Source organism: Butyrivibrio hungatei, from assembly GCF_001858005.1.
GTDB classification, from domain to species: domain Bacteria; phylum Bacillota; class Clostridia; order Lachnospirales; family Lachnospiraceae; genus Butyrivibrio; species Butyrivibrio hungatei.
Genome location: NZ_CP017831.1, coordinates 2302470 through 2417812 on the forward strand (window position 1 = coordinate 2302470; position 115343 = coordinate 2417812).

119 protein-coding genes and 1 riboswitch (2 of these 120 cut by a window edge) are annotated in these 115343 nt (G+C 40.5%); of the genes, 10 read left to right on the plus strand and 109 right to left on the minus strand.

What is annotated here, in order from left to right; translation table 11 throughout:
- The 5 genes from bhn_RS10620 to bhn_RS10640 form a co-directional block, all read right to left on the minus strand.
- Positions 1-757 carry the 5' portion of an ABC transporter ATP-binding protein gene (locus tag bhn_RS10620; protein ID WP_071176682.1) on the minus strand. The gene continues 14 nt to the left of window position 1, outside the view, so the window shows 757 of its 771 coding nt (coding positions 1-757); the start codon lies at positions 755-757; its stop codon lies beyond the left edge, outside the window.
- Positions 758-892: 135 nt separating this feature from the next.
- Entirely contained in the window at positions 893-1759 is an 867-nt protein-coding gene (locus tag bhn_RS10625) for a sensor histidine kinase (protein ID WP_083386092.1), read from the minus strand.
- 49 nt (positions 1760-1808) lie between these two features.
- The gene (locus bhn_RS10630) at positions 1809-2483 is read right to left on the minus strand and encodes a response regulator transcription factor (protein WP_071176684.1); all 675 of its coding nucleotides are present in this window, start codon (positions 2481-2483) and stop codon (positions 1809-1811) included.
- 69 nt (positions 2484-2552) lie between these two features.
- The gene (locus tag bhn_RS10635) at positions 2553-3344 is read right to left on the minus strand and encodes a GNAT family N-acetyltransferase (RefSeq protein WP_071176685.1); all 792 of its coding nucleotides are present in this window, start codon (positions 3342-3344) and stop codon (positions 2553-2555) included.
- A gap of 13 nt (positions 3345-3357) precedes the next feature.
- Positions 3358-3852 (minus strand): GNAT family N-acetyltransferase, encoded by a 495-nt coding sequence (locus bhn_RS10640; protein WP_071176686.1) that lies wholly within the window; start codon positions 3850-3852, stop codon positions 3358-3360.
- A gap of 375 nt (positions 3853-4227) precedes the next feature.
- On the opposite strand from bhn_RS10640, the gene bhn_RS10645 reads away from it, so the two are divergent.
- Positions 4228-5166 carry an AEC family transporter gene (locus bhn_RS10645; protein ID WP_071176687.1) on the plus strand — a complete coding sequence of 313 codons (939 nt, stop codon included), beginning with the start codon at positions 4228-4230 and terminating at the stop codon, positions 5164-5166.
- 53 nt (positions 5167-5219) lie between these two features.
- Here bhn_RS10645 and bhn_RS10650 read toward each other — a convergent pair whose 3' ends face one another.
- The 17 genes from bhn_RS10650 to bhn_RS10730 all read right to left on the minus strand — a co-directional run bounded on the left by bhn_RS10650 (position 5220) and on the right by bhn_RS10730 (position 20438).
- Positions 5220-6542: an MATE family efflux transporter gene (locus bhn_RS10650; protein ID WP_071176688.1), complete on the minus strand. Its 1323-nt coding sequence runs from the start codon at positions 6540-6542 to the stop codon at positions 5220-5222.
- Positions 6543-6588: 46 nt separating this feature from the next.
- The gene (locus tag bhn_RS10655) at positions 6589-8583 is read right to left on the minus strand and encodes an FtsX-like permease family protein (RefSeq protein WP_071176689.1); all 1995 of its coding nucleotides are present in this window, start codon (positions 8581-8583) and stop codon (positions 6589-6591) included.
- Between the two features lie 144 nt (positions 8584-8727).
- Positions 8728-10155 carry a Type 1 glutamine amidotransferase-like domain-containing protein gene (locus bhn_RS15725; RefSeq protein WP_161487324.1) on the minus strand — a complete coding sequence of 476 codons (1428 nt, stop codon included), beginning with the start codon at positions 10153-10155 and terminating at the stop codon, positions 8728-8730.
- Between the two features lie 32 nt (positions 10156-10187).
- Complete coding sequence (locus bhn_RS10665; RefSeq protein ID WP_071176690.1) at positions 10188-10808, minus strand: methylated-DNA--[protein]-cysteine S-methyltransferase; 621 nt, start codon at positions 10806-10808, stop codon at positions 10188-10190.
- 295 nt (positions 10809-11103) lie between these two features.
- Complete coding sequence (locus tag bhn_RS10670) at positions 11104-11856, minus strand: N-acetyltransferase (protein ID WP_022778128.1); 753 nt, start codon at positions 11854-11856, stop codon at positions 11104-11106.
- Positions 11857-11920: 64 nt separating this feature from the next.
- Positions 11921-12832 carry a helix-turn-helix transcriptional regulator gene (locus tag bhn_RS10675; protein ID WP_071176691.1) on the minus strand — a complete coding sequence of 304 codons (912 nt, stop codon included), beginning with the start codon at positions 12830-12832 and terminating at the stop codon, positions 11921-11923.
- 205 nt (positions 12833-13037) lie between these two features.
- Positions 13038-13781, minus strand: a complete 744-nt coding sequence (locus bhn_RS10680; protein ID WP_071176692.1) for a DUF4417 domain-containing protein — start codon at positions 13779-13781, stop codon at positions 13038-13040.
- Positions 13762-14115 carry a hypothetical protein gene (locus bhn_RS10685; RefSeq protein ID WP_236845909.1) on the minus strand — a complete coding sequence of 118 codons (354 nt, stop codon included), beginning with the start codon at positions 14113-14115 and terminating at the stop codon, positions 13762-13764. The genes bhn_RS10680 and bhn_RS10685 overlap by 20 nt, the downstream gene beginning before the upstream one ends.
- On the minus strand, positions 14112-14597 hold the full coding sequence (locus tag bhn_RS10690; RefSeq protein WP_071176693.1) for an EndoU domain-containing protein: 486 nt from the start codon (positions 14595-14597) through the stop codon (positions 14112-14114). Before bhn_RS10690 ends, bhn_RS10685 begins: the two co-directional genes overlap by 4 nt.
- Before the next feature lie 315 nt (positions 14598-14912).
- On the minus strand, positions 14913-15461 hold the full coding sequence (locus bhn_RS10695; protein ID WP_026652490.1) for a M78 family metallopeptidase domain-containing protein: 549 nt from the start codon (positions 15459-15461) through the stop codon (positions 14913-14915).
- Entirely contained in the window at positions 15462-15833 is a 372-nt protein-coding gene (locus bhn_RS10700) for a helix-turn-helix domain-containing protein (protein WP_029232844.1), read from the minus strand.
- A 175-nt stretch (positions 15834-16008) separates the two neighbouring features.
- A complete protein-coding gene (gene rpsI, locus bhn_RS10705) occupies positions 16009-16407 on the minus strand; it encodes a 30S ribosomal protein S9 (RefSeq protein WP_071176694.1) in 399 nt (132 codons plus the stop codon).
- A 26-nt stretch (positions 16408-16433) separates the two neighbouring features.
- Positions 16434-16862 (minus strand): 50S ribosomal protein L13, encoded by a 429-nt coding sequence (gene rplM, locus bhn_RS10710; protein WP_022772976.1) that lies wholly within the window; start codon positions 16860-16862, stop codon positions 16434-16436.
- 243 nt (positions 16863-17105) lie between these two features.
- Positions 17106-17861, minus strand: a complete 756-nt coding sequence (gene truA, locus bhn_RS10715; RefSeq protein ID WP_071176695.1) for a tRNA pseudouridine(38-40) synthase TruA — start codon at positions 17859-17861, stop codon at positions 17106-17108.
- A gap of 42 nt (positions 17862-17903) precedes the next feature.
- A complete protein-coding gene (locus bhn_RS10720) occupies positions 17904-18707 on the minus strand; it encodes an energy-coupling factor transporter transmembrane component T family protein (RefSeq protein ID WP_071176696.1) in 804 nt (267 codons plus the stop codon).
- 16 nt (positions 18708-18723) lie between these two features.
- On the minus strand, positions 18724-19572 hold the full coding sequence (locus bhn_RS10725; protein ID WP_071176697.1) for an energy-coupling factor transporter ATPase: 849 nt from the start codon (positions 19570-19572) through the stop codon (positions 18724-18726).
- A gap of 17 nt (positions 19573-19589) precedes the next feature.
- Positions 19590-20438 (minus strand): energy-coupling factor transporter ATPase, encoded by an 849-nt coding sequence (locus tag bhn_RS10730; RefSeq protein ID WP_071176698.1) that lies wholly within the window; start codon positions 20436-20438, stop codon positions 19590-19592.
- 122 nt (positions 20439-20560) lie between these two features.
- On the opposite strand from bhn_RS10730, the gene bhn_RS10735 reads away from it, so the two are divergent.
- Positions 20561-21439: a M15 family metallopeptidase gene (locus bhn_RS10735; protein WP_071176699.1), complete on the plus strand. Its 879-nt coding sequence runs from the start codon at positions 20561-20563 to the stop codon at positions 21437-21439.
- Positions 21440-21512: 73 nt separating this feature from the next.
- Here bhn_RS10735 and bhn_RS10740 read toward each other — a convergent pair whose 3' ends face one another.
- The 8 genes from bhn_RS10740 to bhn_RS10775 form a co-directional block, all read right to left on the minus strand.
- Positions 21513-22049 carry a bL17 family ribosomal protein gene (locus bhn_RS10740; RefSeq protein ID WP_071177509.1) on the minus strand — a complete coding sequence of 179 codons (537 nt, stop codon included), beginning with the start codon at positions 22047-22049 and terminating at the stop codon, positions 21513-21515.
- A gap of 158 nt (positions 22050-22207) precedes the next feature.
- Positions 22208-23164: a DNA-directed RNA polymerase subunit alpha gene (locus tag bhn_RS10745; protein WP_071176700.1), complete on the minus strand. Its 957-nt coding sequence runs from the start codon at positions 23162-23164 to the stop codon at positions 22208-22210.
- A 45-nt stretch (positions 23165-23209) separates the two neighbouring features.
- On the minus strand, positions 23210-23803 hold the full coding sequence (rpsD, locus tag bhn_RS10750) for a 30S ribosomal protein S4 (protein ID WP_071176701.1): 594 nt from the start codon (positions 23801-23803) through the stop codon (positions 23210-23212).
- Positions 23804-23962: 159 nt separating this feature from the next.
- Positions 23963-24373, minus strand: coding sequence for a 30S ribosomal protein S11 (gene rpsK, locus bhn_RS10755; RefSeq protein WP_071176702.1), 411 nt, complete (start codon positions 24371-24373; stop codon positions 23963-23965).
- A 101-nt stretch (positions 24374-24474) separates the two neighbouring features.
- Positions 24475-24843: a 30S ribosomal protein S13 gene (rpsM, locus tag bhn_RS10760; RefSeq protein ID WP_071176703.1), complete on the minus strand. Its 369-nt coding sequence runs from the start codon at positions 24841-24843 to the stop codon at positions 24475-24477.
- A gap of 192 nt (positions 24844-25035) precedes the next feature.
- Positions 25036-25149: a 50S ribosomal protein L36 gene (gene rpmJ / locus bhn_RS10765; RefSeq protein WP_013280022.1), complete on the minus strand. Its 114-nt coding sequence runs from the start codon at positions 25147-25149 to the stop codon at positions 25036-25038.
- Between the two features lie 198 nt (positions 25150-25347).
- Positions 25348-26268 carry a hypothetical protein gene (locus bhn_RS10770; RefSeq protein WP_071176704.1) on the minus strand — a complete coding sequence of 307 codons (921 nt, stop codon included), beginning with the start codon at positions 26266-26268 and terminating at the stop codon, positions 25348-25350.
- A 186-nt stretch (positions 26269-26454) separates the two neighbouring features.
- Entirely contained in the window at positions 26455-27834 is a 1380-nt protein-coding gene (locus tag bhn_RS10775; RefSeq protein ID WP_071176705.1) for a uracil-xanthine permease family protein, read from the minus strand.
- A gap of 196 nt (positions 27835-28030) precedes the next feature.
- Between bhn_RS10775 and bhn_RS10780 the strand changes: the two genes are divergently transcribed.
- A complete protein-coding gene (locus tag bhn_RS10780; RefSeq protein ID WP_071176706.1) occupies positions 28031-29020 on the plus strand; it encodes an aldo/keto reductase in 990 nt (329 codons plus the stop codon).
- 66 nt (positions 29021-29086) lie between these two features.
- Here bhn_RS10780 and bhn_RS10785 read toward each other — a convergent pair whose 3' ends face one another.
- From bhn_RS10785 to rpsJ, 39 genes are all read right to left on the minus strand, one after another.
- Positions 29087-29995 (minus strand): family 43 glycosylhydrolase, encoded by a 909-nt coding sequence (locus tag bhn_RS10785; RefSeq protein WP_071176707.1) that lies wholly within the window; start codon positions 29993-29995, stop codon positions 29087-29089.
- 2 nt (positions 29996-29997) lie between these two features.
- Positions 29998-30747, minus strand: coding sequence for a response regulator transcription factor (locus tag bhn_RS10790; RefSeq protein WP_071176708.1), 750 nt, complete (start codon positions 30745-30747; stop codon positions 29998-30000).
- Positions 30725-32440, minus strand: a complete 1716-nt coding sequence (locus tag bhn_RS10795) for a sensor histidine kinase (protein WP_071176709.1) — start codon at positions 32438-32440, stop codon at positions 30725-30727. Before bhn_RS10795 ends, bhn_RS10790 begins: the two co-directional genes overlap by 23 nt.
- On the minus strand, positions 32419-34068 hold the full coding sequence (locus bhn_RS10800; RefSeq protein WP_071176710.1) for a type 2 periplasmic-binding domain-containing protein: 1650 nt from the start codon (positions 34066-34068) through the stop codon (positions 32419-32421). The genes bhn_RS10795 and bhn_RS10800 overlap by 22 nt, the downstream gene beginning before the upstream one ends.
- A 25-nt stretch (positions 34069-34093) precedes the next feature.
- A complete protein-coding gene (locus bhn_RS10805) occupies positions 34094-34963 on the minus strand; it encodes a carbohydrate ABC transporter permease (protein WP_071176711.1) in 870 nt (289 codons plus the stop codon).
- Between the two features lie 17 nt (positions 34964-34980).
- Positions 34981-35925: an ABC transporter permease gene (locus bhn_RS10810; protein ID WP_083385928.1), complete on the minus strand. Its 945-nt coding sequence runs from the start codon at positions 35923-35925 to the stop codon at positions 34981-34983.
- 188 nt (positions 35926-36113) lie between these two features.
- Positions 36114-37913, minus strand: a complete 1800-nt coding sequence (locus tag bhn_RS10815) for a methyl-accepting chemotaxis protein (RefSeq protein WP_071176712.1) — start codon at positions 37911-37913, stop codon at positions 36114-36116.
- Positions 37914-38057: 144 nt separating this feature from the next.
- Positions 38058-39074, minus strand: coding sequence for a TRAP transporter substrate-binding protein (locus bhn_RS10820; protein ID WP_071176713.1), 1017 nt, complete (start codon positions 39072-39074; stop codon positions 38058-38060).
- Complete coding sequence (locus tag bhn_RS10825; protein WP_071176714.1) at positions 39071-39853, minus strand: response regulator transcription factor; 783 nt, start codon at positions 39851-39853, stop codon at positions 39071-39073. The genes bhn_RS10820 and bhn_RS10825 overlap by 4 nt, the downstream gene beginning before the upstream one ends.
- Before the next feature lie 11 nt (positions 39854-39864).
- Positions 39865-41283 carry a sensor histidine kinase gene (locus bhn_RS10830; RefSeq protein WP_236845911.1) on the minus strand — a complete coding sequence of 473 codons (1419 nt, stop codon included), beginning with the start codon at positions 41281-41283 and terminating at the stop codon, positions 39865-39867.
- 158 nt (positions 41284-41441) lie between these two features.
- Complete coding sequence (locus bhn_RS10835; protein ID WP_071176715.1) at positions 41442-41912, minus strand: YcxB family protein; 471 nt, start codon at positions 41910-41912, stop codon at positions 41442-41444.
- Positions 41913-41933: 21 nt separating this feature from the next.
- Complete coding sequence (locus tag bhn_RS10840; RefSeq protein WP_071176716.1) at positions 41934-43229, minus strand: TRAP transporter large permease; 1296 nt, start codon at positions 43227-43229, stop codon at positions 41934-41936.
- Positions 43229-43753, minus strand: coding sequence for a TRAP transporter small permease (locus bhn_RS10845; RefSeq protein WP_071176717.1), 525 nt, complete (start codon positions 43751-43753; stop codon positions 43229-43231). The genes bhn_RS10840 and bhn_RS10845 overlap by 1 nt, the downstream gene beginning before the upstream one ends.
- A gap of 38 nt (positions 43754-43791) precedes the next feature.
- Positions 43792-44880, minus strand: a complete 1089-nt coding sequence (locus bhn_RS10850) for a TRAP transporter substrate-binding protein (protein ID WP_071176718.1) — start codon at positions 44878-44880, stop codon at positions 43792-43794.
- Between the two features lie 213 nt (positions 44881-45093).
- Positions 45094-45312 carry a translation initiation factor IF-1 gene (infA, locus tag bhn_RS10855; RefSeq protein ID WP_013280019.1) on the minus strand — a complete coding sequence of 73 codons (219 nt, stop codon included), beginning with the start codon at positions 45310-45312 and terminating at the stop codon, positions 45094-45096.
- Between the two features lie 21 nt (positions 45313-45333).
- The gene (gene map, locus bhn_RS10860) at positions 45334-46092 is read right to left on the minus strand and encodes a type I methionyl aminopeptidase (protein ID WP_071176719.1); all 759 of its coding nucleotides are present in this window, start codon (positions 46090-46092) and stop codon (positions 45334-45336) included.
- Positions 46085-46729 (minus strand): adenylate kinase, encoded by a 645-nt coding sequence (locus bhn_RS10865; protein ID WP_071176720.1) that lies wholly within the window; start codon positions 46727-46729, stop codon positions 46085-46087. The genes map and bhn_RS10865 overlap by 8 nt, the downstream gene beginning before the upstream one ends.
- A gap of 89 nt (positions 46730-46818) precedes the next feature.
- Positions 46819-48138: a preprotein translocase subunit SecY gene (gene secY / locus bhn_RS10870; RefSeq protein WP_071176721.1), complete on the minus strand. Its 1320-nt coding sequence runs from the start codon at positions 48136-48138 to the stop codon at positions 46819-46821.
- Positions 48138-48578 carry a 50S ribosomal protein L15 gene (rplO, locus tag bhn_RS10875; protein WP_071176722.1) on the minus strand — a complete coding sequence of 147 codons (441 nt, stop codon included), beginning with the start codon at positions 48576-48578 and terminating at the stop codon, positions 48138-48140. The genes secY and rplO overlap by 1 nt, the downstream gene beginning before the upstream one ends.
- A 123-nt stretch (positions 48579-48701) precedes the next feature.
- Positions 48702-48890, minus strand: a complete 189-nt coding sequence (gene rpmD / locus bhn_RS10880) for a 50S ribosomal protein L30 (RefSeq protein ID WP_022764368.1) — start codon at positions 48888-48890, stop codon at positions 48702-48704.
- Positions 48891-48906: 16 nt separating this feature from the next.
- Positions 48907-49416, minus strand: a complete 510-nt coding sequence (rpsE, locus tag bhn_RS10885; RefSeq protein ID WP_026515602.1) for a 30S ribosomal protein S5 — start codon at positions 49414-49416, stop codon at positions 48907-48909.
- Positions 49417-49434: 18 nt separating this feature from the next.
- Complete coding sequence (gene rplR, locus bhn_RS10890) at positions 49435-49803, minus strand: 50S ribosomal protein L18 (RefSeq protein ID WP_071176723.1); 369 nt, start codon at positions 49801-49803, stop codon at positions 49435-49437.
- 19 nt (positions 49804-49822) lie between these two features.
- A complete protein-coding gene (rplF, locus tag bhn_RS10895) occupies positions 49823-50362 on the minus strand; it encodes a 50S ribosomal protein L6 (RefSeq protein ID WP_071176724.1) in 540 nt (179 codons plus the stop codon).
- A 15-nt stretch (positions 50363-50377) separates the two neighbouring features.
- Positions 50378-50779, minus strand: coding sequence for a 30S ribosomal protein S8 (gene rpsH / locus bhn_RS10900; protein WP_013280010.1), 402 nt, complete (start codon positions 50777-50779; stop codon positions 50378-50380).
- 140 nt (positions 50780-50919) lie between these two features.
- Positions 50920-51105: a type Z 30S ribosomal protein S14 gene (locus bhn_RS10905; RefSeq protein WP_071176725.1), complete on the minus strand. Its 186-nt coding sequence runs from the start codon at positions 51103-51105 to the stop codon at positions 50920-50922.
- Positions 51106-51123: 18 nt separating this feature from the next.
- Complete coding sequence (gene rplE, locus bhn_RS10910; RefSeq protein ID WP_022772938.1) at positions 51124-51663, minus strand: 50S ribosomal protein L5; 540 nt, start codon at positions 51661-51663, stop codon at positions 51124-51126.
- Positions 51664-51685: 22 nt separating this feature from the next.
- Positions 51686-52015 carry a 50S ribosomal protein L24 gene (rplX, locus tag bhn_RS10915; protein ID WP_071176726.1) on the minus strand — a complete coding sequence of 110 codons (330 nt, stop codon included), beginning with the start codon at positions 52013-52015 and terminating at the stop codon, positions 51686-51688.
- Positions 52016-52027: 12 nt separating this feature from the next.
- Complete coding sequence (gene rplN, locus bhn_RS10920) at positions 52028-52396, minus strand: 50S ribosomal protein L14 (RefSeq protein ID WP_022764361.1); 369 nt, start codon at positions 52394-52396, stop codon at positions 52028-52030.
- A gap of 21 nt (positions 52397-52417) precedes the next feature.
- The gene (gene rpsQ, locus bhn_RS10925; RefSeq protein WP_013280005.1) at positions 52418-52672 is read right to left on the minus strand and encodes a 30S ribosomal protein S17; all 255 of its coding nucleotides are present in this window, start codon (positions 52670-52672) and stop codon (positions 52418-52420) included.
- 32 nt (positions 52673-52704) lie between these two features.
- Positions 52705-52914 carry a 50S ribosomal protein L29 gene (gene rpmC / locus bhn_RS10930; protein WP_024865221.1) on the minus strand — a complete coding sequence of 70 codons (210 nt, stop codon included), beginning with the start codon at positions 52912-52914 and terminating at the stop codon, positions 52705-52707.
- The gene (gene rplP / locus bhn_RS10935) at positions 52904-53341 is read right to left on the minus strand and encodes a 50S ribosomal protein L16 (RefSeq protein WP_071176727.1); all 438 of its coding nucleotides are present in this window, start codon (positions 53339-53341) and stop codon (positions 52904-52906) included. The genes rpmC and rplP overlap by 11 nt, the downstream gene beginning before the upstream one ends.
- Positions 53341-54012 carry a 30S ribosomal protein S3 gene (gene rpsC / locus bhn_RS10940; RefSeq protein WP_022778093.1) on the minus strand — a complete coding sequence of 224 codons (672 nt, stop codon included), beginning with the start codon at positions 54010-54012 and terminating at the stop codon, positions 53341-53343. The genes rplP and rpsC overlap by 1 nt, the downstream gene beginning before the upstream one ends.
- Before the next feature lie 19 nt (positions 54013-54031).
- Positions 54032-54421, minus strand: a complete 390-nt coding sequence (gene rplV, locus bhn_RS10945) for a 50S ribosomal protein L22 (RefSeq protein ID WP_071177512.1) — start codon at positions 54419-54421, stop codon at positions 54032-54034.
- A gap of 36 nt (positions 54422-54457) precedes the next feature.
- Entirely contained in the window at positions 54458-54748 is a 291-nt protein-coding gene (gene rpsS / locus bhn_RS10950; RefSeq protein WP_013280000.1) for a 30S ribosomal protein S19, read from the minus strand.
- A gap of 11 nt (positions 54749-54759) precedes the next feature.
- Complete coding sequence (gene rplB, locus bhn_RS10955) at positions 54760-55602, minus strand: 50S ribosomal protein L2 (protein WP_071176728.1); 843 nt, start codon at positions 55600-55602, stop codon at positions 54760-54762.
- 95 nt (positions 55603-55697) lie between these two features.
- A complete protein-coding gene (rplW, locus tag bhn_RS10960; RefSeq protein ID WP_071176729.1) occupies positions 55698-55997 on the minus strand; it encodes a 50S ribosomal protein L23 in 300 nt (99 codons plus the stop codon).
- Positions 55997-56620: a 50S ribosomal protein L4 gene (gene rplD, locus bhn_RS10965; RefSeq protein ID WP_071176730.1), complete on the minus strand. Its 624-nt coding sequence runs from the start codon at positions 56618-56620 to the stop codon at positions 55997-55999. Before rplD ends, rplW begins: the two co-directional genes overlap by 1 nt.
- Before the next feature lie 27 nt (positions 56621-56647).
- Positions 56648-57331, minus strand: coding sequence for a 50S ribosomal protein L3 (gene rplC / locus bhn_RS10970; RefSeq protein WP_071176731.1), 684 nt, complete (start codon positions 57329-57331; stop codon positions 56648-56650).
- A 141-nt stretch (positions 57332-57472) separates the two neighbouring features.
- Positions 57473-57784 carry a 30S ribosomal protein S10 gene (gene rpsJ, locus bhn_RS10975; RefSeq protein WP_013279995.1) on the minus strand — a complete coding sequence of 104 codons (312 nt, stop codon included), beginning with the start codon at positions 57782-57784 and terminating at the stop codon, positions 57473-57475.
- 535 nt (positions 57785-58319) lie between these two features.
- On the opposite strand from rpsJ, the gene bhn_RS10980 reads away from it, so the two are divergent.
- On the plus strand, positions 58320-59183 hold the full coding sequence (locus bhn_RS10980) for a class I SAM-dependent methyltransferase (protein ID WP_071176732.1): 864 nt from the start codon (positions 58320-58322) through the stop codon (positions 59181-59183).
- A gap of 67 nt (positions 59184-59250) precedes the next feature.
- Here bhn_RS10980 and bhn_RS10985 read toward each other — a convergent pair whose 3' ends face one another.
- The 18 genes from bhn_RS10985 to bhn_RS11070 form a co-directional block, all read right to left on the minus strand.
- Positions 59251-60288, minus strand: a complete 1038-nt coding sequence (locus bhn_RS10985) for a hypothetical protein (RefSeq protein WP_071176733.1) — start codon at positions 60286-60288, stop codon at positions 59251-59253.
- 195 nt (positions 60289-60483) lie between these two features.
- Complete coding sequence (locus tag bhn_RS15730) at positions 60484-61245, minus strand: tetratricopeptide repeat protein (RefSeq protein ID WP_071176734.1); 762 nt, start codon at positions 61243-61245, stop codon at positions 60484-60486.
- Between the two features lie 3 nt (positions 61246-61248).
- Positions 61249-62154 carry a vWA domain-containing protein gene (locus tag bhn_RS10995; RefSeq protein WP_161487325.1) on the minus strand — a complete coding sequence of 302 codons (906 nt, stop codon included), beginning with the start codon at positions 62152-62154 and terminating at the stop codon, positions 61249-61251.
- 53 nt (positions 62155-62207) lie between these two features.
- Positions 62208-63311 carry a VWA domain-containing protein gene (locus bhn_RS11000; protein WP_071176736.1) on the minus strand — a complete coding sequence of 368 codons (1104 nt, stop codon included), beginning with the start codon at positions 63309-63311 and terminating at the stop codon, positions 62208-62210.
- Entirely contained in the window at positions 63302-63799 is a 498-nt protein-coding gene (locus bhn_RS11005; protein WP_071176737.1) for a hypothetical protein, read from the minus strand. The genes bhn_RS11000 and bhn_RS11005 overlap by 10 nt, the downstream gene beginning before the upstream one ends.
- The gene (locus tag bhn_RS11010) at positions 63765-64664 is read right to left on the minus strand and encodes a DUF58 domain-containing protein (RefSeq protein ID WP_071176738.1); all 900 of its coding nucleotides are present in this window, start codon (positions 64662-64664) and stop codon (positions 63765-63767) included. Before bhn_RS11010 ends, bhn_RS11005 begins: the two co-directional genes overlap by 35 nt.
- A gap of 12 nt (positions 64665-64676) precedes the next feature.
- Positions 64677-65672 carry an AAA family ATPase gene (locus tag bhn_RS11015; protein WP_071176739.1) on the minus strand — a complete coding sequence of 332 codons (996 nt, stop codon included), beginning with the start codon at positions 65670-65672 and terminating at the stop codon, positions 64677-64679.
- Positions 65673-65685: 13 nt separating this feature from the next.
- A complete protein-coding gene (gene metF, locus bhn_RS11020; RefSeq protein ID WP_071176740.1) occupies positions 65686-66549 on the minus strand; it encodes a methylenetetrahydrofolate reductase [NAD(P)H] in 864 nt (287 codons plus the stop codon).
- A gap of 110 nt (positions 66550-66659) precedes the next feature.
- Positions 66660-68093 (minus strand): adenylosuccinate lyase, encoded by a 1434-nt coding sequence (gene purB, locus bhn_RS11025; RefSeq protein WP_071176741.1) that lies wholly within the window; start codon positions 68091-68093, stop codon positions 66660-66662.
- Positions 68094-68274: 181 nt separating this feature from the next.
- Positions 68275-69720, minus strand: a complete 1446-nt coding sequence (purF, locus tag bhn_RS11030) for an amidophosphoribosyltransferase (RefSeq protein WP_071176742.1) — start codon at positions 69718-69720, stop codon at positions 68275-68277.
- A gap of 119 nt (positions 69721-69839) precedes the next feature.
- Positions 69840-71033: an AAA family ATPase gene (locus bhn_RS11035; protein ID WP_071176743.1), complete on the minus strand. Its 1194-nt coding sequence runs from the start codon at positions 71031-71033 to the stop codon at positions 69840-69842.
- Positions 71034-71055: 22 nt separating this feature from the next.
- On the minus strand, positions 71056-71895 hold the full coding sequence (locus bhn_RS11040) for a hypothetical protein (RefSeq protein ID WP_071176744.1): 840 nt from the start codon (positions 71893-71895) through the stop codon (positions 71056-71058).
- 17 nt (positions 71896-71912) lie between these two features.
- Positions 71913-73214 (minus strand): DUF5716 family protein, encoded by a 1302-nt coding sequence (locus bhn_RS11045; RefSeq protein WP_071176745.1) that lies wholly within the window; start codon positions 73212-73214, stop codon positions 71913-71915.
- Positions 73214-76807, minus strand: coding sequence for a DUF5717 family protein (locus bhn_RS11050; protein WP_071176746.1), 3594 nt, complete (start codon positions 76805-76807; stop codon positions 73214-73216). Before bhn_RS11050 ends, bhn_RS11045 begins: the two co-directional genes overlap by 1 nt.
- A gap of 114 nt (positions 76808-76921) precedes the next feature.
- Positions 76922-78133: an ABC transporter permease gene (locus bhn_RS11055; protein ID WP_071176747.1), complete on the minus strand. Its 1212-nt coding sequence runs from the start codon at positions 78131-78133 to the stop codon at positions 76922-76924.
- Positions 78134-78147: 14 nt separating this feature from the next.
- Positions 78148-79359, minus strand: coding sequence for an ABC transporter permease (locus tag bhn_RS11060; protein ID WP_071176748.1), 1212 nt, complete (start codon positions 79357-79359; stop codon positions 78148-78150).
- 15 nt (positions 79360-79374) lie between these two features.
- Complete coding sequence (locus bhn_RS11065) at positions 79375-80955, minus strand: efflux RND transporter periplasmic adaptor subunit (protein ID WP_071176749.1); 1581 nt, start codon at positions 80953-80955, stop codon at positions 79375-79377.
- A gap of 40 nt (positions 80956-80995) precedes the next feature.
- Complete coding sequence (locus bhn_RS11070; protein WP_071176750.1) at positions 80996-81694, minus strand: ABC transporter ATP-binding protein; 699 nt, start codon at positions 81692-81694, stop codon at positions 80996-80998.
- A 408-nt stretch (positions 81695-82102) separates the two neighbouring features.
- On the opposite strand from bhn_RS11070, the gene bhn_RS11075 reads away from it, so the two are divergent.
- Positions 82103-82888, plus strand: coding sequence for a formate/nitrite transporter family protein (locus tag bhn_RS11075; RefSeq protein WP_071176751.1), 786 nt, complete (start codon positions 82103-82105; stop codon positions 82886-82888).
- Between the two features lie 104 nt (positions 82889-82992).
- Here bhn_RS11075 and bhn_RS11080 read toward each other — a convergent pair whose 3' ends face one another.
- Both bhn_RS11080 and htpG read right to left on the minus strand, forming a co-directional pair.
- Positions 82993-83700 (minus strand): hypothetical protein, encoded by a 708-nt coding sequence (locus bhn_RS11080; protein WP_071176752.1) that lies wholly within the window; start codon positions 83698-83700, stop codon positions 82993-82995.
- 154 nt (positions 83701-83854) lie between these two features.
- Positions 83855-85930: a molecular chaperone HtpG gene (gene htpG, locus bhn_RS11085; protein WP_071176753.1), complete on the minus strand. Its 2076-nt coding sequence runs from the start codon at positions 85928-85930 to the stop codon at positions 83855-83857.
- A 253-nt stretch (positions 85931-86183) separates the two neighbouring features.
- Between htpG and bhn_RS11090 the strand changes: the two genes are divergently transcribed.
- A complete protein-coding gene (locus bhn_RS11090; protein WP_071176754.1) occupies positions 86184-86624 on the plus strand; it encodes a PH domain-containing protein in 441 nt (146 codons plus the stop codon).
- Between the two features lie 67 nt (positions 86625-86691).
- Complete coding sequence (locus tag bhn_RS11095; protein WP_083385936.1) at positions 86692-87177, plus strand: hypothetical protein; 486 nt, start codon at positions 86692-86694, stop codon at positions 87175-87177.
- An 855-nt stretch (positions 87178-88032) separates the two neighbouring features.
- Here bhn_RS11095 and bhn_RS11100 read toward each other — a convergent pair.
- From bhn_RS11100 to bhn_RS11150, 11 genes are all read right to left on the minus strand, one after another.
- Positions 88033-88839, minus strand: a complete 807-nt coding sequence (locus tag bhn_RS11100) for a response regulator transcription factor (protein ID WP_083385938.1) — start codon at positions 88837-88839, stop codon at positions 88033-88035.
- A gap of 8 nt (positions 88840-88847) precedes the next feature.
- Positions 88848-90626 (minus strand): sensor histidine kinase, encoded by a 1779-nt coding sequence (locus bhn_RS11105; protein WP_071176755.1) that lies wholly within the window; start codon positions 90624-90626, stop codon positions 88848-88850.
- Positions 90627-90727: 101 nt separating this feature from the next.
- Positions 90728-91576, minus strand: coding sequence for a carbohydrate ABC transporter permease (locus tag bhn_RS11110; RefSeq protein ID WP_071176756.1), 849 nt, complete (start codon positions 91574-91576; stop codon positions 90728-90730).
- A gap of 2 nt (positions 91577-91578) precedes the next feature.
- The gene (locus bhn_RS11115) at positions 91579-92493 is read right to left on the minus strand and encodes a carbohydrate ABC transporter permease (protein ID WP_071176757.1); all 915 of its coding nucleotides are present in this window, start codon (positions 92491-92493) and stop codon (positions 91579-91581) included.
- Between the two features lie 84 nt (positions 92494-92577).
- On the minus strand, positions 92578-93939 hold the full coding sequence (locus bhn_RS11120) for an ABC transporter substrate-binding protein (protein ID WP_071176758.1): 1362 nt from the start codon (positions 93937-93939) through the stop codon (positions 92578-92580).
- Between the two features lie 67 nt (positions 93940-94006).
- On the minus strand, positions 94007-94549 hold the full coding sequence (locus bhn_RS11125; protein ID WP_071176759.1) for a hypothetical protein: 543 nt from the start codon (positions 94547-94549) through the stop codon (positions 94007-94009).
- A 239-nt stretch (positions 94550-94788) separates the two neighbouring features.
- The gene (locus tag bhn_RS11130; RefSeq protein WP_071176760.1) at positions 94789-95529 is read right to left on the minus strand and encodes a DUF3592 domain-containing protein; all 741 of its coding nucleotides are present in this window, start codon (positions 95527-95529) and stop codon (positions 94789-94791) included.
- A gap of 25 nt (positions 95530-95554) precedes the next feature.
- Positions 95555-97363, minus strand: coding sequence for a hypothetical protein (locus bhn_RS11135; RefSeq protein WP_071176761.1), 1809 nt, complete (start codon positions 97361-97363; stop codon positions 95555-95557).
- Between the two features lie 17 nt (positions 97364-97380).
- Positions 97381-98442, minus strand: coding sequence for a peptidylprolyl isomerase (locus bhn_RS11140; protein WP_071176762.1), 1062 nt, complete (start codon positions 98440-98442; stop codon positions 97381-97383).
- On the minus strand, positions 98439-99836 hold the full coding sequence (locus tag bhn_RS11145) for an NAD(P)/FAD-dependent oxidoreductase (RefSeq protein ID WP_071176763.1): 1398 nt from the start codon (positions 99834-99836) through the stop codon (positions 98439-98441). The genes bhn_RS11140 and bhn_RS11145 overlap by 4 nt, the downstream gene beginning before the upstream one ends.
- 145 nt (positions 99837-99981) lie before the next feature.
- Entirely contained in the window at positions 99982-101973 is a 1992-nt protein-coding gene (locus bhn_RS11150) for a 2-isopropylmalate synthase (RefSeq protein WP_071176764.1), read from the minus strand.
- A 290-nt stretch (positions 101974-102263) separates the two neighbouring features.
- Between bhn_RS11150 and bhn_RS11155 the strand changes: the two genes are divergently transcribed.
- Complete coding sequence (locus bhn_RS11155; protein ID WP_071176765.1) at positions 102264-103817, plus strand: glycoside hydrolase family 43 protein; 1554 nt, start codon at positions 102264-102266, stop codon at positions 103815-103817.
- 119 nt (positions 103818-103936) lie between these two features.
- Entirely contained in the window at positions 103937-104407 is a 471-nt protein-coding gene (locus bhn_RS11160) for a hypothetical protein (RefSeq protein WP_071176766.1), read from the plus strand.
- Positions 104408-104462: 55 nt separating this feature from the next.
- Here the strand turns inward: bhn_RS11160 and thiC are convergent, their stop codons facing one another.
- From thiC to bhn_RS11195, 7 genes are all read right to left on the minus strand, one after another.
- A complete protein-coding gene (gene thiC / locus bhn_RS11165) occupies positions 104463-105767 on the minus strand; it encodes a phosphomethylpyrimidine synthase ThiC (protein WP_071176767.1) in 1305 nt (434 codons plus the stop codon).
- Between the two features lie 53 nt (positions 105768-105820).
- Positions 105821-106648 (minus strand): bifunctional hydroxymethylpyrimidine kinase/phosphomethylpyrimidine kinase, encoded by an 828-nt coding sequence (gene thiD / locus bhn_RS11170; protein ID WP_071176768.1) that lies wholly within the window; start codon positions 106646-106648, stop codon positions 105821-105823.
- Positions 106649-106658: 10 nt separating this feature from the next.
- On the minus strand, positions 106659-107294 hold the full coding sequence (gene thiE / locus bhn_RS11175) for a thiamine phosphate synthase (RefSeq protein WP_071176769.1): 636 nt from the start codon (positions 107292-107294) through the stop codon (positions 106659-106661).
- A 9-nt stretch (positions 107295-107303) separates the two neighbouring features.
- Positions 107304-108122 (minus strand): hydroxyethylthiazole kinase, encoded by an 819-nt coding sequence (gene thiM, locus bhn_RS11180; protein WP_071176770.1) that lies wholly within the window; start codon positions 108120-108122, stop codon positions 107304-107306.
- A complete protein-coding gene (thiW, locus tag bhn_RS11185; protein ID WP_071176771.1) occupies positions 108123-108659 on the minus strand; it encodes an energy coupling factor transporter S component ThiW in 537 nt (178 codons plus the stop codon). It abuts the gene before it with no gap.
- 66 nt (positions 108660-108725) lie between these two features.
- A riboswitch (TPP riboswitch) is annotated at positions 108726-108831 on the minus strand.
- A 670-nt stretch (positions 108832-109501) separates the two neighbouring features.
- A complete protein-coding gene (locus bhn_RS11190; protein WP_083385940.1) occupies positions 109502-110821 on the minus strand; it encodes an MFS transporter in 1320 nt (439 codons plus the stop codon).
- A gap of 68 nt (positions 110822-110889) precedes the next feature.
- Positions 110890-112221, minus strand: coding sequence for an MATE family efflux transporter (locus bhn_RS11195; protein ID WP_071176773.1), 1332 nt, complete (start codon positions 112219-112221; stop codon positions 110890-110892).
- A 312-nt stretch (positions 112222-112533) separates the two neighbouring features.
- On the opposite strand from bhn_RS11195, the gene bhn_RS11200 reads away from it, so the two are divergent.
- On the plus strand, positions 112534-113001 hold the full coding sequence (locus bhn_RS11200) for a Crp/Fnr family transcriptional regulator (protein WP_161487326.1): 468 nt from the start codon (positions 112534-112536) through the stop codon (positions 112999-113001).
- 6 nt (positions 113002-113007) lie between these two features.
- Here the strand turns inward: bhn_RS11200 and bhn_RS11205 are convergent, their stop codons facing one another.
- Entirely contained in the window at positions 113008-114510 is a 1503-nt protein-coding gene (locus bhn_RS11205; protein WP_071176775.1) for an ATP-binding protein, read from the minus strand.
- Positions 114511-114554: 44 nt separating this feature from the next.
- Positions 114555-115343 carry the 3' portion of a vWA domain-containing protein gene (locus bhn_RS11210; protein WP_071176776.1) on the minus strand. The gene runs 561 nt beyond the window's last position, so 789 of the gene's 1350 nt are visible here — the last part of the coding sequence; its start codon lies beyond the right edge, outside the window — the gene reads right to left on this strand; it ends in the stop codon at positions 114555-114557.

The window sequence follows — 115343 nt, forward strand, 5'->3', positions numbered from 1 at the left end:
CCTCTCCTCCCCTCATGAGTACTGTAACTGACTCACAGATCTTATCAAGCATCTCGCTTCTGTTCATCTGTCCTCTGTAGATCTGGTGGAATACCTCGCCGTCTCTGATGAACATAACTCTGTCTGCGTAGCTAGCAGCCACATTACTGTGAGTAACCATAAGGATTGTCTGACCACTCTTGTGAATGTCTCTAAGCTGATGCATAAGGTTTGTAGCAGCCTTGGAATCAAGCGCTCCTGTAGGCTCATCAGCAAGAAGGATCTGAGGATTTGTGATAAGTGCTCTAGCTACTGCTGTTCTCTGTTTCTGGCCACCTGATACTTCGTATGGGTACTTGTGTAAAAGTTCCTCAATTCCAAGCTCTTTTACAAGTGGAGCAACCTTAGCGTCCATTGTCTTGTAATCTTCACCGGCAAGAACCAGTGGAAGCTTGATGTTATCTTCAATAGTGAAGTTATCAAGAAGGTTGAAATCCTGGAAGATAAATCCAAGGTTGTTACGTCTCATGATGGCTCTCTCTCCATCCTTAAGTGCTGAGAAATCTTTACCATCTACAAGAACCTTACCTGCTGTTGGCATATCAAGACTTGCAAGGATATTTAAAAGAGTTGTCTTACCACTTCCTGACTCGCCCATGATCGCAACGAACTCGCCTCTCTCGACGCTAAAGTGCACATCCTTAAGTGCTGTAACTGAATTTGTTCCCATTCTTGTCTTATATACTTTTTTTACATGATTAACTTCTAATACTGACATCTTTCATTCCTCCGTACTAATCTTCTATGTGTTTTCATGGGCTTTTGCTCATGCTTTCGTCTCTTGACAATAACAAGGATAACAAAAAAGGAAATGCCTTGCCTTTTTAATAGCTTACATTTCCTCTTAGTAATCTTACATTTTTGTAAGGTTCCCTATATTAACTTTTTCCTTACACACTGTGATCACAACGTCGGTTCCCTTGGAGACCTCTGATTCTATGCGGATCTTGTGGCCCAGCTTGTCGCAAACTCCCTTACAAAGGTAAAGGCCTATGCCACTGGCCTTCATATCCATCCTGCCGTTGTAACCTGTGTAACCTTTCTCAAATACCCTTGGAAGATCCTCACTACTTATGCCAACACCTGTGTCTCTTATGACTATCTCGGTATCAGCAGTTGTTTTGCCCTCTTCTGGGATTCTGGTAAATATCTTGATACCGCCTTCCTTGGTGTACTTAAGGGCATTGGAAAGTGCCTGCTCTAGTACAAAGGATAGCCACTTCTCATCTGTAAGTATGGTGATATCTAGGTTTTCAAGTTCAACTGACAGATGCTTGTGAATAAAGATCGTGGAATACTTTTTGACTACCTGCTTTACAAGAGGCTCAAGACTTGTCTTTTCAAGCAGCATATCCCCTGACATACCTTCAAATCTAAGGTAGTTAAGAGCCGTTTCCACATAATTCTCAATCTTAAAGAGCTCTCTTTTGCAATCTCCCATATCTGGCTCTTCGTCTGCAAGTAGGAGTTTCATGGCTGCAATTGGAGTCTTTATCTGATGGGCCCACAGTGCAAAAAAATCTTCTTTTTCCCTGATAGCTTCCCACTTTGCGCTGTCATCATCTGTCTCCTTTTCTGGTTCACTTATGGAAGATGACTTTATGACATGTTGATTATATATACATGCAACTGCTGTGATCAGCAGGATAAAAGAGATCCCATAAAAGATAAAGTCTGACGCAGCGCGGTACAACACACATACAACAACAAATACAAGCATAAGAAAGGTATTGCTCAATATGTATATTCGATTATTTCCCCAAAAGCCTTTATTCACCAACGATGTAGCCCAATCCTCTCTTTGTTGCTATGAAGTCCTCTGCCCCGGCAGCTTCAAGCTTTTTGCGGATCCTGGTGACGTTGACTGTAAGAGTATTGTCATCTACAAATTCGTCAGCTCCCCAGAGCTTTTCCATGATGCTCTCTCTTGAAACTACTTTTCCAGCCTGCTCCATCAGAGTCTTTAATATAAGGTACTCGTTCTTGGTAAGCTCAAGCTTCTCATCGCCTACAGACGCTGATGTATCATCAAGGTTTAACTTCACGTTCTTTACTTCTAGCTCATGAACTGAGATGCTCTCGCCATAGCTCCTTCTAAGTATTGCCTGGAGCTTGGCTGTTAGTACCTGCAGGTCGAAGGGCTTGGATATAAAGTCGTCTGCCCCCATGTTCATGGCCATTACGATATTCATGTTCTCATCAGCTGATGACACAAATACTATAGGTACCTGTGATACTTTTCTGATCTCTCCGCACCAGTAAAATCCGTTATAAGCAGGGAGCTTTAAGTCCATCAGTACTATATCTGGCTTAAACTCATTAAACTCTTCAATGATATTCTGAAAGTCCTGAGCCACCTTTGCCTTCATCTGCCAGGTCTCAAGGTGTTTTGAGACCTGAGCAGCTATTACTTCATCATCCTCAACAATAAATACTTTTCGCATATTTTTCTCTCTGTTACTCTGTATAGTCAATATTCATGGGCTCTGCCCACTTATACAGATTAACATTTTTTAGCCGATAGTACAAAGCTCTCCTCTTCTGATATAGCCAATCTTTTCATAACAGGCATTGGAAGCAACGTAATCAGCATCTGTGTAGAGCATTGGCGTAAGGCCTTTTGCTGCCGCAATCTGTGAAACCTTACTTACAAGGTTCTCAGCGTAGTGACCACGTCTGTGCTCAGGCTTTGTATACACAAGGCTGATACATCCAAGACCATCGTCTACTCTATATTTACAGCTTGCTACATTTTCTCCTTTTTCGTTTTTCCAGAAAAAGATATTTCCGCTTTCAATATCAGCCTTGGCTGACTCCCTATAGAACTTCCTGTCTCTTTGATCAAGCTTAAGTTCATTGTGGAAAGCCTCTGTGAAATCCACAAGCTCATCCTCGTCAGCATCTGTAAGCTTGTAGATATCACCCTTTGCTACTGTAGAAGGCTCTTTTACCTGAGGACAGTCATAGGCAAACATATTGGTCTTGACCTTGAGATTAAGAAGCGTGTCTTTTGTCTTATTTATAAAGAACTCTGCCAGCTTGTACTTGACGTTAAAGCTGTGCTTACCATCTAAAAGTCCATTTTCTGCAACTACCTTGTAGGCATTCTCAAGGTCTTTTTCTGTGGCATCATCTGGGGTCCAGATCCATACAGGAAATGGAGTGCATGAAAAGCAGATTATAAGCTTCTCATGGTCTGAAAGAATCAGATCGCACTTTCCTTTAAGTATCCTTCCTAATACAAAGAAGGTGTATTTATCTGACTCTAATAATCTATAATCTCTCTCATCTACGAAATTATCCATAACTGTCCTCCTTTTACTCTTTTATCCTGGTAAAGTACTGTTTATCGTCTTCATGATGGATGTATGCGCCGTTCTTTTGCTGAACTCGTAGGCTAGCTGGATTGTCTTTGTTTACTGACATGTATACTTCATGAATGCTCATCTGTCTAGCCTTAGCAAGAGCCATAGCTAAGCCTTTTGTAGCATAGCCTTTATTTCTGTATTTTGGAGACATGCAGTAACCGATGTGTCCTGGGCCTTCACGTAAGAAATCATTTAGGTAGTGGCGGAGGTTAAATACACCAACATAGTTTCCTTCATCTGATAAAACATAGGTGGTATCTGGAACAAAGCCCTCTGGTAAGTCTTTTCCCATAGACCAGTTGCGCTTTTTTTCAATCCAGCCTAAAAACTGGTCATAATCATAGCCATATACGTTGTTGATATAGCCATTCTCGTTTTCAGGAAAAGTCATATAAAGCTCGTATGTCTTCCTGTAATCTGAATCCTGTACTCTTATTAGTTCCATTGTTACTCCTCCTACTTGTTATATGTATTTATTAAATGAAAAAGCCTCATCAAACCTTTTAAGTCTGATGAGGCCTTATAACCACTTATATGTAAATACCCTATCTCATCCTGTGCATTTACTCATATCCTCATCAACCATAACACTATTAAGCCCCTGATAATTATTATTCACGGGCATGGTAGTTTCTGACATGGAATTGAGAATATAAGAATATGTCATGTGATTCTCACTTTCTGAAAAATTATTAGTTGTTAGTATAATTGACACACAATATCCTGTCAACACCAAAAAAAGTTATATTTACAAATGAGGGGAGAACAACTAGAATTATGGATTAAAAGGAAATTTTTAAGTATATATTTGGAGAAAGAAATGAGTTTATCTATTATTGTCCAGCAGATGGGAGTCATCTGTCTTTTAGTTTCTATTGGTATTTTGCTGCAGAAAAATGGCACAGTTGACGGGATCACTTCCAAGAAGGTGTCAGCAATCGTGGTTGATATCTGCAATCCAGCACTGATCATGGCATCAATCCTTGGCGGAAATATAACAGCCACCCACAAAGACCTACTCTATGCTGCAGGTCTCGGGGTTACATTCTATGCAGTGCTTGTAGTTATTGGTTTTGTATTACCGGTTCTTTTAAATGTTGATACTGACAAGCGTAAGTTCTACAACCTTATGTGCGTCTATACTAACACTGGTTTCCTTGGAATCCCTGTTGCCAAGGCAATCCTTCCACCAAATGCTATCCTGTACGTCATAGTTATCAACATATTCTACAGCTTACTGTTCTACACCCACGGCGTAACAGTACTTGGAAGCGACTCTGATAGTCCTAAAGAAAAGAGCAGTTCTCTTAAAAACATCATCACTCCAGGAACTATCATGGCAGTACTTAGCCTTGTGGTATTCTGGTTTAATGTAACACTTCCACCAATTCTGGCAAACACCATTGAGTATGTAGGAAATTCAACCGTATTTCTTTCTATGCTTCTTCTCGGAGTATCAATCGCCAGATCAAGCTTTGTGAGTTCATTAAAAGAATGGAGGATATGGGTATTTATAGTACTTAGAATGATCATCCTTCCTATAATCGTTGTGATCATCATGAAAGGAATGTCTTTTGACAAGACAGCAATCCTTGGCATGTGCCTTATGGCTGCAGTTCCTGTTGGCAACCTTCCAATGATCCAGGCTGAGAAAAAGGGCATGGATACGAGCGTCCTGGCATCTGCAATTGCAGTCACCACAGTAGTTTCTGTTGTGACTATCACCGTGCTCATTGCTGCTGCAACCACTGTGCTCTGATACGTTTTTCTGCATTATAAAACCCGGTACACATCAAAATGTACCGGGCTTTTTTAATTTGTTCCGATATTAAGCCATTTTCCTTTGAAATAATAAATGATAAATACTATGGAGCTTACTGACCATGTCAGTGGATAAGCCCAGAATATCACGTTTATTACAGGAATAATGTGCACGATTATAGTGATGTAGGTTATTCTCAGAAGACACCAGCTAGATAACATTACGATCATAGGCACTGTTGTCTTACCTGCTCCTCTGTATATGCCAGCAAGGCAGTGACTAAGAGCAAGAAGGCAGTAAAAAAGGCTCTCTGTCCGTGCCTGTGTTGTTCCTATTGCAATGACCTCTGCTTCACTTGAAAACATACGAAGAAGAATAGGTGCGAAGGCAAATACTATAAAACCTATGACTTCTGCGCAGGATACACCTATGGCACTTCCAATGACAGCGCCTTTCTTAACTCTTTTCACCTCACCTGCGCCCAGATTCTGACTCACGAAGGTCGTAAGAGCCATACACATACATGTTATTGGTAAAAAAACAAATCCTTCAAGTTTAAAGTAGCTTCCACAGCCTGCCATGGCAACTGATCCAAAGGCGTTGATATTTGACTGAACAACTACGTTTCCGATAGCAATAACGCTATTTTGTATTCCAGTTGGAAAGCCTATCCTCAGCTCTTTTGCCAAGGTAACTCTATCCATCCTAAGCTGCCTCAAATAGATCCTGTGAGGACCATCCACCATAGTGAGCTTAACAAATGCTAGAACAGCGCTAACAAACTGAGCTATTACTGTTGCAAGGGCTGCTCCGCCGATGCCCAATCCCATGAATTTGACAAAGGTTATATCTAATACAGTATTAAGGACTGTGCTGACGATCAGGTAGTACAGGGGCCTTTTAGAATCTCCCATTGCCTGAAATACGCCGCAGCACGCACTGTACAGGATGTTACCAAGACCGCCTAAAAAGTATATCTTGAAATACAGAACTGAACTTGGCATTACGTCTGCTGGCGTGCCCATCCACTTTAGAAGCGTTGGCGTAAAGAAATATCCCCAAACTGTCATTACTAATCCCATGACAATTGCAAAAGCGATACCTGTGTGAGCCGCTATCTTAACGCCATCATTGTCTCCGGCTCCGTATCTTTTACCTATGATAACGCTATTGCCCATGAACAGGCCATTTATAAAGCCTACCATCAAAAATATAAGGCTACCGGTAGTACTAACGGCAGCCAGTGCTTCTTTTCCCAGAACATTTCCTACAACAACCGAGTCCACAACGTTGTAGAGCTGCTGCAGGAGCTGTCCGAAGAAAAGTGGAATTGCAAATAGTATTAAGTTTTTGGTAATCGAACCTTTAGTCATAACATCATCATACTAGCAGAATAAAGTGGCCTAGTAAATACAAAATTTAATTGTGCTCATTTAATACGATGTTTGTATACACCTTGTTGGCTCCAGCATACATAAGCAAGTAGACAAGTAAAATGAACATTGAAAATGCAAAGATGCATAAAGCAGCAAATTTCATATCAGTAAGCATAAAAAGCTTAAGTACGCTGCAAATAAGTCCAAAGCAGGCAAGTACGTGACAAAATGCCATCACTATTGGAATAAAGAATAAGATCCTATTCTCTATCCGAATGCCCTGCTTTATCTCTTTTTCTACCATTCCAACCTTCTTCATGATTCTTACGTCTTCTACATCATCTACAGCTTCCTGGATCTGTTTGTAGTACATGATGAAGATCATATACATTACAAAAATGATGCTGATGAATATTCCGATGAAAAGAAATATGGCATTTCTAGCGTATCTGGTTCTCCTTTGGGTTGCATTGCTGTCAAAATACTCAACTGTAGGAGTATTTATGAGCTTCTCTCCAAGAATTTCATCAAATCTTGTCTTTTCATCAAGATTGCCTGATGTAGTATAGTTTATCCAATGGTGTATTTCTCTGTCATTGCCAAGTGAAACCATGTACTCACGGCATTCTTCCATAGTCTCATAATCTTTGACAATAATAGTATATTCGTAGGCATATTTGATATTATCTGTCCTTGCAAATAGAGGTCCTTCAAGAACTTCTTTGACCTTCAGTTTTTTACCATAATAGTCAAGTTCGTCATAATCTCTTGTTTCGAAATCTTCTTCTCCAATGAAGAAGACCTCATCGTCTTCCAGAGTCAGGTTCTTGTTTTCATATTTGTTGTAATCATCAAGTGTTATGATCTCCACTAATTCTGGAAGGTCTTTTGTTACGGCGTTGTTATTATCAAAGCTTCCTTTTTCCTCATCAAATACTGTCTGAAACGCGTACCTGTCAAAAGTTCTGATAAGTTCAACTTCAGTACCTGCTTCTTTTGCAGCCTCTTTTACAATATCAGCTACAAGTTCCTTGTTCTCACGAACTGTTGTATTAATCTCGCCATCAACGTTGAAGGCAGCAGCAGCCTGTCTCTCTGTTCCAAGATAAAGAGCTGCTGTAGATGAGGTTCCAAGAACTACGCAGGTAAAGAGGATATTGATAACAGCAAGGGACATGGCGTTGTTCTTGGTCTTTGCAATGAGCTTAGCAATTGTGATAAAGAATGGATTTTTGTAGTAAATACTTTTCTTACTCTTTAACGCAAACTCTATCATTACCACAAAGCTTGAGATCACAAAATAGCTTCCAACGAACAGGACTCCAATTGCAACTAGTATTGTTGATATGCTATTTATAAAATCTTCGTTGTTATTAACATAGGCATATGCACCTGCGATCAGTGCTACTCCTGCAAAGCCTTTGACCACATCCAGGGCCTTGATCTTTCTGATGACCTGATTTGTATTACCCTTTGTTAAAAGAGCTATGGCGTTCTGGCCTTTAATAACTGCGAGATTCTTGATGTACAAGATAAGGTTTATTACTAAAGTGATAAGCATTGTGATCAGGAGGCTAAAACTGTTAAAACCGCTTTCGTAGTTGGAGCTACATTTCATCATTTTAAAAAGTGTCTCATATATAGCTCTCTGTAAAAGCATTCCCAAAAGAAGGCCTGTTGTTACAGATAAGAGGTACATATATATGTTCTCAAAGCCCATGATGCAGGCAATCTCTTTTGTTCCAAGTCCCCATACTTCATATAGGCCAAGCTCTTTTTTCCTTCTCTTAAGAAGGATCCTTCCTGTGTATGTCTTGAATAGATAAGTAACTATTGTAAGGAAGGCTGCTCCAAAATAAAGGATAACCTTAAGCGTCTCATAACCTTTAACTGTTTTAAGACCTTCGTTTGTTGCCACAAAGAAATACAGATATAGCGTGATAACTGTAAATATATCAACTACCAGATTTGCTAAATGGAATTTTTTGTTCTCGTATATATTCTTAAATGCTACTTTTGCCCAAAACAGATTTTTCATGGTCATGCTCCTTGTTAGTAATGTGCTTTAGTTCTTTACATTACAAAGGATAGCAAAAAAGGAAATGCAAAGCCTTTTAACTAGCTTACATTTCCTCTTAGTAATCTTACAATTTTGTAAGGTATGATCTATTCCACTGTCCGTTCAGTATGGTCTTTTAGTTAGATACAGTACATATGTATCGTTAAAAACAATTCGATTTCCAGCCTCTAGCACCGAATTCCTAAGTTTCTCAAAGAACTCAGTTCGTAGAGGTTCTGAAAGCACTATATGATCGCAATGGGTTCCACAAAATGACACATACTCATCAGCAGTAAATACGCGCTGACCTTTAAAATCGTGACGTGTAACCTCAGTATAGCCATACTCAGAAGCAGCTGTATATCGGAACTTCCCGTGCATATAAGGAATATCTGGCTTGTAGTAACGATCGTACAAGGCTTGGATCTTCGCATACAGCAGCTCATTGCTTGATTTATACTCTGAGCTGGTAATCATCATTGCAAGCGTTCCACCTGGTTTTAGAAGATCGAATGTTTTTGTATATGCCACTGTCTCAGGTATCCACTGAATTGTAGCAGCCGAATAGATCATATCAAACTTCATATCACCAAAATCATGTGTAATAAAATCATCATTCACAATGTTGAAGTTTGATAGCTTCCCGTACTTCTCTTTCATCTTACGATAAAGATGTTCCCCAAGTTCGATTGCATGGTATTCGCACCCAGTTCTAAGCACAGGATCCGTAGCCTGTCCTGTTCCGGGACCAATTTCCAAAACGCGCTTTCCTGGTCCAATTTGGGCTTCGTCGATCAAATATGAAAACAATTCCTCGCTATACCTTGGACGAAATTTATCAAACTGCTCAGGGATAGTATCGAATACTCGTCTAAACTCGTCCTGTTCAAGTTCTTTGATATCTTCCTCAGTTAACCTATTGAGCTTTCTGTCATTAACTTTGTAGATTGTTCCTACAGTATCTACCTTGCCTCCTTTGATAAAAAAGGCACTCATATCCTCCATGGCGTAAACTGTGCGGTCATCTGACATCCTAAGTGTCTGCTCATAGCGCCATTTATCTTCTAGGTCATGGTGACAGCTAACTGTGATATTAGTGAATCCTAGTCCATCAAAAGCTTCCATTGATTCAAAGAAATCCACCGTCTTACGGGCCATATTCATAGAGCCAGCACTAACGCCAAATATAGCGGCATGACAATCAATCAAGGCATCATAGCAGCTTTTTTCACGAATAAGATCAAGCTGCTCCTCACAGGCTCCGCCACCCATCAGAAAAATACAATCCGCATTTTCCACAAGCTCTTTTGCATTACCCGGTTCTGTGCGCTTATCAATCACGCAGTGCTTTTCAAACGGTAATCCCTGCTCTACAAACATCTCATACATGCCATCACAGTCATCATCATTTTGCTCATAATCTAGCGGACACGCTGTGATAAACACTATGCTTTTCCTATTCTTAAGTTCTGTTCTAAGACGCTCAGCAATCTCCTTTGAGAAATGATGCTCTGGAAAACCGCTAAATACCGCCAACAATTCTTTTCTCATACTGTTCCTTCCCCTTGTGGTTACGATGTCTTTTATATTCTGTACTTTTCCAGATTCACCTTTCCATCGATGATCTCAACGCCTTCACTTTCAAGTATCTGAGCCTGTTTCCACGCTCCACCAAAAGCATATTCTCCAGCAAGTTCTCCTTTGGAATTGACTACGCGGTGGCATGGTATGGTGCTTGGATCTGGATTTTTATGAAGTGCATTTCCAACTGCTCTGGCCATCTTTCTATCTCCAGCCAGCTCAGCCACATCAGCGTACGTAGCGACTTTTCCTTTTGGAATTTTCTTTACTGCCTCATATATCCTTTTTGTAGGAGAATCTGTAACAAGATCATAGCTCTCGGCAATCATTCTTTTTATGACATCATCAGGGATTGAACCATCTAGAATCACTGTATTCCAATGTTCCTTATTCTGATGATATCCAGGAAGCACTGATTTATATGTTCTTCTCCATAAATCTCGCCATTCTGGATCAACTTTAAGATTTAAATTGATATATCCATCTTTCTCATAGGTCCATAAAAAGGCCTTCTTAGTTCTTTTCACACGAACAAGTTGCCAATTAGGATCATGAAAAGGTGCTTCCTGATATGTGTTTGGAAATGATAAGCCGTAGCTAAGTGCTTCTTCTCTTGTTTTCATAAACCTCTCCTTGAAATGATTCAAGAATACTGAGTTCCTATGCAGTTAATATCATTGTATATATCATACTCAATTTCATTAGATAAAAAAAGAACCCCAAACATCTGGGGTTCTGTAACCTGCTGCGTACGGTAGAAGGCTCAGGACTTATCTGCACCTCCGCGAAATGCGATAAGTCTATAACAGCACATCACTATCTATATCGCAATGCGTGCTTATATTACTACATTAAATTCATATAGATGCAATAAAAAGGAAGTTCATGTTAAACTGAACTCCCTAAGTCATGATAATATTAAAGATTTGCATTGACCAGTTTTAAAAACTTCTTATCATTCATTTGCTCATTAGTTACATAATCCCCATCACAGAACAGTGCATATGTGGTAATTGGTGTTGGAGCATTCTGAGCCTGATCTCTGGTCTCTATTCTGATCGCTCTAAACGGTATTCCATTGTTCTTAGCAGTCTCTTCCAAAACAGGCACATACTTGGCATTAAATGGGCACTGATTCGTGTAATAAAGCACGTATCCTTTTTCATCGATACGAGGATGCTTTGCACATTCCTTGAAGCATGGTGTTTCAACACTTTTTTCAAAGGACAGATACCACAGCTGGATTCCATTATCGGCTTCATCACAAACTTGAAAGCCTTTGAATGCTAGAAACTTTGGATCAGAAAGGAATGGCTTTTTCTTAGCAGCAGATAATATGCAAATTCCCTTCTTCCCCTTTTCCTTACTGTCCTTTATGCACTCATTAAGAAGATCACTTGAATATCCATGTCCCTTTAAGGAACCTGAAACCCACAGACAATCGATATACATATATTCCGGTGCATTTATCGGATTCCACGCATACTCTGCCGGGATATATTCAATAAAGCATTTACCGCGTTCGACACTCTTTAAGAAAACAAGCCCTTCATCAAATCTGTCAGCAAGCCAGGCTTTCTTGGATGATACCTGTATATCTTTATTGTTTGATATAGCACAACAGATGTGTTCTTCTTCAAGATTATCCTTGGATACTCTTATATACTCCATCTTCAGCTCTCCCTTCTAATAGGATGTCTTATAACCGACTTAAGCTTCTCTGACACCACTTTCATTAGTCCTCCTTGTAAATCGTCGCCATTTTCTGTACTATCTTTGAAATCTGCCTCCTGGCTTCTACCGGCTCAAGCACTTCTGCTTTATTTCCAAAGGTCATTATCCATGTGATCAAATTATCTGAGTCCGTGTAATCCGCAGTAAACATAAGTCTACCATCCTCTGTTTCCGTAAAACAGTTTGGTCCGAATTCCTCCACCAGGCGCCACTTTACATCCTTTGAAAACAGCGCTTTTACCTTGATTCCACCAGGAAATATCTTTTCTGTAGACAGATCAGGTAATGGAGCGTTTCTGCAGACAAATCCTTTATCCGTTTCAACCACTTTATCCATGCGGTTTAATTTAAATAGACGATAATCTTTGCGCTTTTGACACCATCCATAGACATACCAGCTGCTCCACTTAAACACTACATAATATGGCTCAATAGTTCGTTTTCCTTCTCCCGTCTGAGCATAATAGTGGAAGGTCAAAAGATGCCTGTTTTCTATCGCATCCTGAATAGTAGATATCTTTGGAGCCAGCGATGTCTTGTACCAAGAAGACAGGTCGATAAGGACAGAATCCCTACCGCTGATAAACTCCGAAGAACCTGCCTGGAGCTTCTCCATAAGCTGCCCATAATATCCGCTTCCACTAACACTATCAAGGCTTCGTAGTCCCGCCAGTATCATCTGCATGTCACGGGATGTCAAAAGAGTCCTATCCATCTTATAGCCATCCATGATGCTTATACCGCCTCCAACTCCCTGGGTCGTTTTGATTGGTATTCCTGCCTGACAAAGAGTCTCAATATCTCTGTTTATCGTTCTTCTAGACACCTCGAAATGCTCAGCCAGCTCCGGAGCTGTCGTCACCTCTTTTTGCAAAAGAATTGATAGTATGCCGATCAGTCTGTCTATCTTCATTTGATCACCTTCTATAATTATCATACAAGCACAAACACGTCATCTATATGTCATGTTTATATTCTACACTATTTTTGGCAACAAAAAACCCACAACCAGATGGTTGTGGGTTTCTGAAATCTGCCATAGCAGATGATTATCTCTTTGAGAACTTTTTCAATGTCCTAAGTGCTGTGTTTGTGGCATTTCTAGGACAAGTTGCTGTTTACCTGCTGCGTACGGTAGAAAGCTCAGGGCTACTGTATGCGGCTGGTGGCAATTCACCCTTATGATAATCATTTTTTTTCATACGTGTAGTCCAATCAGGGTATTGTATGAACCTCGTCTTATCATAAAGTCCACAAAATATCTTATCAGGCATAGATCCATAAACAAGAACAACTTCTGGCTCAAGTTCCTTCAGCATTTCTTCTAGACCTTCTCTAAAATACCTTTTGGATTCAGCTGATCTGATTTGGCCATATGTTCCAATAGAAACAATACTATGCTTATCTACACCCTTAAACGCAACCTTTTCTCCGAGAAAATCCGCTTTATAAGTTCTTTCATCTCCCCACCGAATGTTAGGAACAACATATATTCCTTGTTGGCTTAAATAGTATCCTACTGCCCTATTCAAGTAAATATCTGCAATCTGGACACATAATGGAGCATCAATATAAAGCGAACAATCTGGCGTAATAATTCCTGGAAACCTTTTTAGATCATCGACATATTCTTCAGTGTTCGTTAGAATCTCACGAAAGTTGATATCATGCTCATAAAAGCAAACAAAATCGCTTTTATCCTGGCTCCGTTCTCTTAACGAGAACGGAACCATACCCTTAGGTATAATGATTTTGCTTGGTGCATCGATATGTGGAATTTCATACTTTCCGTCGAAAAATGCAGTTTCAACCAAAGAGACTCTAAATCCTTCATCAACTAGATTAGTTACCGCCTTTCCCATGTTCTGCCTCCCATCTAAGAATTGCTTCAGCACTCTCAATGCTTCCAGCAATGTTGTATTTGGAGCATTCCTCCGGGAACTTTGTCATAAGATTTTTATAACACTGAACGAGTTCTTGGCTAGGCACCAATTCCACAATATCATCTAATACCTCGCTTATCCAAGAATACTCTTCGGCTGTACAATCATTTTTCAAAAACTCAATTGTTGAAGGAATATCTTTAGTAAGAAGCTCTACTTCTTGCTTCCAACATTGTTCTACGCCATAATCCCATTCATCATCTGTCTCTTCTCGCTGTTTTATAATCTCTCTAAACTTGATAACATCCATCATTTTTTGCTCCCTTTCTTGGTCGGTTGCTTTGCATCAGGAAATATCGTCCCTATCTGTCCATGAGTCTTTATCACACCAACTCTAACACCCTTCCACATTCCATAAATTCGCTTTCCATCTTGAACATGACGATTTGCTTTGAGATTAGCTACATGTTCGCCAGCATGCTTTATATCTTTGCTTGTCCAAGATTTAGGAAACCAGGATTGATTCATTCCAGACTGTTTCATTTTTTCTTTATGATTCGGAATATATCCAACGCGAACTCCATTTGGATACGTCTTTACAACATGATATTCTATTCCATACTTATCAAGTTCATTCATTCCAGCTTGTCCGTGCCCACCACGCTTAAGCCTTATCTTATTATTTTTTGATGCCTTTGTATAATCTCCTTCATTAGAATGAACCACTGCATACTGACTAGCTTGTCCTCTTGCTCCATGCGTATTTAAGGTTCTTCCTGATTTAGTTGTACCCATAGCCGTTCCCTCCTGTCATAGTCGACAGACAAGGAACTAAAACAATTACTTTTTCCATTTTCTCCTCATCTTTCTGTCAAGAATCATACTTGACCAAACAATAAAGAATTTTCAGTTACATTTTTATTGCTCTCTAAGAAAGATTGAAGTAGAATAGTATATACCGATTATGAAAGATTCTACTGAGTCTTTCTTCGAGAGAACGTATAACTGCGCCAACAGTTATGCGTTTTTTCTTTATCTACGTAAAGCCTCTTATCATTTTCGCCTCCTTTCTCTGAATAAAAAACATGATGTATTAAGCTTTTTCATTTATCAATGTTTTTTCTTATCAGCTCTATCCAATTTTCTCCTATTTGCAGCAAAAGCTTGTGAAACATGGTACTTATCTACAATTTGCTTAGGCTTCATTCCCTTACTTTCTTCATATGGTATCATAACCTCCGCGCATAATGCCTTGGCCTGCCATTCAACACTGCAATATGCAGGTACTTCATTATCCTCAAAGCTTCTGTTATAAAGAGGTGTAAATCCTATTTCAAATAAGAAAACATGGCAAATTTCGTGACATATAAAGCCAAGAAACGCTCCAATACCTTTTTTGTATGCTCCCCAGTACACTGTCTCTTTTATCTCGATTGTAAATCCGCCTTTATCATTTGGAGTACATCTTGCCATTGTTTGTGGAGCAAGTTTCTTATCTTCAACAATCTCATAATCACAGTCCTCAAAAACATCTCTTAACTTATCAAGTGCCTCCAAGACAGGAAATGGTCCTGAAAGAGGAACATCAAACAATTCTCTAAAATACACTGCAAATCTTCGTAAATCTTTTCTACTAGTTGGTTTTGTTTCGTAATCCATTTACTTTGATGTATCCTCCTTTTTGCTTAATAATTCCAGTATTTTAATTGCCGTATCATCATCCATCTCGTCAAATGCTCTAGCAAATGCTAACACTGCTTTTCTCTGTGCATTCCCTGCCTTTTTTGAATCAATTTTATATTGCGCCCTTGATTCTTCTATAGCCTCTTCTAATTCTGCTCTTTCTTTTGATGAGAGATGATAGTGTTCAACCAATTTTGCTACCCACTCAGCAGGTACATTTTTCCTTCCATTTTCTACTGCTGAAATAAACGGCAATGAAGCTCCAAGTATTTCAGCCATATCGCCCATTACTTCATGATGCTTGATTCTTAACACACGTACAAATTCACCATATTTTGTATATGACATGATACAAGCTCCTTTCTTTATATCAATTATCGTATCACTGAATTATATTAAATTCAAGCAATATATTTAACCATTTTTAGGTTAACTACAGATTATAAAAACACCCCAGGACAATTGTCCTGAGGTGTAATAAGTCGTATATGATTGTCCAAATACGTAATACGTTGTGAAACGATTATCTCTTTGAGAACTGTGGAGCACGACGAGCTTTCTTTAAGCCGTACTTCTTTCTTTCCTTCATACGAGGATCTCTTGTAAGGTATCCAGCCTTCTTAAGTGTTGGTCTGTATTCATCTGAATCAGCCTGAAGAAGAGCTCTTGAAATACCGTGTCTGATTGCACCAGCCTGACCTGTTGTGCCGCCACCTCTTACAGTAACAACTACATCAAACTTATCTGTTGTCTCTGTAGCTACGAGAGGCTGTCTAACGATAACCTTGAGTGTCTCAAGTCCGAAATACTCATCGATAGGTCTCTTGTTGATTGTAATATTACCATTTCCGGATTTAAGGTATACTCTTGCAACTGACTTCTTTCTTCTACCTGTTCCGTAATAATTAGCTGACTTTGCCATTTTATTATTCTCCTTCACTTACCAGATTAAAATGTTAATACTTCAGGCTTCTGAGCTGCATGTGGATGCTCTGAACCAGCATATACGTGAAGCTTTGTGTACATCTCTCTACCAAGAGATCCCTTTGGAAGCATTCCCTTTACAGCATGCTCGATAACTCTCTCAGGCTTATCATTAAGCATCTGACGAAGTGAGAACTCTTTGTGATGTCCAACATAATCTGTGTGGTGCCAATACATCTTCTGATCAAGCTTCTTACCAGAAACCTTAATCTTCTCTGCATTGATAACGATTACATAATCACCTGTGTCGATGTTAGGTGTGTAAATAGGCTTGTTCTTTCCTCTAAGTACGTTTGCAACGTTAGAAGCAAGACGTCCAAGTGTCATATCTGTAGCATCAACTACATACCACTTCTTCTCAACTGTAGTTGCACTAGGCATATAAGTTTTCATTATGTTTCCTCCAAATAATTCGGCACATAGCAAAACTAGGTGCATTTTAAATATTTGTTACCTCTGAATGAACCCTTCACCTGATCCAATCAGTAAATATATGAACATATTGAAGCTTACCGGGACATCAACATGTCATGTACTAATAATTCATGTGGGCATAGTTATAGAACAAACTTTGTCACACAGTAAGATATTATATGACTTTTTTACCGAATTTGTCAATAAAAAATCATCAAAAAATTACGTATCTGATGGGTCTGGAATTCCATCAAGAAACTCATATTTGATGAGGAACAGGCCTTGAGCCGGAGCAGTTGGTCCTGCTGCGCTTCTATCCTTTTTTTCAAGCATCGCAGTAATGTCAGAAGGCTCGCCTTTTCCCCTTCCTATCTGCAAAAGAGTTCCTGCAATGATCCTGACCATATTATAAAGAAATCCGTTACCAGTAACACTTATGATAACTTCATCGCCATGGCACTTCACACTTACTTCTTTGATAGTTCTGACATGACTAAGAGCCTGAGATTCTACATTGCAGAAGCTTGTAAAGTCATGCTCTCCCTCAAGAAGCTTAGCTGCCTCATTCATCTTTTCGATATCTAAAGGCATACTGAAATGGTATGTATAAAAACGCCTTGTTGGAACTGGCATTTTGGTATTAAGCACCCTGTATTCATAGGTTTTAAGCGTATCACAATGTCTTGGATGAAAATCCTTGTAAACTTCTCTGGATTCTACAACACAGATATCTTCTGGGAGTATATGATTCAAAGCATAGGAAAACCTGTCTCCAGGAATTGTGGAACAAGTGTCAAAAACTGCTATATTGCCATAAGCGTGAACCCCAGCATCTGTACGGCTTGCGCCGATGATCTCTACGTCTTCGCCAGTTAGTCCATGAACAGCTCTGGCAAGCATCTCTTCAATTGTATTGTGGGTGCTCTTTTGGAATGCCCATCCATTGTAGGCTGTTCCATCATAAGAGACTACCAGCATTACTCGTTTCTTTTCAGCCAACGCTGCGCTCCTTATAAATGATCAAAAAATAATTCTTCCAACAACTATCGCAAGGACAAAGTATCCAAAAACTACTGCATACGCTATCCTATCTCTGTTCTGATAAATAAGCGGTTTCATCTTGGTTCTGCCTTCACCACCGCGATAACATCTTGCTTCCATAGCCATCGCAAGCTCCAGGGCCCTTCTAAATGCAGATATGAAAAGAGGTACTAAAAGCGGAACAAGGCTCTTTGCCCTCTTAATCAAAGACCCGCTTTCAAAATCAGCACATCTTGCCATCTGTGCCTTCATGATCTTATCAGTTTCTTCAAGCAAAATTGGTATAAATCTAAGTGCTATGGACATCATCATTGATATCTCATGAACTGGCACGTGGAATAACTTAAGTGGTTTCAAAAGGCTCTCAAGGCCATCAGTAAGGTTATTGGGCGTTGTAGTAAGCGTCATGATGGACGAACCTGAAATAAGCAGTATCAACCTAAATGCCATCTTAATTGCAAGGAAAAGACCTTCGTAAGTGATCGATATTTTCCAAAGAGTAAAAATTGCCCTTCCTGGTGTCAAAAAGAGGTTGAAGACCATTGTAATAAGTAGTAAAAAGAAAATAGTCTTCATGCCCCTAAAAATGAACTTAGGAGGCACATTGGAAAGCTTGATACACATTACTAAAAACAGAGTTGCAAGCAAATATCCTACAAAATTGTTAACTACAAAAAGAGATATGATAAAAATGAAAGTTGTAGCTAGCTTAACCCTTGGATCAAGCCTGTGTATAACTGAATCAGTCCTATAATATTGTCCTAATGTAATGTCTCTTAGCATATCTATTTATCCTTCGTCAGATCCCAAAGCATTTGAGGATCTCGTTCTTGGCTTCCTCCAAAGTAGTAGCTCCAGGATCAACATTAAATCCTGCAGCAGATAATTCCTGCATAACGTATGTAACCTGAGGTGCAGCAAGTCCTATCTCCTCAAGCTCTTTGTAGTGCTTGAACACCTCTTTTGGCTCATTATCAAAGGCAACTCTGCCCTTATTCATAACAATGATCCTCTGAACATAATCGGCTACATCATCCATACTATGGCTTACCAATATGATAGTAATGCCCATTTCTCTATGAAGAGATGAGATAAGATTAAGAATATCTTCTCGTCCTTTGGGATCAAGGCCTGCTGTAGGCTCATCAAGGATCAAAACTTCTGGCTTCATAGCTAGAACGCCCGCTATAGCCACACGTCTTTTCTGACCACCTGAAAGATCAAATGGAGACTGGTAAAAATAGTCATCATCAAAGCCAACCTGTTTTAAAGCTTCGTAGGCTCTGAGTTCAACTTCCTTTTGTGGAAGTCCAAGGTTCTTTGGTCCAAAGCAAACATCTTTAAAACAGTCTGTTTCAAAAAGCTGATGCTCAGGATACTGGAAAACAAGTCCCACCTTGGCTCTTAGGTCTTTTTTGTTAAAATCAGGATCATTTATATCCTTGCCATCAAAATAAACATTTCCGCTTGTTGGCTTAACAAGGCCGTTCATATGCTGGATAAGTGTAGACTTTCCAGAGCCTGTATGTCCAATAAGGCCTATAAACTGTCCCTTAGGTATCTCAAGATTGACATCAATAAGGGCAGCATGGGCCATTGCTGTATCTTCATCATATATGTAATTGACATGATCAAGTATGATTGACATTTCTATTCTCCAAAGCTTTATTTCTTAAGCTTTTTTAGTTCTTCTACAAATTCTTCTCTTGTGAGGATTCCATCTGGAAGTGGAAGCCCGCTCTTTTTGAGCTCATGCGCCAGGAGTGTCACCTGTGGAACGCCAAGTCTTAGCTCTTTTAACCTATCAACCTGTGAAAAGATCTCTCTAGGTGTGCCCTGCATCTCGATATGGCCCTTGTCCATAACAAAGACCTTATCTGCGTGAATAACCTCTTCCATGTAATGAGTGATCAGGATAACTGTGATGCCCTCAACATCATTCAGCGCTCTAGCAGCTCTGATGACGTCTTTTCTACCATTAGGATCAAGCATGGCTGTAGGTTCATCCATGATGATGCACTTAGGATGCATAGCAATAACTCCTGCAATAGAGACTCTCTGCTTCTGACCACCTGATAAATGATTAGGCGATGACTTTCTGAAGCTGAGCATATTGACTGCCTTAAGGCTCTCTTCTACTCTATCCCATATTTCCTTGGTTGGAACGCCCATATTCTCAGGGCCAAATCCAACATCCTCCTCAACAACCTGACCGATTATCTGGTTGTCAGGGTTCTGGAAGATCATACCTGCTTCCTGTCTGATATCCCAAAGATGCGAATCATCTTCAGTATCCATGCCATCTACAAAAACATGTCCTTCTGTAGGGTATAAAAGGGCATTGAAATGCTTGGCAAGAGTAGACTTGCCTGAGCCGTTATGGCCCAGAATAGCAATGAACTGGCCAGGCTTCACATCAAGATTGACATCATCAACCGCTCTTGTGATTCCTTCAACATTACCTTCTTCATCTCTTCTGATATATTCAAATACAAGTTTATCTGTACGAATCATATGTTTTACCTCTAATCATTCCGATTCAGTATACCACATATGAGTGCCCTAGGTATAATATCTTCTGCACTTATGCTAAATTTATGTTATCGTTAATATATCAATATTTTCGAGGAACTATCATGAATAAAAAATATTTTAAGGATTTTGCTCTTTTGGGGGCAGTTATCATAATATGTGCCGTTGCGGCAAGGCTACTAGCAGGTGGCGAAACGCTTGAGCAGTACGCATCAAATAATCCTGACGCAGCAGAATCATCATCTTATGCTACCAGCACATCTATAGAAGATGTATCTGCAACATCTGCCACCTCCGCATCTACAGAAACTGTTTCATTAACATCTGCCACTTCCGCATCATCAAACGCAACAGTTGATGACATTGCAAAGCCAAATTCTGACAGGGTCTCCATTAGTGAATATTTCTACTACGAGCCAATCTCCAATGAAGTATTCAAGCGGATCTCCGGCGTATCATACCCTGTAGACTGTACAATTTCCCTTGATGACCTTAGATATGTCAGTCTCTTATATGTTGATTTTGATGGAAATACTCAAAGTGGCGAGATGATCTGCAATAAAGCTATTGCGCAGGACATCCTAGAGATATTCTCAGAGCTTTACAATAACGGATATCAGATTGAAAGTATCAAGCTCATAGATGAATTTGACGGTGACGATACAGCATCAATGCTCGCTAATAACACTTCCTGTTTTAACTACAGAGTGGTAGAAGGAACCAATAGACTATCAAATCACGCAAAGGGACTTGCAATTGACCTTAACCCCTTCTACAATCCTTATATCACCTACAACAAAGATGGCAGCACTAACATCTCTCCTGAAGGCAGTGAAGCCTATGCTGACAGAAGTACATCCTTCCCTTATAAGATTGATGAAAATGATCTAGCCTACAAGCTCTTTAAAGAGCATGGCTTTACCTGGGGCGGCAACTGGAACTCAGTTAAGGATTATCAGCACTTTGAAAAGAAAATAGGATGATGTTTTAACTTGGTCTAGAAGTATCCAACAAAAAAGGGATGAGCATTTGCTCATCCCTTTAATAAAGTCAGAATTAAACTAACTCAAGTACAACCATCATAGCTGCATCGCCTTTTCTCTGGCCGATCTTGATCATACGAGTGTAACCACCCTTACGATCTGCATACTTAGGACCGTACTCATCGAAAAGCTTTGCTACAAGGTCAACTTCCTTTGTGTTCTTCTTTCTTCCCTTGTTCTCCTGTGGAACATCAAGAACTGGGTAAAGAGTCTTAAGAAGCTGTCTTCTTGCGTGCATACGTGAAGGCATATCCTTCTTGATTTCCTTCTTAACAGTTGTATACTTAGTAACCTTCTTGCCGTCAACTACTTCCTTTACTCTCTTGCCATCTTTGTCCTTCTCAGGAACCTTGCAATCTACTGTAAGTGTCTCGTAGTTGTCCTTCTCCTTAGCTGCAAGAGTGATCATAGGCTCTACGATCTTCTTGATTTCCTTTGCTCTTGCCTCTGTAGTAACAATCTTTCCGTTGTAAAGAAGTGCTGTTACCTGGTTACGAAGAAGTGCTCTTCTAGGTTTTGTTGCTTTTCCAAGCTTTCTGTACATTGCCATGATATTAATTCCTTTCTCATCAGCAGGTTTCCCCTGCATGTTAACATAAGGAAATGCCCATCGGACTTACTTCCCAAATGCTGTTGATAATTACTATGAGAATCCGCATCGGTACACATCGGATTTACCCTCCGCGGATATTCATTTAAAGATATTACTTATTCGCCATCTGCTCTGAGTGAAAGTCCAAGCTCATCAAGCTTAGCAAGAACTTCCTCAAGTGACTTACGGCCGAGGTTACGAACCTTCATCATATCATCAGGAGTCTTGTTTGCAAGTTCCTGAACTGTATTGATTCCAGCTCTCTTGAGGCAGTTGAATGAACGAACTGAAAGTTCAAGTTCATCAATAGACATCTCAAGAACCTTGCCCTTCTCATCATCTTCCTTCTCTACCATAACTTCTGCAGTCTTGGCATTTTCAGAAAGATCAATGAACAGGCTAAGATGCTCTGAAAGAACCTTTGCTGCAAGGCTCACAGCCTCGTCTGGAGCAAGTGTTCCATTTGTGTGAACATCAAGTGTAAGCTTATCAAAATCAGTAACCTGACCTACACGAGTATTCTCAACAGTTACGTTTACTCTCTCTACAGGTGTGTAGATAGAATCGATAGCGATCACTCCGATAGGAAGATCAGCACTCTTATTCTTGTCTGAGCTTACATAACCTCTTCCCTTAGTGATAGTAAGCTCCATGTAGAGCTTAGCATCCTTTCCAGAAAGTGTAGCGATTACCTGATCAGGATTCATGATCTCGATATCCTGATCTACCTGAATATCAGAAGCTCTGACAACACCCTCACCATTGAACTCGATATAAGCTGTCTTTGGTTCGTTAGTATCAGAAGAATTTCTAATAGAAAGATTCTTGATATTCATAATGATCTCAGTTACATCTTCCTTAACACCAGGAATTGAACTGAACTCATGCAGAACGCCTTCAATCTTAACCTGGCTAACTGCTGCACCAGGTAATGAAGAGAGCATAATCCTGCGAAGGGAATTGCCCAGTGTAATACCGTAACCTCTCTCAAGAGGCTCAACTACGAATTTACCATACTTCTTATCATCTGAGATTTCAGCAACTTCAATATTTGGTCTTTCAAAATCAAACACTGATATACCCTCCTTAAGTGGTTTGTTAACAAGTTAATTATATCATTATTTAGAATACAACTCGACGATAAGCATTTCGTCTACTGGCACGTCGATAACTTCTCTTGATGGAAGTTCCTTGATTGTACCCTTAAGGCCATCCTTGTTAACATCAAGCCATTCAGGAACAAGTCTACCTGCTGTGATCTCAGCGATATCCTTAAATCTCTGGATATTCTTAGCTGCTTCTTTAACTTCAACTACATCGCCAGCCTTGATAAGGTATGAAGGAACGTTGATTGCCTTTCCATTAACTGTGATGAACTTATGAAGAACGATCTGTCTAGCTTCTCTTCTTGTTCTTGCGAATCCCATTCTGAATACTACGTTGTCAAGTCTTGACTCAAGAATTGTCATAAGGTTTGCACCTGTCTGACCCTTCATTCTATCAGCTCTCTCATAGTAGTTTCTGAAAGGCTTCTCAAGAACGCCGTAGATGAACTTAGCCTTCTGCTTCTCGCGGAGCTGAAGTCCGTACTCGCTCATCTTCTTACCAGCTCTAGCTGATGTTCTCTTTGACTTCTTGTCATATCCAAGGAATGTTGGATCCAAATCAAGTGATCTGCATCTCTTTAATACTGGAACTCTGTTTACTGCCATTTTTTGGCTCCTTTCATTATTATCAGATAAATTTCATTCTGATGTTGTTTACAATGTTTGCTGAAACCTGTTCAGCATTTGCACCTTCGTCCAACGAGTTAAATTGAAAATTATATTAGCACATGTAACTCGCAACATATTGCGATAATATACTATCGCTCAAACTCTACGACGCTTAGGTGGTCTGCATCCGTTATGTGGTACAGGTGTTACGTCTGTGATAGATGTAACTGTAAGGCCACTTGCAGCAAGAGCTCTGATTGCAGCTTCTCTTCCTGATCCTGGTCCCTTAACGAATACATCAACAGTCTTAAGGCCGTGAATAAGTGCAGCCTTAGTTGCTGTCTCTGCAGCTACCTGTGCAGCATAAGGAGTAGATTTCCTTGAACCCTTAAATCCCAGACCGCCAGCACTTGCCCAGCTAAGAGCGTTACCTGCAGCATCTGTCAATGTAACGATTGTGTTATTGAAAGATGACTGGATGTGTGCCTGTCCGTGTTCAACGTTTTTCTTGACACGTTTCTTAGCAGCTGCCTTCTTTGCAGCTACTGCTGATTTCTGATTTGCCATTTTAAACTAACCTACTTTCTTCCTATTATTACTTTTAATATAGTTACTGTCTGAACCTGCCATGCCAGATTCAATTGGTCCCAATAGCTTAGCGGAAAGAATTACTTCTTCTTATTAGCGATTGTTCTCTTTGGTCCTTTTCTTGTTCTTGCATTTGTCTTAGTTCTCTGACCACGGCAAGGAAGTCCTCTTCTATGACGCATTCCTCTGAAACATCCGATCTCAGTGAGTCTCTTGATGTTCATAGCAACTTCTCTTCTGAGGTCACCTTCTACATCGTAGTCATTACCGATAATCTCGGCAATTCTCTTTACTTCTTCATCTGTAAGATCACGAACACGTGTGTCCGGATTTACTTTTGCTGCTTCAAGAATCTTGTTTGAGCTTGTTCTACCGATACCGTAGATATATGTCAAACCGATCTCTACTCGCTTATCTCTAGGTAAATCTACACCTGCAATACGAGCCATTCTAATTCCTCCATTTGAATAAAAATTAAATAATTATTTGTGAGAAGCTTTACTCCTCTTGCTCCTACCTATAAGTCGCGGGAGCTGTTACTTGTTTGATTGGGGTCACATCTCATCGACCCAATCGGACAAAGTATAATCCGATCTTTCCAATACACATTGGTATCAAAAAGTAATCCGAAACGGCTCGAATTATCCCTGTCTCTGTTTGTGCTTAGGGTTGTCACAGATTACTCTGATAACGCCCTTTCTCTTAATAACCTTGCACTTCTCGCACATAGGCTTAACAGAAGACCTAACTTTCATTGTTTCTCCTTTCCTGCATGGTAACAGAATAATGCCTGAAAAAGGGCATAATTACCCCTTTTCCTAAAAAGACCATTTAACATCATAGCACATGCCAAATCAATAATCAACAAGTTTTTGTAAAAAAATATCAGGATTTCGATAAATATTTTCACCAAAATCCTGATATCAAAAATCACTTATGAAATTACATTAAGATTACTCTTTAAAAAATGGATTAGCAAACATTGCAATGTCTGCAGGGGTTCCACTCATTCCAGAATAGAAGTCTTCTGTTCCAGAAAAGCTTGTTGCTGGATCTCCGCCATATCCCTGGGCACATCCACATATATATCCATTTTCATCTACAGCGATGAGCCTTACAAAACCTAAGTCCATGCTTTTATCACCTGTAAGATTCCACTGAACTGCATAATTTCCATTGGCATCTGTTCCAAGCTGCCAATCGCCTTCCCAAGGTACATACTCTCTTTTTGCCTCTTTTACCTCGATTGTTTCCCAGTGAATCTCACCTGTTGGAGTTCCCTTACATTCAACATCGTAAAGAACTGAGTTACCAGAACCAATTGTGAGTTCATATCCACTTACACTACCAATCTTGTTTCCATTTGAGTCCAGAGCATCTCCTCTGGCATTTACAAAGACTTCTTCATTATATAGATTTGTGAAAGCAATAAGGAGACGAACTGTATCGCCATCCATGTAAGGAGCGATAGAGATTACAAAGCCATCCATTCCATCAGGAGAATAAACAACTCCCCATTTGATCTTGTGATAATCTGACTCTAGACTATCAAGAGCTTTCATTGCTTCATCTGTAAGATAATAAGCTGTGCCATCAATAGTTGTGCTGTTAACAGTGCTTGTTCCATCACTTTCTAATGAAAGGCCATCTTCAGACTGCGTATCTTCTGCTACTTCTTCTGTAGTCTCTTCTGTAGCAACATCTTCTGTAGTCTCTTCTACACTAACTTCTTCCTTAGTTTCTTCTACATTAGATTTTCTTCCGCCCTGAAATTCTGTATCAGGTGCTACTGGCTCTTTTGATGAGCTTGATCCGCATCCTGCAAGGCATGTAACTGCAAGCAGAACGCACAAGATTTTACCAAACTTTTTCATGTTTTCACCTCTTTGTTAAGAATTCCGTAACATTGTACTATCAAATTCATATTACATGCAACTAATATTTGGATAAACCTTATACTCTGCAAAAAAGCTGTACCTATTTCCCCAATCATGTAAAATAAGGCAGCTCCTAAATCCTAGGAACTGCCTTATTTCTATTAGCTTATTATATAGAAGCAATCAAACTGCCTCGTGGTTATTAAAGCTTACACCTCTGTTGATGTCGCCCTTGTGATTCTCACCGAAGTTATAATCATTTCCTGGAAGGACTGCATTGAGCACGATACCAAGAAGAGCTGCAATAGCAAGTGATGTAAGAGTTACAGGTGTGTTACCGATCGTAAATGTGATACCGTCTGAGAAACCAAGACCTGAAACAAGGATTACAGCTGCAACAATGAGGTTTCTTGACTTTGTGAAGTCTACCTTATTTTCAACTACGTTTCTAACACCGATAGCTGAGATCATTCCGTAAAGCACGAAGCTTATACCACCGATGATGGCTGTTGGCATTGTTCCGATAACATCGGCAACCTTAGGAATGAAGCTTACTACGATTGCATATACAGCAGCAATCTCTACTACCTTAGGATCATAAACCTTTGAAAGCTCGAGAACGCCTGTATTTTCACCGTATGTTGTATTAGCAGGGCCTCCGAAGAGTCCGGCAAAAGCTGTTGCAAGTCCATCTCCGAAGAGTGTTCTGTGAAGACCTGGATCTTCGATGAAGTTCTTACCTGTTGTAGCTGAGATAGCTGAAATATCACCAACATGCTCCATCATTGTTGCAATGGCGATAGGAGCCATAACAAGAATTGCTGTAATATCGAACTTAGCGATAACAAAAGGAGGAAGTCCTACCCAGCTTGCCTCTGCAACTGGTGCAAAGTTAAGTATTGGAGATCCATCTACATTTGTGATGCCTGCAGCATTCATGATGAGTGCTACTACATAAGAAATAACTACGCCCATGAGGATAGGAATGATCTTGAACATTCCTTTGCCCCAGATGTTAAATCCGATAACAACAGCAAGTGCTACGATAGCAAGTGGCCAGTTAGCAGATGCATTTGAAACTGCTGATGGTGCAAGTGAAAGACCGATGCAGATGATGATAGGTCCAGTTACTACTGGTGGAAGGAAGTGCATAACCTTCTTAACACCTACAAGCTTGATGATAACTGCAAGGATCAGATATAAAAGTCCTGCAACAACAATACCGCCGCATGCATATGGAAGCTTCTCTCCATAAGTCATATCTGCATATTTACCAGTATTTAAATTAGCAACAGTGGCAAAACCACCAAGGAATGCGAATGATGAACCCAGAAATGCGGGAACCTTGAACTTAGAAAATAGATGAAATAGAAGTGTACCAACACCTGCAAAAAATAGTGTTACTTGGACTGAAAGTCCTTCCCCGTTAAAATAGCCGTTGACCAAAATTGGAACTAAAATAGTTGCTCCAAACATTGCAAACATATGCTGCAATCCTAGAAGCGCCATTTTAGGCTTGCCCAACGTTGTGGCATCATAAATAGCCTGTCTTTTCTCTCCCATGTCTCTCCTCCATATTTGATTTTCAAAAAAGATTAAAATGATTTTACGATTTTTCCCAAATCGCCATATGGATTATATCACAACCTACCTCGTCCGTCATGAATTTTTTCACTATTTTTTTGATTTATTTTTCGCTTTATTCTAGTACCATAACAATGTAAAATGTTGAAAAGATATTTCTTTTTGGAGGACTATTATGTATACCGCAAACGACAAAAGATACGACACTATGAAATACAATAGATGTGGCAAAAGCGGTCTTTTGCTGCCAGCTGTTTCTCTGGGACTATGGCACAACTTTGGTGACAATAGTGACTACGAGAACATGAAGGCTATGTGCTTCACAGCCTTCGACAACGGGATCACACATTTTGACCTTGCCAATAACTACGGCCCATCAGAGGGTGCCGCAGAGATAAACTTCGGCAAGATCCTTAGAGAGGAGCTTGCTCCTTACCGTGATGAAATGATCATTTCCACCAAGGCTGGTTACTACATGTGGCCAGGTCCTTATGGTGACTGGGGTAGCCGAAAATATCTCATCTCTAGTCTTGATCAGTCCCTTAAGAGGCTGAACCTTGATTACGTAGATATCTTCTATCATCACAGAATGGACCCTGACACTCCACTTGAAGAGACAATGGAAGCCCTTGATCAGATAGTTAAAAGCGGCAAAGCTCTTTATGTAGGTATTTCCAACTATGATGGTCCTACACTTGAGAAAGCTACTGCCATATTAAAAGAGCTAAAGACTCCATTTATCATCAATCAGAACCGTTACAATATCTTTGATAGAACAATTGAAAAGAACGGACTCAAAGAAAAGGCAAAAGAGCTCGGAAAGGGTATTATCTGCTTCTCTCCTCTTGCTCAGGGTCTTTTAACAGACAGGTATTTAAACGGCATTCCAGAGGACAGCAGAATCCGTACAGATGGACGCTTCCTAAAGGAAAGTCAGCTTGATGAGCACAAGCTCGAATGCATCAGAGCTCTCAACGAGATAGCTAAGAGACGTGGCCAGACTCTTGCAGAGATGGCACTGGCATGGAACCTCAAGGATGACTATATTACTTCTGTTATCATAGGCGCTTCCAAGCCATCGCAGATCCTTGATAATGTCAAAGCTATCGAGAATATAAACTTCACAGAAGAAGAGATCAGGGAGATTGACAAATACTCTATCTGATACCCAAAAATAAAAGCCTTAATTGCAGTATATTCGCACCTGCAATTAAGGTTTTCTTTTTACTGATCAAAGCTCGATCTCGTCCACATATTTCATATCAAGCTTATCGCCGCTAAGTTCAAGTGGATACACAACGTATGACGATTCAAAATACTTTTCACCATCTCCGCCCCATCTATCACCAACATAATAGTATTTTCCATCTTTTTCCAGGATAAATGCTGCCTGGCTCTGGTAAGTTGTCTCATCGCCAATCACCATAAGGTCACTCCATCTGCCCTCAATAGAATCAGCCACAGCGTACTTACACTGATTAGGCGCCCATCCTGTGCAGAAAGATGAGAGCATATAATATTTTCCACCCATCTTCATCACAGCAGGCGCTTCTCTGTATTCACCCTGCCACAGCTTATGAATAAGGCTATCAACATTCATATAATCTTCAGACAATCTGTACACATGGAGGTCTGCATTGTCTCTGGCTGCTGAAATAAAGTAAGCTGTGCCATCATCATCCTTAAACAGTGTACAGTCTCTTGACATATAGCCATATGGATTAAAGTGTCCGTGATATATGAAGTCTCCATCAGGTGTATCGCAGCTTGCTATTCCAATTGCCGCATCATGATAGTTCTTTCCATTTTCAAAGTGCACCCAAAGGACAAATTTTCCTGTCTTTTCATTGTAAAGAACCTTTGGTCTTTCAAGATTGACCTTGCTTCCATCTTCATTTGAAAGCATCATCTTTGTTCTTACTCTGTAGCCTTCCATCTTGGAATCGGTAGTAAGCACATGGTTCCTAAATTCCCAATCGGTAAGGTTTGATGAGCGATAGCAACTTACATACTTGTTGTCTCTTCTGTCCTCGCCATACCAGTAGTAATATCCGTTATAAAAAATTATATATCCGCCGTGAGCATGAATAGGATTTCCCTTAATATCAAGCCACAACTCTCCGTTTTTTAATATGCTCATATTTACTTCTCCAAAACAAATCTTTTTTCTAATCTGTATACCTTAGGTGAGATACCATACTTGTCTCTAAAGAGCTTTGAAAAATACTGATACTTGTGATAGCCAAGTCTTGTCACTATGTCTGCAACTTTCATATCAGTCTCCTCAAGGAGCTTAGCCGCTCTTTGCATCTTAGCATCAGTTATGTAAGAAAGCAGTCCAACTCCAGATACTTCTTTGAATATCTTGGACAGGTACGCTGGATGTAAATGTACTATTCCACTTAACATCTCAAGCGAGAGTTCTTCTTCACAATTATCAATTACATACTTTTGAACAAAAGAGACCACATCTTTCTTATCCTTCAAAACTCCGCTATTTTCACCTGTTTTGCATTCTTTTGAAAAATACTTTTCCATGATCCTGTTTATGGTCTCCTGAAAATCATCCTTCAAAATAGGCTTCACAAGATAATCTGTAACTCCTAAATGCACTGACTTTTGTGCATACTCAAAATCACTATAACCAGTAAGGATCACAACCTTGGTATTTAGCTTGTTCTCATCTATATACTCTGCAAGATCAAGCCCTGATATCCTCGGCATCTTGATGTCCGTTATCAAAAGTTCAGGGCTGTGCTGCTTGATAAGATCAAGAGCAAGAGACCCTCCTCCTGCAGTCAATACCTTATCAAAGCCAATCTGCTGCCAGTCCAGTAGACCTGCAATATAATCAACCATATATGGTTCATCATCCACTATAAGTAGTGTCATTTCCATCCTCCGGCCTAAATATGAAATAAACTCTGAGCCCGCCCCACTGACTCTTTGTAAACTGTAGTCTAGCGGTTTCATCATAATAGTTTATGAGACGCTGATTTACATTCCAAAGTCCAACGCTCTCTTCAGCATCCCGTGTTTTTTTGCTGATCTGCTTTTCAAGCTTTTCTATTGCTTCATCGCTCAGGCCATGACCGTCATCAGACACTTCTGTTCTTATCTCTCCGGTTCCCATCATATACATCTTGACCTGAATATGCTTGGCATACTCTCTTTCCTCTATACCATGCTCAATAGCATTTTCTATAAGAGGCTGCAAAATAAGTGGAATTATCCGCACATTGTAAAGACTCTCTGGAACATCCAGGTAATACTCAATATTTTTTCTCATGGCGATTATGGAAAGATATGACTTGGCATATCCTATCTCTTCGCCGATGGTAGCCCTTGTCTTATTCTTAGTGCAGTATCTGTAGTAATTAGCCAGGTGTGCTGCCATTTCAGTCACTGCCTTTGGCTTATCTGCAACTGTCACAATATAGGACAAAGAGTTATACAAAAAGTGTGGATTTATCTGAAGCTGCAGCTGTCTAACCTCTGCCTGATTTCTTAGCTGCTGCTCCTTGATACTGGAAGCAAGAAGCTCTCTTATCTTGTTTACCATGCTGTTAAACTGCTTAAACACATAGGAAAACTCATTATCCGGAAGCTTATCCTTATCTATCTGAACGGTTAGATCACCGCTTTCAAGCTGCTTTAACTTTTCAGTCATCATATTCAGCTGCAACAATATATGCCTATAGTACTGTAGCATGATGAAGGTTCCAACTATGAGCACTGCCAAAAGAGATATACCAATGATCCAGGTAATAGAATTGATAGGCTTATTCATTTCATTGATAGGATAATATGAAATAAGATATAGTCCATTAGCTGACTCTTTTGACTTAACTACTCTGTAATCCTGGCCATCAATTTTGATGATGTAGTACTGAATATCAAGTTTTTGATGAGAAAGCTCAGATAAAAGAGTCTTCTCTTTTTCTGAAGTTGAAAAGATGCTGTTATAATCGCCATAAAGCAGCATTGTTCCGCCATTACCAAGATTGACAGTCATGTTCTTTATCTTGTATAGGTAGTCACCATCCATCTTGATGATAAGATAAGGTTCATCATCATTCTTATCCCAGCTTGTAGTATATTTTCTAAAGTAATATATCTCATTTCCATATATTACCCACTTGTTATCCTCTAAATCATCAAAAAGGCCAGAGCTTATACCCGCCCCAGCCACATTTGAGATGATACGCCCTGAGCGAGGCCAATAAAGAACAAAGAATGCCATGCCAACATTACTTGACTGTCTGTCATTCAGATATCCTTTCATTGTCCTTGCTGCAGAGACGAAATCGTATACATCCGTTCCTTCTGTCAATGCAAGCTGCAGGTTCTTGAGATTTCCACTGTGTAAGATACCGTCAGCTTCAATCTCAATTTCTTTTACCTTGTTACCGATCAAGAGAGTAGAATGCTCCATCTGACTAATGGCAACGCTTGTAAGAGATTCCTGCAACGTGCTGGTGCTGTAGATATAGATAAAACTAAAGCTCAGCACCACCATCATTAAAAAAATAATGAAGGTTATATATATAGAACGAATCTTTTTTACTTCATGGTTTTGTACCATTCGTTTACTTCCTGTGTAATCTGTTCTCCGCCCTGAGCTTTCCAGTCTTCTACAAACTTATCAAATGACTCAATAGGCTCTTTTCCGTAGATTATATTAGTGTAAACCTGAGCCTCCATAGTCTGCAACTGCTCCCAGCACTTTTTCATAGTAGGTGTTGGTTCTGCATTGTAGAGGTTAGGAATGAGTTCTTCTCTGTTATCGTTAGCAATTACATAGCCTTCTGCCATATCTGGAGCTGATTCGAAATCAGCAGCTGCTCTGATCTGTGCACCAGTCTCAGTCTTACCAGCCTTGGCATCAGCATACTCCTGCATTCTGTCGATCATAGGAGTGTTCTTAAGTACTGTTGATTTTCCTGGAAGGAATGGATCTGTAACTGCAGGGTCAAACTTAGATGTATCAAATACAACCTCGCCGTTTACTATATCATAATCATGATCTTCCATGAAGCCATACTGGAAATCACCTGTACCGAATGCTACATCATAGAGCCAGTCGTAATATGTGAAGAAGGCTTCCATATTGTCGAAATCCTTGTTGAACATAAGCCATCCATCAGTTGTCTGAGCTGACTGATATGTGCACTCTCCATTATCCTGCTTGATGTTAGGATAGCAAGCGATCACTGCGTTAGGATCAACTGATGTAACGTCTCTTACTGAGCCTACAGCCCATGGTCTTCCGATAAAGATACCAGCCTTACCTTCTGTGAACTGACCCATAGCATCCCAAGCGCCTGTTGCAGCAGCTTCCTGGAATGTCCATCCATTTGCATGCCACTTAGCAAGAAGCTCAAGAGTTTTTCTGTTACCCTCGTCGATTGAACCATAAACAAGGTTTCCGTTCTCATCTTCCTGCCAGCTTCCTGGAATGTGCTTACCAGAATTAGCTGAGAAAAGAGCTACTGGATCTGAAACCCATCCTGTGTTGTATACGCCAGATCCTGAATATGTGAATCCATATGTATCCTTCTTACCGTTTCCATCTGGATCATCCTCTGTGAATGCCTTGATGACTGCTTCAAACTCCTCAAGATTTGTAGGTGCCTTAAGTCCAAGATTATCAAGCCAGTCCTGTCTGATGATCATAACCTGTCCTTCTGTAAGAGTTGGAGCACAAGCGATACCGTATGTCTTGCCATCCTTCATTACAGGGTAAAAAGTCTCTGGATACTTGTCATATATCTCTTTTAATCTCTCAGGCATGTATTTCTCGATATCTTCATCGATTGCCTTTACTCTTCCTGATTCGATCATATCTGCGATCATCTGTGTTCCATATACAGGGAATACATCTGGAAGCTCCTCAGAACCTGTAAGTGCAAGTCTGAGTTTTGTATCATAGTTGCCAGCATCTCCACCAAGAAGTGTTGTCTCCATCTTGATTCCAAGCTTTTCTTCAGTAAGCTCTACCATAGGGTTCTTGTTGATATCATCACCCTCAGCATATTTACCAGCATTCTCATCAAGCTGTTTTGCGATCGTGATAGTAAGTGTTGGTTCGTACTTACCATCTGCATTCTTTGTGCTCTGCACACTGTTTTTCTTCTGATCTGCGCTTCCGCACGCAGCAAGAAGCATAGAAGCTGTCAGAAGTGTTGCAATTATTGCCCTTCTCTTTTTCATTGTTTCTTCCTCCGAAAACATTATATTATTCTTTTACTGCTCCAACTATCATTCCTTTTACAAAGTATTTTTGCAGGAAAGGATAAACAAGCAGAATAGGCAAAACGCCTATAAAGATCTGTGAAGCCTTGATGGTCCTCTCGGACATGGCTGCTGCCGATGTCGGATCAAGTGCTAGATCCTGCTGATTACCCTGAACTACGATTACCTGTAGAAATGAAGCCAGTGGGTAGTTCTTGGTATCTGACATATATAGGATTCCAGTAAACCACTCATTCCAGTGACCTACCATTGTGAAAAGAGCCACAGTGGCAAGACCTGCCTTTGAAAGCGGTAAAAAAATCTTTAAAAGTACATCAAAAAAGCTGGCGCCGTCAATAAGTGCTGCCTCTTCAAGTGCCTTAGGGATTGACCTGAAAAAGTTCATGATAAGTATCAGATTGTAGCAGCTAAAAGCTCCTGGAAGAATATAAACCAGGAAGTTATTCTTAAGACCAAGAGATGTATTTACCATATATGAGGGGATAAGTCCACCTCCAAAAAGCATGGTAAACACGAAAAACCACATAAGAGGCGTTCTGCCTCTAAAATCCTTTGAAAGCGCGTAACCTGCTGTTGTGATCACGAACATAGAAAGCAGGGTTCCAAGAATTGTTCTTGCAAAAGAAATCTCAAGTGATCGTACAAAGTTACTGTTTTGAAGTGTCTTTTGATATGCAAGTATTGTTGGATCAACCGGCCAGAATGTTACGATTCCACTGTTAGCTGCTGCCTTTCCACTAAAAGAAATAGCAAGAAGGTTAATAAGTGGAAGTACGCACAAAAGCGCAAGTGAAACCAGAAAAATAGTATTTATTACAACAAATATCTTTCTACTGAATGAAACTCTCCTCATGATATTCTCCTTAGACCTTAGAAAATTCTGTAGCCAGCAAACTTATATGCCAGCTTATAAGCTATTACTGTCAGCATGAAGCTGATTCCTGACTTAAAAAGACCAACCGCTGTACCAAAGCTGTACTGGCCATTTATCAGAGATTGTCTGTACACATAAGTGTCAATGATATCTCCAGTACTGTAAGTCAGTGGAGAATATGTATTATAAATCTGATCAAATCCTGCATTAAGCACGTTTCCAAGACTAAGGGTTGCCATAACAATGATCATTGGCGCAATGCCAGGAAGTGTTATGTGAAGTGTCTGCTGAAATCTATTGGCACCATCCATCTGTGCTGCCTCATAGAGACTCTGATCGATATTGGATATGGCTGCAAGATAAACGATCATTCCAAATCCGAAACCTTTCCAAAGGTCAGACAATACTATGATCTGTCTATACATACCTGCTTCACCAAGGAAGAAGATTGGCTCCATGCCAAGTCTCTGGATCGCTGAGTTTACGATACCATCAAGACCAAGAACATCTCTCATCATTCCGGCAACAGTTACCCATGAAAGGAAATGAGGAAGATATACAAGAGTCTGAATGCCTTTCTTTAGTCCAACGTTACTTACCTCATTCAGCAAAAGAGCTATGACAATAGGAACAATGAGTCCTAATACGATCTTGCTGACTGCAATTATCAATGTATTGATTATTGCCTGATATGATTCCTGAAAAACAAAGATCTGTTTGAAGTTCTCCATTCCGATAAACTCAGAACCTGTTATTCCAAGCCATGGCTTGTAGTTCTGGAATGCCATGATAAGCCCGCCCATAGGCACGTAGCAAAAGATGATTGCAAGAACAAAAGCTGGCATGATCAGAACATATAATGCCCAGTTCCTTTGAATTTCCTGCTTCCAGCTTCGTTTTGGCTGCAAATATTTTTCCTTATCTTTTTCGCCTTTCATCATTTGTTTCCTCTCTATCTATAGGTTTTGGTATATGTAAATCAATTGATATAGGAAAATTATAGGAAACATTATTTTGGCAAAACATACCCTGATTTTTGGAAAGTGTCCTCATTTTTAATTACTTTAGTAATTAATAAAAAAAAGGTGGTGATCCGAAGATCACCACCCTCTCTCTATATATTTTCACATCACAGTTCGAATTTAGAAACAAACTTCTGAAGTTCCTGAGCGTTCTCAGCAAGCTTGTCGGAAGCTTCGGCAACTTCGTGGGTAGAAGCTGTCTGCTGCTGGGATGCTGCAGATACGTTCTGAGTCTCATCCGCTACACTTGTACTCATATCTTCGATCATTCTGATATTCTCGGCAATAGTGTCAGTACCAGCTGAAAGCTGACCAACAATCTCGCTCATTCTCTCTGACTGTTCTGAAATTGAGTAAACCATGTCAACGATGTTACTGAATGTATTACCAGCCTCGTTAACAGTCTCAGTTCCTTCTACTACATTCTGAGCGCCTTCTCTCATAGCTTCTACAGCTTCTTCAGAATTCTTCATGATATCTTCGATAAGTACTGTAATCTTTGCTGCAGCTTCATTTGACTGATCAGCAAGCTTGCTGATCTCGCTGGCAACAACTGCGAAGCCTTTACCCATCTCTCCTGCTCTGGCAGCCTCGATAGAAGCATTAAGTGAAAGGAGGTTGGTCTGGCTTGCGATTTCAGAAATAGTTTCAACAAAGCTATCAATATTCTTGAGCTGTTCACCAAGAGCATCTACAACTGATGCTGTATTCTCAACAGACTCTTTGATAGATCTCATCATGTTAGTAGCATTGGTCATATCATCAGCGCCCTTGGTAGCTGCTTCGTTTGTATTTTTGATCATATCAGTAGTTCTATTGATAGCATCCTTGAACTCCTGCATATTCTCGACAAAGTGCTTAGTCTCATCACTTGCTCCAGCAACTGCTGTTATCTGTCCATTGCAGGAATCAGCAACACTTGTACAGGAGTTAGCTACCATCTCACTGGCATCTGCTGACTGAGAAGCACTAGCTGAAAGCTCTTCAGATGCAGATGCAACATAGGATGTTGTATCGTAGATCTTCAACATAAGATCTCTGATACTTGTATGCATGGTATCAAGGGCTTCAGAAATCTGTCCGATCTCATTATTTTCATTTGAAAGCTTACGCACTTCTTCCATCTCTTCACTGTCAGTAAAATCGCTATTAGACATCTTGGTCATCTGATCAGTTACAAGAACGATAGGCTTAGTGATCCTCTTGCCAATATAAATTGCAATTATAGTACCTATTATGATAAGTATGATGACTACTACAATTGAATTCCAAATATTATATTTAAGCGAAAGGCTGGCTGAGTTACTATACTCTGCCTCAAGAGAGTCAATATAGTCTACCCAGACACCGGTACCCATAACCCAGTCAAACGGCTCATAGTAAGCTGTATAATTCACCTTTGGAAGAGGCTCTGTTTCATTTGGCTTAGCAAACATGAGGTTCGTATATCCACCGCCATCCTGCATACCATTTTTTATCATTTCCTGAATGAAATATGTTCCGTTAGGATCCTTTGCATCCCATCTGGACTGACCTTCTGTATCTCTTCCAAGAAGTACTACGTTGATACCCTTAGAAGTATCAATCCAGAAGTAGCCTGATCCGTCATTATATTTCATTTCTCTGATGATATTTGCTGCCTGCTCTTTTGCTTCGTCCAGCGTAATCTCACCATTTTGGTATCTCGCATACATATGAGCACAGACACTCATAGCGCACTGGGTCTCATTTTTAAGCTCAGCCTTGATATCTTCTTCAAGTCTGCTTCTATACTCATTGGCCCTCTTAGTATTAGTACTTACTGTACTATTGATTGAAAAGACTTCAATGGACAGCGTAGTTATAACTACTGCCAAAAGAATCGCTGCAACTATAACGGTCATCAAAGAACCACGTTTCTTAGCCATATACAAGCCTCCTTAATATATATAGAAACATAAAAAAATGCGCGTTCCATACATAAAATTTTAGACTAATACATGTGCCAAAACAAGCGTTATAACGTTATTTAATATTTTGTTTATTATTATAAAATATAGTTATTTTCTGAGTTAGTATTCCATGATCTTTTCTAAGATATCCATCTGATTTACGCAATATTTTTCATATACTGAAGACATTGCTTTTCTAAAGCGCTGCTTTTCTGCTGGTGAGATGGCAATGACTGTAACTCCGCTCTTTTCTGCGATCTCTCTGGATGTTTTTTCTCTTTCGTGCCAAAGCTGTCTTTCGTAAAGAGCTGACTCTTTTGCACAATCCATGATTATCTGCTGATCAGATTCACTTAGCTGATTCCATATCTCAGCTGAGCAGATCTGCATTTCAGGAACTCTGGTATGTTCATCTATAGTGTAGTATCTTGCTACATTGTAATGATCCATAGCTTCATAGGATGGCCAGTTATTCTCAGCACAGTCTACGATTCCCTGCTCAAGTGCTGAGTATACATCAGAATACACGATCTTTACTGGATTTGCGCCAAGAGCTGATACCATATCTGCCATCATATCTGATTCCTGGATTCTGATATTCATTCCCTGAAGGTCCTCAAGGCATGTGATAGGCTTGGTGCTATAGAAGTTTCTGGCTCCAGCATCATACCAGGAAAGCCCAACAAGATTGTACTCAGAGGCTTTAGAAAGGAACTCATCTCCAATCTCTCCATCCAGGACTCTCCACATGTGGTCAGAGCTTGAATAGAGATAAGGCATCTGGAGTATGTTCATATCAGGAACATACCCAGCAATCTGAGAAATAGATACTCTGGCAAAAGCAATACCGCCATATCGGAGCTGCTGAATGACTTCCATCTCGCTTCCAAGCTCAGCTCCGTGTTTTACCAATATCTTTATTCTTCCATCTGTGCGTTCATAGACAAGATCAGCAAATTTCTCTGCTCCTAACGTTGTTGGATAATCTGCCGTCTGGTTCTCAGCATAAAGAAACACAAAATCAGGAGACTCGTTCTTGGCGTTGCTTGTTCTCCACATATATATCCTGTTTCCAACAACGCAAAAAACGATCAAAGCTATTATGAAAATTATTCCATATGCCCATTTCTTTTTCATGATCCTAAAACTCCGATTCTGTATTCGCTAGGCGTCATGCCTACCATACGCTTAAAGACTCTTGTAAAATAATTAGCGTCTCTATAACCTGCTTTTTGGCCAACATCTTTAATGTTTATAAGTGGATTGGCAAGAAGCTCTTTGGCCTTCGCCATTCTATATTCATTCAGATATGTGATAAAGTTCTTTCCAAAATTCTGTTTAAAAAGCTTACAGAAATACACATCTGAATATCCGAGCACGCTTGCTATGTCCTGAAGGGCAATATCTTCGCTGTAGTGCTCGTCAATAAACGTAGTGATATCACTTATCAGTTTGTTCGACATATTTCCGCTTCCGTAAACTTTACAATGTTCAATTTCTTTGTCATTAAAACTATTTACACTAGTTGAAATGCTGGCCTTTTTATCACAAATATCAAAAGCTTCTTCAAGAACATTTATAAGATCTTCATCTGCCCCAGGCTTTAAAAGATAATCTAACGCTCTTACTCCAATAGCTTTTTTTGCATAACTAAATTCGTCAAAGGCAGTCAAAAAGATAATGCTACAGCTTCTGTCTTTTTTCCTGATCTCCTCAGCCGCTTCAAGGCCGTTCATTCCAGGCATCTCAATATCAAGTATAGCAATCTGGCATGAATTTTCCTCAAAGCTCTTAACAGCTTCCAAGCCATTTTCAGCCATAAATATCTCCACCTGTCCAGGGAAAAAGCCTGCTATCTTTTTATTTATAACCTGTCTCTCGATAGGTTCATCATCTGCTACTAGTATTCTGTACATATGCATTTCTCCTAGGCTACATCTCCCTGCATTGGAATATCAATGATAATTGTTGTACCAACATTTTTAGTGCTTTCAATTCTAAGGCTTCCGCCTTTGTACATGGTTCTGATCCTTCGGTTAATATTTCCAAGGCCTATTCCGATGACATCTTTGTCAATGACCTTCTCATTTCCAATCTCCAGCTGAGCCCTTACTTTTTCAAGGAGCTCTTCATCCATGCCTTCTCCAGTATCAGATACTTCGATATGGAGCATATCTTCATTTTGCCTGATCTTTATAAGTATCTTTCCACCCTCAACCTTACGGGAAATGCCATGAATAATAGCATTTTCAAGAAGTGGCTGGAATGTGAATGTAGGAACGATAACCTTGTTTTCATCCACATCAGAATCTACTTCAAAAGACACTCTATCTCCAAATCTCATTTTCTGAAGATACATATAGTCTCTGGAAATCTTGAGTTCCTGGGCAAGAAGTGCCTCTTTTGCCTGGTTCTTGAGATTGTATCTAAAGAGAGAGCTAAGGGCCTCTATCATCTGCTCAGTAGTTGGAGCATCCTCAAGATTTGCTGTACCTGCAATCACGTTCAAGGTATTAAAAAGGAAGTGTGGATTGATCTGGCTCTTTAAAAGCTCTAGGTTCATGGTCTCCATCTGCTTTTCAATCTCCAGATTTTCAAGTTCCTTTGCATGTAGCTGGTCTAGAACTATCCTCCTGTCTTCCATACCTCTGATATACTCGCCGGTAGCGTATTTCATCTTGTTAAAGGCGGTTACCAGCTCACCCATTTCATCCTTGTTATCAGCCTCGACATCGTCAATGAAAAAGTCATTGGCTGCAATCTTTCTGGAAGCATTGGCAAGCTTTAAAACTGGCACGCTGATAGAATTGTCCATGATCTTAGACATCTTGTAGATCACAAGAACAATAATTACTCCAAGAGCGGCTACGAGAAATGGCACACTAATGATAACAGGCATCAGCTTTTTATAACTAAAATTGCCCTCTCGCATGGTCTTATCCACAAGTCTCTGAGCATAGACACTTAGATACTTTTGCATGTTATAAACATCATAAAGCTTGTCTATATCAAGATGACCTGATTGATACTGTTCTATTACCTCGTTTCGCGCCTGGCTATAGCTTAAATAAGCTGTCCGGAGCGATGATAAAAGAGCATATCTCTCCTCTCCAAGTCGCTTATAGACCAAAGGATTCTTGTCAAAGGCCTTTTGGGTAGCAGCGACACTCTTTTCCCATTCAGTGGTATCCACAGAATCTGATCTGTGAATGTAAGAATCAAAAGTATCTATCTCGCTTGATATGGCTGCAACCAGCTCTCCGCTGTGGGAATTGTCCTCCATGATATCATTAAAGTCCATCATGAAGAGCTTAATTATCCACACATCAAATAAAAGAGCTGCCAAAATAGCGATGAATACACTGCTAGTAAAAGCTCGTATCTTATTTTTTATTGTTAGGTTTTTCCAAAAATTTCGTATTTTTATCATATGCTTAAAAAAAAGAGGCCGCGTTTGTTATAGGAATAATTATAGCGCTGCCTCTTTTAAATTACTATTTGAAACTAACCTTTAATTTTGCTACAGAGATACTGATAAAAGCTCTCTTTCTGGTCTCCAAGGACTCTGTTTGTGAGCATATAACCATGTCTGTCATCTGACATTACGATGATCATATTGCTACGTTTAATGGCGTTAGAGATCTTTTTCCATTTGATATCCTCAGACTTACCGCCTGTCTCAACATGTACTCCCCTGTCATCAAATGACAGCTCCATGTCCTTTGGCATGTCCTCTAACTGCTTGGCACTCTTGCCATATGTTGCCAGAGGCTGAATAACTGGAAAAAGAAGACATCCTATGACCATCACACTTCTCATAAATGAGGAGGCTTCTCCCCAAAATCTGATCACAAGGGCTATCATAGCAACTGTAAATACTACATTTACTACTCCAACGATTGACTTGTAAGTGCGCTTCATAGCCATTTTCCACAGGTCTGATGCTTTAACGTCACATTTAAACTTATAATCCATAAAAAGACCTTTCAGCAAATATTACTTCATAAGCAGGTTTGGAAGGAACATGCTTATTTCAGGTATAAATGTAAGCAGTAAAAGAACTAAGATCATGCAAAGATAAAATGGTAATGTTGCCTTTACTACTTTTTCCATCTTAACCTTACCAACTGCAGATCCAATGAAAAGAACTGCACCTACAGGAGGTGTAAGAAGTCCGATACCACAGTTAAGTATGATCATTATACCAAACTGAATTGGATTAATACCAATTGATGTTGCAATTGGAAGAAGGATAGGTGTTGCAATCAGGATGATTGGAGCCATATCCATGATACATCCAAGTACCAAAAGAATAAGGTTAAGTAAAAGTGCTATAAGAACTGGATTTCTTGTAAGTCCAATTATAGCATTAGCAGCAATATCTGGAACATGAAGTGTTGTAAGGCAATATCCAAAGATACTTGATGTAGAGATAAGGATAAGCACGATTGATAGTGTGTCAACGCATGACTCAAGTGTTTTCCATACGCCCTTCCAATCAAGTCCCTTATAGATGAATACGCTTACGATAAGGCTATAGATAACGGCTACGGCAGCTGACTCAGTCGCTGTGAATACACCACCTACTACGCCTACTACTACGATGATAACTGCTGCAAGAGCCCAGAATGAAGTTCCGAGCTGCTTAACAAATGCTTTGATGCTGAATGGTTTTCCCTTAGGATAATTGCGCTTCTTTGAAATAATATAAGAGCCGACCATAAGAGAAAGTGCAAGGAGTGCTCCTGGAACATATCCAGCAAGGAACAGGCTTCCTACAGAAACTCCACCAGCACTCATAGCATAGATTACCATGTTATGAGAAGGAGGAACAAGGAGTCCTTCGCAAGAAGATGTAATTGTTACGGCTGTTGAGAAATCATCGTCGTAACCCTGCTCAACCATCATAGGAATAAGGATACTTCCAAGTGAAGCAGTATCTGCTGCTGCAGATCCTGAAATTCCACCAAAAAAGTAGGATGCCACAATGTTAACCATGGCCATACCACCTGTCATCCAACCTACACAAGCATCCGCCAATGCAATAAGTTTTTCAGAGATACCACCCTGTCCCATGAGACATCCCATCGTGATAAAGAATGGAACGGCCATAAGAGAGAAAGAACTGATACCTTTAACCATCTGCTGACAAACTGTTGTAAGTGGAAGTCCCTGATAAAGAAGACAGAGGATAGATGATAAAGCAACCGCGTAAGCAATCTGGAATCTTAAAAATATCATTACTAAGAAGCTAATAAGCAAAATAGCAATAGCAGTAGAATTAACGGTCATTATTTATCCTCCTCCTTTATAAAGAAACCTTTGATGTGGTTATAGATTGCCTCAAGCTGAAAAACGATCATGGCAAATCCAGCCACAGGAATTGGAAAATACATCCAAAACCTTGATAACTTTGGAAGAGAAACATAAGATCCCTTGCTACCGATTGTTGAAGCATACTTCCAACCAACAATGAGCATTACAAATGCAAGGAATAAAATACATAAGTCTGAAAGCAAATCTAAAATCTTGATTACTTGTTTAGGTAGATATCTATCAAATGCAGTCATACGAATATGAGCACCGCGTCTGATTGCAAGTGCAGCTGATATAACAGCCATGTAAGCCATAAGTGTAAGGACAACCTCTTCACTCCAAGATGGATCTGGAATGAAAGAAACATATCTTCCAAGAACACTCATGCTGGTGATCAGAATGTCTGTCACCAGCAAGAGTTTACATACAAATAGCATTACTTTATAAGTAATATCGTATACAGGTTTGATCTTATCTACCGCTTTGAAGAAAGAATTCATAGTACCTCTTTTCTATAAAACGGTTTGATAAAGTTTAATTATTTCATGTCAACGATCTTCTGGTAGTAATCCTCAAGACCCTTAATATTCTCTTCGATTACAGGCTTAACAGCTTCCTGCCAAGGTGTGATGTCATCAACTTCGATGATTGTTACACCATCAGCCTTGAGCTGCTCAAGTACTTCGTTCTCTTTCTCTTCTGAGATTGAACGGTTGTACTCAGATGCTGCCTTACCAGCCTCAACGAGGATATCCTGCTGCTCAGGTGTAAGCTTATTCCAAGCCTCATCTGTGATAACAACCTGGATAGCACCAAGTGTATGGCCATCAAGGATCATGTATGGAGCAACTTCTGGGAATGCGTTTGACTTATAGTTAGCGATTGGCTGCTCAGCTGCATCAACTACACCAGTCTGAAGTGCACTGTAAAGCTCACCGAAAGCAACTACTGTAGGGTTAGCGCCAAGGCCTTCAACAAGACCATTCATAACAGGGTCGTTAGATACACGGATCTTCATGCCCTTGAATGACTCAATACCTGTGATCTCGTTAACTGTGAAGAAATGACGGAAACCTTCCTCACCATAGAAGAGACCTCTTACACCACTACCATTCTCTGAAGATTCCTGAAGGAATTCCTGAGCAAGGTCTGATGTAGCGAAGTTCCAGAAATGATCACGGCTTGTGAAAATGTATGGAAGTGAAAGAAGCATTGACTTCTGTCCGCCGTATGGTGTAAGAGCGAAAGCAGAGATACGAGACATATCAATTGTTCCGCCACCACCAAGCATTGTGTCAAGTACGTCGTTCTCTGAACCAAGAACACCACTTGCCTGAAGGTCAATGATGATAGATCCATTTGATCTAGCCTCAACTTCTTCCTTGAACTTCAGATCTGTCATACCAACAATAGTATCAAGAGGGTTAACCTCAGCCATTACAAGAGTAATAGCATCTGCTGCAGGAGTAACTGCTTCAGCTGAATCAGCTGCAGGAGCCTCTGCTGTCTCTTCCTGTGTCTCAGCTGCAGGTGTCTCTGCAGGAGCTTCAGGAGCCTGAACGCCACATGCTGTCATTGAAAGAACAACAGCTGCTGTCATTAATACTGATACAAATCTTTTTTTCATTTTTCAAATAACCTCCCTTTTGAATTAAAAAAAAATAATGACAATTGTCTTATCGACAATGTCATTATAAATTAGCGTTAGACCATATAAAATCGGACATATTTAGCATGGCATAGCACATTTTTAACACAAAAAAGCATGAATCCGGAGGAATTTCCTAATATATAAAAAAAGACTGCCGTATGCTAAATACGACAGTCAGTAAAATCTTAATTACTTATCTCTCCAGATGATTCTACCCTTTGTGAGATCATAAGGTGAAAGCTCAAGAGTAACCTTATCTCCTGGTAAAATTCTAATGAAGTTCTGACGAAGCTTACCACTGATATGAGCAAGTACAACGTGTCCGTTCTCAAGCTCTACCTGGAACATTGTGTTAGGAAGCTTCTCAATAACCTTTCCTTCAATTTCAATTACATCAGCCTTTGACATCTTTATCCTCCTACTTAACTATCAAATGATTGTCAATATTTCTGGTTCACCATCAGTTATGGCGATTGTATTTTCATAATGTGCGGCCAGGGAACCATCAACAGTTACCACTGTCCAGTCATCATCCAGCCAGCCAACATATCTTTGGCCCATTGCTATCATTGGTTCCACACAGATTGTCATTCCTTTTTGTAGTTTAACACCTCTGCGCCACTGTTTAAAGTTCGGAACCATGGGTTCTTCATGAAGGCTTGTGCCTATTCCATGACCTGTAAGCTCTCTTACTATACCATATCCATAGGGCTTAATATAATTATCTATCGCTTTGGATATATCGTAAAGTCTATTTCCAGCTTTGGCCATTTTAATGCCTTCAAAAAAGCTTTCTCTGGTTACATCGATCAGCTGCTGAGCTTCATCACTGATCTTACCAACGCCCCAAGTTCTTGCAGCGTCTGAATGATAACCCTTATATATCAGTCCTGTATCAAAGGTAACAATATCACCTTCTTTAAGGATCTTATCGGCACTTGGTATTCCGTGAACTACTTCATCATTAACTGATATGCACACAGAAGCAGGAAATCCTTCATAATTCTTACAATTTGGTATCCCGCCTAGAGCTCTAATAGTCTTTTCGCCAATCTCGTCAAGTTCTAAAGTAGAGATTCCAGGCCTGACCGCAGCATGTAGCTCGTCGTGAACCTTAGCTAAAAGATGCCCTGATTCTCTCATAAGATTTAATTCTTCATCTGTCTTAATTGAGATAACTTTACGCATTCAAAATACCTACAATATTATCAAATACTTCCTGCATATCCTTAGTACCGTCAACAGTCTTTAAGATATTCTTCTTATCATAGTAATCGATAAGTGGCTGTGTCTGCTCATGATATACAGATAATCTATTCTGAACTGTTTCAGGCTTATCATCATCCCTAAGAACAAGTTCGCTTCCACATTTATCGCATATTCCCTCAGTCTTTGGTGGAATATGTTTGATATGATAAGTAGCACCACACTTAAGGCATGCTCTTCTTCCTGACATTCTGTTTACGATATTCTCATCAGGAACGTCAACGTTGATAGCATAATCAACCTTATCCCCAAGCTTTGTAAGCTCGCTATCTAATACGTCTGCCTGTGGTATAGTACGTGGGAATCCGTCAAGAACATATCCGTTCTTGCAATCTTCATTTGCAACTCTGTCCAAAAGAAGCTCAACTGTAAGTTCATCTGGAACAAGCTGTCCCTTATCCATGTACTCTTTTGCTTTCTTACCAAGTTCTGTACCATTCTTGATATTAGCTCTGAAAATATCTCCTGTAGAGATATGTGGGATATTATACTTATCCGCGATCATCTGTGCCTGTGTGCCTTTTCCAGCACCAGGTGCACCCAACATAATTATCTTCATACTTTGCTTCCCCTTAAAAAATACACTTAAACTAGAAAGAAGAGGCTCCAGGGCTACTAGAAGCCCCGTAACCTCTTTTTTTCATAAAATCAATCTTCCAGGAAACCTTTGTAATTACGTACAAGCATCTGTGATTCGATCTGCTTGATTGTCTCAAGTATAACGCTTACCACGATGATAAGGCTGGTTCCACCGAATGAAACCTTCGCACCGAACAAACCATTGAATACGATAGGTAATACGCCAATAATGATAAGGCCGCATGCACCTATGAAAATGATGTAGTTCAAAATGCTTGTAAGGTATTCGCTAGTTGGCTTACCTGGTCTGATTCCAGGAATAAATCCGCCCTGCTTCTTCATATTGTCTGCAATCTCAATTGGATTAAATGTAATTGATGTGTAGAAATATGCGAAGAAGATAAGCAAGAGTATGTATACAACCAAACCAAGTGTATATACAGGGTGATTTGGATTGCACCAGTTACTCTGATTTAAAAATGCAACTGCCTTGCCCCAGAATCCTGATCCATTATATCCAACAAGCTGGGTAATAATGATCGGGAACTGGAAAAGTGACATTGCAAAAATAATTGGCATAACGCCGGCTGTATTAACCTTGAGAGGAATTTCAGAATGGTTTCCACCATATGTCTTTCTTCCCTGAATCTTCTTAGCATACTGAACAGGAATTCTACGCTCAGCGCCGTTAAGAAGAACTACCAATACAACCATAAAGATAATAACCGCAATAATAACTATTGCTGATACTACTCCCCTTGCAATAGGCTTTCCGCTCACAAACTGACCGAATAGTGAGCTGATATCTGACGGCATTCTTGAAAGAATGTTGATAGTCAGAACTATTGATATACCGTTTCCAACCCCATTTTCCGTGATTCTTTCACCAATCCACATCAGGAATGCACTACCAGCTGTGAGTGCTGCAACAATCTGAACTACAAGGAATGGATTCTGTGAAGTAAGGAATCCTGTGTTCCTGTAAAAGCCGATTGCCATGGCTATTGATTCGATAAGAGCTAAAGCTACAGTGATATATCTTGTAAGCTTTGTAAGCTTCTTTCTTCCATCTTCGCCATCCTTCTGCCACTCCTCAAACTTAGGAATAGCAATTGTAAGAAGCTGAATGATAATGGAAGAAGTGATGTATGGTGTGATATTGAGTGCCAAGATTGACATGTTCTCAAAAGATCCACCAGTGAATCGATTCATAAAACCAAATGCATCACTCTCTGTCAAACCCTGAAACCAGTTCTTAAAAACTGTTGTATTCATACCTGGAACTGGAATAGCAGATCCAAGTCTGATAAGGGCTAGCATCGCAAGAGTAAATAGAATCTTCATTCTAATTTCTTTGACTTTTAATGCATTCATTAGGGACTTAAACATTAGATCACCTCTGTTGTTCCACCAAGTGCCTCGATTTTCTCTTTAGCTGATGCGCTGAACGCATTTGCTTTAACCGTAAGCTTCTTAGTAAATTCGCCGTTTCCAAGAATCTTAACACCATCAAGCTCTTTCTTGATGATTCCAGCATCCTTAAGTGCCTGAACGTCAACAACTGCACCGTTGTCGAATGCTTCAAGTGAGCTTAAGTTGATACCAACAATGTTCTTGTGGTTGATGTTCTTGAAGCCTCTCTTAGGAAGTCTTCTGAACAATGGCATCTGACCACCTTCGAAACCAAGTCTTGGAGCTCCTGAACGAGCCTTCTGACCCTTGTGTCCCTTACCAGCAGTCTTGCCGTTTCCTGAACCATGTCCACGGCCTCTTCTAAAATTATCGCTCTGTACTGAACCTTCAGCAGGTCTTAAGTTGGATAATTCCATGATATTCCTCCTTATACATACTGGGGCTTATGCCGCTCAGCGCAGTACACAATATACATTATATACCACTCGCGTACACTTAGAACAGCCCCAGTTACAATTAATGTTTCAATTATGTCGAGATTAGATCTCTTCTACCTTTACAAGGTGTCTGATCTGCTGAATCTGTCCTCTTGTTGCTGAGTTATCAGGAAGTTCAACAGAACTGTTAAGTTTCTTGAATCCCATTGATTTTACTGTTGCTACCTGCTTAGGTACAGCGCCAATTGTGGACTTAACCAATGTGATCTTGAGTTTCTTTTCGCTTGCCATTGATAATATCCTCCTATTATGCTGTTACTTCTGCAACAGACTTGCCGCGCTTAGCAGCAACTTCTTCAGGTGTCTTTAACTGAGCAAGACCGTTGATTGTTGCATAAACAACGTTCTGCTTGTTGTTAGAACCAAGTGACTTTGTTCTGATGTTTCTGATACCTGCAAGCTCACATACTGAACGAGCAGGACCACCAGCGATGATACCAGTACCTTCTGGAGATCTCTTAAGTAATACTTCAGCAGAGCCGAACTTACCTACGAAATCATGTGTAATACTGTTATTCTCGTCAAGAGGTACAGTAATGAGGTTCTTAGTAGCATCCTCTTTACCCTTACGGATAGCATCTGGGATTTCTGTTGACTTGCCCAGACCAACACCAACGTGTCCGTTGTTATCACCTACTACAACAAGTGCTGTGAACTTCATGTTACGTCCACCCTTAACAACCTTAGTAACACGCTTGATGGTTACAACTTTATCTGTCAATTCGAGCTGACTAGCATCTACGATTGTACGCTTCATATTGTGTTTTCTCCCTTCTTAGAATTCCAAGCCAGCTTCTCTGGCAGCATCAGCAAGGGCTTTAACCTTACCGTGATAAATATAACCGCCTCTATCGAATACTACGGCCTTGATACCTTTTTCAATTGCTCTCTTAGCAACTACATCACCGATCTTTGAAGCTGCATCAATGTCATCTGTATTCTTAAGCTCAGCCTTGATATCTTTTTCAAGAGTTGAAGCAGATACAAGTGTCTTACCAGCTACATCATCAATAACCTGTGCATATACGTGATTATTGCTTCTAAATACTGCTAAACGTGGTCTCTCAGCTGTTCCGCTGAAACGATTACGAATCTTCATGTGCTTTTTAACACGAATTTTCTGTCTTGATTCCTTACTAACCATTTTGCACTCTCCTTCTTAATTATTTCTTACCAGTCTTACCAACTTTACGTCTGATAACCTCATCAGCATACTTGATACCCTTGCCCTTATATGGCTCTGGAGCTCTCTTTTCTCTGATGATTGCAGCGTGCTGTCCAACTGCTTCCTTATCAATTCCCTTAACTGTAATTACCTGACCCTCAACAACTGTCTCGATTCCTTCTGGATCAACAAGTTCTACTGGGTGAGAATAACCAAGTGTGAGAGAGAGTGTCTTACCATTCTTAGCAGCTCTGTAACCTACACCGTTAACCTCAAGCTTCTTTTCGTAGCCATCTGTAACACCAACAACCATGTTGTTAAGAAGGCTTCTTGAAAGACCATGTAAAGCCTTTGTCTTTTTCTGATCGTCAGGTCTTTTAACCTCGATCTGTCCGTCTTCCTGTGAGAAAGAAATCTCAGCTGGGAAAACTCTTGTAAGAGTACCCTTAGGTCCCTTTACAGTCACCTTATTATTTTCTGCAACTTCTACTGTTACACCAGCAGGAACTGCGATTGGCATTTTTCCAATTCGTGACATGCCCGTACCTCCAATTTACCAAATGAATGCAAGAACTTCGCCACCAACCTGGAGCTCTCTTGCTTTTTTATCAGTTACAACGCCCTGGTTTGTTGAAATAATTGCAATACCAAGTCCGCCTAATACTCTAGGAAGCTCATCCTTGCCTGCGTATACACGAAGACCAGGCTTTGAGATTCTCTTAAGACCAGTGATAACCTTATCATTTCTGTCAGCACCATACTTAAGAGTGATGTGAAGATTCTTGAATGCTCCATCTTCTACTACATCAAGCTTCTTAATATAACCTTCCTCAAGAAGAATGTTTGCGATAGCAAGCTTCATCTTTGAAGAAGGAACATCAACAGTGTCATGCTTAGCAGTATTTGCGTTACGAATTCTTGTAAGCATATCTGCAATAGGATCGTTCATTGCCATTTTAAAATTGCCTCCTTAATTATTATTGCTTCGCCTTACTACTCCCCGAATTGAGCAGAGACACGAAGCCGCAATGTGTTTAATTGTTATTTAGTGGTCCCCATCCTGAACCACCTAAATGATAGTTCTGCTCTCGCAGATTACCATGATGCCTTACGAACACCAGGAATCTCGCCCTTATATGCAAGTTCACGGAAGCAAATTCTGCAGATTCCGTACTTTCTAAGATATGCATGAGGACGACCGCAGATCTTACAACGATTATAAGCACGTGTAGAGAACTTTGGTTTCATCTGCTGTTTAACCTTCATGGATAATTTAGCCATGTGTCTTATTCCCTCCTATTACTTTGCAAAAGGCATATTGAACAGTGTAAGAAGCTCACGAGCCTCTTCATCTGTCTTAGCTGTTGTTGTGAAAATGATGTCCATACCTCTTGTTTTGTCAATCTTATCGTACTCGATCTCAGGGAAGATAAGCTGCTCTTTGATACCAAGAGCGTAGTTACCTCTACCATCGAATGAGTTAGGATTGATTCCTCTGAAGTCACGTACACGAGGAAGAGCAAGGTTTACAAGACGATCAAGGAAATCGTACATCTTGTCACCACGGAGTGTTACTTTACATCCGATTGGCATACCCTCTCTTAACTTGAAGTTAGCGATTGACTTCTTAGCCTTTGTGTAAACAGGCTTCTGGCCTGAAATAATAGCCATATCGTTTGCAGCATTCTCAAGAAGCTTTGCGTTCTCCTTAGCTTCTCCTACTGCCATATTGATAACGATCTTGTCGAGCTTTGGAACTTCCATTACGTTCTTGTAACCGAACTTCTTTGTCATAGCATCAACGATCTCGTTCTTGTATAAATCCTTATATCTACTCAACGCTTAATACCTCCTTCCTAAATTAGTCGATAACCTCACCAGTCTTTTTAGCGATGCGGTTCTTCTTTACAACCTTACCATTATCATCCTTTTCAACCTTGAAACCGATTTTAGTAGGCTGTCCGTTATGAAGATACACAACGTTTGAGATATCAAGAGCAGCTTCGCGCTCTACAATACCGCCATTAGGATTCTTTGCAGAAGGCTTCTCGTGCTTTGTAACCTTGTTAAGGCCCTCAACAACTACCTTTCCGTTCTTTACATCAACAGAAAGAACTTTTCCTTCTTTATCGATTTCTCTTCCGGCGATAACTCTTACCATATCACCCTTCTTAATCTTACTAGTTGACATCTGGGCGCCTCCTTATAATACTTCAGGAGCAAGAGAAAGAATCTTCATGAATTTCTTCTCACGAAGCTCTCTAGCTACTGGTCCAAAAATACGTGTTCCCTTAGGCGTACCATCTTCATTGATAACAACAGCAGCGTTCTCATCAAATCTGATGTAGGAACCGTCCTTACGACGTGTCTCTTTAACAGTACGAACGACAACAGCCTTAACAACGTCACCCTTCTTTACAACTCCACCGGGTGTTGCTTCTTTAACTGAAGCAACGATTGTGTCGCCGATTCTCGCATATCTTCTTGTAGATCCACCCATAACACGGATTGTAAGAAGCTCTTTAGCACCTGTGTTATCAGCGACTCTAAGTCTACTTTCCTGCTGAATCATGATATTTCTCCTTTTTTTGTATTACTTTGCACGTTCAATTATGGATACAAGTCTCCATCTCTTATCCTTGGAGATAGGCTTTGTCTCCATTACCTTAACTGTGTCACCAATACGGCACTCATTGTTCTCGTCATGAGCCTTAAGCTTGTAAGTTCTCTTTACGATCTTCTTGTAAAGAGGATGCTTAACATGGTCCTCAATGGAAACTGTGATGGTTTTGTCCATCTTATCGCTTGTTACTTTTCCAACACGCGTTTTTCTTAAATTTCTTTCCACGATCTTTTCTCCTTTTAGATTAGACAAAGGTATTAGTTAGCTGCCTTTGCGTTCTGTGTGATTACAGTCTGGATTCTTGCAATATTTCTTCTTACTTCTTTAATTCTTGCTGTATTATCCAACTGGTTTGTAGCGTTCTGGAATTTTAAGTTGAAAAGTTCCTTCTTAGCTGATACAAGCTCAGTCTGAAGCTCATCAGCTGACTTAGCCTTCAACTCATCTACATACTTATTAGTTTTCATTAGATACACCGCCTTCCAAATCAGCCTTTGAAACGATCTTGCACTTACAAGGAAGCTTATGCATAGCAAGACGAAGAGCTTCTCTTGCGTCGGCCTCGGCAACACCGCCGATTTCGAACATTACACGACCAGGCTTAACAACAGCTACCCATCTATCTACGGCACCCTTACCAGAACCCATACGAGTTCCAAGAGGCTTCAATGTGATAGGCTTGTCAGGGAAAATTTTGATCCAAACCTGACCACCACGCTTGATGAAACGTGTCATAGCAACACGGGCTGCCTCAATCTGATTTGAATTGATCCAGCAAGGCTCAAGCGCAACAATACCGAACTCACCATAAGTGATTGTAGTACCACGAGTAATTTTATGAGCCATTGAACCGCGGAACTGCTTGCGGTGCTTAACTCTCTTTGGCATTAACATTATTTATCGCTCCCTTCCTTATCTGAATTCTCACCTGCTTTAGTTGGAAGTACTTCACCCTTATAGATCCATACCTTTACACCAACCTTACCATAGGTTGTATCTGCTTCAGCAAAACCATAATCGATGTCTGCTCTAAGAGTCTGAAGAGGAATTGTTCCCTCGCTGTAGAACTCTGAACGAGCGATATCAGCACCGCCGAGACGGCCTGAGCAGCATGCCTTGATACCAAGTGCATCTGTCTTCATTGTTCTGCTCATGCATGACTTCATTGCTCTTCTGAATGATACACGGTTCTCGAGCTGCTGAGCGATATTCTCTGCAACAAGCTGTGCATCCTTATCAGGCTTCTTGATTTCTTTGATATCAACAAGAACTTTCTTGTCTGTGAGCTTTGAAAGCTCCTTCTTGGTTACTTCGATTTCAGCACCGCCCTTACCGATTACGACACCAGGCTTAGCTGTATAAACGATAACCTTAACTCTATCTGATGCTCTCTCGATCTCGATCTTAGAAACACCAGCTGCATATAACTTCTTCTTCAGAAATTTTCTGATATTATAATCTTCTACAAGATTATTGGCGAAATCGCCAGATTCAGCATACCACTTGGAATCCCAGTCAGCGATAACACCGACTCTGAGGCCATGAGGATTAACTTTCTGTCCCATTCTTAGGTTCTCCTTTCAATTATCTCTCGTCCAAAATAACAGTGAGATGGCTCATTCTCTTATTGATTCTGTATGCTCTACCCTGTGCTCTAGGCTGAATTCTCTTCATGATAGGGCCGTTGCTAGCAGTGCACTCAGCAATATAGAGATTTGATCTGTTCATACCCTTGTTGTTCTCAGCGTTAGCTACAGCGCTTGCAAGAAGCTTGTAGATTACGCTTGAAGCATATCTAGGATTGTACTGAAGGATTGCAAGTGCAGTCTCAACGTCCTTTCCTCTGATAGCATCCATGACAAAGCATGCCTTCTGAACTGGTATTCTTGCGTAAGATAACTTTGCAAAAGGTCTTGTTTCTTTATTGTCACGATTTCTTTCTCTTTTGATTTTTGATCTATGCTTGATCTCCATTTCCATGGATATAACCTCCTTTCGTTAAAACACTTCTTAGTTTACGCTGCTCTTTCTCTCTGCAGGAGAGTTTCCAGCATGTCCTCTGAATGTTCTTGTAGGAACAAACTCACCAAGCTTGTGTCCAACCATATCTTCAGTAACATATACAGGAATATGCTTTCTTCCATCATGAACAGCAATTGTGTGTCCAACAAAAGATGGGAAAATTGTAGAACGACGTGACCATGTCTTAACAATCTGCTTCTGGCCCTCTGCGTTCATAGCATCTATCTTCTTAAGCAGGCTTGCGTCTGCAAAAGGTCCCTTTTTAAGTGATCTAGACATTTTATTCCTCCTTATTTGATGGCTTTACCGTTTCTTCTTCTTACGATGAGCTTGTTAGAAGCCTTCTTAGCCTTACGTGTCTTATAACCAAGAGCTGGCTTGCCCCAAGGTGTGCTAGGACCAGAACGTCCGATAGGAGCTCTACCTTCACCACCACCGTGTGGATGGTCGTTAGGGTTCATAACAGAACCACGAACTGTAGGTCTGATGCCCATGTGACGAATTCTTCCGGCTTTACCATAGTTGATAAGGTTGTGATCACCATTTCCAACAACACCGATTGTAGCTCTGCACTCGATAGGAACCATTCTCATCTCACCTGAAGGAAGACGAAGTGTAGCGTACTTACCTTCTTTAGCCATGAGCTGTGCAGCGTTTCCTGCTGAACGAACCATCTGTCCGCCCTTACCAGGATAAAGCTCAATGTTGTGTACGTTTTCACCGACAGGAATCTGTGAAAGTGGGAGGCAGTTACCAACACGGATCTCAGCGTTAGCACCGTTCATAACTGTCATGCCATCTGTTAAACCGTTAGGTGCAAGGATATAAGCCTTTGTGCCATCCTCGTACTGGATAAGTGCGATATTTGCTGATCTGTTAGGATCATACTCAATTCCGATAACCTTTGCAGGCATATCATCCTTGTTTCTTCTGAAATCGATAATTCTGTACTTAACTCTGCCGCCGCATCCGCGATGTCTTACTGTGATCTTACCCTGGTTGTTACGACCAGCCTTGCTGTTCTTAGAAACAACGAGTGACTTCTCTGGTGTAGACTTTGTAATCTCTGAGAAATCTGATCCAGTCATGTTTCTTCTGGATGGGGTATATGGGCCGTATTTCTTAATTCCCATGATATTTTCTCCTTTTGTTTTATCACGCGTCTAGTGATTACTCACTTGAATCCCGGGCTCTTCTTGGATTCGCACGTATAATTATTAGTTATAAATTAGAGTCCCTGGAAAATCTCGATGTCCTTGCTATCAGCTGTAAGCTGAACGATTGCTTTCTTAGTCTTAGCTGTGAAACCAACAGTCATGCCACGTCTCTTCATCTTGCCGTTTGCATTAACTGTGTTAACCTTAGCAACCTTAGCTCCCTCGAACATCTTCTCTACAGCTTCCTTGATCTGAGTCTTGTTAGCTTCTGGATTAACAAGGAAAGTGTACTTCTTCTCGCTCATGCCAGCCATGCTCTTCTCTGTAAGAACTGGCTTAAGGATTACGTCATAATACTGTAATGCTGCCATTAGCAATACACCTCCTCTATCTTAGCAACTGCATCCTTTGTAAGGACGAGTGTTCTAGCGTTTACGATATCATACACATTAAGTGTGTTTGTAAGTGTTGTGTTTGCTTCAGCAAGGTTTCTAGCTGAAAGAACAACATTCTTATCATTATCTGCAAGTACTACAAGAGCCTTACGAGTAGCCTTGAGGTTGTTCATAACCTCTGCAAATCTCTTTGTCTTGATCTCGTCGAACTTAAGCTCGTCAACAACGATGATGTTGTTGTTCTGAACCTTATCTGTAAGAGCAGACTTAAGAGCAGCTCTCTTCTCTTTCTTGTTCATCTTGAAAGAATAATCTCTTGGAACTGGAGCGAATACAACTCCGCCGCCCTTCCACTGAGGAGCTCTGATAGATCCCTGTCTTGCATGACCTGTTCCCTTCTGTCTCCAAGGCTTTCTTCCGCCTCCTGAAACTTCAGAACGTGTCTTAGCTTTCTGTGTACCCTGGCGCTTGTCAGCGAGCTGCTGAAGAACTGCCATGTGCACAAGATGTTCATTTACTTCAACTCCGAAGATAGCATCGCTTAAATCGATCTTGCCAACTTCTTTGCCTTCCATATTGTAAACAGATACATTAGCCATCTGTATGGTCCTCCTTTCGCGTTCTTATTAGCCTATTGCCTTAACTGTTTCTTTGATAGCAACAAGTCCCTTCTTAGGTCCTGGAATAGCACCCTTAACAAGAATAAGATTCTTGTCAGCATCTACTCTAACAACCTCAAGATTCTGAACTGTTACTTTTACACTGCCCATGTGACCAGGCATTCCCTTGCCCTTGAATACGCGGCTAGGATCTGAACTTGAACCATTAGAACCCTGATGACGGTGGAACTTGGAACCGTGTGCCATAGGTCCTCTGTGCTGACCATTCTTCTTAATAGCACCCTGGAATCCTTTTCCCTTTGAAACTGCTGTAGCATCAATCTTGTCGCCTTCTGCGAAGATATCAGCCTTGATCTCAGCGCCAAGAGCATACTCTGCAGCATTCTCAAGCTTGAACTCTCTTACATATCTCTTGCAAGAAACTCCAGCTTTCTTGAAATGTCCCTGCTCAGCCTTTGTAGCGCCATGACGGTGGTAGATTGTCTTGCTACCGTTCTTGTCCTTGTTAACAACTTTTTCTTTCTTGTCAACATATCCAACCTGAACAGCGCTATAACCGTCGTTCTCTACAGTTTTGATCTGTGTTACTACACATGGTCCTGCCTGAAGAACAGTTACAGGAACAAGTGAACCATCTTCTTTGAAGATCTGAGTCATTCCGACTTTAGTAGCTAAAATAGCCTTCTTCATGTTTTTTACCTCCTATTACGTCTACAGCGGATGCTTGGTTCGTTCGCAATGTCGCTTTAATTGTCTGCAACGTGACAATTCTCCAGTTTTCACGGCATCATGCGTCTCGCATCATACTAGTAGAGGTCAATGTTACTTAAATTATTTCATCTTGATGTTTATGTTTACACCAGCTGGCATCTCGAGTCTCTGAAGAGCCTCAACTGTCTTTGATGTAGGTGTGATGATATCGATAAGTCTCTTATGTGTTCTCTGCTCGAACTGTTCTCTAGAATCTTTGTACTTGTGAACCGCTCTTAAGATAGTAACAACTTCCTTCTTAGTAGGAAGAGGTACTGGTCCACTTACCTGAGAACCGTTCTTCTTGACTGTCTCGATAATCTTCTTGGCAGATGCATCAACAAGCTGATGATCATAAGCCTTAAGTGTAATTCTCATTACCTGATTTGCCATAAAAAAAGTCGCCTCCTTTTCGCACTTTTAATGAAGTACGACAAGCGGTGACTGTACACTCTCCCGTGTGTGTCCTAAACCTTAATACATAATAAGATCATGGATTTACTACACGTCGTTTCTGCCTTGGGTTAGTCGGCAGACTCTTTAATTACTGTACAGTGACTTGTCGTCAGTTTGGTTGGCCTTGGTTCGGCCTCTAGACATTCGCTCCACGGAAAACCTGCTTAACTGGATAAAGCAGCAACCTCACGCTTCATAGCTATCATGTCACAGCGTTTATGAGTATAAAACATTTTGTTATTTAATGCAACACCTTTTTAAAAATTAATCTCTTTTATGGTAAAATCAGCCTTTTTTAACTATTTTTCTTGATCGAAATTAATCTTTTTATTCATTTAGGTGACTATAAACAGGTGCTGTAGTACAATGTGACCTGCACATTATCGCAAATCATAACATTTATTAATAGAAAAAACTATTATCAGAGTTTAAACTATTATAAAGAATACATTATATGGAAGGAATTAGATCTATGTGGATTGCAGACGGATGGAAAGACTATGAAGTATTAGACACCTCAAGCGGTGAGAAACTTGAACGTTGGGGTGACTATTTACTCGTAAGACCGGACCCGCAGGTTATTTGGAATACAGAGAAGAAACATTACGGATGGAAGAAATTCAACGGCCATTACCATCGTAGCAATAAAGGCGGCGGTGAATGGGAATTCCATAAGCTTCCAGAAGAATGGACTATTAATTATAAGGAACTTACATTTAATCTTAAGCCTTTCAGCTTCAAGCACACAGGTCTTTTCCCTGAACAGGCAGCTAACTGGGATTGGTTTTCTTCATTAATAAAGGAAGCCGGTCGTCCAATTAAAGTTCTTAACCTCTTTGCTTATACAGGTGGCGCTACTGTTTCTGCCGCCAAGGCCGGGGCAAGCGTAACTCACGTTGATGCCGCCAAGGGTATGGTTGCTTGGGCAAAAGAGAATGCGGCTTCATCAGGACTTGCTGATGCTCCTATCAGATATCTCGTTGATGACTGCGTTAAGTTTGTTGAAAGAGAAATAAGACGCGGCAACAAATATGACGCCATCATCATGGATCCTCCTTCATATGGTAGAGGTCCTAAGGGTGAGATCTGGAAAATTGAAGAATCTGTTTTCCCATTTATTCAGTTATCTGCTAAGCTCCTTTCAGATAACCCACTGTTCTTCCTTATTAACTCATACACAACAGGTTTACAGCCAGCAGTTCTTTCTTATATGCTTCATACAGTCCTCGATCCTATACACGAAGGAACTGTAGAGGCTAATGAGATTGGACTTCCTGTAAAAGGGAATGGTCTTGTACTTCCATGCGGAGCAAGTGGACGCTGGACAGCAAAATAAAAATCATATTTCTACATATAAAAAATGAAGCTTGGAAAAATCCAAGCTTCATTTTATTTGTCACATATTAGTTAAGACTTACTGATACTGCATGATAGTACTCATCAGAGCCACGCTCGATCACTACTGAAATATTCTTGTCCTGAAGGATTACAGGGCATCTTGAGAAGTTTGTAGCTGCATCAAGTTTGATCTGCATTGTTCCGCCGCTTGTTTCCAGATAAAGTGTATTCTCTGTTGTGCTTGAGTTAACCTTACCTGAAACTGTAGTCTTGGATGAAGCATCCAGTGTTACTTCAGAAGCTGCACTAGCTGAGTTATTAACAAGCTTGGATGTATGATTCCATGCATCACTTCCTCTGTAGAAGTTAACTGTAATACTTTCGCCTGGCATAAGTACGCGGCAAGCACTTGCATCTGTTGCAAGATCAAGGACAAACTCCATTGTTCCTGCTGATGTTGAAAGATAAAGAATCGAAGAAGTAGTACCCTTCTCTACTGTTCCAGTTACACCGCTTCCTGAAGAAGTACCAGCTGCTGAACTTGATGTAGCAGAGGCTCCGCCATTACTTGAAATTGAAAGAGCATGCATATAAGCATCTGATCCTCTTGCAACTACAACTTGAACACTCTTACCAATGATGAGCATTGTAACGCCTGAAAGATCTGTTTCATCATCCATCTTGATCTGCATTGTTCCGTTGTCTGTATTTAAATATAGAAGTTCTTCTGATGTACCTTTTGCAATAGTACCTTTTACTGTTGCTTTGTTGTTAGCATCAATGGTTACCTTACCAACCTTTGCTGTTCCAGTAAGAGTAGATGCATGCCAATATTCATCACTTCCTCTATAGCATGAAGCTGTAATACTGCTTCCTGGAAGAATAAGCTTGGTTCCACTTACCTGAGTTGAACTGTCGATTTTGATTTCCATTGTTCCACCGCTTGTGGACAGATACAGGATATCTGAAGTTGTTTTATCAGAAACCGTCCCTGAGAAGGTGGTCTCTGCCGCCTTAGTATCAACAGAATATGTAAATGCTGTAGTCAATATCAGTATAAGCGTAAGCAGTACGCTTAATATCATCGATATTCGTTTTTTCATAATGTTTTTACCCCTTTCATACAACATCTTCCTTTTTCCATACTCTATTATACATCATATGGTATATGTTGCAAAGCATGTTAAAATGCCAAAAGTTAGAAGTCGAAGCTCCCCCACTACATCCAAGGCTTCCGTCCTCCTGTGTCCAGACCGGCGGAAATAAGAAGAAGCTCGCACAAAAGTGCGAGCTTCTGATCACCATGGATGTTCTGGTCCTGAACCACCTGCGGTTTCTTCACCATTTTCATCATATTGTCCGTAATATTCCTGTTCCTCAGCTCTTTCATTAGCTGATTTAGTTCTGTTATCCTGAATCTCTTGAATCTCTTCCTGTGTCATAGGCTGAGGCTGATCCTGATTTTGGTTCTGTTCTTGTTCCTTTTCTTTCTCCTGCTCCTGCTGTTGTTGCTCCTGATCATTAGAATCATCATTACTATTTTGCTGTTGCTGGAGCTTCTCGATCATCTTATCGATATCTTCCTTGAGTTGCTGAGCAGTCGCATCAGTTCCAGTACCTTCATCATTGGCATATCCTTTTTCCATAAGGATATCTCTTGCTGTGTATAATACCTGCAGCGCACTCTGTATATCTGTATCAGATTTAAGATTATCAAAATCGATACTATAGCAAAGCGCCAATGCCAGATTTATTCTGATAGGGATATCCCTGTCTTGTGGAATATCTTCATATGAAAGAGCCTGATAATAATATGCCGCTGCAGTAGAATAGTCTCCTCCCTGGTAATAGCAATTACCAAGGTTGTAATACGGAAGATAGCTTTCAGGATGATTGAACATAGTCTCAAACTCCTGCACTGGCGCAGCATAAGTTTCGGAAGCATATGCTACAACAAAGAAATGGTTTAAAAGCACCTTCAACATAAAAAGGCCTGTGATCACAACAAGTACAATAGAAATAATAAAGGGTATCATAACCTTTAAAGGTTTCTTCTTCATAAATTACAATCTCCCCTTTCTTATTATTATGTACAATTCAAGTAACATCATAAGAGCCAAAGGAATAGCAAAGTAATAGTATATGTCTATATATCTCTCAGCACCTGTCTCTTTATCCATAACAGTCTTGCACTGATTCTTGACTTCTTCAATGATTCCCTTGATAGGACCATGTCCTGAGTTCATGTTAAAATAGCTGATATTAAGATCTGTAGCTACCTGCTGAAGATTTGCTTCATCGATCACAGAAACAGCATCCTTATGGGTAGAGCTGTCATATACATATCCCCAGCTGCCATCCTTCATCTTACCACCTTTTTCTGTACCATAGCCCAAAACAGCACCAGTATCCACAAATTCTGCAAGTTCTGCATAGGACTGGAGTTCTTCTCCATTAGTGATCTCACCGTCACTGATGTAGAAAACCACTGTCTTTCTATTCTCTTTTTTTCTAGAAGAAGAAAGAAGCGATCTCATATCGTAGTATGGAAGATTAAGACTACTTCCAGCTGCATCATATGAATCAATCTGAGTAATAGTAGCCATAAGATCTTCGATATATCTAACATCCTGAGTAAATGGGCTTACTACCTTTGACTTGTTATCAAAAGTAACAATAGCAAAGTTACTTCCTGCAAGTTCATCGATAATATACTGGACATCCTTGAGTGCTCCGCTCATTCTAGTGTTTTTGCCACTGTAGTCTTCTGCCCACATACTAAGAGTAGTATCTACAACAAAGAGAACATCCAGATTCTTGGTAGCAAATTCTACATTATCGTCTACTGTAACAGGTCTAAGGCCAATGCACAGTACGAGAATATAGATAATGGATAATCTTGCTATAGAAAAAATCTTTTCTTTTAGTTTTAACTGATTCCTACAGATTATGATCACTGTTGCAGTCATCAAAATGACAAATATGGCAAGCAGCGAAAATATAGGTATAATAGGTAATATTCTCATCTTTGTAACACCAATCCTGCCGTTATTGAAGCCACAAAGCACATAAGCAATGTGACAAATGGTATAAACGGCATGTCTGTATATTCTTTGGAAGCAACAGTCTTAACAAGGAGTGCATCCTCCTTCTGAATGCTTCCAACAATATCTTTTACTGAATTATCAGTAGTTCTGATATAAAGCTTACCGCCTGTTATCTTGATAGCATTCTCAAACTCGCTCTTACATTCTTCGTAATCATAGAGATCTGGCATGTAGAAAACCTCTTCTCTAGGATAGATGCCATAAACAGTTACATCATTAACAGCGCAAGCCTCTGCTGCCTTCTCCACATCAACAACCTGTGGAGCAATGTTACTAAGCTCATTGTCAGTACACATGATGATAACTCTTGTTCGCTCTGATTCTCCAAGGTATGGGAATGAATAAAGAGCTGTAGCAAGTCCTTCACCAATAAGTGATGAGCCCTTAACATCAGAGTTATATACTGTACCAGCATCAAAATATGACAGTTTGATCGCCATCTTCTCATACTCTTCATATTCTTCATCAGTAAGATCAGAGTATTTCTTGCCATTATAGGTCTCCATGAACTCTTTTTGCAAAACAAAGTACTGCTCAAGTTCATCAAGCTTGTCTAAAACATAATCATAATCGTCAGTAAGAGGCACATAGGTAACTGTCGAGGTATTGAATATGTTGATTCCAATTCTGTCTCCCTCAAGCCCTCTGACAAGTTCCTCAATGTAATCTGTAACCTCGTAGTTAAGGTCATACAGTGAATATGAAACATCCAAACAGATGATGATATCTCTTTTCTTTATAGTGCTCTCGATCTCTTTTGTTTCAAAAGGTCTGGCTATAAGGAAAAGTGATGATAAGATACTTCCCACAAGTGAAGCAACCAAAATGCATCTAAGGATCTTGTATCTTTTCTCAAGCTTTTTATATATAGCTGATTGCCTGATCCTTGATGTGTTCGCTGCCTTTATGCCTGTGGAATATGAATTTGCCTTGTGGCGCTGCACACCAAGTAGTGCAAACAGTACCACAGCAAGAATAATGCCGCCGATAATGACAACACTTTTGTGCATCAATTCCATGTTTTTATCACTCCCATAGCGCTATTGCATGAAGCTTCAAAGCTCATCCTGGTAGCTCTGTTATCCTCAGCAAATTCAGGTACATAGTATTCCTCGATCAGCTTATTGAGCTTCTCAATCCCAAGTCCCTTGATCTCATAGAGAGTATAGTTTTCCACATTGATACCTGTAGTCTCCTGTACAAATCCTCTAATAATAATACTAAGCTTCTGATAGCCATCTCTTTTTGTAATTTTCTTTGCATTATAATCCGCCAGAACAGCCTGGATCATTCCAACATATCTGCCCTTTGCGTTTGTGATAACTCTCTGTGAAGGTTGGATGAAAACTGGGCCTTCCTTTGTAGCTTCTACCTGTGACTGAGCCTTTTTATAGAAATGTCTCATTATCAAAAGAAAAGCCACAGATAAGAGCAGCGCTGAAATAGCAAAAAGCCATACCCACAGATAAAATTCAAACGGTGGTTGTAATGTAACCGTAGTTTCCATGTCTGTACCTTTCTAGCAGAAGGATAATGTTATCAATGATCTCGCTTTCCTTTTTGATGGAAACGACAGATGCCCTACCCTGTCTGCAGTTCTCGTTTATAATATCAGCTTCCTCGGTCCTGATGCTCTGTTCAAGCTCTCTTAATTTAGCATTATGTGAAAAGAAAAATCTCTCATACCTTCCAATATCTAAATCGAATACGCTCTGGCCGGTAAGACCTGCATCCTGAATGCCAATAGCCACAAGGTCGTGGTCACTGGTAATAGCTCTGATGAGATTCTTATCAATTGTCGCCAAAGTGCTGACATCAGTAATAAGGAAAATGATCATTCTCTTATGGACATTGTTGATAACATCCTTAAGAGTCTTGGAAATATCCTGAGCTCCGTCAGTTGTGACGCATTTCTGATACTCGTAAAGCAGTTTTTCGAGATGATCAGCTCCTGATTTGAACATGCTCATAAATGCTCCGCCTGCATTTGGAAAAGACAAAGCATAATCCGCACCGTTTCTACCGGCAATATAAGCCATTGTCCCAAATGTCATAAGAGCAAGATCTTTCTTGGCTTCACCTGAAGGAGTATCACCAGTCATCTTGGTACCGCAGTCGCACACAAACATCATGTTGTGTCTTCTATCAGTCATGTAACGTCTGACCAGGATAGTTCCCATTCTGGAAGAAGACTTCCAGTCAATATCATGGACCTCATCTCCAGGAGTGTATTCCTTGAGATCCTCGAAATCCATACTCCTACCCTTGTGGATAGAATGGAAATCGCCCTCTAAGATGTTAGAGGTCTTTCTAGTTGTATAAAGAGTCACCGCTCTTCTAATTCTTGATAAATACTCATAATCTATGTTCATAGCTTCATCTCATCATGGTGTCTTAACAGAGTTTACGATTCCGTCAATTACCTGTTCAATGGTGATGTTGTCAGCAACTGCAGAATAATTAAGACCGATCCTGTGTCTGAGAACCTGATGTCTTACGAGCTTAACATCCTCTGGAGTAGCATAAGTTCTACCCTGCATAAGCGCTGCCGCCTTAGCCATCTTGAGGAATGCAATAGATGCACGAGGTGAAACACCGATACGAACATACTTGCCAAGTTCAAATCCAGGAATCTGGTTTGCTCTTCTGCTGGCAACTACGATACTTGAGATATACCACTTAACAGCATCATCTACATAAACCTGATCAACGATATCCTGAACCTTATCAACATCCTTGATAGTAAGAACAGGATCATCAACTCTTGAGATAACACCTGACTCGATACGGCTTAAGATTTCAACTTCTTCAGCAGCTGTAGGATATGTTATAACCTCTTTAACAAGGAATCTGTCTGTCTGAGCCTCTGAAAGAGGATATGTGCCTTCCTGCTCGATAGGGTTCTGAGTAGCGATTACTATGAAGATATCTTCTGGCATGCGATATGTCTCGCCGCCGATAGTAACCTGCTTTTCCTGCATTGCCTCAAGCATGGCAGCCTGAGTCTTGGCAGAGGAACGGTTAACCTCATCAAGGAGTACAAAGTTAGCAAATACAGGTCCAAGGATTGTCTCGAACTTGTTAGTTGCCTGATTATAGATCTGTGTACCTACGATATCACCAGGTAAAAGATCTGGTGTACACTGAATTCTTGCAAACTTTCCGTCTACAGCATCTGAAATAGCCTTAGCGGCTGTTGTCTTAGCAAGTCCTGGAACAGACTCTACCAAGATATGGCCATCAGCAATGATAGAAGCAATAAGTGAGAACTTAAGCTGCTTCTGTCCTACTACTTTGGCATCGAAGTAATCTGATAACTTTTTGATTACTTCCTGTGAGTAATTAAAATCTTCCTGACTAATGTTATTTTTTGCGTCCATTTTCTCTTTCCCTTTACTTTATTATTGTAGCCAGGTTGCGCATGATTCCTGCAGCAATTTCCGGCTTATTCATAGAATAAACGTGTATGTGGCTTACTCCATTTGAAATCAGATCAATGATCTGATCACTTGCATATATGATTCCAGCTTCCCTAAGCTTGTCAGGATCATCCGCAAATCTATCCACCATGATCTTCATCTTCTGCGGAATGGTTGAACCAGAAAGAGCCACACTTCGTGAAACCTGCTTCACATTTGTGATAGGCATGATACCTGGAAGAACAGGGACCTCAATTCCTTTTTCTCTGATTCGATACAGGAACTGATATAATGTTGAATTATCAAAAAACATCTGAGTTGTAAGGAAGTCACAGCCTGCATCCACTTTTTCTTTGAGATGAACGATATCTTCTGACTGACGGGCACATTCAACGTGTCCCTCTGGATAACAAGCTCCACCGATACAGCAATCACTGTACTTAGATTTAATATCATAGATCAGCTGGTATGCATGATCATAGTCATAGCATACTCTACCTTCTTTTGGAATATCTCCCCTAAGTGCCATGATATTTTCAATTCTTTTTTCTTTGTATGCGTCGATCATTGAATCTACGTACTCTTTAGTAGAAGAAACGCAGGTAAGATGAGCAATCACATCCACACCATATTTATTCTGCAGATCAGCCGCAATATTAGCTGTATTTTGGCTTGTTCCACCGCCAGCTCCATAAGTAACACTCATGAAATCAGGCTTCAGAGCAGCGATTTCTGCTGCCGCCTTCTCAACTGCTGCATATCCGGCATCCGTTTTAGGTGGAAAAACTTCGAATGACAATGTGACATCTTTGCTATTTAGAATATCTATGATTTTCATACCGGTAGCCTCCTAAAAAATCCTCTTCGCTAGTCTATCAAATATACAAAAATGACGCAAGTTATCACCTGCGCCATTTAATGTCCTGTAATTTATATTATTTTGCAAAATCAAACATTGATCTCAGCTTTTACTCCAAGGTCATCCTTATTGGCATCAAGGATAGGATCAACAACCTCTGATAAGAACTTTTCAACCTGATGAGCACTGCATCCAACGTACTTCTTTGGATCCATAGAAGCCTTGAGTTCCTCAAGTGAAAGAGGAAATGCTGGATCTTCAGCTATAAGCTCAAGAAGGTTATTGTCCTTACCTTCAACCTTAACCGTCTTGCCAGCTTCCATTGAAAGCTCTCTGATTCTCTCATGAAGTTCCTGTCTGTCTCCGCCGGCCTTTACTGCATCCATCATGATGTTCTCTGTAGCCATAAATGGAAGTTCAGACATAAGTCTCTTTTCAATAACCTTAGGATATACAACAAGTCCGTCTACAACGTTGAGACATAGATCAAGGATACCATCTGTTGCAAGGAAGCCTTCAGGAATTGAAAGTCTCTTGTTGGCAGAATCATCAAGTGTTCTCTCAAACCACTGTGAAACCTCAGTAATAGCAGGATTAAGTGTATCGATGATGACATATCTTGCAAGAGAGCAGATACGCTCACTTCTCATAGGATTTCTCTTGTAAGCCATAGCTGATGAACCGATCTGGCTCTTTTCAAATGGCTCTTCAACTTCCTTAAGATGCTGGAGAAGTCTGATATCCTGAGCCATCTTAGTTGCTGATGATGCGATGCCTGCAAGAACGTTGATAACCTTCATGTCGATCTTACGGCTGTAGGTCTGACCTGAAACAGCCATGCATCCCTTGAAGCCAAGCTTTTCTGCAAGCATTGGATCAAGCTTATCAACCTTTGAAAGGTCTCCATCAAAAAGCTCAAGGAATGAAGCCTGTGTTCCAGTTGTTCCCTTTGAACCAAGAAGTTTCATATTATCAAGGACATAATCAAGGTCCTCAAGATCAATGGTGAAATCCTGAAGCCAGAGTGTAGCTCTTTTACCAACTGTTGTTGGCTGTGCTGGCTGGAAATGTGTAAATCCAAGTGTTGGCTGATCCTTGTACTTGTCAGCAAACTTAGAAAGCTCATAGATAACATTGACAAGCTTCTTACGAACAAGCTTAAGGCCTTCTGTCATGATGATGATATCTGTGTTATCGCCAACGTAGCAGCTGGTTGCACCAAGGTGGATGATACCCTTAGCCTTTGGGCACTGTTGGCCATAAGCATATACATGGCTCATTACATCGTGACGAACTTCTTTTTCTCTAGCCTTGGCAACATCATAGTTGATGTCATCCTGATGAGCCTTAAGCTCATCGATCTGCTCCTGAGTTATATTAAGACCAAGCTCTTTTTCTATTTCTGCAAGAGCGATCCACAGCTTTCTCCAAGTCTTGAACTTCATGTCCTGGGAAAAGATGTACTGCATCTCTTTACTTGCATATCGCTCTGATAATGGGCTTGTATAACGATCTGTACTCATACTGTTCTCCTTTTTAAAACCAATTTTCACATTTTGAGCAATACGGATTGCTCCGCTTCGCTCTCGCAATCCTACGGCCATTCGGAATCCGCACTATCGTGCTACTTCCTCATGTCCATTGTGTCTTCAAAACCAATTTTGTTTTTCTGCAAGCAGAAACAAAAATTGGTTTTTCATCCACTTATTGCTCAAACTCTCCTCGAATATCACCCTTAGGTGGATCAACCGGATATTTGCCTGTAAAGCATCCCTTACAGATTCCAAGCTTGCCGCCAACCATCTCTTCAAGTCTGTCGATTCCAAGATAAGCAAGTGAATCAGCACCAATGATCTTGCAAATATCTTCTACATTTCTGTTGTAGGCAATAAGCTGATCTCTAGCTGGAACGTCTGTACCAAAGTAGCAAGGCCACAAGAATGGTGGTGAACTTACTCTCATGTGGACCTCCTTGGCTCCGGCATCTCTAAGCATTCTAACGATCCTGTCAGAAGTTGTACCTCTTACGATAGAGTCATCGATCATGATGATCCTCTTACCTTCAACTGCGCTCTTTAATGCATTGAGCTTGACCTGAACGCTTGATTCTCTATTCTTCTGCTTGGGCTTAATGAAAGTTCTGCCGATATATGAATTCTTGACAAATGCCTGACCATAAGGGATTCCTGATTCCATAGCATAGCCAAGGGCTGCTACGTTACCCGACTCTGGAACACCTACTACAAGATCTGCATCAACCGGCGAATCCTTGGCAAGGAATCTACCTGCAGCAATTCTTGCATCATACACGCTTACGCCGTCAATATTACTGTCTGGTCTGGCAAAATAGATATATTCAAAGATGCATCTTGCATGCTCTTCCTTAGGAAGGCAAAGACTCTTATTGGACTGAATACCATACTCAGGTGAAATAGTAACGATCTCACCCGGTTCAACATCACGGATAAATGTTGCTCCGATAGTATCAAGAGCACATGTCTCAGAAGCAAGAACGTAACAGTTCTCTCTTCGCCCGATCACAAGTGGTTTGAATCCATAAGGATCTCTTGCTCCAATAAGCTTTCTTGGTGACATGATAACAAGTGAATATGCTCCCTTGATCTTGAGCATTGCTCTTCCAACAGCTTCTTCTACCGAAGTAGAAACAAGTCTTTCTCTGGCAATATGATATGCAATTACTTCTGAATCAATTGTAGTCTGGAAAATCGCACCAGTATAAGCAAGCTCCTGTCTGAGCTCTGGCGCATTGACAAGGTTACCATTATGGGCAAGTGCCAAGGTTCCCTTAACATAGTTTAGAACAAGTGGCTGCGCATTCTCTCTGGTACTGCTGCCAGCCGTAGAATAACGAACGTGACCAACACCGATGTCGCCCTTAAGCTTATCAAGTGTATCTGGTGTAAAAGCTTCATTTACAAGTCCCATGTCCTTGTAACTTACGATCTTACCTTTAGGTCCACTAGTATCACTCACAGCGATACCGCAGCTCTCCTGACCTCTGTGCTGCAAAGAGACAAGTCCATAGTAAATGGATCCTGCAACGTCTCCTCCATCAAAATCATACATTCCGAAAACACCGCACTCTTCCCCGAGATGCTTGTAGTTTTCCGTTCTGATATCGTTTCCCATCTAATCTCCTCAATTAATGAAAAGTTATGATTTCCACAAACAAAGAAATAATATCATCAACCGGATTTTCTGACAATGGAAAAATTAAACTATATGTAAAAAAATCCAGACATGATTTTTTACATGTCTGGATATCTTTCTTCATATCTTGATACCATATCAAGTATCTCCTGAGCATATTGAGGATAAAGACGAGCTGTATCTTCAATCTCTCTCTTGGCATTACCGGCTACAACATCTTTGTTGTACTCCATTCTCTTTCTAAGAGACTGCCTGCGAACATTTAAGTTGTGCCTGATCTCAACTTCTTCATTGTGACTAAGAAGTGCTTCCGGCTGATGGATCCAGATCTCTGGATCTCTTACCCTAAAGTGTCTTAGCATATAGATCAGATCCTTCTGGTTTGAATCAAGAAGCTTTCTGGCATCCTCGTACCTTGCACGCTCCCTCTTTTCCCTGCTGTATCTCTCAAAAAGATCTGTAAGCTCACCTGAACTCATAACTCTGTACTTAAGGCACAGATAATCAATAAGGTTAGTATTGTTGACGTAACGGATCTTAACCTGATTCTGAAGCATTATAAGCCTTGAAATGGACTTTTTTACCGTCTTCATCTCAACTACAGCGTTAGTACTTTGGACATACAGCACAGTTATAGATATAGCCGCCAGTAGGATTGCCACCATGTAACCATATACTACATTGAGCTTAAGTCCAAACTGCAGTACCAGTAAAACAAATATTGCAAAAACAAGAGCTGTTCCTATGGCAATGATAAGCTTCTTGGAATTCTCCATAGTGTTCTCAAGCTCTTCCTCTCTAAAGAAGTAAGCTTCAAGTTCCCCATCAAGGCGCTTAAGATCGTTTCTTATCTTCCTCTGGAAATCTTCAGCTTCCATAAGCTTTTTCGAACCAGCCTGAGCTTCCGACTGAAGTCTTTCCATTCTTTCAAACTCCTCATCGGTCATCTTGCTCTTTCTCTTGCTGAACTTTTCCTGCTGATCCTGAGAATCAAGGATCTTCTGGGCACATTCATTGATCTCAGCTCTCTGTTCAGGTGGCAGCGCATCGATCTCTTCCATATCCCTTAAGTGACTTGTAACATCGTTATACTCAAACTCAAGGGCATCAAGCTCCTTGGCTGCCTCCTCCATCTGCTGAAGGCAGCTTCCTATATATTCTCTTCTTTGAACAGGATCATCCATATCAAGAGACTTTCTGGTATAGACAATGTCATTCCAGTTTTCAAGTTCTACCTGCTGTTCCCATTCATCATCTCTTGAATTTCTAAAAATATTATCAAGAATCCCCATATCTTACTCCCTAAGACAAACCTTAGTTTTTGTGCTTCACAAGACTTCTGTATTCCTCTTTAAGTTCCTCAGCCATCTCACCAGCCATTGCGTAGTACTCATGCATCCTGCCTTCAGCCTTGTATACTGAAAGAGTTCCAAGAGCATGATTCTCCTTGGTAGCTCCATACAGCTCAGTTGCTTCATTCATGCGCTTTTCAAGTTCAAGGGAAGCCTCATAGGCCTCTTCATTTTCTGCGATAAAAGAAACATATTCCTTGTCGGAAAGCTTCATCCTTACTGCTGCAAGATACTGCAGGTAAGACTCTTTGTCACCGCCATCCTCATAAGCTCTAAGAAACATGTTAGAAGCCTTATCAAACAGGAACAGTTTTGCATACATAACACCTTCATTGTGCTCGATCCTTGCTCTCATGGACTGATCTAGGTCAGGAGTATTATTCAAAAGAAATTCATATTCCTTAAAAGCAAGACTGTACTTGTGATTTCTAATAAGAAACTCTGCTCTTGCAAGCTTCTTCATGTAAACATCCATTCCAGCATTGGCTCTAAGGATCTCTTCAGTTCTATCTATCTCCTTGCGGCTGTTATAGCCAACGTAATCAAGTATAGTACCTGCAAGTGAAGCAATAGAACACCTTTTCAGATACATGCCACGAAGCTCATCTGCCAGATTTTCCAGGGAACATTCCTTATCGATCCAGTCAAAAAGCTCATTGCCAAAAGAGTCCTCATCCAAAAGAAATGCATTATTAACAAGGCAGTAGCAAAGTTCTTCAATACAGAACACATTTCTGCCCACTTTTTCTAAATGATATGGAGTTTTTGCATAAGTTCCGATACAAAGAATCGGTCTGCTCATAACTCTATCCTCTCATGTTACAATTCAATAACCTGCTCCCAAACCTTTCCTGTTGAAGGGAACAGTTCTCCAAAGCCAAGGTCTTGGACCTTGACTGCAACTTCGCTCACAGAATTCATAAACAGCGTGATCCGAAGTCTCGTGGTGCCTTCAGGTCTTTTCTCAAGGCCATCAAGATATAACTGCACCATCTTGGGCATCTTGCCCGTAAGAGGGGTAACCTCTATATTAAGGATACCGCTTGGATCCATGATGATCTCAAGCTGTGCTCCAGCTTCATACCAGTTAGCACCTGCATCCAAAAGAGCGTAGTAAACTTCTGTGCCGCACTTTAAAAGTTTCATTCCAAGATTGGACTTAAGCTTGTCTTCCCCAAGAAATACGTACTTCTTGGAATTGTCAGAAGGGTTGATCCTCTCTCTTGCTGCTATGCTGGCGCCCTTACTAAACATATTGTTTCCCTGGAACACACGCCTTGTCCTGCACAGGAACTCCAGCGAACGCTTTGGCCACTTCTCCTTGAAGCCATCTCCCAAAAGAAATACCGTAGAAACGATCCTATCCTCGCAGACCTTCTGCATGATGGTCAGGAATTCATCATCAAGCCTCTCACAGGTCTTGTGGAAAAGAGGTGCCTCCTTTGGAAATTCCTCGTTAGGAAGCCTTAGGTCGTCAAAGCTCTTTACATCTATAGTTGCAACAACCGGCGTAGTATTGTGATTAAGGTTCATCTCGTAAACATGAAGGTCATCAAGATCATAATCACAGGCCAGTATCGAATGATGCATCAGATCCTCCGGCTGATAGAGCATGTAGTTGTAAAAACTTTCCTCATGGCTCTGATAAAAAACATTCTGAGTCTTGAGCTCTAACGCTGATGTCACCGCATTTAAGACCTGAACCATTCTGTGATCAAGGCTCTTTGTGGTGAACATGATAGCATCAACATTATCAAGTGACAGTTCCATTGCCAACAAGGACAAGCTCCTCTTGATAAACAAGGTCAAAAGAGCTATTGGATCATATTCAGCATCTCCAACTACCACTGCTTTTCCAGTTCTGGCCGCAGCAACAAGACCGGTAACAGCCACACCATCACCGTCTTCAATATGTCTCACAGCTTCTTTGCCGTAAAACCACTGGTTTACCTCATTTCTTTTGCAAAGAACTGTTGGGATATTATATAGTTCTGCTCCCGCAAGCACTGACAATGTCTCAGGCATATCCGCATCCGAAGCCAAATAGCTTATCTGCGAAACCTTATCCCCAAGATCATATCCCAGTACAAAGCGCTTTTCATCCGAACTTCCAAAAAGCATTAGTATCTTCCTTCTGTATTATCCAGTATTGGAGTAAAAAGTTTGTCACTTATAAATCTCTTTTTGTAGAACTCTGACATAAGCTTGTAAGCAGTGTCATAATCCTGCAAAGTCTCACCGATCATAATGTCATTGATAATGCTGTATCTGCTGCTGCCCTGAATCTTGATGATATCACTCTTTTGGATAGTTCCACTCTCAGTAAGAGCAGGCTCCTCAGCCCCTGTATCCTCAGTAATGTAGTACTGAAGCTGTTCCCCAAAGAAAAGGATAAATGAGCACACATAGATTCCATCGTACATTTCACGCATTTCCATGCTCTTGTACTCAGCATCAGGGTCATTATCAACTCTGTAGTTGATCACACATTTCCTTCCAGGTAAAGTCCTGTATTCCAACATAGTCTTGTCTGTAAACTGCACCATATCTGGAACCAGATCCTCATACTCTGTAAAGAATGGGAAATATACATTTTCATTCAAAAGCTTCTTGAGGAATGATGTCGCAACTTCTTCGTTGTATTCTTCCTCAGTTCTTTTCTCAGTTGCGTAATATCTAAGGTATGCAAGCCTTGACACATCCTGAAGCGGAACTCCTGTAAGGGCTAGCGCTTCAACTCTTTCGTAGATAAAGCTATCTGTAACCTTGCCTCTTACAAAGTAGTCATAGGAGCACATTGCAAGGAACGCAGTCTCCACATCAGTTCCCGCACCGCTTGAAACGTAAGACCTGAATATATCTATCTTTTCTCCTACATAGGAACCGCTGTACATCATCTGTATCAGCATCCTCTCGGAAAGAGCATAGGTATCAAGCTTAAAGGACTCAGCAGCCTTCCACACATCTCTCATTTCCTTGATGGTACCGTTAAAGTTCTCTACAAGATAAGCCAGGATCTGCTCATCATACTTGCTCTGAGAAAATGCGCAGTAAGCAATCTCAACTTCCTGCTCTCCATTTTCATAGATGCCTCTATCCAGCATTCTGCCACACATACGCATCAAAATCTTGGCATCGATAGAATGGGTGCCATAAGCCTTAACCCACTCAAGAGCCTTCTCATAAAGCCCTGCCATTACCATGAGTTCCAAAAGCTCGTTTCTCTCAGTGCTGGTAATATTCAGCGGATCAACGTTAACCAGATACTCTGTCAGCTGCCTTGTAAAATCATTATCATAATAAAACTTGATGAGATTGCTGCGGATATCATTCCTATACTTTGCCCTAACAAGCTCAGACTCTGCAAGGTCTCTATATCTGCCCACATTCTCCATATCAATGTTATATGCATTTTTGCCAAGATCACTAAGGAAGAGGTCCAGATTCTCCTGTCCCTTCTGGATATAAGGAACAGCATAGCTTGTGAGCTTTCCGGGCACCATCATCTTCACATTAGAATATGGTATGCTGGCAGCATATCTGTTATCATCTCTATCTGTCAAAAGAACTGTGTAATCCGTTCCGTATAATGGCACATAGCATTTACCATCAACTACCGGATAACGCATCTCTTTTTCACACTTATCATAAACAACGCAAACACTGTTAACACGCTTGTCTGAAGTCTTGATCTCAGCAGTTGATACCACATACAGAACCTTGGCTGCATTGGCGGCATCCACCATCTGCTTGGTCAAAAGATTTCTGTAAAGATAGCCAAGATCCTTGTTGATCCTGCCCTTATCAAGCTGAGCCATAAGAAACTTCTCTATCTGAGGTACATAGGATTCGTAAAGCTCAGGGTATTCCTCTCTCTTTTCGTGAATATATCTGTAAAGGATGGCATTCTGCTCATAATCAAGGTCACTCTGATATGAGAAGTACATAAGTACCATCTTGTTGATCTCACAAGGTAAAAGTCCCTCATCGTCAACATAGATCGACATCATGTAATACTCATAGAGCCTTGTGATCCTAAGCGCTCTCTCAACACCCTTGGCATACCACTCAAAGGCCATTCTTGAAGTCTTTCCACCCTTTATCAAAAGAGCTACTATCTGCTCAAGTACTTCATCGCTGTCCTTGATCTCATAGGCTGCTCTGAGGATCCTAAAGAGTCTTTCATCGTAATTTCTTGCCCTGGCCGCAAGGTATACGATCTGGTCTATAAGATTAAGACTGATGATCTGCTTTTTGGCACCGTATTCAAGAATATAAAGTTCGTAGTCATCAAGCCTTGTAAGGATAGATGGCGTCTCATTTAAAAGATTCATAGCTTCCAGGTACAGGATTGGACTCCTGCAGCCAAATGAAAACTGCTCTTCCAGAGACATCCATTTTCTAGGGCTGGATGAAACTGAATCATCTGATACATATTGAAGAAGCCATGCAATTCGCCAGTTATCAGGATTTCTTCTGAATATTCCTTCAAGTCTCTCAGAAATATCGTTTATAACACTGTCCTCTTTACTGCAGAGGCTGGAAAGATACAGATAATAACTATAGATAGTATCTCCAGGAGCATCCAGTGCCTCTTTGGCCGCATGATCAAGGATCCACTTTCCCTCATTGACTCTGCCTACAGTTATGTAGTAGTGAGCCGTATAAAGCCTGAACTCAAGATCCTTGTCATCTATAGCATTCATTCTTGATATGATCTTGCCTGTCTCAGAAAGCCATACCCTGGATGTGATCTTCTTACATCTATAACCCTCATAGACCTTAACAAGCTGGACTTTAAGGTTTTTCTTTTCCTGATAATCTGCAGTTGGATGCCTGTCATTAAGCTCAACTGATACAGTTACAGGAATCTCAGTTTTGACGAAAGCATTGCTAAATACGATCCTTCCAAAGTTATTACCCTCGTGAAGCTTCTCTGTGTGAAGTCTCACCTTCATGTGGCAGGAACTTCCGCTAAAGCTCTCTTCACTTAGTTCATACTTATCAAGAGCTATGAAATCGCCGTCAACTTCGGCCTTCAAACGTGAATATCCCCAGCCATTTCTAGTGATAAGTAAACCATTATCATGGGTAAGCCCCGTGAAATCTATATGGATCTCATCCTGATCAATAAGAAACGCCATAGGCTGCTTCTTGTTAATGGCGATCAGGAATTCCTCAACGTTCTGTTCATTATCAGGCACAGCAGCAAGGCCTCTGTAAAGGCTCTCGTACTGAGTATCATTTCCTTGAAATAAATTGATGAAATCCTTTGAATAAAAAAGACGTATAGCTTCCTGCCAATCAGTTTTGGCAAGGTTTGCAAAATGAAACAGATTCTTGATATCACCAAGGCTGGACGCAATGTGATCATGCCTTACAGTGACAACAAACGGAAGGCTATACTCACCCTGATTGGACACAATCCTGAAGGTACCCTGGATTACATCACCTTTAGAAAGTCCGTGGGCATCATATCTAAAAGAAACCTCATAAGGTGCTCCTGAAAACTCCTTGGTCAGGATCTCCATTCTAAGGTCACTTGAACTTACAACTCCAACAACAAGCCTGTTGTCAGGCCCAAAAATAGTAAAAGAACCTTCGACAGTCTCATCCGGGCCCAGCAGAAGTTCCACTCTGGGCGTAGAAAAATCAAGGCTCTTCTCGTCATATTCAAATTGTCCCTTCAACAGCCTGTCAACAATTTCTCTCACAACTCACCCCAAAAAACAATTATTCCATACTAGTATACCATAAAATCCCCAAATTTCTTTAACAAATCCACACCCATTCCATCATAAAAAAAGCCCGCATAAAGTGGGCTTGGATTACTCTGTTCTGAGGGCTTCGATTGGATCTAGCTTGGCTGCACGTCTGGCAGGGTAGATTCCAAAGAAAAGTCCTATTGCTGTTGAGATTGCTACTACTATTGCTATGAGTAGTGGGTTGACTACGAAGGCAAAATCGATCAGTTTGCAGATGAGGAAGGCCAGGGAAAGGCCTAGGGCTATGCCGATAAGTCCACCTGTGAAGGTAAGGATAGCGGCTTCTGCAAGGAACTGAACAAGGATTGATGATGTTCTGGCTCCAAGTGACTTTCTGATACCGATCTCGCGGGTTCTCTCTGTAACTGATACGGTCATGATGTTCATAACACCGATACCACCCACAAGAAGGGATATTGCGGCGATGATAGCTACTACTGAAGTGATGATGTTAAGGATCGTCTCTGTGGTCTGATCTGTACCATAGCCGGATGATACCTTAACAGCATTCTCTCCTCTGATACCCAAAACGTTTTCTACAACTGATCTGGTCTGTTTGAGGACATCATTTTTGTATTCGCTATCAAGATAGATAGTGATACTTGTAAACTCATCTATATTCCAATTAAAGGCTGCAGCAAAAGATGTATAAGGTGCGCTTCCGATAAAATAAGGATCTCCGCCGTAACCAGCATAAGAAATATCCTGAGGAGTGTTTTCCGTCACGCCAACAATTGTAAACTCAGCTGTTCTATCGTCAAAAGTAAGTTCTATATTCTGCCCAACTACATCCTCATATCCAAAGATCTTTTCAGCAGCAATCTGACTTATGACGCACACAGGCTTACGGTCTTCCACATCGCCCCTAGTAAAGAATCTTCCATGAGCCAGCTTAACAGAGCCGCCCTCTTTAGCGGCTTCGGAAGTACCCTGCACCATCATCTCATACTGTGTGTGCTTTCCCTTGACATATCCCCAGGTAGTAAAGCTTGGCGCTACTCCGTATATATTATTTAAGTTTTCTTCAACCTGATTTATTGCTTCCTGATCAAATGTCTTGTCAGTTTTTGTATTATCAAGATTTACTGAAATAGTGGTTGCTCCCATGGCATCAATCTCACCATTTACAGTCTCCTTCATTCCATCACCCAGCACTAGAACCGTAAGTACGGCTGATATACCGATGATGATGCCAAGCATAGTCAAAAAAGATCTGCCTTTATTGTTCTTTATGCTTGATAATGCACTTTTTATATATTCTCCAAAGGTTCCCATCTAGTTCCTCTTTCTTACAGTCTAAGAGCATCAATAGGCTTCATCTTGGCAGCTTTTCTTGCTGGATAAAGTCCAAAGAAAATACCCACCAGGATTGAGAAAAATGCTGCTCCAAGAACCGATGTTGGTGTAATGATTACCTTAAAGCCTATAACAGTACAGATAATGTGTGCTGCAACAATGCCCAGGATTATGCCAAGTACTCCGCCCAAAAAAGTAAGAATACACGCCTCAAACAAAAACTGTGACATAATTGCACCAGTCTTGGCTCCAATGGACTTTCTGATACCGATCTCTCTTGTTCTTTCTGTAACTGATACCAGCATGATATTCATAACACCAATACCACCTACCACAAGTGATATTACAGACACCAGCAAAAGAAATGTGGATGCATATCCAAGGATGGTATCCAGTTCTTTTGAAAGATCAGCCATACTATAAGCAGTAATGGCATTATTAACGCCTCTTAATCCATGCCTGTTTGTGAGAATGTCCTGAGCTTCTTTAACTTTTTTAGCAAGAACGCCCTGATCTGCAAAAAGAACTATCATATCGTATCTGTCTGTATAATAGCCGAAATCCCCTGCCATTGCAGTATATGGAACTTCTATCTGGGCATAGTAATCTTGTCCAGCCATAATGAACTCATACATTTCATTCATGTGGTCACGAAGGCCAACAATAGTATATGTCGCAGTCCTTCCCCAGCATGTGATCTCTATTTCTCTTCCGATACACTCCTCTGTTCCAAAGATTTTTTTGGCATCATCAAGGAGCATAACGCAGACTCTCTGTCCACTTTCAACCTGCTGCCTGGTAAAATACTGTCCCTTTACCACCTCATTACCAAAGGCTCGTTCAAAAGATTCAGAGCCACCCATAAGGTCGCATTCATAGGTTCCTCTCGTTCCTTTAACTTTTCCGCTGCCGCTATAGAAAGGAGACACACCTTTTATATCAGTGAGTTTTTCCTCTAAGATAGCAACATCATCTGGTCCTAGGTTATCTGATGTCTTTGTTCTATTAATACTGATTGTACCGTAATTACCTGCGATTCCATTGAGCTGACTCTGAACGAACTCAGTCATTCCGTTACCAAGAGCAACTACAGCGATTACCGCAGCAATACCTATGACGATACCAAGCATAGTCATAAGAGTTCGGTATCCATTACCTATTATCTGTTTAATCGCACTTTTAAAATATTCTTTAATCTGTCCCATGTTGTTACCGATTCATTACATGTTAACTACAGCTACAGCCATTCCTTCTGAAAGTAAAGAAGTATCTGATGTAATGATCTCATCTCCTTCATTAAGACCTGCTACGACCTGAGCATCTGTACTCGTTGTGATACCAAGCTCTACATCTCTTCTTGCAACTACGCCGTTATCAACTACATAAACATAATCACCAGTTTCATCTGTAAGAATGTACTCATAAGGAAGTACGATAGTATTCTCAGCCTTTTCAGCATGGATCTTGTTGTTTGCTTCTACTCCAAGGATAATGTCTGAATCTGGGTTTGTAACCTTAATAATAGTATCTACTACAGCAACGCCGTTGTTATTCTTGGTTGCTGCACCTGAGATCTTAGAAACCTCTCCAGCATATGCCTTGCCATTTATAGTGATATCAACCTTCTGTCCAACAGATATCTTAGGAAGGTCGCTCTTTGAAACCTGAATCGTGATCTCTACATTATCAAGATTTGCCATTGTAACAGTCTTAGTTCCAGCAGCAAGTGTTGCTCCCTCAACTACAGCAACCTCAGTTACAACACCATTGAACTCAGCCTTGATGCCTTCTTTTGCTTCCTGGATCTTGCTGATAGCATCTTCCTGTGTAAGCTGTGTTGACTCATACTGAGCCTTTGAAGCCTGAGCCTGTCCGCCATTGATCGTAGCAGCCTTAGCACTCTGAAGATGTGACTGTTCTTCCTGAAGTGATGTGATCTGTCTCTTCCATCCCTGGATCTCAGGATCATTAGCAAGAGCATACTGTACATCCGCGATAGACTCCTGTACTGCAAGTGACATCTGCTTGTTGCTCTCAGATATATCGCTATTATTGTTATCATTTTCTCTTCTTGTGATATAGCCATCATTGCCATCAAGATATGACTCTGCTGAACCATCAGCGATACCATTTTGGTTAATATCAAGAGCTGTCTTCTGAAGGTCAGTAAGTGTCTGATTCATACGGCTTGTCTTATCTGTGATCTTGTTGTTAAGAGCATTGATCTCAGCTGTGATAGCATCAAGTCTTGCATTGATCTGATCTGGTGTCATTCCTTCAGCATACTTTCTGTCTGCTGCGCCTGTTCCAGAATATAAGCTGCTGTAAGAACCTTTAGCCTGTGTGATCGCAAGCTGTGCATTCTTCTCAGCAAGATCAAGACTGTCAGCGTCGTAAGTAAAGATAACATCTCCGCTCTTTACCTTGTCTCCAACCTTAACATTTACTTCATCAACTGGAGCTGCTACTTCAGAAAAATAAGTCTTTGTCTCTGCGCTCTGTACTGTTCCTGAGATAGAAAGGATATTTTCGATATCACTCTTTGCTACCTCTGTAGTCTGAACAGGCATTACCTGATTCTTTCCGCCAAATACAGTTTTTACAATAAAGAAAAGAACTATAAGCGCTACAACTCCGATGATCACGTGCTTTTTCTTAAGTTTGAACTTCTTCTTTGCAGGCTTTCCCGCCTTTTCCTCATTTTCTTCCACTTCATCATAGATTTCCACGCCAGATCCTGTGGTTTCCTTTATTTCATTACTTACTTCTTTGATCTCTTCAAGTTTCTTATTATCAGCCATTTCATCCTCCATTTTTAAGCGTACTGAATATCAGATAAACTTAATCCACATAATTTTCATTTATAATGTCACTCTTTATCTCTCCATCTGAGATAGTTATGATCCTTTTAGCCTGCTGGGCAATTCCAGGATCATGTGTGATTATGATCACTGTTCTGCCTTCCCTATAAAGCCTCTTTATAATACTGATGATCTCCTTAGTGGATCCTGTATCCAGGTTACCAGTAGGCTCATCTGCCAAAAGAATCGGTGGCGCCTGAGCAATTGCTCTTGCAATAGCCACACGCTGCTGCTGACCACCAGACATCTCATTTGGTCTGTGGGTCTTTCTCTTCTCAAGACCAACACTGTTAAGAGCTGCATGTGCAAGTCTGTCTCTTTCTTTTTTGCTGACTCCTCTATATATAAGAGGAAGCTCAACATTTTCTAAAGCTGTAAGAGATGGGATCAGGTTAAAGCCCTGGAAAATGAATCCAATCTCTCTGTTTCTAACGTCTGACTGCTCATCATCAGTCATATGTGATACATCCTGACCATGCAGGTAATATTTACCGCTTGTAGGTGTATCAAGGCAGCCTAGCATATTCATAAGTGTAGACTTACCTGATCCTGACTGTCCGATGATGGCTACAAATTCGCCTTCACCTATAGTCAGGTTTACGTGATTTAATGCACGTACTTCATTTTCTCCCGGATTGTATATCTTGCAAACATCCTTAATTTCAACTAGTTTCTTCATAACCAACCTCTAACGTCGCATAAACCAAGTTATTTAGCCCAATATTTATGCGGAAACTCTTTCCTTTCGCTGTTCTATTTACTATATGCTTTGCCGCAATAATAAATCAAGTACAATTCGTTCTTAAAAAATAAAATTTCTGTGAAATCATAGAACTTATCAGCCAGTGAAATACATTTCACATCATAATTCACATTTTCTAGCTTTTACTTAATACACTCCTTTTGCCTTCTTTTACACTTAAATTGCTACAGCACGATTGCCTACAGTAATATAAACGAATCTGCCAGTAGAAAATCTTCAAAATTTGTATTATAATTTTTCACTGCGTCTATATCTTGTATATTATGGCGTATTGTCATACAATATACAGTATAAATATGTTTTTTATTTCGAAAGGAGCAGTGTATGAAATCACCTGCAGAAATCGCAAAAAAATACGAATCAATTGGAGAATCTAAGGCAAATGCCCCTGTTGGCAAGACCTTTCTTTTAGCTATTCTGGCTGGAGCATTTATCGCTCTTGGTGGACTAGGAAGTCAGATCGCATCTCTTTGCTCTCCTGATCCATCATCAGCAAGAGTTATCAGCTCAGTAATATTCCCAATTGGACTTTTCATGGTACTTGTTGGAGGAGCAGAGCTCTTTACCGGCAACTGTCTTATAATGATTCCAGTTCTCTCTGGCAAAGCAAAGGTATCAGGAATGCTCAAAAACTGGGTTGTTGTATATTTCGGAAATATGGTTGGAGGCTTTATCATTGCAGCTCTCGCCGCTTTTTCTCACATCTATTCATTTAATGGAGATGCGCTTGCCACTTCCGTAATAAACACAGCCATCACAAAATCAACTATTTCATTTAGTGATGCCCTTCTTCGCGGAATCTTATGTAACATTTTGGTATGCATGGCAGTATGGTGTTCTTTTGCTGCTGATGAACTTGCAGGAAAAGTACTTGCTCTTTGGCTCCCAGTAATGCTCTTTATCGTTTGCGGTTTTGAACACTGCATTGCAAATATGTATTTCATTCCTGCAGGAATGCTTGCATCTTTCGTTCATGGCATTCCAGCTGAAGGTCTTTCACTTTTTAATTTCTTTGTTACTAACCTTATTCCAGTAACTATCGGAAATATAATTGGTGGTGGCATCTGCGTTGGATCTATGTACTATGCGATCTATCTGAAAAACAAATAATGAAATTATATTTTTCTATATAAAACACAAAAGCCTTGCGCTATTACTAGCGCAAGGCTTTTGTCCCCTCTATACATAAACAAAAAAACCGCATAACACCCTATTTATTGAACAACGCTAAAATCAATGATATCTGCATCTTCTGTCTCAGCATAAAGTGAAGCCATAAATGAATCAGATTCGACCTGACCATTTTCATCAGCTTCTACTTCTCTGTAATCAGATCTATGGTAATACTTGGCATCTCCATTCGACTGATACTCAACGAAAGCCTCTTCGTCTATCTCAAAATAACCTGCTTTCATGGTATATTTCTTGATAAAATGATTACCTCCCACATAGAGGAAATCATCCTTTACTGACAGTGGATAAGCTGTTCCTCCTGCAGTTATATATCCTACGTATTCAGGAGCGCCAGCTTCATTGTACTTGTAGATCTCAGCATCGATAGCTGCCATATTCCCTGAATTATCCATCTTATAATCGTAGGTATACTCTGTAACCAGGAGTACATCTGTATCACCTATCCTGACATTAGCATAAGCCATGCCTGGGCTAAGTTTATTGACTATCTGTGTAAAGGTGTCACATCCTGAAATATCCATTGGGACATGCTCCTTTAACATCTCATTATATGCGCTGGCTTCTGTAGCAGAAGCTTCCTCCTTCGCTTCTACAATGGCCTGAGAAGTAAGAGTTGTAGCTTCCAGATCAGACACATCATAAGTTTCTTTTTTGCGTTCCCCGCATGCAGCAACAATTACAGCAAATACACTTACAACAAAAAAAGTAATAAAAATCTTGTTCCTCATACTCCCCTCCCCTATGTAAAATTGAATATGCACAATGTAAATTCTACAACAGTTTTTTCTCCTAAAATCTAAAATAAGGATAAAGTAAATATAACCAAAAAAGAAACTCCACTTTTTTAGTGGAGTTTCTTGGCTTTGTATTATTGAAATAAAATTACTTAAGAATATTCATCATGATCTCGTTGCTGCGAGCCACAAACTTAGTCATAGCCTCACCTTCAAGAGGTGCATTCTGAATACGCGCAAGATCATAAAGCTGTTCACAGATAAGCTTGGTGTTATCATCATCACCATGCTCCATTACGTACTCAACAAGAGGATGGTTTGCATTTAAGATAAGTGTCTGGCCTTCTGCACCGAAATCGCCCATGTTCATGCCATTCATAGCATACATCTTCATCATCTCGGCCATACGTCTTGACTCTTCTGAAACAGTGAGCATTGAAGACATCTTCTTATCCTTTAACTTTTCAAGTTTAACAGTAAGCTTGTCGTTCTTGAGAGCCTTCTTGATCTTCTCTGAAAGTTCTTTTTCCTTTTCCTCGAGCTCAGCTGCTACCTTCTTGGAAGTTTTGGACTTAAATGTATCTGTAAGGTCAGCATCGATTCTTGCAAAGCGGATACCTTCGTTCTTGGACTCAAGCTGCTGCATGAAAGGAACATCGATGTTGTGATTCATGATGAAAGCATCCATCTTCTGAGCCTTAAACATCTTAATGTACTGGCTCTGTTGCTGTTCATCTGTTACATAATAGATAGTACGTGGCTCTTTGTCCTCGTCCTTCTTATTATCTGCAGCATCCTTCTTGTCGTCTACTACTTCAGCCTCTACCTTGTTGCCGTTTTCATCAACTGCATCTTCCTTTGCAGCAGCATCCTCAGCCTCTTTGTTGATCTGAAGAGCTTCAGGAGTTGTAAGGTACTTGCCTTCAAGGTTCTTGAAAAGAATAAAGTCCGTCATCTTCTCACAGAATTTGTCGTCTCTAAGGCAACCATATTTAATAAACGGACTGATGTCATCCCAATACTTGTCATAGTTCTCTTTGTCAGTTTTGCAAAGACCTGCAAGCTTCTCTGCAACCTTTTTAGAAATGTACTCAGAGATCTTCTTGACGAAGCCATCATTCTGAAGTGCAGATCTTGATACATTAAGTGGAAGGTCTGGACAATCAATGACGCCCTTAAGGAGCATCAGATATTCAGGAATGACTTCCTTGATATTGTCAGCAATAAATACCTGGTTATTATAGAGCTTGATAGTTCCCTCAATTGACTCAAATTCCATATTGATCTTAGGGAAGTATAGGATTCCCTTTAAGTTAAATGGGTAATCCATATTGAGGTGGATCCAGAATAAAGGCTCCTTGTAATCGCGGAATACCTTTCTGTAAAACTCCTTGTATTCCTCATCTGTACAATCCTTAGGAGTTTTTGCCCAGAGAGGATGTGTATCATTAAGGAGCTGAGGTCTTCTCTTGATCTTGTACTCAAGCTCTGGCTCTTTATCCTCGCCCTCTTTCTTTTCAGGATGAACTTCTTCGATAACTGTATCAGAATCAAGCTTCTCACTTGCCTTGATAGTTTCTGTTCCTTCCTCGTTCTCTTTTGAAAGATATATCTCGTAAGGCATGAATGAGCAATACTTCTCAATAACTTCTCTTGCCTTGTACTCATTGCAGAACTCAAGGCAATCCTCTGAGAGGTGAAGTGTAATTGTAGTACCAACTGTAGCCTTGCTGCCATCTGACATCTCGAAATCCGAACCGCCATCGCATGTCCAGTGAACAGATGCTGCATCTGACTTGTATGAAAGTGTATCGATATCTACTGAATCAGATACCATGAAAGTTGAATAAAATCCAAGTCCGAAATGGCCGATGATCTGATCTGCATTAGCCTTATCCTTATACTTGTTAAGGAAATCTGTAGCTCCTGAAAAAGCTACCTGGTTGATATATTCCTCAACCTCTTCTGCTGTCATACCAATACCGTTATCCGTGATCTTGATCGTCTTTTCTTTATCATTGAGTACAACGTCCACACGTGGCTTGAAACCATCTGGAAGTGTGTACTCACCCATCATATCCATCTTACGGATCTTGGTGATTGCATCGCATGCATTAGATATTACTTCTCTGTAAAAAATATCATGATCCGAATATAACCACTTCTTGATTATAGGGAACATGTTCTCGCTGTTGATTGAAAGATTACCTTTTTTTGAAGCCATGATTCTCACTCCTTTTATTTAAATAATCTACGGAAGCCACTGATTCCGTACAAAAGAAATTGTAAGACCGTCATGACTAAAAGTCAATAAAAAATTAGCACTCACAACTAATGAGTGCTAACAATTATCTATCACTTTTCTAGTACTGTCATTCATAGTATTTATCCAACCATGAATGGTAACTTTCTATTTTCTTTTTGGTCTAATCATGAGAAAATAGAAGAAATATAAACATGACATACGGAGCGATATTATGGCAAAAATAGCAAATCCAGAACAGTATGAGACATCAAAAGAAGCAAAGGGAGAGCTTAAGTACAGAGAACGTGGACGCATTCTCTTTTTTGGACTTCCCTGGACATTTACAACTTATGAGATCAGAGAAAATGATTTCACTATTATCAAAGGCTTTTTGACAGTTCGTGAAAACGACTGCTACATGTACAAGATCAGCGACGTTGAGATCACAAGAACATTTATGCAGCGTCTTGTAGGTCTTTCTACTATTACTCTTTACACATCAGATGTTACTGACCGTACTATCGTCATGAAGAACATCAAACACGGACGTGAGATCAAGGATTTCCTTCTTCAGGCTTCAGAAGCAGCTAGAATCCGTCGTAGAACAGTCAGCATGCAGAATATCGGATTCGGAGCTGATGATATCCACGACGTTGATGATTTTGATAACTAATTAGTTCTATAATATTGGTATTTCTAGCAGCAGATGGTATTTAGTCTAAGTTCATATGGAGGTAGATATGAAGGAACAGATGAAAAAGATCAGTTTTCACATGGCTATCAGAATGAGTATCCTTATGAGTCTTTGTCTTTCACTTGTTGGAACTCTTTCATCCGGCCACTTTACTATTCCCGGTTTCCTTTTAAGCTTTGTAGTCAGCACCATCATAAGCCTTTTGATAGGCCTCGTCATTCCAGTTGGCAAGGTATCAAGTGATGTGTGCAAAAAGATGAAAATGAAACCTCACTCTCTTCCTGAGAGATGCATGAGCAGCCTCATCTCAAACCTCATCTACACTCCGCTCATGACACTTATCATGGTGTTACTGGCTTACACCATGGCCATGAAGCAAAGTGGCGGCATGGCACAGCTTTCATTCCTGCCAATGTTTTTAAAGTCACTAGTATTAACCTTCATCGTGGGCTACATCCTGATTTTCATCTTCATGCCTATGTTCCTTGGTCAGCTTATGAAAAAATACGGACCAGGCAATGCACATCCTTGAAGTCAGGACGGTAAAGTGTAAATCATGACGGTAAAGTGAAGGATATGGAGTTTCCTTCGCTAATTATTTTTTCAGTGATACATAAGACAATCTAAAAACCTCAAATGAGAAGTTTCACCTCGTTCAGAACACTTCTCATTTGAGGTTTTTTAGATTGCCATGTATCATCTTCAAAAATAAAATCGCTCAGAAAAACTTCCTATCCTTTCACTTTACCTGTCTATGAAATTAAGATTGTTACCTGTTCCTCGCCTTCATTACCTGCATTAACTTCAAAGTATGTATTGCAGGTAATACTTTTCCAAGCAAATTTTTAAATCCCTCGTATTCGTTACCTGCAATCCTTTCAAAATGCATAATGCAGGTAATAACCTTTTCAGCAAGTTTTATAATACCCCAATTTTGTTACCTGCATTTCCTCATAATCATTACTTTCAGGTAACGACTACCTCAACACTACAATAAAATTTGCTCAATTCTTTACCTGCATCCCCTTCATTTTTTGAATTGCAGGTACTCTTCTCATCTAGTCAACTTATTAACTTGTTATATTTCTTACCTGCATTGCCTTACTTTCTTGAATTGCAGGTAATTCCACACATTTCTCCCTGATATTATTAAGAGTAGAGTTCTAGCACATTCTTTTTCTATGATCTTAAGGCCAGCCAAAGAAGTAATAATAAAACATTTCTAAGCGACTTTATTTTTGAAGATGATACATGACAATATAAAAACCTTAATCGAAAGGTGTTCTGAACAAGGTGAAACTTTTCGATTAAGGTTTTTATATTGTCTTATGTATCACTGAGAAAATAATAAGCGCAGAAATGTTTTATTATCCTTCTTTTGGCGTCCTCAACTCACAGAAGTATCGGGTTGCGAACTCCTTTCGGATACGTAATCAGAGTAGCTCATGCCAGCGTATTTTTTAAAACACCTGCTGAAGTAGTTTGGATCAGGTATCCCTACTTCAGAAGCTGTTTGATACATCTTGTAGCCGTTCTCTGCGTATTTGATAGCCTTCTTCATGCGAAGATCAGTCAGATATTCCACAAAGTTCTTGCCAGTGTCCTGCTTGAATTTCCTTGATAAATAGCTGGAACTAAATCCAAAGTTCTGAGCAATAAAGGCAAGATTAAGCTTAGAATCAGTGAAATTCTCTTTTACATACTTTTTGATAACCTCAGTAGCATTAGCTTCTCCAAGATTTCCCTCTTCGGAAATCTCTTCCTCAGACTCACCAGCAGACTTCAGTTCTTCAGGAGAGGCTGTCTCACTACTTTCAAGCTTTTCTTTTGCCCTCTCCAAAACCTTGGTAACCTCAGCTCTCACCATAGGCTTTAACATATAGTCAAAAACAGGCAGACTTACGCACTTTCTGGCATATTCAAACTGGTCAACCGCCGTCATTATGATAATTATCAGATTAGGATAGCGGCCGGTTGCTACTGTAGTAAATTCAATTCCATCCATAAATGGCATATTGATATCAACAAAGGCTATATCAGGCCTTAGCTCATCAATAGTATTGATAGCCTCAATCCCGCTGGCAGCTTCGCCAACTACCTGCATGCCCAGGCTCTCATAATCAATTGATGCCCTCATGAGCTTTCTTGCAGACTCCTCGTCATCAATTATCATAACCCTATACATTCTTCCCATAACTATATTCACCCCCTGGACATCAACGCCGATTTATCTGGAATGATAAACTCGATCTCAGTAAATTCCCCAATTTCACTTGCAATCCTAACTACGTCATCCCTGCCGGCATAATATCTTATTCTCTCAATAGTTCCCCAAAGGCCAAAACTCTCTGAGTCATTTGAATCCATCTCTTCCCTTTTTGAACAAAGGATCTTGTCTATATCCTCCTGCTTCATTCCAACTCCAGTATCCTTGACTGTCAGATGAAGTTCTCCATCCACAAGCTTACTGGTTATCTCTATTTTACCCTTTTCCCCCTTCATTCGTATACCATGGTAGATGCAATTTTCCACAAGCGGCTGCAGGATAAGCTTTGGTACCACAAAGTCCTGAGTTTTCTCGTCAATATGGTACTCATCCTCCAGGATATCACCATATCGCAGCTTCTGAAGAGACAGGTAATCCTTAACTATCCATATCTCCCTTGAAAGAGGTATCTCCCTGTCTCCCTTACTAAGGAAGTTTCTGTAAAAGCTGCCCAGGGTTTCCAGAGCATCATGAACCTTCTCAGCTCCGGCATCCATAGCCATATATCCTATGGTCTCTATCGAATTATACAAAAAGTGCGGTTTTATCTGCTCCTGCAAAACTCTAAGCTCCGCCCTTTGCAGTGTCTGTTCCTTCTCAACAAGCTCATCAAACAGCTCATTTACATGGTCGATCATGCTATTATAGTCGCCCTCTAGCATTTCAAGTTCGCTGTAGGGCACCTCTACGTCAATCTTCCTTAGCTCACCCGACTTCTTATTATTCTCCATTGACGCAGACAGCTCATATATTGGATTGGTGATGGTCTGTCTTATGAAAAGAACTACATATACCGCAATGATCATAAATACAGTCAAAAGAAACAGTAGTACATACAGCATTCTAAAAGGAATGCCCTCCATACCGTAGGGTGATACTCTAAGTATCACTATAGGCAGGTTTGGCACCTGACAGCCAGACAAAAGCTGACTCTCGCCCCCGATCTTGATATTCCTGTACTTTATCTTTTCACTTAGAAAATAATCATCAAAATACTGCGCATAGCCCTTATTTCCTGCGATATAAGTGCCGTCATCTCCAAGAATACAGATATTATTGTATCGTATTCTAACGAGCATCCTCTCAAAGACGTTATTTGAGATATTCATCAGAAGAATTCCGGTTCTCTTCTGAGAGGATGTATCATAAATAGCTCTGCCCACAGTAACTACGGCCTTTGAATCCTTTCTGGCAGCTATACCAAAGGTATCAAGGGACACCACAGTACTTCCAAAACCATCATAGATTTCCTGCTTCCACTCATTGCCATCCATGCGGTCATAGTCATAAATATACATAAAGTTCCTGGTGGCAAGCATTATCATATCTTCTCTAAATACCATGACAGTATCGACACCCTCAGTAACATTGAGAATGTCCATAATACCGTACCTGGCATCATTTATCATACCTATATCAACGGAAAGTGTGGATGCTCTAAGGAAGGTCACAAGCCTGTCTTCAGTCATGATAAGTCTTGAAAGAGACATGTACTTTTCCATTTCAGAGCTGATATTACTTGAAAGAGTCCTAAGAACATTCTCAGAATCCCTCATTCCGTAATCTATCTGCTCTCTCTTGGTAATGACATAGGTTGCCAGCATAAATGCTGCAACAGTAGAAAGAACTATGCCCAGGATCACCTTCTTTAGGCTAGATGAAAGAGTCTTTTTCTCATTAAGTTCGTTAACACGCCGCCACAGAAACTTTCTCATATTCCCCCACAAACTAAAAAACGTTTATCCTATTATACAACAAATTTCAGCAGTACCCTCACAAAAAGGATACTGCTGAAAAAAAATCAACATTATTATGATCAGCCCTTAACAGCTCCGGCAATGAAACTTGAGGTGATCTTGCCACTTAAGAAGATATAAACGATAAGTGTTGGGAATGTAGCAATTACAAGGGCTGCACCGATTGGTCCCCAGTCAGTTGTGTAGGCTCCGGAAAGTGCCTTAATACCTACAGGAAGTGTCCTGTGGAAGGAATCGGAAATGAAAACGTTGGCAAACATAAACTCATTCCAGCACTGAAGGTATGAATAAACACCAACAGTAGAAAAAGCAGGCTTCATAAGCGGCAGAATGATCTTGAAGAATGTGCCAAACAGTCCACATCCATCGATCCTTGCTGCTTCATCAAGAGCCATCGGGATCTCTGACATAAATCCTGTACAAATGAGGATTGCCATGGACAGGGCAAACGCTGAATAAGGGACAATAAGTGTAGAATACTTATTGAGCCAATGTGCCTTGGACAAGATTACATATACAGGAACGATTGAGGCCTGAATAGGAATCGTAAGTCCCAGCATAAAGAATGCATTAGCAAGGCCGCTTAGTTTCCACCTGATCCTTGTAATAGCGTAGCATGCCATCAGAGCTGCCATGAGCGATATGCCAATGGCAAGAGTAGTTACAAGTAAACTGTTAAAGAAATACAGTCCCATGTTTCCTGTCTTCATAGCGGATGTGAAGTTAGACCACAACCAGTGCTTTGGAAGACCTATGATATTGGATCCAAATATCTCCTCATTTGACTTAAGTGAAAAAGTAAACATGAAGTATATTGGAAATAGATTTATGATAGCCCATATACCAAGGAATATGTATACAAAGACCTTGAGTATAGGCTTAGATTCTTTTAATGTATAGCTCTCCATATTTAATCATCCTTTTCCCTAAATGCTGCTGTGATAAGTAGTGCAAAGGCAAAGCACAATATGATCAGCATAACTGATATGGTACTTCCCATTCCGTATCTGTTTCTAAGAAACAGCATGTTCTCAAGAAGTGTACTTGGAACTTCAGTAGACTGGAATGGTCCACCCTCTGTCAAAATACGAACAAGGTCATAGGTCTTAAGAGAACCTGTTACAGCAAAGATAACGCTTACCCTGAGAATTGGCTTAATTATTGGAATGATAATATATTTATCTACCTGCCACTTTGTAGCACCATCCAACATTGCAGCTTCTCTAAGGTCGATGTCTACCCCTTTGACACCAGCGTACATAAGAAGCATGTGGTATCCAACATATTGCCAGACGGTTGGAACGATGATACTTCCAAGCGCAGTCTTAACATCTCCTACCCATACATGTTTTAAATGTCCCAGATTAACGGCATCAAGGAATCTATTCAAAAGGCCGTAATCAGGGTTGTAGATCTTGAGCCAGAGCTGACCGATAACTACTGTTGAGATCAGAACCGGCATAAAGAATATTGATAAAAATGTCTTTTCTCTTTTAACACCTCTTCCAAGCAAAAGAGCCAGTAAAAGAGCCAGCGGTAACTGGATAAACACTGAAAAGAACGCCAAAATAAGTGAATTCTTGAGTGATGTTATAAACTTGATAGAACCGTTTGTGAAAAGCTCTATGTAGTTGTTAAATCCAATGAAGGTCGCTTCTGAAAATCCATTCCAATCATACAAGCTTCTATACAAAGAAACAGCGATAGGTGCGATCAGAATGCTGATAAACAAAAGCAGACCAGGAAGTAAAAAGACGAATATAGCAAGCCCCTTCTCTATATCTCTTTTTCTTCTTTGTTTTTTTATGTTTTTAATTTCTTCCATACACTAACTACCTTCCCAAAGCCTAAAAATGGTCCTTCCTGCTACAAAGGAGGAAGCGCAGGAAGGACCAAATATTCTAGTTAATTACTGAATGTCCTTAGATAATCCTTCGATAAACTGCTTGCCATCGAGGAGGCATCCATAAACCTGATCAACATATGAAAGATATGTGTTAGCTGAATCAGCGTTCATAGCTGTATCACCAAAGAGTACGTATGTGTCAGCCTTTGAGCAGATCTCTGAAACTGCCTGTGTAAGCTCGTTAACTGAGCTTGTGTCACCATAAGGTGTCCATGCAGGAAGTCCGCATCCATCAAGGTAACCATAGTGGCAGATAAGCTTACCAAGCTCGAAAGCGTAGTCAGCAGCCTTCTCAGCGTTAGGTGAAGAAGCTGCAACTGCAAGTGTATCTGAAGGTCCACCGATGAGCTGTCCAAGTTTAGCCTTGTCAGCGTTGATTACTGGGAACTCACTTACTCTTACCTTAGGGAAGAACTCTTCGTTTGCAGCGAAGTCTGCGCAGTTCCATGTACCATTCATGTAGAATGCATACTTACCAGCCATGAAGTTGTTCTTAACTTCGTCGTTTGTAAGACCGATTCCTGAAGGATCGAAGTAACCGTTAGTTACAAGTGCCTGGAATGTGTCAACAGCATCAGCTACGTCCTGGTTGTTCCATGTAGCTCTTCCAAGGAAGATGTCGTTAAGTGTATCTGCGCCAGCACTCTTCTCGATAACTGACTCAAGGTACTCAGTAACGCACCATGTTTCTTTTCCTGCACATCCGAAAGGAATGATTCCCTTAGCCTTAAGTGCATCACAGCAAGCGATGAACTCATCATATGTTCCAGGAATCTCGTCGTATCCTGCTTCCTTAAGAAGATCCATATTAGCGAAGAGACCAACGATGTTCATTGTTGTAGGAACACCATAGTGCTTTCCGTTATATGTTGTGTTTCCAAGCATAACTTCTGGAAGTTCATCCTTGTAGTTCTGATAAGCATCATCAAGGCAATAAACCTTACCAGCATCTACGAAGTCACCAAGGAATGCACATGACCATGTAAAGAAGATATCAGGTAACTCGTTAGCAGAAACAGCAGCTTTGATCTTTGTCTTGTAAGACTGGTTCTCAAATGCTTCCCAAGTAAAGTTTACTTCAGGATGTGCTGCCTGCATGTCAGCGATTGCTGCTTCATAAGCGTGACGGTTAGAATCACTCTCTGTAGCAATACACCACATAGTAAGATCGATCTGCTCGCCACTATCTGTAGTAGCTGTAGCAGTGTCTGTTGTTGTCTCAGCTGGAGCCTCTGTAGCTTCTGCAGTAGCATTTGTGTCTGTTCCTGCATCAGATGAAGCTGGTGCACTGGTGCTTCCACATCCAGCTATGGACAGAGCCATTACACCCGTCAACAACATTGAAACAAAACGTCTCATTTTCATAACTCACCTCTCCTTTTTTCATAAAAAAATGTGTGTGTGTTTATCTAAAGCGTTTGCCGCTTTGGAACTAATTAAGAGCTATTTTTGTCATAGGCCATGGATAGTCGATCGTAAGCTCATCCCCGTTTAATGTGTAGTAAAGATATGCATCTTCTATAGGATCATCATACATAAGTCTGATGCAGGAATTTTCTTCATCAACACTGTAATGTCCGTTAAAGAAGCCTTCTTCACTAAATTTCCCATCTTCTGTAAATACATATGACCAGCCGTTATCCTGAAGCCATGTTCCAACAATGCTGCCCTCAGTTTCTTTTCCGGAAAGCTTATATGTTGACTTCTCATAAAGAAGCATCGTGTCGCCTTCCATCTCATATCTGAGCTTTTCTTCTGAGCCATCTTTGGCCTTCAGAGTGATATATGTATCATCCTTGGAATAAGAATAGTCATTGCCCTTATATACTGCTTTACCATTATCGTAAAAAGATACGACTTCTTCAGTAGGTTCGTAGGCATATGCCCAACTTTCAGTTTTTTTGCCGCATCCCGTAGGAATGATCAGGAGTAGTAAAAAAGCGACTGCCAAAAATGTTCTCTTTGCTGCTCTCATTTTTTGTCACCTTCTTCTCACTTATTTTATAAATTAACTATAAACAAAGGGGTCAAAAGAATTAATGTAATTCTTTTACTTCATTAAGCACAATTTTTACTTTTTATCGTATACTTTTTTGTGCAATTTTCACCGATTTAAATAAGTTTAGATGAGACTATACAAAAGTGCATAAAAAATGCAGCAGATAATTCTACTTATCTGCTGCATTCTTTGTACATATTAACTATTACGATCTATCACATATTGTAATTGCCTTCTAGAGCCTTATTTCTTACATCAACGTAGTACTTTTTGTAGTTGTCCTGATCTACATATACGTCAATATATGAACCAAGCTCATAGAACTCATTTGGGTTAAAGTAAAGATTGTTACTCTTAAATTCAATCTTTTCTCCAGTTGCAGGATCAACATATCCGCAAAATACATTGTATGGATTCATACCATTTACTGTAATGAAGGTGTTAAGCTCAATGCCTTCAACTACAGCGTGGACAAGTCTTCCATTTTCCATAAGGCGTTTCTTTTTGCCCTCTCCTGAGGCTGTAACTCCAAGGATCGTAAAGCCAATGCTTCCAAATACAAGGAAGAAGAATCCAAATATAAGAAGGAAGAATATTGCTTCGCCCTTTTTCAAAACCTTTGTAGGATTTTTAGGGTCAACTACAAGTGTGATGGTGTTTCCCTCATAAGTTGATGAATCATAAAAATCAAGTCTGATGTCCTCGTAAAGTGTTCCGTTGTAAGTATAAGAAACAAATACTCTATAGTTTCTATCGCCATCACTATCACTGTATTCTTCAATCCTAGTTACTGTGGCTTCTATTTCATCGCCGCTATTTTCTGCTTTTGTAGTTGCTACAAATGCAATTATACCAATCAGTAAAAACACTACTGACAGTACTGCAAACACAGCTCCAACAATCCTTACTGTGTTAGCATTATTTGCTCTAGTTCTTATAACTCCTGAATTTCTCATGGTTACTCCTCTTTCCTTAGCGTATTTATCTATTAAGCAGTTCTTTTACCATCAGGACATTTTCCATATCCTTCTTTTTATAGTCTATGTCTTTTCCGGTTATACTGCTTTCAAGCTTTGATAACTCATCAAGCTCATCCCAGCTTACAAGGCAGGCATGAAGCTTATTTTCTGTATCTTTAGTGATTCTGCTAATGCCCCCATTCGCATATAGCTCAGCTCTTTTCTTAAGTTCATCTTTTTCCATCTTCCTGTAGCCACAAGCATGATGGAATGCGTTCCATCTAAGGTGCTCTGATTTAGCAAGATTTAGTAGCATCTCCTCTGGTATGGTGTCCATCTTATCTACGCCAATCCTCTTAAGAAGGCTGCTAAGATAATCCGCACTTGCTCTAGAACTCATTCTGTCAAAATACCTGCAATCAGCCCAGTTCTTCTTGGCTGAAGCATCATTATGACAATACTGGTGATTGAGTTGCTTGGCAAAATCATCCATATGACCACCATACATGATATCTGCGTCATATAGTCCTGAGCACTCGGTAACCTGGCCGCTTTGGTATCTGACAACACTGTCGTTATTGCACTGATAAACTGGAATATCAATCTTACTACCCGACATAAGTTCCAGAATATTCATGGCAATCTCTCTGCCAACTCCGGAATCACCTACTGCCACAACTATGTACTTAAGAGCCTTAAGCTCATTGCTTAGATACTCTGCAAACTGTCTGCTACGACCATCATATGGTTCAAAGGTAATATCATAATTTTCCAAAAGAGACTCATGTCTCATTCTAAAAAATCCGTCAGTATTTTTACCATTTGAGTCAAAGACCTTGATCCTGAAGGAGCTGCCTTCAAACTGGCCATTTTCTACGATCTTCTCAAGAATCTCCTGGCCTTTTCTTCCAAATCCAACAAGGAGCACATCTGTATCCTCAGTAGCTCTACCCTTCTCGTCAAAAGAAATCGCATCGCACAAAGGATACTTCTGTATAAGGAGTCTCGCCACAAGCTCAGCCTTATCAAATACCCTTACTGTACCATAACCATATTTTTCGCCATGAGCCTGAAGCGGTTCACCATTATGTTCCTCATGTCCATAAAGAACCACCTCTGTCTGCTGAGGATCAATATCTGCATCCTTAAGGCATTTAAGAAGCTTCTGGGCATATTCGTAGTTAGCATCAATGTTGCGTGAAAGAGCACTGAGTCTTATCTTGCCTTTTCCTTTTTTAACAGAAAGCCTCTCAAGAAGCTTTCTATCCGGATTTAGAGCAACATTATCAGTATATAATAATCCTCCCATCTTGCTGATGTCAGACTCTTTTCCTGCGCTGCTTGTTCCGACAAACACTACAGACGCATGCTTGTTTTCAGCAAGATTTCTACCATAGGCTATGGAGTTACCTGTAATTCCATAGATAAGCTCTACATCATTCACCTTAAGAAACCATGATCTTAATCTCTTCAAAGTTCCCTTGGCAACTGCCATGATGATAGCACTGGCCATTGAATAGTAGGCAAGGAAGTGAATAGCCCAGAACAGGACCATCCATGGTGAATCTTCCCCCGCAAACTTCTGAAAAGCAGCCACATCATTGATTCCGGCAAACATTCTGCCCACATCAACAATAGTCTCAAATACATCTGCAAAAAACGAGCCACTTCCATAGGCATTTGCTGCACCATACAAGCAAAAGCCACCTGTAGAAGCTATGAGAAAAGTGATTCCAAGCCACTTTTCTCTATTGTCCTGATTAACCGCCAAATACAAGATCACTGCAGTAAAAATAGCTGCAGCCACCACAATTACCGCTACATACCCCATGTCTTTAATCTCCAGTATCAGTCTCCAAAATACTTCTGATAAACATCCATAAGACTCTTAGTAGTTACATTCTCATCCGCTACCAAGGATACAGAGTCCCATAGCTTCTCGTTTAACTGCTTGTTCAAAGTAGAAACAAAGGCATCGTACTGTTCTCCAAAAACTTCTCTTTTTCTTTGAGCAACAATCTTGATCTTGTTGGCCTCAGTCTCTTCTCTGTTAAAGGTAGTTATGCACTTTATGATGGCATAACCATCCTCTGTTTCCACAATATCACTGATCTCACCTGTTCCCAGATTGAATGCAGCTTCTTCATATACAGAATCTACTTCATGCTTGCCAAATGACCTGGTTCCCTCATCCGCTTCGTTGTACTCAGACATAAGCTCTTCAAAGCTATTGCCCTCCTTAAGAAGCGAAAGGACTGTCCTTGCAGTTGTATAGACCTGCCTCTTGTCCACATCATTTAACGGAACCTTTTCGCCAGTGGCATCCAGTGTATAAGTCTTTAAAAAGATCTGCTCAACTGTGATCGTTCTTGCTTCATCATCACTGATCTCAGGATTGATATCCCTTATGATATACTCATATAACTTGTCCGCAAGAGCCTGCTGACAGTATATTGAGTTTATCTCAGCCTCTGTCACATTGTTCATTGCAGCAATATCTGCATCAGACAAAGAGCTATAGTATTCCTTAGCTGCAGTTTCAGCCAGTTCAAGCTCTTTCTCCGTAAGACTTATGCCTGTATCCTGCGCCAAAAGATTCATAGCCTTTATCTGGGCAATCTTGGCCAGCACTGAATCTTTTAGCCTCTGTTCAACCGTTCCTGAATCAGTCTCTTCCTGCCAGATTCCAAGACCAAAGGTATCCTCATAACCCTCCTGAGTATTAACAAGGTATACCATAGCCTCAGATAAGGTACATATGGAATCTTCTATTCTAAAGACCTCATCATTAGAAAAGCCCGTAGTAAATACAACTCTGGTATTCTCAATTTCATTACCACAGCCGGTGAGCGTGAATGAAGCCATCATAAATGTTGTCAAAAAGCATGTAAGTAGTCTGTGTCTTTTCATAGTTTGCTCATAATACTACGTGCGACAGAAATACCGTTGGCACTTGCCTGCTGAAGTCCTCTAGTTACGCCAGCTCCATCTCCGATAGCACGAAGTCCCTTGATACTAGTCTCAAAATCCTTATTTACGATTACTTTATTTGAATAGAACTTAACTTCAACGCCATAAAGAAGTGTCTCATCAGAAGCAATTCCTGGTGTTACCTTATCAAGCGCCTGGATCATCTCATCAAGATCCACCATGATTCTGTGAGGGAATACCAGTGAAAGATCTCCAGGTACCGCATCCTTAAGAGTTGGGATAAGGTTGTTTCTGCAAAGTCTCTCTTCTGTAGTTCTACGGCCTCTTCTAAAGTCACCGTAGGTCTGAACTAAGATCTTTCCTCCGCAAAGCATGTTTGAAAGCTCTGCAATCTTCTTACCGTATTCAATAGGTGTTTTGAAAGGCTTAGTGAAATTCTTGGATACAAGAAGTGCAAAGTTTGTATTGTTTGTCTTAAGCTCTTTTCCCTTGTAAGCATGTCCGTTTACTACTGCAAGACCATTCTCATAGTACTCAGTTGCAACCTCACCTGATGGATTAGTACAGAATGTACGAACCTTGTCATCAAATGTAGGTGTGTGATAGATGAGCTTAGCCTCATAGAGGTTCTCGTTAAGGAACTGCATAACTTCATCTCTTACCTCAACACGAACACCAACGTCAACTGTACCAGGCTTAGTCTCAATTCCGATCTCTTCACACTTGTCCTTGAACCAGTCAGCACCTTCTCTACCAACAGCACTTACGATCTCAGGTGCAGTGAATACATCGCCCTTATCAGTCTTAATACCTGTTGCAGTTCCATCTTCTACAATGATATCTGTAACCATAGTATTGAACTGGATCTCTACTCCCTTATCAAGGATATGCTGCTGAAGCTTGGAATAGATCTTGTAACCTTCCTCTGTTCCAAGGTGTCTGATAGGACACTCAACAAGCTTTAAGTTAGCATTGATAGCTTTTCTACGGATCTCACGGATCTCAGCTTCCTTGTCCACACCGTAAACGCTCTTGTCTGCACCAAACTTAAGGTAGATCTCATCTGACTCGTGAATGAGCTGTGTAGCAACATCATAGCCAAGGATCTCTGGGAGATTTCCTCCAACATCAGGAGAAAGAGAGAGCTTACCATCTGAAAAAGCTCCTGCCCCTGCAAATCCTGTTGTGATAGAACATGGCTTACAACCAGCACATGTCTTTGTCACTCTCTTAGGACAATTTCTCTTTTCGATAGAACGTCCCTTCTCTACAATAAGAACCTTAAGATCAGGTCTCTTTTCCATAAGTTCGTAGGCGCAGAATATACCACCTGGGCCCGCACCAATAATGATTACGTCATATTTATTTGCCATAAGAATAAATCCTCCTATTTCTATGTAAGCAACTCATTATATCATATTTCAAAAGCCAATAGTATTAGCTCAAAACTGCAGACATATCCACAAAAAAATCCCTGTCTGGTCAAATTTTCCAGACAGGGACTGTATCTACTCTATATTATCTGCTGCTTCTATACTGTACAGGCGTCATTCCATATTTCTTTTTAAAGAGTCTGTTAAAATGCTCAACATTCTGATAACCCGCAGCCTCTGCAACCTTCTCGACCTTCATGTTTCCATTTCTAAGAAGAGTGCTGGCCTTGTTAAGTCTGATTCTCTTTACATTTTCACCAAAGGTCATGCCTGACTTTTCCTTAATATATTTAGAAAGGTAAGGCTTGGACAGATAGAACTGATTGGAAAGATCATCAAGGGTTACAGTCAGGTAGTTCTCCTGAATGTAATTGATGATGGAGTTGATCCTCTCATCCTTGCTGTTCTTGATATCTCTAACGGTATCGATCTGGTTTACAGCTATTACAAGAGCGTTGATAGAAGATCTGATGATATCTTCGTCAATACCTACGCCCCAGAACTTCTTGCCATTGTAGGTGATTCCTACATATGTACAAGCCTTAGAAGATGATCCTCTTGAAAGAGCGTGTTCTTCGTAAGTAGAAAGCTCATAGCTTACGTTAAAGTACTGCTTGATAGCGTTGCTGACAGCATCAAGACGACCATTACCATTAGCTTCAACAGTGTGATCCTTATCTGCATGACTTATAGTGATCTCTGCAAGAATACCATCTATCTGCTTGAAGTGGCACTCTGTGATCTTAAATATATTGTCATTGTGAATGTATTTATCTTCAAAGATCTGATAAATACGTGCTGGTGAAAGCTCAGCATGCTCTCTGTCAGAGATATCCTTGATGGTGTAGCTGACATCTGCCTGCATTTCCTTAGGAACCATCATGCCATAGTTAGTCTTTAAGATGTAGCTTACACCGCCCTTACCAGACTGGCTGTTGATCCTGATAACATCTCCGTCGTACTCTCTTCCAAGATCCTTTGGATCGATAGGAAGGTAAGGAACTGACCAGATTCCGCCGTCCTTCTTTTGCTCGTGCCATACAAAGCCCTTGGAGATAGCATCCTGATGTGATCCGGAAAAAGCAGTAAATACAAGCTGCCCAGCATATGGCTGTCTCTCATAGATACGCATTCTGGTAAGTCTCTCATAAGTCTCACCAATCTCAGTAATGTGGCTAAAATCAAGTCCAGGATCTACTCCATGAGAATACATATTGATTGCAAGAGTTACAATATCGACATTACCTGTTCTCTCACCATTTCCAAAAAGTGTACCCTCGATTCTATCAGCTCCAGCAAGGCATCCAAGTTCTGCGTCGCTGACACCAGTTCCTCTGTCATTATGTGGATGAAGAGAAAGAGTTACAGCATCGCGGTACTTAAGATTCTTGCTAATGTACTCAACCTGAGTAGCAAAAACGTGTGGCATTGCGATCTCTACAGTTGTAGGAATATTGATGACAACCTTGTTGTCCTTCTTTGGCTTCCATACGTCAAGTACTGCGTTGCAGACTTCTACAGCGTAGTCAACCTCTGTTCCAGGGAAGCTTTCTGGAGAATATTCAAAAGAGAAATTACCAGTAGTTTCTTTTGCAAGCTTATCAAGGAGCTTTGCACCTTCAACAGCAATCTTCTTAACTTCTTCTTTGCTCTTTTTGAACACCTGCTCACGCTGAGCTACAGATGTGGAATTGTAAAGATGGATGATAGCTCTTGGCGCTCCCTTAACAGCTTCAAAAGTTCTTTTAATAATATGCTCTCTTGCCTGTGTCAGAACCTGAACTGTTACGTCATCAGGGATCATATTCTTCTCAATAAGTGTTCTTGCGAACTCAAACTCAGTCTCAGAAGCTGCAGGAAATCCAATCTCGATCTCCTTGAATCCAAGTTTTACAAGCATGGTAAAGAACTCCAGCTTCTCATCAAGGCTCATAGGCTCAATAAGTGCCTGGTTGCCATCTCTTAAATCAACGCTGCACCAGATAGGTGGATGATCAATATAGTCCTTAGTGACCCAGTCGTAGGTTACCTTTGGTGGCATGAAATACTGACGTTGATACTTCTCTACATTCCTCATAACTCACTCCTCTTGATGTTTTTTAACATGTGAATATTAATTTTGCTCTTGTTTGTTGATTATATTTATAATACTCACATTAATTTCGCACATTTTAGTTGATAAATATTATGATACCACAAATTTGCGCAATTACATCATGACAAACTTAATCTCTTTTATTGATAAAAATTAATATTAACGATTATCCGGTTCGCAAAAAGCGATATAAAATCAGCAATAAGTTCAGAGAAAAGAGATACCCTCAAAATCTATAATTATTTTCAGAATAAAATGAGAGGTTTATACTTATGAATCCAATAAATCCATTGATTCCATTGGACTATCCAGATCCAGATGTTATCCGCGTTGGAAATACTTTCTATATGGTCAGTACAACAATGTATTTCATGCCAGGGTGTGAAATACTGCGTTCCTTTGACCTTCTTCACTGGGAGCATGCTTCATACGTATATGAAACCCTTGACTCCACTCCTGCTCAGCGCCTTAACGGTAAGGAAAATATCTACGGACAGGGCATGTGGGCTGCCAGCATCAGATACCATCAGGGTACGTTTTACATCATCTTTGTGGCTAATGACACCCACAAAACATATCTTTTCAAGTCCAAAACAATAGAAGGCCCATGGAAAAAAAGTGAAATCAGCGGTTTCTATCACGATAACTCCCTCCTTTTTGATGACGACGGGCATATTTTCATATTATCCGGAAACAGAGACATCTATTTAACTGAATTAAACGCTGATCTAACTGGTCCAAAGGAAGGCACGGACAGCAGGATCATAATCAGAGATAAGTTAGATGCTTATCTTGGCTACGAAGGTGCTCACTTCTACAAAATCAACGGCTACTACTACATCTTCCTTATACACATGCCAAGAACAACCGGCAAAAGAACTGAGAGCTGTTTCTACGCCAGATCTCTTGATGACGAATTTGTCGGCCTTGACGTAATGGATGATGATAGAGGATTTAGAGGAATGGGCGTAGCTCAGGGCGGTATCGTTGATACTCCAGACGGAAAGTGGTATTCCATTTTATTTCAGGATAGCGGCGCTGTAGGTCGTCTTCCTATCCTGATGCCGATCACCTGGTCAAAAGACTCACCATCTATCCCTGTATTTGGTGATAAGGGCGTAATACCTGAAGAGTTTTCCACACCAGACCTTAATCCCGGCTATAGTTATGCACCTCTTTTTGGAGATGATGATTTTAAGGGTGAGTTAAAGAGCTTTTGGCAGTACAATCATGAGCCAGACAAAGCACTTATTTCACATAATAAGGATAAGGGAACTTTCTCTATCACGACTGATAAGCTATGTAACAATGTAACTCAGGCCAAGAATACCCTGACACAGAGATGTCTTTTCCCTAAATCCAAAGCTTCTGTAATGCTTGATGCTTCTAAAATCAACGAGGGCGATTACGCGGGGCTTTGCATACTCCAGAGTAACTACGCATTCGTTGCTGTCACCAAAAGAAATGGTGAATACTATCTTATTATGGGCAATCACGTTGTTACTGTACCAGGCATCTGGGGTGAAAGGAATGATGACTCCTTTGCTCTTGAACTATTCAAAGTAAAGCTCTCCTCTCCTAAAGTACGCCTTGCATCAGAAGCAAGCTTTGATTCTCAAAGATACACTGCTTCAAGCAGCGTTTGCCCTGATAAAGTAAGCTTTAGCTATGATATAGGGGATGGTTTTATAAGAATACTTCAGACTTCATCCCTTTCATTTAAACTCGATCACTTTACCGGAGCCAGATATGGACTCTTCAACTTCAGTACAGCTGAAGCAGGCGGAACTGCAACCTTCTCAGAATTCAGATATGAAGAGGCTTAAGCGGATTTATAGAATAAAATATTAATTATTTTTTCAAAAAAGCAACATTTTTAAAAAAAATGTTGTATAGTATATGAGTTATTTATTTAAAGATTATTTTTTTTGGAGGTTTTTTTCAGATGAAAAAGGTCAATGACGCAGACAAGAACGCTATGCTCGGTGCACTTCTTGCTGAGGGAGAGCAGTACACAGCAACAGCATTCATGAACACAATTCCATCAAGCATCGATTTCTTTAGCTTCTTTGGAGCAATCGGAGCAGTTATCGGAAGCTTCTTCCCAGATGACGGATTCTCAAGACGTCACAACGGATATGTTGGTGTAACAAACGACAGCATCAACTTCGCTATCCTTAACATGTACAACGTAACAAAGCTTCAGAATACAGTAAAGATCAACTTCTCAGATATCACAAACATCAAGGTTAATGACAAGAAGACATATGCAAGCGTAAATATCTGGGTTGGAAAAAAGAAATACTTCATTCAGCTTCCAAAAAAGCTTCTTGGTGCAAAGCTTGAGAACCAGGCTGAAAATGCTTCAGCAGTTGCAGCAGCACTTAGCAGACTTACAGCTTCAAGCGTAGCTTAATCATAAGGCATAACAAAACCCTGGCAAGAAATCGCCAGGGTATATTTATGCCCTTTTATAAAATATCAATATGTTCGCCGGCAAGAGCCTTGTTCATACTACGGACTGCACAGAACTTGCCGCACATAGAACAGGTATCGTCAAATTCTGGTGCTCTGTCTGCACGGATTGCTTTGGCTGTCTCAGGGTCAATGGCGCACTCCCACTGTTTATCCCAATCAAATATTCTTCTGGCATCTGCCATCTTGTTATCAATATCCATGGCGTGAGGAATCTTTTTGGCTATATCAGCTGCGTGAGCTGCAATCTTGGAGGCAATGATTCCCTGCTTAACATCATCTACGTTAGGGAGAGCAAGATGCTCAGCTGGTGTTACATAGCACAGGAAAGCTGCACCTGCTGCCGCTGCCATAGCTCCACCAATTGCAGATGTAATGTGGTCATAGCCAGGAGCAATATCTGTGACAAGAGGTCCCAATACATAGAAAGGCGCTCCCATGCAGATAGTCTGCTGTATCTTCATATTTGCTGCAATCTGATCCATTGGCACATGGCCAGGTCCCTCAACCATTACCTGTACATCTTTTTCCCAGGCTCTCTTAGTGAGCTCTCCAAGGCGCACCAACTCTTCAATCTGGCATACATCACTTGCATCAGCAAGGCAACCTGGTCTGCAGGCATCTCCAAGAGAAATTGTAACATCATGCTCTCTGCAGATTTCAAGGATCTCATCATAATACTCGTAGAATGGGTTCTCCTCTCCAGTCATACTCATCCAGGCAAATACAAGAGATCCTCCTCTTGATACGATATTCATCTTTCTTTTGTGATTTTTGATCTGATCGATTGTTTTTCTGGTTATTCCACAGTGAAGAGTTACAAAATCAACGCCATCCTCAGCATGAAGTCTTATAACATCAATAAAGTCCTTGGCTGTAAGCTCAGAAAGATCTCTCTGATAGTGGATGACGCTGTCATATACAGGAACTGTTCCCAGCATTACAGGACACTCCTCCACAAGCTTTTTTCTAAAGGGCTGTGTATTTCCATGGGATGAAAGATCCATGATAGCGTCAGCTCCCATATTTACTGCTGCCATAACCTTTTCCATCTCTACGTTGTAATCCTTACAATCCCTGGAAACGCCAAGGTTTACATTAATCTTGGTCTTTAACATAGAGCCAACACCCTTTGCCTTGATACATTTGTGATTCTTGTTAGCACAGATAACAACCTGTCCTTTGGCCACAAGGTCTCTGATCTCCTCCGGTGTCCTGTATTCATCCCTTGCCACCTCTTCCATCTGAGGTGTGATTATACCTTTTCTTGCAGCATCCATCTGTGTTGTGTAGTTAGTCATTTTTGTTCTCCTTTATGTAATCTTTTGTTTTCCTATCTACCTTTATTTCTGCTTTAAACTCTGTGAAGCAGTGGTCCTCTTCCATGTCCAAGATCCAGTCCCGCTCTGATACATTTTTCGAGATATCTCTTGGCTTTTCTTACTGCTTCTTCAAGGTCATCCCCAAGAGCAAGATTGCTTGCTATGGCACTAGATAAGGTGCATCCGGTACCATGGGTATTAGGATTATCTAATCTCTCACCTTCAAGCCATATACCCACCTTTTTATCTGGTAAATACAGATAATCCATTGATTTCTTTACAGCAAAAGAGCTGTGGCCGCCTTTTATAAGTACATTGCAGCCACAGGTCTCTCCAATTTTCTTACCTGCTTCTTCAATTTTTTCCCTGGAATCAAGGCTTTCCGGAGGTTTGCTACCACCGCCTGATCCATCTTTTAATAAACTTATGATTACCTCTGTCTCAGGAATATTTGGTGTCACCAGAGTGCACCTATGAAAAAGCTCATATATCATGTATTTCCTTGAGCCTTTCCTTGATAACTCTGTTCCTGATGTGGAGTTCATTATTGGGTCCAGTACCACGTTCCCAGCCTTGTATTTATCAAGTGCCATGGCTACTGCCTTCATGACCTCTAATCCCGGCAACATTCCTATTTTCACGGCATTTGGATATATATCGTCAAACACTGATGTAATCTGGTTTTTAACATAATCTGCCGGTACTTCCATGACTCCCTGGACTCCCAGAGTATTCTGAGCAGTAAGAGCAGTTATAACGCTCATTCCATATACTCCATGAGCTTCCATAGTCTTAAGATCAGCCTGTATTCCGGCTCCCCCGGAAGGATCTGACCCCGCTATCGATAAAACTGTTTTCATACCATTCCCCTTAAATTGTTTTTGCCGCCTCAAGTAAGTCCCTTGCAGCCTTCTCAGGATCCTCAGATTTCATGATCGCTGATACCACGCAAATACCTGCTATTGGCGCCCCTTTCAATATCTGAAGGTTACTGCTATTTAGTCCTCCTATGGCATTTGCAGGAATTGGTACTGCTCTGCAAATATCTTTTAATGTATCAACAGAAGTCAGCACTGTCTTAACCTTAGTGGTTGTTGGATAAATTGCTCCAACTCCCAGATAGTCTGCTCCCTGCTCACAGGCTATTTTTGCCTGTTCCACAGTCTTTGTGGTTGCTCCGATTATCATCTTGTCGCCGACAATCATTCTTGCTATATCTACAGGCATATCGCTCTGTCCCAGATGAACTCCCTCCGCGCCTATAGCCATAGCCACATCCACGCGGTCATCTACAATCAGGGGCACGCCATACTTTCTCGTAATTTCATGTACTTTTTTTCCAAGCTCCATGTACTCTCTGGTGCTCTTATCCTTTTCCCTTATCTGCACCATGGTGACTCCGCCCTTTAATGCCCTCTCTATCTTTTCTAGGAAAAGAGCTTCTGTAAGGCCTGTACTATCTGTTACAAGGTAAAGTTTCATGCTGTCTTTATCTAGTCTCTCCATTTTCCCGTCCTACTCTTTTCTTATCTTTGCTAGTTTTCTTATATCCTCATCCTGCAAAAGGCTTACTTCATCTAAAAGCTTTACTAAGAATGTTCCGCTTCCGACAGGTTCTTTAGCCGCTCTTTCTCCAGCAATTCCAAGGAAAGCACAGGCTTCTGCCACAGCTTCAATATCTTCCTGGGCCGCTAAAAAGCTCGCACATATAGCACCTAACATACAGCCAGTACCAGTGATCATCCCTAGTTCTTTGACACCGTTAGCTACTGCATAATTCCTCTCTCCGTCAGTAACTATGTCAGTTTTGCCGCTAGCAAGAATCACCGCATCAAGGTCCTTAGCTAGCTCTTTTGCTACGCTAGCGATATCTTCTGTATTTAAGGAAGCGTCGCCATCAACGCCGCTTCCCTTGTAGTTATCATCATATAAAGCCTTTATCTCGGAGTAATTTCCCTTTATCACCAGAAATGGCTTGGATTCCTCAGTAGTACATATGCAATCCATCGCTGTGATCAGTTTCTTGTAAAAGAACTCTTTTCTAATGTCAGAGCAAGCTACTCCCACAGCATCCACAACTATTGGAATCCTTTTATAGAGCGCTGTCTCAAAGGACTTCCTCATGGCTTCCATTCTTACATCAGTTATGTTTCCAAGATTTATCAAAAGAGCATCCGCTGAATCCGTAATATCTACAACCTCTGCCGGATGCTCAGCCATGATAGGCCTTGCTCCAAGTCCCAGAACCGAATTTGCACATTGCATAATGGATATTGGATTTGTTATGCAGTGGATCAGCTTATTACTGCACTTTAGCTTTTTTATGATTTCCATTTAAGCCGCCTTATCTTCGCTTCTTGGTACGTCTTTTAATGCATCCTGAATCTTCTTGAGCTGGCCTGTAGCCTTAAGCCTTAAAAGAAGCACAAATGCAATGCTTCCGCCGATCAAAGTTCCCATGATAAAGGATGGTACGTAAAAGAACCATGTAAGGCCTTCTTTGCCCCACAGATAGGTCATTACAGGATATGAAACGATTGCTCCGATAATACCTGTTCCAATGATCTCACCAAGAACTGCAGCTATTATCTTGCCTTTTGATAATTTGTAGAAAATACCTGAAAGTGTAGCGCCAAACACTGCCCCAGTAAGCGCAAGGGGAGGAATCCCCATGATCATCATTCTGATAACCCCTATCAGAACTGCGCAAAGAAATGCATAGGCAGGGCCCATAAACACTGCACATGTGACGTTGATAAGATGCGCCATAGGGCACATTCCCTCAACTCTTAGGATTGGTGATATTACAACTCCCAAAGCAACAAACATTGCAAGCATCACCATTCGTAGTAAGTAGTTACTTTTTTTCATAGCCATATCTCCTTGTAAAGTATGAAGCGGAAGCTCCCATCTGGATAGCTTCCGCATAAATTCACTCCTACTAAAACAAGGCATCCCTACGTTGGCATTATCCAAATCAGGTTCTCGGTCGAAGGTCACACCTTCCTCTCAGCCTGTACTACAAGCTCCCGTTTCTTTAGTTGTCTTATTTGTTATACACCCGCAAAGGTCAGGATGCAATAGTCTTTATTACTTTTTTATCACCATTCGCAGCTTCAGGCTATGGAGGGGACCCGCAGTAGGCCATATGGGGCCCGTAGCCAACCCAAGGGGGCCGCCAGCCTGAAGTTTATTATTTGTGAGTCTCTGAGGATTTTTCTATGTTCATGAGCGTTATATTTCTTACTTTAAATTCTGTTTTGAAACACTGTCTGAGTCTTTGATGCCATTTTTGCTGTAAAGTTTTGTTTTGCCCTCATCAAAAAAACGATACTTTTCTATGTGCTCATGCAGCTTTTGTTTTAATACGCATGCTCTTGCTAAACGCAAACCGCATGCGCTTCAAAAGCTGCTTATGAGCACAAGAAAATGGCGTTTTTTTGAAATCGTTCAAACCCAAAACTTTACATGCAAAAAATGGCAATCAAAGGCGACGCCACATTCACTTAGCGAAGAATGAGCTTAGTGAATGACGCACAGAGTGTTTTGTTTCAAAGAATTTAAAGTAAGAAATATAATGCCATGAACATAAAAATCCAAAGGATGAACAAAAATAAACTTCAGGCTGGCGGCCCCACTGGGTTGGCTACGGGCCCCATATGGCCTGCTGCGGGTCCCCTCCAAAGCCTGAAGCTGTGAATGATGATATAAATTTAAAGCTTTTGATGTTCGCGGTGGGCGAAGTATAAAGGGATCAGCGTAAGGAGCACTACTATGAGACCTGCGATAAATACTGCGTTTGTAGGCAGGTACTCTGTGAAGCCGTACTCATCAACAAATTCTCCACTGTTCTTGATAACAGGATTGGAGATGAGCGGTGCGATCACCATAGGTATCAGTACGTAAAAGACGATTCGGATACCCTCAAATTGTCCTCTGGAATCTTCTGGATACAGGCGCTTGGACCAAACTGTGATGGTCTGTAAAAAGAGGATATATCCGATACCTACAAACAACATTCCTGCCATAAGGTTAGGATTCCATACAGTGCTTGGATCAACATTTGTAGGCGATACCAAAAGCCCGATTATAAGAAGTCCTATGGAATTAAGTATTATTGCAGCAAATATGAGTAGTGATGACCTATCAGCCTTTATAAGCTTAATAGCTGGAATTGTAACGAACATGGCAACAATAAGTCCCACACCCTCTATAAGTCCCATGGTATCAGCTGTAAAGCCAAGGTAATAGATCATGAAGTTGCCTAAATGTGAGAAATATACATTAAAAGAGATGAAGTATACCGCAAGCATCAGGTTTACAAATACAAGTTCTCTGTGCTGTAGATATGCTTTTAAGTTAAATATTGAAAAGAACTGCTCTGAGAAAGAACCCTTTATTGAAGGCTTTAGGTTATCCACATCCTTCATTCCAAACAGTGATATTATCCCCAAAAGAATCACACTTCCACCAATAACAGTAAAGAGTCTCATGTAGTTATCATCTGCGCCAACAAGAAGTCCACCAGCTATAGTTCCTACAATTGTTCCTATTACAGGCTGAACTGCAAGTGCAGCTCCAAGTGCTCCCGAATTGTCAGGAGTCATATGGTCATTGATCCAGGCATTAAAGCCTATATCATTTCCCATAGATCCAAAGAAGCTCATGATAGCATCTGCTGCCACAACAGCAAATGCAATTCCAATAAGCGCAGAATTGCTGCCCTTATTCATAAATTCAGTTGTTCCAAAGAGGATAGTGAAGATTCCCCAGAGAATGTAACCAACAGATACAAGCGTCTTTCTATTACCCTTTCTGTCAGATACACATCCAAAAAGAAATGTAGAAACTGTAGTTGCCGCCGCAGATATAGCCAGCATCCACGAAATGATAGTTGGGTCCTTGGCAATCTTGGCATACACAAAGGTATTAAACCATTGATTCTCCATATTCCAGCACAGCTGTCCCGCAAGACCAAGGAGCCAGATCAAAGCCCAGAATCCAATACTGCTTTTTGCATTATTTTTCCCCATATTAGTTACCCCCGTATACATCAATTATACTACCGGTAACTAATATGGGGAATGTACCTAGAATCTTATCAATCAAATATCTCTTTCCACAAAAATACCTTAAACAGTACAAACGCTACAACAGTGGTGAATATATCCGATACAAACTGTGCTGATATAACTCCATTTAATCCCATCATCAAAGACAACACTATCATCACAGGTAAGAACACAATTCCCTGCCTGCATGCAGACAACACAAATGCTCCGGTAGCCTTGCCTGTTGCCTGGAAGGAGCATATCACTATAAGACATACGCCCATAAGTGGCATTCCTAGAAGCTGCATTCTGAGCATCATTACGCCCATCTTTATCATCTCAGGATCAGTCAGGAATCTAGCGATAAGCCCATTTGCAAATGCAGATAAAAGAACCAAGAACACAATTCCAGTTCCGCCAGTAACAGCCATTCCGAAAGCCAATATCTTTTTTAATCTATCCTTAAGTCCAGCACCGTAGTTGTAGCCAATAAGTGGCTGTCCGCCAAAAGCAAGACCTACGATCACCAGAAGCGCTATATTAACAATCTTGAGCACAATTCCCATGATAGCTATATTGTCATCGCCGTAAGGCTGAAGGAATCTGTTAGTAAGTGTAATACCTACTGTCTGCATGAGGTTTGTGATACTTGATGGAAGTCCGATAGCAAGGATACTTCCAAAAGATGCAGCATCAAGACTAAACATCCTAAAGTCCATGGAGAGCACATTACTCTTTTTAACAATAATTACTACAAAGAAAACACAGGTCACAATATATCCGATAACTGTAGCAATAGCTGCACCTGCTGCCCCCATTCCAAGTCCAAAGATAAATATTGGATCAAGGATCATGTTTACAACTGTTCCAATGATGGAACCGATCATGGACTGTAGTGACATTCCCTCTGCTCTTAACAGGTTAGATGGAACAAGTGAAAAGATAACAAAGGTTGATCCTAATATAAGCCAAGAATAGTACTGGTCTGCGTAAGCATAAGTCTGGGCTGTAGAGCCTAATACCATAAGTATCTGCTTTTTAAATGCAAGCATGATAACTGTAAATACTAAACCTGTGATAATTGCACTATAAAAGCACAGAACGCTCTTCTTTCTAGCATCATCTGTATCGTGAGCTCCAAGAATTCTAGATATAACAGAGCTTCCACCAATACCAAATATATCTCCTATTGCCAAAAGAAGTGTAAAAAGTGGCGCACATAGTGATATTCCTGCAATTAAATTAGTATTTCCTGTAAGGGCTATGAAATAGGTGTCCACAAGGTTGTAAACAAGAGTCACGACCATACCCATTACTACAGGAAGTGCCATTTTCATATAGGCCTTTGGAATAGCTTCTTTTTCAAATAAATCGTTTTGCATAACTGACCTCACTAAAACATATTATTGAAACAAAAAATCCATAACCCGCTAGGATTATGGATTTCCGTACCGTGGCAGAATCTCTTCCGCCCTACTAACAATATTTTCAACGGGGTTTATGCTACCATTACAATTTTTAATTGTCAAAACTTTTATCTTAGGATCTCATCAATCCTTGCTTTTTCTTTGTAGTCCTTGTCAAATTGAGCTACCTCCGTTATCTATAATTATACCTATGTATGCTATAATATAGAATATAAACTATCGTTTTTTCACAGTTTCTTTTTCCAATACGAGGGCGAAAACATGCTGATGAAAATACCCGAAGGTACTGTCATAATTCGCGAAGGCGAAGTAAATATGGACATGTACAAGATAATAAGTGGAAATGCAGAGATATATACGGGATATGGAACTGACAAGGAGGCAATTCTTGGAATTGTTTCTAAGGATGATTACTTTGGAGAGATGGGTCTTTTAACCCAGAAGCCAGCAATATACACTGTTGTGGCATTCAATGACATGGCGGTCATGAGGATCACTCTTGCAGATATCGACGAATACATTAAGAGTAATCATCACGACACCTTCGTCATCATGAAGAAAATGGCTGAATCCATGTACAACATGAAATACAGCATGGATATGTTCGTAAAAGACGTGGCTGAGGGCCGCGTGGATGTTAGAGAAAAGAACTATCAAGGGTTCTTTTCAAATCAATTTGCCAAGTACAATGTTCGCGGCGAAGTCGCCGGAACAAAGTACGAGAAAAAGAAATAAGATCTATCAAGTCAGCTCATAAACAAGGTTTCTAAGCTCCTGCTTTCTGTCATTTAGAAGTAGGAGCTTATTATAATTGTAATAAGCTTCATTACCTGTATCCTTAACAAATTTGAGGCTGTAATATGCATTTGATAGCTCTGTTATGAAGATTACCATCTCCTGGCTGCCGGTCAGAGACTCTGGATCGCCAAAGGTCTCTTCAACAAATTCAAAGCTGTGTGTCAGGTGAGCGTCTGTAGCCTTGATCCTGGCCTGGCGGGCATCTTCTCTTTCAGTGAACCATTTCTTGGCATAGTCTATGGCACTGCTTCCACCAGAAGCCTCGCGTTCCAGCAATTCAGACAGCTCTCTAATAAGCCCAATAGCAAGGCGTTTTACCTTTTCATCATCTCTGCTGATCATGCCTGCTTCAGCCTCTGCATCCAAGGCACTTTCCATATCACCTGCAACAGCGCCAAAATCAGCTGCATCACTTTCAGAAGCCTTTTCTTTTATGATCTCAAATAGGATCTTCTGAACAGCCTGATCTTTAGCATAATCCCTAAACTCATCCATAAGTTTATCTGTAAGAAGCCCGAGAATACTGAGTTTTTCATCAAAAGAGCCATTTCTTAAAGCTTCTTTGTTTTCAGGGAATCTTCCTTCCAAGATATCAGGAATTTTGTATAGCTCATTGTATCTGCGATACAGTTCATAGTAATCAGCAAAATCCCTTGCTATCTCTATATTTTGAAGGTACTGACTTGTAAGATTCTCATTAACTTCAATGCCAAGCTTTTCGTTAACCTTGATGATCCTTGAAAGATCCTCCCAGCCTCTTGCTGTCACAAAACTTCTGCCGTTTACATCAGTCTTTATGCTATAGAAATTATCTTTTTTGATTTCAAGATATGAAAGGATTGAGCCGTGAACACCTGCCTTGTAGGCATATTCCTTCCAGGCATCGAAGTCCTCTTCAATATTTATCTGGCGCACTCTATCAAGAGTTACGATATCAAAATCCCTTACAGACTTATTGTACTGAGGAGGGTTTCCAGCTGTTACAATGATGTAACCTTCAGGAAGCTTATGACTTCCAAAGGTCTTGTACTGTAAAAATTGCAGCATGGTTGGAGCAAGAGTCTCAGAAACGCAGTTGATCTCATCAAGGAAAAGAATTCCCTCTTTTACCTTAGACTTCTCGATCTGCTCGTAAACAGCTCCAATTATCTCACTCATGGTGTACTCAGTAACAGAATACTCTTTTCCTCCATAGCTCTTTTCAGAGATCTTTGGAAGACCAATGGCACTCTGCCTTGTGTGATGGGTTATAGTATAGGACACAAGTCCTATCCCAAGCTCGTGGGCAATCTGCTCCATAACGGCTGTTTTACCGATTCCGGGAGGTCCCATGAGAAGGATTGGTCTTTGTTTTTCAACAGGAATCTCATACTGACCTGCTTCATCCTTTAAAAGGTATGCCCTGACGGCGTTTTTTACCTCGTTTTTGGCTTCATCGATATTCATAACAAATATTCTCCATCTGATAATGATCTAGCTGATATATCATTTCAAACATATAGTTTAAGGGCCCAGGCAGGGACCTTTTCATCATTATAATCCCCATTCTCTGGAAAAAGGAATGCTGTATCATAATCTGTTGGTCTGTCAGGATAGACTCCGTAACCATCTGTAAAATATATCAGTCCCTTTAGATTACCAATGTCTCCAGATGACCTCAAGCTCTCAACCTTCTCAAAAACAGGCCTGAAGTCTGTTCCATATCCGCCCTCTACATGAATTCCTTCCGAGTAGCGTCTCATATCATCAACAGATTCTATGACATCATCCTTCTGAATCTGATCATCGCACTGCAAGACATGTATTCTGATCCTCTGAAAGAAATTGTCCTTGTTCAAAAGTATTGCTGCAGTCTCATTCAAAAATCTCTGCGCAAGTTCATCCTTGCAGGAAGCAGAAGTATCAATCGCTATAACAAGTTCCTGGATCTTTTTCACTTCCCTGAATTCATTTTCTTCGATAAGAGGCATATTCCCATAGTGATCAAGTCCAAAGGTATACATACCATAGTCAAAGGAATCCATGTCTATGCCGCCTTCTTCCCTTATGACCATGAACCTTTGCAGAAATTCTTTGTAATCAGTTCTTGAAGTATTGTGAAACTTCAGTATCCATGATAGTTTTCCAAGTCTGTCGCTGGCATTTTTACCAATAGTCTCTATCTCAGTCTGAAGTCTTTTCGCTTCCTTATCCCAGTCCTTTTCCTTATCCTGGATCTGCTTAAGGATAATAGGATTTATATGCTTCTTTTGCTCATTTTCAGAGTCATCATTTTCTGG

Bases quoted from the DNA above. Each gene is read 5' to 3' on its own strand.
- bhn_RS10625 (WP_083386092.1), bottom strand. From the start codon at position 1,759: ATGCTTGTATTTGTTGTTGTATGTGTGTTGTACCGCGCTGCGTCAGAC.
- bhn_RS10630 (WP_071176684.1), bottom strand. From the start codon at position 2,483: ATGCGAAAAGTATTTATTGTTGAGGATGATGAAGTAATAGCTGCTCAG.
- bhn_RS10635 (WP_071176685.1), bottom strand. From the start codon at position 3,344: ATGGATAATTTCGTAGATGAGAGAGATTATAGATTATTAGAGTCAGAT.
- bhn_RS10640 (WP_071176686.1), bottom strand. From the start codon at position 3,852: ATGGAACTAATAAGAGTACAGGATTCAGATTACAGGAAGACATACGAG.
- bhn_RS10645 (WP_071176687.1), top strand. From the start codon at position 4,228: ATGAGTTTATCTATTATTGTCCAGCAGATGGGAGTCATCTGTCTTTTA.
- bhn_RS10650 (WP_071176688.1), bottom strand. From the start codon at position 6,542: ATGACTAAAGGTTCGATTACCAAAAACTTAATACTATTTGCAATTCCA.
- bhn_RS10655 (WP_071176689.1), bottom strand. From the start codon at position 8,583: ATGAAAAATCTGTTTTGGGCAAAAGTAGCATTTAAGAATATATACGAG.
- bhn_RS15725 (WP_161487324.1), bottom strand. From the start codon at position 10,155: ATGAGAAAAGAATTGTTGGCGGTATTTAGCGGTTTTCCAGAGCATCAT.
- bhn_RS10665 (WP_071176690.1), bottom strand. From the start codon at position 10,808: ATGAAAACAAGAGAAGAAGCACTTAGCTACGGCTTATCATTTCCAAAC.
- bhn_RS10670 (WP_022778128.1), bottom strand. From the start codon at position 11,856: ATGGAGTATATAAGAGTATCCAAGGATAATCTTGAAGAAGAACACATC.
- bhn_RS10675 (WP_071176691.1), bottom strand. From the start codon at position 12,832: ATGAAGATAGACAGACTGATCGGCATACTATCAATTCTTTTGCAAAAA.
- bhn_RS10680 (WP_071176692.1), bottom strand. From the start codon at position 13,781: ATGGGAAAGGCGGTAACTAATCTAGTTGATGAAGGATTTAGAGTCTCT.
- bhn_RS10685 (WP_236845909.1), bottom strand. From the start codon at position 14,115: ATGATGGATGTTATCAAGTTTAGAGAGATTATAAAACAGCGAGAAGAG.
- bhn_RS10690 (WP_071176693.1), bottom strand. From the start codon at position 14,597: ATGGGTACAACTAAATCAGGAAGAACCTTAAATACGCATGGAGCAAGA.
- bhn_RS10695 (WP_026652490.1), bottom strand. From the start codon at position 15,461: ATGGATTACGAAACAAAACCAACTAGTAGAAAAGATTTACGAAGATTT.
- bhn_RS10700 (WP_029232844.1), bottom strand. From the start codon at position 15,833: ATGTCATATACAAAATATGGTGAATTTGTACGTGTGTTAAGAATCAAG.
- rpsI (WP_071176694.1), bottom strand. From the start codon at position 16,407: ATGGCAAAGTCAGCTAATTATTACGGAACAGGTAGAAGAAAGAAGTCA.
- rplM (WP_022772976.1), bottom strand. From the start codon at position 16,862: ATGAAAACTTATATGCCTAGTGCAACTACAGTTGAGAAGAAGTGGTAT.
- truA (WP_071176695.1), bottom strand. From the start codon at position 17,861: ATGCTGGTAGTCTCTTATGATGGAACAGCCTACAATGGATGGGCATTC.
- bhn_RS10720 (WP_071176696.1), bottom strand. From the start codon at position 18,707: ATGCTAAGAGACATTACATTAGGACAATATTATAGGACTGATTCAGTT.
- bhn_RS10725 (WP_071176697.1), bottom strand. From the start codon at position 19,572: ATGTCAATCATACTTGATCATGTCAATTACATATATGATGAAGATACA.
- bhn_RS10730 (WP_071176698.1), bottom strand. From the start codon at position 20,438: ATGATTCGTACAGATAAACTTGTATTTGAATATATCAGAAGAGATGAA.
- bhn_RS10735 (WP_071176699.1), top strand. From the start codon at position 20,561: ATGAATAAAAAATATTTTAAGGATTTTGCTCTTTTGGGGGCAGTTATC.
- bhn_RS10740 (WP_071177509.1), bottom strand. From the start codon at position 22,049: ATGGCAATGTACAGAAAGCTTGGAAAAGCAACAAAACCTAGAAGAGCA.
- rpsD (WP_071176701.1), bottom strand. From the start codon at position 23,803: ATGGCAGTAAACAGAGTTCCAGTATTAAAGAGATGCAGATCACTTGAT.
- rpsK (WP_071176702.1), bottom strand. From the start codon at position 24,373: ATGGCAAATCAGAAATCAGCAGTAGCTGCAAAGAAGGCAGCTGCTAAG.
- rpsM (WP_071176703.1), bottom strand. From the start codon at position 24,843: ATGGCTCGTATTGCAGGTGTAGATTTACCTAGAGATAAGCGAGTAGAG.
- rpmJ (WP_013280022.1), bottom strand. From the start codon at position 25,149: ATGAAAGTTAGGTCTTCTGTTAAGCCTATGTGCGAGAAGTGCAAGGTT.
- bhn_RS10770 (WP_071176704.1), bottom strand. From the start codon at position 26,268: ATGAAAAAGTTTGGTAAAATCTTGTGCGTTCTGCTTGCAGTTACATGC.
- bhn_RS10775 (WP_071176705.1), bottom strand. From the start codon at position 27,834: ATGGGAGAGAAAAGACAGGCTATTTATGATGCCACAACGTTGGGCAAG.
- bhn_RS10780 (WP_071176706.1), top strand. From the start codon at position 28,031: ATGTATACCGCAAACGACAAAAGATACGACACTATGAAATACAATAGA.
- bhn_RS10785 (WP_071176707.1), bottom strand. From the start codon at position 29,995: ATGAGCATATTAAAAAACGGAGAGTTGTGGCTTGATATTAAGGGAAAT.
- bhn_RS10790 (WP_071176708.1), bottom strand. From the start codon at position 30,747: ATGACACTACTTATAGTGGATGATGAACCATATATGGTTGATTATATT.
- bhn_RS10795 (WP_071176709.1), bottom strand. From the start codon at position 32,440: ATGGTACAAAACCATGAAGTAAAAAAGATTCGTTCTATATATATAACC.
- bhn_RS10800 (WP_071176710.1), bottom strand. From the start codon at position 34,068: ATGAAAAAGAGAAGGGCAATAATTGCAACACTTCTGACAGCTTCTATG.
- bhn_RS10805 (WP_071176711.1), bottom strand. From the start codon at position 34,963: ATGAGGAGAGTTTCATTCAGTAGAAAGATATTTGTTGTAATAAATACT.
- bhn_RS10810 (WP_083385928.1), bottom strand. From the start codon at position 35,925: ATGATGAAAGGCGAAAAAGATAAGGAAAAATATTTGCAGCCAAAACGA.
- bhn_RS10815 (WP_071176712.1), bottom strand. From the start codon at position 37,913: ATGGCTAAGAAACGTGGTTCTTTGATGACCGTTATAGTTGCAGCGATT.
- bhn_RS10820 (WP_071176713.1), bottom strand. From the start codon at position 39,074: ATGAAAAAGAAATGGGCATATGGAATAATTTTCATAATAGCTTTGATC.
- bhn_RS10825 (WP_071176714.1), bottom strand. From the start codon at position 39,853: ATGTACAGAATACTAGTAGCAGATGATGAACCTATCGAGAGACAGGTT.
- bhn_RS10835 (WP_071176715.1), bottom strand. From the start codon at position 41,912: ATGGATTATAAGTTTAAATGTGACGTTAAAGCATCAGACCTGTGGAAA.
- bhn_RS10840 (WP_071176716.1), bottom strand. From the start codon at position 43,229: ATGACCGTTAATTCTACTGCTATTGCTATTTTGCTTATTAGCTTCTTA.
- bhn_RS10845 (WP_071176717.1), bottom strand. From the start codon at position 43,753: ATGAATTCTTTCTTCAAAGCGGTAGATAAGATCAAACCTGTATACGAT.
- bhn_RS10850 (WP_071176718.1), bottom strand. From the start codon at position 44,880: ATGAAAAAAAGATTTGTATCAGTATTAATGACAGCAGCTGTTGTTCTT.
- infA (WP_013280019.1), bottom strand. From the start codon at position 45,312: ATGTCAAAGGCTGATGTAATTGAAATTGAAGGAAAGGTTATTGAGAAG.
- map (WP_071176719.1), bottom strand. From the start codon at position 46,092: ATGCGTAAAGTTATCTCAATTAAGACAGATGAAGAATTAAATCTTATG.
- bhn_RS10865 (WP_071176720.1), bottom strand. From the start codon at position 46,729: ATGAAGATAATTATGTTGGGTGCACCTGGTGCTGGAAAAGGCACACAG.
- secY (WP_071176721.1), bottom strand. From the start codon at position 48,138: ATGTTTAAGTCCCTAATGAATGCATTAAAAGTCAAAGAAATTAGAATG.
- rplO (WP_071176722.1), bottom strand. From the start codon at position 48,578: ATGGAATTATCCAACTTAAGACCTGCTGAAGGTTCAGTACAGAGCGAT.
- rpmD (WP_022764368.1), bottom strand. From the start codon at position 48,890: ATGGCAAGCGAAAAGAAACTCAAGATCACATTGGTTAAGTCCACAATT.
- rpsE (WP_026515602.1), bottom strand. From the start codon at position 49,416: ATGAAGCGTACAATCGTAGATGCTAGTCAGCTCGAATTGACAGATAAA.
- rplR (WP_071176723.1), bottom strand. From the start codon at position 49,803: ATGGTTAGTAAGGAATCAAGACAGAAAATTCGTGTTAAAAAGCACATG.
- rplF (WP_071176724.1), bottom strand. From the start codon at position 50,362: ATGTCACGAATTGGAAAAATGCCAATCGCAGTTCCTGCTGGTGTAACA.
- rpsH (WP_013280010.1), bottom strand. From the start codon at position 50,779: ATGGCAATGAACGATCCTATTGCAGATATGCTTACAAGAATTCGTAAC.
- bhn_RS10905 (WP_071176725.1), bottom strand. From the start codon at position 51,105: ATGGCTAAATTATCCATGAAGGTTAAACAGCAGATGAAACCAAAGTTC.
- rplX (WP_071176726.1), bottom strand. From the start codon at position 52,015: ATGTCAACTAGTAAGATTAAGAAGGGTGATATGGTAAGAGTTATCGCC.
- rplN (WP_022764361.1), bottom strand. From the start codon at position 52,396: ATGATTCAGCAGGAAAGTAGACTTAGAGTCGCTGATAACACAGGTGCT.
- rpmC (WP_024865221.1), bottom strand. From the start codon at position 52,914: ATGAAAACTAATAAGTATGTAGATGAGTTGAAGGCTAAGTCAGCTGAT.
- rplP (WP_071176727.1), bottom strand. From the start codon at position 53,341: ATGTTAATGCCAAAGAGAGTTAAGCACCGCAAGCAGTTCCGCGGTTCA.
- rpsC (WP_022778093.1), bottom strand. From the start codon at position 54,012: ATGGGACAGAAAGTTAATCCTCATGGCCTCAGAGTCGGTGTTATCGCT.
- rplV (WP_071177512.1), bottom strand. From the start codon at position 54,421: ATGGAGATCAAGCATAGATCAAAAATCAAAAGAGAAAGAAATCGTGAC.
- rpsS (WP_013280000.1), bottom strand. From the start codon at position 54,748: ATGTCTAGATCACTTAAAAAGGGACCTTTTGCAGACGCAAGCCTGCTT.
- rplB (WP_071176728.1), bottom strand. From the start codon at position 55,602: ATGGGAATTAAGAAATACGGCCCATATACCCCATCCAGAAGAAACATG.
- rplW (WP_071176729.1), bottom strand. From the start codon at position 55,997: ATGGCAGCATTACAGTATTATGACGTAATCCTTAAGCCAGTTCTTACA.
- rplD (WP_071176730.1), bottom strand. From the start codon at position 56,620: ATGGCTAATGTATCTGTTTACAATATGGAAGGCAAAGAAGTTGGCAAG.
- rplC (WP_071176731.1), bottom strand. From the start codon at position 57,331: ATGAAGAAGGCTATTTTAGCTACTAAAGTCGGAATGACTCAGATCTTC.
- rpsJ (WP_013279995.1), bottom strand. From the start codon at position 57,784: ATGGCAAATCAGGTAATGAGAATTACACTTAAGGCTTATGATCATCAG.
- bhn_RS10980 (WP_071176732.1), top strand. From the start codon at position 58,320: ATGTGGATTGCAGACGGATGGAAAGACTATGAAGTATTAGACACCTCA.
- bhn_RS10985 (WP_071176733.1), bottom strand. From the start codon at position 60,288: ATGAAAAAACGAATATCGATGATATTAAGCGTACTGCTTACGCTTATA.
- bhn_RS15730 (WP_071176734.1), bottom strand. From the start codon at position 61,245: ATGAAGAAGAAACCTTTAAAGGTTATGATACCCTTTATTATTTCTATT.
- bhn_RS10995 (WP_161487325.1), bottom strand. From the start codon at position 62,154: ATGACTGCAACAGTGATCATAATCTGTAGGAATCAGTTAAAACTAAAA.
- bhn_RS11000 (WP_071176736.1), bottom strand. From the start codon at position 63,311: ATGGAATTGATGCACAAAAGTGTTGTCATTATCGGCGGCATTATTCTT.
- bhn_RS11005 (WP_071176737.1), bottom strand. From the start codon at position 63,799: ATGGAAACTACGGTTACATTACAACCACCGTTTGAATTTTATCTGTGG.
- bhn_RS11010 (WP_071176738.1), bottom strand. From the start codon at position 64,664: ATGAACATAGATTATGAGTATTTATCAAGAATTAGAAGAGCGGTGACT.
- bhn_RS11015 (WP_071176739.1), bottom strand. From the start codon at position 65,672: ATGGACGCAAAAAATAACATTAGTCAGGAAGATTTTAATTACTCACAG.
- metF (WP_071176740.1), bottom strand. From the start codon at position 66,549: ATGAAAATCATAGATATTCTAAATAGCAAAGATGTCACATTGTCATTC.
- purB (WP_071176741.1), bottom strand. From the start codon at position 68,093: ATGAGTACAGATCGTTATACAAGCCCATTATCAGAGCGATATGCAAGT.
- purF (WP_071176742.1), bottom strand. From the start codon at position 69,720: ATGGGAAACGATATCAGAACGGAAAACTACAAGCATCTCGGGGAAGAG.
- bhn_RS11035 (WP_071176743.1), bottom strand. From the start codon at position 71,033: ATGGGGATTCTTGATAATATTTTTAGAAATTCAAGAGATGATGAATGG.
- bhn_RS11040 (WP_071176744.1), bottom strand. From the start codon at position 71,895: ATGAGCAGACCGATTCTTTGTATCGGAACTTATGCAAAAACTCCATAT.
- bhn_RS11045 (WP_071176745.1), bottom strand. From the start codon at position 73,214: ATGCTTTTTGGAAGTTCGGATGAAAAGCGCTTTGTACTGGGATATGAT.
- bhn_RS11055 (WP_071176747.1), bottom strand. From the start codon at position 78,133: ATGGGAACCTTTGGAGAATATATAAAAAGTGCATTATCAAGCATAAAG.
- bhn_RS11060 (WP_071176748.1), bottom strand. From the start codon at position 79,359: ATGGGACAGATTAAAGAATATTTTAAAAGTGCGATTAAACAGATAATA.
- bhn_RS11065 (WP_071176749.1), bottom strand. From the start codon at position 80,955: ATGGCTGATAATAAGAAACTTGAAGAGATCAAAGAAGTAAGTAATGAA.
- bhn_RS11070 (WP_071176750.1), bottom strand. From the start codon at position 81,694: ATGAAGAAACTAGTTGAAATTAAGGATGTTTGCAAGATATACAATCCG.
- bhn_RS11075 (WP_071176751.1), top strand. From the start codon at position 82,103: ATGAAATCACCTGCAGAAATCGCAAAAAAATACGAATCAATTGGAGAA.
- bhn_RS11080 (WP_071176752.1), bottom strand. From the start codon at position 83,700: ATGAGGAACAAGATTTTTATTACTTTTTTTGTTGTAAGTGTATTTGCT.
- htpG (WP_071176753.1), bottom strand. From the start codon at position 85,930: ATGGCTTCAAAAAAAGGTAATCTTTCAATCAACAGCGAGAACATGTTC.
- bhn_RS11090 (WP_071176754.1), top strand. From the start codon at position 86,184: ATGGCAAAAATAGCAAATCCAGAACAGTATGAGACATCAAAAGAAGCA.
- bhn_RS11095 (WP_083385936.1), top strand. From the start codon at position 86,692: ATGAAGGAACAGATGAAAAAGATCAGTTTTCACATGGCTATCAGAATG.
- bhn_RS11100 (WP_083385938.1), bottom strand. From the start codon at position 88,839: ATGGGAAGAATGTATAGGGTTATGATAATTGATGACGAGGAGTCTGCA.
- bhn_RS11105 (WP_071176755.1), bottom strand. From the start codon at position 90,626: ATGAGAAAGTTTCTGTGGCGGCGTGTTAACGAACTTAATGAGAAAAAG.
- bhn_RS11110 (WP_071176756.1), bottom strand. From the start codon at position 91,576: ATGGAGAGCTATACATTAAAAGAATCTAAGCCTATACTCAAGGTCTTT.
- bhn_RS11115 (WP_071176757.1), bottom strand. From the start codon at position 92,493: ATGGAAGAAATTAAAAACATAAAAAAACAAAGAAGAAAAAGAGATATA.
- bhn_RS11120 (WP_071176758.1), bottom strand. From the start codon at position 93,939: ATGAAAATGAGACGTTTTGTTTCAATGTTGTTGACGGGTGTAATGGCT.
- bhn_RS11125 (WP_071176759.1), bottom strand. From the start codon at position 94,549: ATGAGAGCAGCAAAGAGAACATTTTTGGCAGTCGCTTTTTTACTACTC.
- bhn_RS11130 (WP_071176760.1), bottom strand. From the start codon at position 95,529: ATGAGAAATTCAGGAGTTATAAGAACTAGAGCAAATAATGCTAACACA.
- bhn_RS11135 (WP_071176761.1), bottom strand. From the start codon at position 97,363: ATGGGGTATGTAGCGGTAATTGTGGTGGCTGCAGCTATTTTTACTGCA.
- bhn_RS11140 (WP_071176762.1), bottom strand. From the start codon at position 98,442: ATGAAAAGACACAGACTACTTACATGCTTTTTGACAACATTTATGATG.
- bhn_RS11145 (WP_071176763.1), bottom strand. From the start codon at position 99,836: ATGGCAAATAAATATGACGTAATCATTATTGGTGCGGGCCCAGGTGGT.
- bhn_RS11150 (WP_071176764.1), bottom strand. From the start codon at position 101,973: ATGAGGAATGTAGAGAAGTATCAACGTCAGTATTTCATGCCACCAAAG.
- bhn_RS11155 (WP_071176765.1), top strand. From the start codon at position 102,264: ATGAATCCAATAAATCCATTGATTCCATTGGACTATCCAGATCCAGAT.
- bhn_RS11160 (WP_071176766.1), top strand. From the start codon at position 103,937: ATGAAAAAGGTCAATGACGCAGACAAGAACGCTATGCTCGGTGCACTT.
- thiC (WP_071176767.1), bottom strand. From the start codon at position 105,767: ATGACTAACTACACAACACAGATGGATGCTGCAAGAAAAGGTATAATC.
- thiD (WP_071176768.1), bottom strand. From the start codon at position 106,648: ATGAAAACAGTTTTATCGATAGCGGGGTCAGATCCTTCCGGGGGAGCC.
- thiE (WP_071176769.1), bottom strand. From the start codon at position 107,294: ATGGAGAGACTAGATAAAGACAGCATGAAACTTTACCTTGTAACAGAT.
- thiM (WP_071176770.1), bottom strand. From the start codon at position 108,122: ATGGAAATCATAAAAAAGCTAAAGTGCAGTAATAAGCTGATCCACTGC.
- thiW (WP_071176771.1), bottom strand. From the start codon at position 108,659: ATGAAAAAAAGTAACTACTTACTACGAATGGTGATGCTTGCAATGTTT.
- bhn_RS11190 (WP_083385940.1), bottom strand. From the start codon at position 110,821: ATGGGGAAAAATAATGCAAAAAGCAGTATTGGATTCTGGGCTTTGATC.
- bhn_RS11195 (WP_071176773.1), bottom strand. From the start codon at position 112,221: ATGCAAAACGATTTATTTGAAAAAGAAGCTATTCCAAAGGCCTATATG.
- bhn_RS11200 (WP_161487326.1), top strand. From the start codon at position 112,534: ATGAAAATACCCGAAGGTACTGTCATAATTCGCGAAGGCGAAGTAAAT.
- bhn_RS11205 (WP_071176775.1), bottom strand. From the start codon at position 114,510: ATGAATATCGATGAAGCCAAAAACGAGGTAAAAAACGCCGTCAGGGCA.